Origin of the sequence: Bacillus sp. DX4.1 (genome assembly GCF_030348195.1) — a bacterium.
In the GTDB taxonomy this organism is placed as follows: Bacteria; Bacillota; Bacilli; order Bacillales; family Bacillaceae_G; genus Bacillus_A.
Window position 1 is genome coordinate 3,674,622 of record NZ_JAUCFT010000008.1, and the last position, 113,116, is coordinate 3,787,737.

Below are 113,116 nucleotides of genomic sequence, written 5' to 3' on the forward strand. Positions count from 1 at the left end.
TCATTATTCTCCCTCCGTAACATCCGCAATTGCTTGATATAAAATGCGAATCATTTCATCAATCTCTTCTATCGTAGATGCTAGCGGTGGCATAAACACAATCGTGTTACCAAGCGGACGTAAAATCATTCCCAATTCTCTAGATCGCTTACATACTGCCACTCCTACTCGCTCTGTCCAATCAAACGACTCTTTCGTTTCTTTATTTTTCACGAGTTCAATTCCAATCATCAGTCCACACTGACGAATATCCCCGACATGCTTGTATGCATAAAGTGCTTCCAATTGTTTTTCCACATATGCTGCTTTATGCGAAACACCTTCTACAAGATCCCTTTTTTCATAAAGTTCTAAGTTTGCTATGGCCACTGCGCAGCCTAGTGGATTTCCTGTATAACTATGACCATGGAAAAATGTTTTCTGTTCTTCATAATTACCTAGAAAAGCATCGTAAATTTCATCTGTCGTTACAGTAATTGCCACTGGTAAATATCCGCCTGTTAAACCTTTTCCTGCTGTTAAAATATCAGGAGTAACATCTTCATGTTCACAAGCAAACATTTTTCCGGTACGGCCAAATCCTGTCGCCACTTCATCTGTAATAAATAAAACATTATATGTTGTACAAAGATCACGAAGTCCTTTTAAATAACCTTTTGGCATTGTAATCATGCCGCCTGCACCTTGCATTAACGGCTCAACAATAATTGCCGCAACCTCGCTATGTTTTTCTTTTAATAGCTCTTCCATTTCTTCCAAATGTTTTCGAACAATTTGTTCTTTATCATTTCCATAAGGAGAACGGTATGTATATGGATATGGCATTTTTATCGCATCAAATAAGAGCGAACTGTACACTTGGTGAAACAAGTCAATTGCTCCTACCGACACAGCACCAATTGTGTCGCCATGATACGCTTCTTTTAATGTAATAAATTTTTGTTTTTCAGGTTTCCCCTTATGCTGCCAATATTGAAAAGCCATTTTTATCGCAATTTCGACAGCTGTAGAACCAGAATCCGAATAGAATACTTTTTTCAATCCCTCTGGAACAACTTCAATGACTTTTTCGGCAAGTAAAATCGATGGTACATTGGCAAGCCCCAGCATGGTAGAATGTGCAATTTTATTTAATTGTTCACGAATTGCATCATCTAATTCTGGCACATGATGTCCATGAACATTTAGCCAAATGGATGAGACACCATCCCAATAACCATTTCCATTTACGTCATATAATTTACGACCTTCTCCCCGCTCAATAATAACGGGATCTTCCGCTAAATAATCTTTCATTTGCGTAAACGGATGCCATACATACGCCTTATTTTTCTCAGCCAACTCTTCATATGTATAAGTTGTTTCTTTACTTGTATTACTACTAACAGTCACAATTGTCACCCCTAATGTTAACTTTCGTATAAATTAAGTTAACATTATAATTAAAATGCTGTCAATTCTTTTTGAACAATAATATTCTTAAAAAAGAACGACTCATCATAAGATAAGCCGTTCTACTTTCCATGTTGTATCTTTCCAATTTCCAAAATAATCTCTTCATCTTTTTTTCCTTCTGTATCAATTCCAAGTTGCTTTGCATAGTCTCTCAGTAATTCATGACGCTTCTCAAATCGAGCTGTATTTAACTCTTTCTGAAGTTCTTTCTCTGTTTTCCCTTCTATTGAAACATCAAGTTTATCAGCAGTTTCCTTCGTTCTCTTTTCCTCTCTTACTTTTTCTAATTCCTTTGTTTGTGTTTTCTGCTCTATCTTTTGTTTTGGCTGATCGGGAGATGATGCAAAAGCTGTATAAATTCCAGCACTACCAATGACTGTGAGTAACGTAGTAAAAAGAAACACTTTCTTCTTCATTGCCCCCCTCCTTTCTCTTTTCATTATAACGCACAAAATGAAAAATAAAAGAATATTCCGTTATTAATCCTATGATGGAAAATGATAAAAATATATGTTGACATGTTAGATAGATATGTGATAAAAATTTAACTAACATCATATGAATCGGCGATGATAGGATTTAGTAGTATTCCGTTTTTTGATTTCAGAGAGCTGGTGGTCGGTGCGAACCAGTACAGAGCGAAGTATGAATTACCCCCTTGAGCTTCTTTTACGAAACAATCGGAGTAGTAAAAGACGGTTATAGACCGTTATTTCTGCAAAGTGGTGAAATGAAACTGTTTCACAATTTAGGGTGGTACCGCGATTTTTTCGTCCCTGCATTTATTGCAGGGGCGTTTTTATTTTATTTGGTTACATGTGCGTTCCTCTATTTTGTGCTACTTTCATTTTACAAGCTAGGGTGGTACCGCGAGCTATTCGTCCCTGCATTTATTGCAGGGGCGTTTTTTTATGGTGTTAAACAATTACCGGTAATTTGTCAAAAAATTCTAAATTTTAGAAGGAAATACACAATATTGGCGAATTTTATATAAAAAGGAAACTTTTACACAGGGGGATTTAACAATGACTACAAAAATCGAGTCTATTCTTTTAACACTTTTGATCTTTTTCTGTATTGGCTTTAGTGTAATTGAATTACAAGCATCACCGCACATTCCTATTTTATTTGGTATTATCGTATTACTTGCTTTTGGATTCATAAAAAAAATATCTTGGTCTGATATGGAAACTGGAATGACAAACAGCATTTCAGCTGGTATTCCATCCATTTTCATTTTTTTACTCGTTGGTGTATTAATTAGTGTTTGGATTGCAGCTGGGACAATTCCAACTTTAATGGTATACGGCTTCCAGCTTGTATCTCCAAAATTTTTCGTACCTACAGTCTTTGTTGTTTGTGCAATTGTTGGAACAAGTATTGGTAGTGCCTTTACAACAGCAGCAACAGTAGGACTTGCCTTTATGGGAATGGGTAGTGCTCTTGGCTACGACCCAGCTCTTGTTGCTGGTGCAATTGTTTCCGGCGCTTTCTTCGGAGATAAAATGTCTCCTCTATCTGATACAACAAACTTAGCACCTGCTGTAACAGGAGTGGATTTATTTGAACATATTCGTAATATGCTTTGGACAACAATTCCCGCTTTCATTATCGCTTTTATCGCTTTTTTCATTCTAGGAAGCGGTGCTTCTGGGAATGTTGAATTCTCTTCCTTTACAAAAACATTAGAAGAGAATACGATTGTTTCGATTTTCACACTCATTCCTATTCTATTACTGTTCGTACTTGCTTTTAAAAGAGTACCAGCTGTTCCAACTTTACTTGCCGGAATTGTAGCTGGAATTATCATCTTATTTATTTTCAAACCGAGTACATCTCTTGCTGAGTTAATGAAAGTGATGCAAGATGGATATGTATCTCAGACAGGTATAAAAGATATTGATAGTTTATTAACACGCGGTGGTTTACAAAGTATGATGATGTCAATTGCACTTATTTTTCTAGCTCTTTGTATGGGTGGATTATTACAAGGAATGGGCATTATCGCACAGCTTATGAACATCATTGCTAATTTTGTTAAAACGAGTGCACGTTTAATTATTTCTACTGCAGCAACAGCAATTGGTGTTAACTTCTTACTTGGTGAGCAATACTTATCCATTGTATTAACAGGGCAAGCATTTGCGAACAAATACGATGAAGTCGGACTAAAACGTCGCAATTTATCACGCGTGTTAGAAGATGCTGGTACAGTAATTAATCCGCTTGTACCATGGGGTGTAAGTGGTGTCTTTTTAGCAAGTGTACTAAACGTTCCAACAATTGAGTATGTCCCATACGCAATCTTCTGCCTGGCTTGTCCAGTTGTGACAATCATTGTTGGATTTACAGGCTTTGGCCTTTCATGGAAGAAAGAAAAATCAGTATCAATGTCTTAATATATATATATAGAAAAAGGATGATTGCCTAATCTTGCTGGCAATCATCCTTTTTTTGTTCTAAACTTATGCAAGTTTTACTTTATTGATTTGATTTTTTTCTTCTAAAGAGTACGAAAATACCTGCACTGATAAATGCAAGACCTGCTCCTATTGTAGAGAAAATATTTGCTCCTGTTTTCGGAAGGTCTCGTTCTACTGTATTTGTTTCCTTTTCCTGAACAACTTGTGCTGGTTTTGTTGTATCTTTATTTTCATCTTGTTTTTGTTCATTTCCATTATCAGAAGTTGTTGGTTTTTCTTCATTGTTTCCGGTATCAGTCGGTGGTGTTGGCTTATCCCCGTCGTTTCCTTCACCAGTCGGTGGTGTTGGTTTATTTTCACCATTCGGTTCATTTTTTTTCGTTAAGTCAATTGCATATTTAGCAAACTCATTTTCTGATGGACCAACATAAGAAATGTTTCCTTCTTTTGTAATATATTTTTGTGCATTCGGTGAAGAGTCGAATGTAACATTTAATTTTTCAGCAGTAATCGGCTTAAATGCCCAATTTTGATCTGCTGTCGGATTCATAACTGGTGTTTGTTCCATATATTTCACAATGATTTGGCGCGTTTCATCCTGAGATTGATAAACAACTTCTCCCTTACTCACACCAGGGAATGATTGACTGCTACCTCGGTAATTATTTGTCGCGACAATAAATTCTTGATCGTCCGTTAACGGCTTCCCGTCATATGTTTCATTTACAATACGCTTCGCATTTTGGTTCACTACTTTTCCGTCTCTATCATACTTTGCTGGTTGCGTCACATCAATTTCGTATTTCACACCATCTAAAACATCAAAATTATATGTAGGATAGCCTAAATTCACTAACGGTTGTTCTTCTGCTTTCTTTGGATCAATTTGATTGAACTGACCTGCAGACATTTCCAGCCACTCTTTTACTTGTGCGCCATTTACTTTTACCGCATATAATGTGTTCGGATATACATATAAATCGGCAACGTTTTTAATTGCCAGTGTTCCTGCTGGAATATCTGTGTAATATGTTGCTCCGTTTCTACCACCAGCCTTAAATGGTGCGCCAGCTGATAATACTGGTATATCTTTATATTTTGCATATTGTGGATTTGCAAACACCTTTTCTACATACCACTTTTGAGCATTCGTAACGAGTTGAATCGATGGATCATCTTGTACAAGTGAAAAATAACTATTAATCGGCGCTGTTGTCTTACCAACTGGTGTATTCACATATTTAATCGTTGCTTCGTGATCATCTTTCACTGCATCAACTAATTTTTGATCAGACTGTACAAGCGCATTTCCTTTAGCATCTGCAATCGGACGGACAGTTGGAACAGATTTTTCTTTTTGGACTTCCCATTTTCCATTTACTTGTTTCAGCTGCATATCAATTACACCTAGATTGCTTCCGAATGCACCTGGCATAACAACTGGAACGCCATTAAATGTATCGGTTACAACCGTATGTGAATGCCCTGTTAATACTGCATCAATACCAGGAATTTCAGTTAAATGAAACGATGCATTTTCCATTCCAACATTATATCCGTTTGTATCAATACCTGAATGAGCCAATGCAACGATAATATCCGCACCTTCAGCTTTCATTTTCGGTATCATTTTCTTCGCACTTTGCACAATATCTTTTGCTTTTACTTTTCCTTCTAAGTTCGCTTTATCCCAACTCATAATTTGCGGTGGTACAAAGCCCATTACACCGACTTTCACTTTATGTTTCTGACCAGCTTCATCTTCTACTTCTTTTTCAAATACATGGTATGGTTTAAAATAGTTTTGATCGTTTTCTTCATTGTTATCATGATCATCTTTATATACGTTTGAGTTAATAACAGGAAATTCCGTTTTACCAATCGCTTTATTTAAGTAATCTAAGCCATAGTTAAATTCATGATTCCCAAGAGAAATGACGTCATACTTCATTATATTCATTAAACGATATAGTGGATGCACATAATTGCCATTCAGCCCTTTTTGTGCTACGTAATCCCCAAGCGGCGTTCCTTGCAATGCATCCCCATCGTCAAATAGTACCGAGTTTTTCGCTTCTTTACGCGCTTCATTTACAAGAGTCGCAGTTTGGACTAAACCGACTTTATTATCCGTTTTCGTTTGATAATAGTCATAATTCATTAAGTTCACATGAATATCAGACGTTTCTAATATACGTAGTTTTACAGTACTTGCCTCTGCTTGTCCCTCTCCTTCTGCATGGGCAATCGTCGGCAATACTTGCGGTGCCATAACACCTAACGCAAGTGTTGCTCCTGCAAACACTTTCTTTGATTTCTTCACAAAAAATCCCCCTTATAAAGTGAAACCTTTATTCCCCTCTAATGAGCAGCTCTCTCAAGCAATATTCTCTTTTTCCGTCCCATTAAATTGGTATATCTTCACTTATCTGACATTATCATACCGAACAGGGTTTCATATCGTCAATAAATTTTGACACACTTCTACAAATTTTCCGTAAATTTTTTATAGAATTTTCATAAAGATATAATATAACCTTCCATTGCTTATATGGCTGAATATGATAAAATAACCAATTACAAGGAGGATAAACTTATGAAAAAAGTCATCTTAACTATACTTTGTCTCCTCCTTCTAATCATTTCTTATTCGTATTTCGAAAAGAACGATGAGACAAATAAGCAAAAAGAAAAACCTGCAACATCAGCTCCTCGCTGGATTGATAAGCAAACAAACAATTCCTTTTATCATCTTGTATTAGGTGATTCTCTTGCAAAAGGCTATGGATCTACGCAAGGAGGATATGTACAAATTGCTTCTAATCAAATAGGAGAACAGCTTCATAAGCCAATTACAGTGGAAAACCTCGGTGTGAATGGTTTAACAACGGATCGTCTTGTTCAAATGATTCATTCAGAGGAAGTGCAGCAAAAAATTAAAAACTCGAATTTGATTACAATTAGTATTGGCGGAAATAATGTATTACGTTTAAATCGAAATGTCGGTGTCATTGACGGCATTAAAATGCTAAACACAGAAAAAGGACACTTTGAAAAAGATTTAAAAGAAATTGTAAATACAATTCGCTCTATTAATCCAAACGCTTTACTTGTTTTATCAGAGCTTTATAATCCTTTAAAACTCGATGATTCAATTGCTTCTTATGCAGATATGTTTTTAGATGGTTGGAATGATTCCGTTTATTCTATTTCCAAAGCCAATCCTCCATCTATCGTCTTACCTGTTCGGAAATTATTACCTAATGATAAAAAAGAATTACTGTACGATCAGGTACATCCAAATGACAAAGGTTATGAAATTATTGCCAATACGTTTACTAAACAAGTATTATCCTATAAATATTAATAAAATAACGAACAATTCTATTTTTACACATTCTCATTTTTTGATACAATGAGAATGGAAGGGGGCCTTTATATGGCATCACGTGAGTGGGAACGTATTGTTGATCATCTTCTTTCGTTAGTGCCTCTTTTTTATCGCAAGTTTATGCTTCCTGGAGAATTTCCTTCTCAAAGGCACATGCCACCGTCACATACACAGGTGCTACTGTTATTGCATGACCGTGGCACATTAGCAGTGTCAGAAATCGGAAAGCGATTAGCGATTTCACGGCCCAACATGACACCTCTCTTAAATAAACTTATTCAAGAGGAACTTATAGAGCGTCATTATAGCGAAAAAGATCGACGGGTCATTTTAATTTCTCTTACAACTGAAGGGAAATCATTAGTAAGTCAATATCAGCAATTCATTTTAGACAAACTGAAAGAAAATTTCCAAACATTATCTGAAAGTGACCGAGAACAATTGATTCATTCGCTTCAAACGATTCAAAATTTAATATTAAAAACAAACGTGTAAAGCTGCTTCTTTTGGAAGCAGCTTTATGATTCATAATAGTTTCCATAATATACATTTGAATACGGCCATGTTGTTAAGTAAGGCTTTCGTTCCTGAGAAGATGGAACTGGTTGAACTGGCTGAACTGGTTCAAACTGTTGTCTTGTGTACGGAACAGGGTAATAGGTCATATACGGATATACCCGAGGTACATAATAAAAAAACATTCATTTTCCCCCTTTTTTTAAGCATATTCAAGGTCGAAAATGAATGTGACATTCTTTATATTTGTACAAGCGGTTCTCTAACACGCTTTTTTCTCTTTGTTAACCGCAACTTACGATTTTTTTCATATAAATAATACACGACAAAATAGGAAATAACCCCAAATACCACACCAAAAATCGTCATTCCAATTAATACATATACTTCACTCTGCAGTAAGCTCTTTAACATCATGAATATATTACTGGAGAAAAGATCAGCTATCGTATATGGTTTATGATGAATTACCTTTACTTCAAAGGGATACAGGATTTTTCCAAGTGCATATGCAAATGGAAAAAGAAATACTGGAAGAAATGTCACTTTCCCGATAATATTTCCAATAACCGCAGCCGGAAACGACCCTTTTGCTATACGTACAATTGGGTAAAAAATAAGATAGACAAGCGACGCTGTATAAATCACAAGCATTTCCAAACCAAACCCAATAGCAAAACCCCTAGACACTGATTTAGCCCCTTCTGATGAACGCAGCAATTTATAATAGTTCAGCTTTACTGCTCGCCATATACGTTGAAAAAAAGAATATGTTTTTTTACTTGTTTGCACGATTATCATCTCTTTAATAAGAATTTTCCTACATTATAAAGGATATAAATAATAATCGCCAAATATACATCAGACATTTCGTCATAAAAACCTCCCCACATTAGGAAGGTTTTTTCACATTTTGCAATAAACTTACTAATAATGCTTTTTGTGCATGCAATCGATTACCAGCTTGCTCAAAGACAACAGACCCCGGACCATCTATAATAGTCCCTGTCACTTCTTCTTCACGATGAGCCGGTAAGCAATGTAAGAAACGATATGTTTTCTTTGCATGCTGAACGAGCTGCTCATTCACTTGAAACGGCTGAAATAACGTATATTTTTCCTCATTATTTTCTTGCCCCATACTCATCCAAACATCCGTATAGATAAAGTCAGCATCTTTCACTGCCTGCTCTGGATTATTCATGATTTCAATCGTTGCTCCTGTCTCACTCGCAATTGCTAATGCACGTTTCATAATACATTCACTCGGCTCATACCCAAGTGGAGTCGCTACTGTCATATGCATACCGACTTTTGCACTCGCTAACAATAACGAATGGCAAACATTATTTCCATCACCTACGTAAGCAAGCTTGATTCCTTTAAACGTATGAACTTCTTCATAAATTGTCATCAAATCGGCCAATGCTTGACATGGATGATGATCATCTGTTAACCCATTAATAACTGGAATACTTGCCTCTTTTGCTAGCTCTTCTACATCGGCGTGTGAGAATGTACGGATCATAATTCCGTCAATATAGTGAGACAGTACTTTTGCCGTATCTGAAACACTTTCTCCTCTTCCAAGCTGCATTTCTTTTCCACTTAAAAACATTCCATGGCCACCGAGTTGCACCATCCCCGCTTCAAAAGAAACACGCGTACGAGTTGAATGTTTATCAAAAATCATCCCTAATATTTTCCCTTCTAATAAAAGTGAATGTTTTTCCTTTTTTAAATGAATTGCAAATTCAATTAACGCTACCATTTCTTCTTGCGTCAGTTCTTCTAATGTTAAAAGATCCTTTGTTTGTAATTTCGGTACTTGTACAGTTGACATAGTATTTCCCCCTTACGATATCGGTAATTTTTGTGTACGAGCTACTCGCTTCATTATATGTACTGCTTCATCCATTTCTTCATTCGTTACAATCAGTGGCGGTAAAATTCGAAGAACATTTGCTCCTGCTTGCAAGACAAGAAGTCCCTCTTTCTCTAATTGTTCTATAATCGGTGTAACGTCACACGTACAAACAATTCCAATCATAAGCCCTTTTCCTCGAACTTCTGTGATCCACTCTATATCCTGTAATTCCATTTTTATTTTTTGTAATAAATATTTCCCCTTCTCTTTTACCTCTTGTAAAAAAGAAGGTTTTTTTATAATTTGTAATACTTCTTTTGCAGCTGCCATCGCAATAAAATTTCCGCCAAACGTAGAACCGTGCGTACCTGTTGTAAAAGCGGTCACCAGTCCTTTTCCTCCAAGCATCGCTCCAACCGGGATACCATTTCCAAGTGCTTTTGCCGTCGTAACAATATCCGGAGATGTTCCCGTCTGTTCATAAGCAAACAGCGTTCCTGTTCTCCCCATTCCTGTTTGCACCTCATCAACAATATAAAGGGCGCCATATTGCTTACATAACTGCTCAATTTCTTGCAAAAAGGCAAGCTCCGCAGGTAAAACCCCGCCCTCTCCTTGCACAATTTCAACCATAATTGCCGCCACTTCTTCATTCATTACCTCTCGCAGCGCTTCTATATCATTAAATGGTACGTGTAAAAAAGATGGGAGAAGTGGCCCAAATCCTTCTTGAATTTTCGTTTGTCCAGTCGCACTCATCGTTCCAAATGTTCTCCCATGAAACGATTGTTGGCATGTTAAAACAAGAGACTTCCCTGTATACTTACGTGCTAACTTAAGTGCCGCTTCATTTGCCTCTGCACCGCTATTACAAAAGAACACATAATCTAACTCGCGCTCTTCTGTTAATAATCTAGCCACTTCCTCTTGGACTGTATGTGGAAACAGGTTTGATATATGCCATATCTCCTGCAATTGTTTTGTAGTCGCTTCTACGACCTTAGGATGACAATGTCCTAAATTACATACAGCAATGCCAGAAGTAAAATCTAAATATTGCTTTCCACCTCCATCCATAACTTTTGTTCCATTACCTTTCACAATCTCGATGCCACGTCTACCATATGTCGGAAATATATGACTCGTCATACTATATTCACCCCTTTTATTACTGTCGTTCCTCGCCACTCTCCCATTTCCTCTATAAAATGCTTTGTTCCATTTACAATACTGACATGATGGACTCCCATCTGTAATGATGTAAGAGCTGCCTGCACTTTCGGAATCATTCCGCCTGTAATTACACCTTGTTCAATAAGGTGTAGAAGCTCTGATTCATCAGCTTGCTTTACCAGTTTTCCTTCACACAGCACACCATCTACATCTGTAATAAAAAGTAGTTCTTTTGCTCCCATCGCAGCAGCAATTCCCGCTGCAGCAGTATCTGCATTTACGTTATATAATTTACCATCACTCAGTCCAATCGGCGCGATAAGAGGAATATAATTGCGTTCTAGTAATGTTTTTAATAGTGAAGTCCCAACACATCTAACTTCCCCAACATACCCAAATTTTGGTCCAAGTGGTGTAACTTGAAGTAACTGCCCATCACACCCAGAGATGCCGACTGCATCCAAGTGATGTTTTTGAAAGTTCAGCACCAATTTTTTATTTATACTGCCGCATAATACCATTTGAACGACTTCCATTACTTCTTTCGTCGTCACACGTAAGCCATTCTTCTTTTCAATTGGAATATTGAATCGCTTCAGCGTCGCATCAATCTCAGGCCCGCCACCATGAACAACAATGACATGATACTTTTTCACCAGTTGCTCTATGCACCCGAAAAACACACTATCTAAACGATCTAACATACTACCGCCGCATTTTACTACGATACACTCTTTCATCTCTTCTCTCCTTACGTGCGATAACAAGCATTAATTTTCACATATTCATAGCTTAGATCGCAGCCCCAAGCTCTTCCCTTTTCTTCACCAAGGTGCAAATGTACATCAATGACGATTTCAGATTGCTTTAACTTTTGTTTCATCTCTTCTTCAGAAAACAATTGTGGCTCACTGCTTCGTAACACCCGGATGGATTGAATCATAATATCGACAGCATTTGGTTCAATCACCACACCACTTTGACCAATTGCACTAATAATCCGACCCCAATTTGCATCTTCACCATATATGGCTGCTTTTACAAGGCTTGAGCCAACAATTTGTTTCGCAATCATATTTCCTTCTTCTACTGTTCGTGCTCCGTAAACATTCACTTCGACTAATTTTGTAGCCCCTTCGCCATCCTTCGCAATTTGCTTTGCCAGATCCTCACAAACTTTTTGCAGTGCTGTCGTAAACTTTTCCCACTCCGGGTGATTTGTATTTATAGAATTTGTTCCCGACAATCCACTCGCCATCACAATGACCATATCGTTTGTAGACGTATCTCCATCCACTGTAATTTGGTTAAATGTATGATTTGTAATTTGCGATAATGCTTGCTGCAGTGCATCATGTTCTATATTTGCGTCTGTTGTAATAAAACTAAGCATCGTAGCCATATTAGGGTGAATCATGCCCGATCCTTTTGCCGCTCCAGCAATCGTAACTTCTTTTCCTTCAATCGTAAGCTGATAACAAGATTGTTTTGTAACAAGATCCGTTGTTAAAATTGCTTCATAAAATGTAGCTGCTTTCTCTTGTTCTTTCGTTGGTACGAGAGATGGAATACTAGTGCGAATTGTTTCCATCGGCAAAGGCACTCCAATTACACCTGTTGAAGCAATCGCTACATACTTCTCTGGGACATGGAACTGTTTTGCCGCTAACGCTCGCATTTCATATGCATCATGCAATCCTTGTACACCTGTGCAGGCATTGGCGTTGGCACTATTTACAACGATCGCCTGCAGCTTCCCTTCTATCCCAATGCTCTCTTTTGTAACTTGCAAAGGAGCCGCTTGAAATTGATTTGTTGTATAAACAGCTCCGCAGCTAGCAGGGACTTCACAAACAATGGCTCCGATATCCTTTTTCTCTTTTCTTAATCCAGCGTGAATGCCAATCGCAGAAAAGCCTTTTGGCGTTACAATTGACCCGCTCTGCACTTTTATAATGAAATCTGTCCCAATCATTCTTCTTCCTCCTTATGGATAGAGCGGCATATACTGTAATCCCGCTGTTTCTTCCAACCCCATTAATAGGTTTGCATTTTGCACAGCCTGCCCAGCAGCACCCTTCATCATATTGTCAATGACAGAAACAATTGTAATGCGCCCTGTTCGTTCATCATAAGCCACTCCAATATCACAATAATTTGATCCTCTCACCTCTTTTGGACTTGGAAATTCTCCCGCTTTACGAATACGAACAAATGGAGTATGACAATAACTCTCTTCATATAACTGATGCAACATTTGAGTATGAACACCTCGCTTTGCTTTTGCATAGAGAGTAACCATAATTCCTCTCGATATTGGAATTAAGTGTGTACTGAATGTAATCGGCATTGTATGTTCATTCCACTGCGTAAGCATTTGTTCAATTTCTGGAATATGTTGATGTTCATTTACCTTATAAATGTGAAGATTGTCATATAACTCTGGAAAATGAGTTATCGTTGCCGGTGTTTTTCCCGCACCTGATACACCTGATTTTGCATCGATAATAAGCGAATCTTCCTCTACTATTCCGTTAAGCATTAATGGCGCAGCTGCTAGTAATGTTGCTGTTGCGTAACATCCTGGATTTGCAACCAGCTCAGCCCCTTTCACTGCATCCTTTTTCCATTCGCTTAATCCATATACAGCTCGCTGAAGTATCTCTTCACCAGCAGCTGGCTTTTTATACCACTTTTCATATGTAGAAGCGTTTAACATTCGAAAATCTCCTGATAAATCAACAACCTTTAGACCAGCCTTTAGTAGACTCGGGGTAATTGCTGTAGAAACCCCTGCAGGGGCCGCCAAAAATACAAGATCTGCTTCCTTTGCTATCACATCCACATTGATTTCTTGTAATGTATGAGCGAGAAAATTTCGCAAATGCGGATATGCATTTGTCATTTGCTCTCCTACTTGTGAAAAAGAGTGAAGGGATGCAATCGAAAAATGCGGATGATGTGTTAATAATCGGATTAATTCAATACCTCCATATCCTGTTGCTCCAATAATCGCCGCTTTCATAAGTTCCTCCTTATATCGATTCTTTAAATGTAAGTATGATTATAATATTGTATATTTATAGAGTCAATTAAATATTTATAAATTTTTAAAACTTTTAAAACGTTATAAAATATATAGTTTTTCTAATAAAATAATAATCACCAATGGATTTTTATGCAAAAATGATGTATAGTAGCATTTTCTCTATACTTCAAGTACAATAAAAACAATACATATACATGTGAGCGAGGAAAAACATGAATGAAAAATTAATCGGGAAAATGATGATAAAAAGTTTTGGGCAATATCAATGTAAGCCTATTTCAGAAAAAGATTACGAAGTATTGATTCAAAGTATCAAAACAATGATTTGTACACACCCTGACATCGATGTATACGAGGCAATTGAGGATATTGTTTATGAATATATTACTGGAACATAAAGTGAAACTTTAATCAGCGGGGGGTATTACTGCCCGTTAATAGAGGATAAAAAATAAGAGCTTTCCATGTGGAAAGCTCTTATTTTTTGCTTAATGATTTACCTGCTATACGTTCAAAAAGGCCTGGGAATAGTGCAAAGAATTTTGGTCCTACCCCCATCCATTTCGGCAAGTTCACTTCTCGTTTTTTCGTTTGCATTGCTTTGACAATTTGTTCCGCTACATACATCGGCTTTAACATGTAACGGCCCATATTTTTTACATATGTACCTGATTGATCTGCAATTTCAAAAAAGTTTGTATCAATCGGGCCTGGATTGATTGCTGTTACATAAATATTTGTATTCGTAAGCTCCATACGTAAACTATTCGTAAATCCTAACACAGCATGCTTTGTTGCTGCATATGCACTTGATTTTGGCGTTGCAATTTTCCCTGCTAGCGAAGCAATATTAATAATTTGTCCGCTATTTTTTTCAACCATGTGAGGTAACACCGCTTTTGTACAAGCGACTAAGCCAAAAACATTGACATGAAACATATCTTTCACTTCAGCCATAGATGCTTCCTCAAATGTTTTGAAAATACCAAATCCTGCATTATTTACCAATATATCAATCTGTCCAACATCCTGTAACACTTGTGCAAAAACAGTTTCTACTTCTGTTTCTTGACTTACATCTATCACATAATAATAACAAGACGTATTGTATGTCGTTTTAATCTTTTGCGCTAGCGCTCGTAATTTCTCTTCGGTACGAGCCATTAATACAGGAATCGCTCCTTGCGCTGCGACTTGCATTGCAACTTGTTCTCCAATTCCACTAGAAGCCCCTGTAATAACGATTACTTTTTCTTGTAAACGTGCTGCCATTGCTGCCACCTACTTTGCATAATAAATCAACTGCGGCGATGATTCATCAATCATCACTTGTTGATTATATGCTAAATAGTCCAATTGTCCAACTGTTTCAGAAATCGTAAGCGGCAACTGCTTTTTATATAATACAGGAAATAATTTTACACATACCTCAAATGCGGTCATTGGCTTTTCTTTTAATAAATCCAACACTTTAAATGCTCGCGTTTCCTGCTTCTGTAACCTTTCATTTACAAGAATTTTCACATCCACAATGTCATCTCCATGACCTGATAAAATGCGTGAAATATTCATCATACCTAAACGCTTTAATGTTTCATTGTACTGTAGTAACGGGTGTGCACGCTCCGTTTGTCCTTCATACGGTGGCTCTAATATTGGATTAGAAGAAATATGACTGATTAATGCATCACCACCAATTAACAAACCATCACGCTCCCGATATAACGAAATATGAGTGGAAGCATGCCCAGGTGTTTCAATAACCGCGAATTCTGGTAATGAGTCGATGATGCCACCTTCTCGTACAGTATGTGTAAGTGAACGATTGCAACTATACTTAAGTGTTCCCGTCAGTGATGCTCCATCTTGTAAGAAAGCCTCTGGAACACCAAACTGCAATGCTGTATCTTTAAAAAATCGATGATAGCGTTTTAAAAATTGTGGATTTTGCGTAATCCACGGCTCATTCCACGGGTGTCCAACAATGTTTGTTTTCTCAGGAAATACATTCAACAGTCCACAATGATCAGCATGGTGATGTGTAATCACAACTGTTTCAATATCTTCAATCATGTATCCTAAAGCTTTTAATTGGGTTTTTAAAGCAATTCGTGACTCTTCTGTCTTTGTCCCTGTATCAATTAATGTTAATGAATCTCCCTCTACTAAAAACACATTGACTGTCTCAACTGCAAATGGAACAGGAATCTCCATTCGATGAATTGCCGCCATGTTCATGCCCCCTCTATCTCTCCGTATCAAAAAATGAATCTTCCTTCAGTTTACAACTTCCATAAAAATTTGTCATTATTTTCAGACAAAAAGAAGGTGTTTTCTATAAAAAAGCGAATGTATGTAAATTTATAAGTTTCTCTCATATACATAATCTCAGTAAAGTGAAACTTTGATCAGTGGGGTTTTCTTCATCCCCATTGATCATTAGTCCCCACCAATTGAGCTTTTACGGGCAGTTTATCCCCCACCTAACTTCTTTGCTTTCTGCCAAACTTTGAGGTAGCGGATTACTGCCCATTCATGCGGGATAAAAAATAAAGGAGGGTCACCATGTCCATTCAAAATATTTCCTTTCTAGGTGCTGGTTCGATTGCTGAAGCAATCATTGCTGGCTTATTGGATGCTAACGTCGTAAAAGGTGAACAAATTACAGTTAGCAACCGTTCCAATGAAACAAGATTACAAGAGTTACATACTCAGTATGGTGTAAAAGGAACACATAATAAGCAAGAGCTGCTTGCCCATGCAGATATTATCTTCCTTGCGATGAAACCAAAGGACGTTGCTGAAGCAATTGTACCTCTCCGGGAATACATAACAAGCGATCAACTCATCATTTCCTTGTTAGCGGGTATCTCTACTGCATCCATTACGAATCTGCTACAAAAAAACGTTCCGATTATACGTGCGATGCCAAATACATCTGCAGCTATTTTAAAATCAGCTACAGCAATTTCTTCATCGGTACACGCAACAGAACAGCATATTCATATTGCAAAATCTCTATTTGAGACAATTGGTCTTGTTTCGGTTGTAGAAGAAGAACATATGCATGCTGTCACTGCACTATCAGGAAGTGGCCCTGCTTATGTATACTATGTCGTTGAAGCGATGGAAGAAGCAGCAAAACAAATTGGTTTAGAAGAATCTGTGGCCAAAGCACTTATTTTACAAACAATGATTGGTGCTGCAGAAATGTTAAAAGTTAATTCGAAACATCCTTCTATTTTACGAAAAGAAATCACATCGCCAGGTGGTACAACTGAGGCTGGCATTGAAGTCTTGCAAAGTTTAGAATTCCAAAAAGCCCTTGTATCATGTATAAAGGAAGCAACCAAACGATCTTACGAACTCGGTGAAGCGCTAGAACAATTCGTAAATAGATATTAAAAAACCTTGCTCAAATGAGCAAGGTTCACTTAGTTATTTTGCTTACCAAAAATTTCTTCCTGTAGACGGCGACCTGTCGGTGTTGCAGCAAGTCCACCCTCAGCTGTCTCGCGCAATGCAACCGGCATTGTTTGCCCGATACGGTACATCGCTTCAATTACTTCATCACAAGGAATCATACTTGTTACACCAGCTAGTGATAAATCTGCCGCAATCATAGCATTCGATGCTCCTGCCGCATTCCGTTTTACGCAAGGAACTTCTACAAGACCTGCAACAGGATCACATACTAAGCCAAGCATATTTTTCAAGGCTATACTCATAGCAGTTGCTGCTTGCTCTGGCGTTCCTCCTGCCATTTCCACAGCTGCTGCAGCTGCCATACCACTTGCTGAGCCAACCTCAGCTTGACAGCCTCCAGCTGCACCGGAAATACAAGCATTATTGGCAACAACCATACCAAATGCGCCTGCAGTAAATAAAAACTCAATCATTTCTGCACGCGTTGGCTGTAATTTTCCCTTCAAAGCAAAGAGTACACCTGGCACAGTTCCGGCCGATCCAGCTGTTGGTGTTGCACAAATAATTCCCATTGCTGCATTTACTTCATTTGTCGCAACAGCCTTACTCACTGCATCCAAAATCGTGTGTCCAGATAACCCTTTTCCACTCTTCATATACGCTTGTACTTTTACCGCATCACCGCCAGTTAAGCCCGTTGGAGATTTCACACCTTGAATACCACGTTCAACCGCTTGTTCCATTACAACTAAGTTTCTCTCCATGCCTGCAAGCACTTCTTCACGAGAAAGACTTCTTGTATCCATTTCACATTGAATCATAATTTCTGCAATTTTTACATTCTTTTCGTTAGCTTGTGCCACTAGTTCCGCTGCGTTCCGAAACATGATGTGTCCCCCCTGCAATTAATCCATAATGGTAACTTGACAAATATTTGATTGCCCTTTAATTTCCTCAATAACTTCATCTGCCAATAATTCATCTGTTTCAATGATCATAAGCGCTCTTCTTCCTTTTTCCTTACGCGATACACTCATTGTACTAATATTAATTTCGTGTTTCGCAAGTATAGAAGCTACAGATGCAATTGCTCCAAAGCGATCATTATTGACGATAAGAAGTGCCGGACTTGTTCCAGATAGTTGTAAATCAAAACCATTTAATTCCACGACTTCAATCTTGCCACCACCGATTGAACAAGCGACAACCTCGATTTCCTCTTCTCCTTTATACAAACGAATTCTCGCTGTATTTGGATGAGGTGCATTTGCTTCTTCCTCGATAAAATCCACTTCAATCCCGCGTTCTTTTGCAATTTCTAGTGCACTTGGAATACGTGTATCATCTGTTTCAAATCCTAATATCCCCCCAACAAGCGCCACATCTGTACCATGACCACGATATGTTTTCGCAAATGAACCGTATAACGAGATTGTAATTCTTTCCGGTTCATGACGGAAAAGTTGGCGAGTAATCTGCCCCATTCTCGCTGCCCCTGCTGTATGTGAACTAGACGGACCAATCATAACTGGACCGATAATATCGAATACTGAACGATATTTCATCATGATTCCCCCTACATTTTCATGCTATAAAATGAAATTTCTCCTACTGAGGGCAGCTGTTTCCTCTCCCCTGTGTGCAGGATAAAATTAATTTACTACTATTCTATTAAGCTGCCGATTCTGTTGCTTTCCCACTCGCACCGCGAATTTGTGCCGCTGTTCGAATTGGATAATTTTTAAATAGAAGCGAACCGATATATCCTGAAACAATACCAGACACCATAATACATAAGAAACACAATGTCACTTTCATCGGGTCATTAAAACCATACATAACCATAAGTCCCGCGATTGGTGTCGCTGTTCCTGTTGCATTATTAATAAGATCAAACATTGAAATAATAACGCCTGCTGTTGCGCCGCCAATAAAGTTTGTAACATACACAGGAATTGGATTTGCTGAAATTAAATCTGCCTGCGTTAATGGCTCAATTGCAACGGCAATTGTCGTACGCTTATCACCAAACTTCATTCGTTTAAAGAATACATAGTTCATAAAGGATGAACTCGTCACTGACAACGCTCCAATTGCCATCGGTAAACCTGTTAAACCAAGAAGTGCTGTTAACGCCATAGAGCTTAACGGTGCTGTCGCAACAACCGTGATGATACCACCTAAAATAATCCCCATTACAATTGGGTTTGTATCAGCTGCAGAGGTAATGACACCACCAATTTGCTTCAATGTCGCTGTTACGACTGGATCCATACCTTGTGCAATCAACCTTGTTAATGGTGCTGCAATTACGATACATGCGATTAAATCTAATCCTTCTGGTACACGCTTTTCAATTTGCTTTACTAAAAACGAAATAAGATAACCAGCAATAAATCCTGGTAGCAATCCAAATTTTAACACAGAAGCCCCTACAAGCATAGCATAAACTGGTGATACACCCATTGCTAATGCTACAAGAGTTGCCCCAGCAACTCCGCCTAAGCTACCCGCGGATTCCCCGACTTCTTTTAAAAACGGTATACCGATTAAATCCCCACCAACATATAGTTGAAACGCTTCGACTAAGAAACTCGCTACGGCTGCGTTTGCTAATGCTCCCATTGCTTTCATACCATTTGGTGCTTTGAAACTAAAGAGTGAAAAAAGACTTAGTACGAATAATAGTAATAAGGTTCCTTTAATAATTTCCATGATGTCCTCTCTCCTTTTAGTCCATTTCGTTTCGTTACGATAAATGGATAAAAGGCATGCCTGTAACTCACAATGAATTGTAATATGCCCTCATTATAGCTCGTTTTTTATAAAACGCTTACTTTTATTAAATTTTTAAAATTGAAAATTTAAACCCCTTACTCTTCCCTTGTAGTAACAATACAAGTGTTATTTATATAACAGTTTTTTGAAATAAAAAATAGCCTTTATTGTTATCCTATCCAGCCCACTCTTTTCCCACGTCTGTATCAGACTCGTGTAACCATACGATGATAACAGTTTCCTCTGTTCATAAAAATAAAAATTTTTTATCCTAAATAAAACAATGGCAATTGTACATTGTACTTTGCCATTGTTTTGTAAAAAAGTTTAACGATCTACATGAAAATATTTCAAGTCCAGAGCCATTTCTGTATTCAAAAATAATGCTTGTGCTTCTTGTAAAAGCTCTTTATATGTTTCTCCCTGATAACGCGAACTAATATGTGTTAAAATTAACCTCTTCACATTTGCTTGCAATGCAATACGAGCCGCTTGCTCTGTTGTAGAGTGGAAGTAATTATGTGCTTGCTCTACATCTTCCGCTGCAAACGTGGCTTCATGAACAAGAACATCAGCATCTTGTGCAAGCTGTCTACTTGCTTCACAGTAACGTGTATCACCTAAGATGGTAATGATTCTCCCTTTTTGTGGCGGACCGATAAAATCTTTTCCATGCAATACTCTTCCATCTTCTAACTCAACTGTTTCTCCATCTTTTAAGCGTTTAAAAATTGGTCCCGGCTTCACTCCTGCTTCTAACAACTTATCAACAAGAAGGTGCCCTTGTATATCTTTCTCTACAACACGGTATCCAAAACATTCAATCCCATGTGATAATCGCTTCGTTTCCACATAAAATTGCTTGTCCTCAAATACGAGACCTTCCTCTGTAATTTCAACAATTTCAAGTGGATATTTAACATGTGTTGTACTAACTGACAACGCCACTTCAATAAATTGTTTAATTCCCTTCGGTCCGTACACTGTTAATGGTGTTGTTCCACCTTGAAAGGAACGGCTACCTAGTAAACCAGGCAATCCAAAAATATGATCGCCATGCAAGTGCGTAATAAATATTTTTTCAATGCGGCGCGGACGCACCGATGTATGTAAAATTTGATGTTGCGTTGCTTCACCGCAATCAAATAGCCACGTTTCACCTCGTTCTTCTAACAATTGCAAAGCAATAGATGAAACATTTCTTCCTTTTGAAGGAACGCCAGCACCTGTTCCTAAAAACACAAATTCCACTTTCTTTCCTCCAGCTCTTTATATTATCTATCCTTCATCTTACGGAATGTTATTTCAAATGGCAAATGAATTTTCACAAACCACTCATCTAGACGACTATATAACACGAACATTAGAACAAAAAACTTAACAATCATTCGTGTTTTGTAGTAAAATAATTTTATCATATATAAAGGGAGCTTAAAACTATGAAAGAAGTATTTCGCTTACAAACTGATTTGTCCTCTTCATTTGATCGCTGGGTAAGTTCTTTCGTTTCTGACCATCCAGCACAATTACAATGGACTATTTTAAAAGAACTAATTCAGGAGTATACATCTTTGCATACAAGCCAAACATTACCGGAATATATTTCTTCGTCCATCACATATTATGCACAGCGTATTTCTACACCAAACAATTCAGAGATTATAATTTATGAAAATCCTTCTATTTCATAATGTATTAAAATACTAAACAAAAAAAAGGTATCGACTTTCGATACCTTTTTACGTTCTCATGAATATATCAATCCGTTAACTCTTCTTTTATCCCGCTATTCTGGGGCAGTAATATCCCCACCTCAAAATTCAGCAAAAAGCAAAGAAGTTAGGTGCGGGATAAACTGCTCGTAAAAGCCCGACTGGTGAGGGCTAATAATCAGTAACCCTCCACTGATTAAAGTTTCACTTTATCATTCCTATGCATAATAAATATACAACTGGTCATTTTAAGAACGTAGTATCATAAAGGAGGGTTATCATTGAAAACGTTAAAGATTTTTACGATCGTTTCTTTGGCAATTATTTCACTATTTGGATGTGCAGGAAATCAAAAAAATAAGGCACTGGATAATCGTGGAAAAAACGAAGTGCGAAATGTTAGATATGAAGGCAACAACAATGATCTTCAAAGGGTTAGAAATGATACAGATGGTGTCAATAATAATGAAACACGTCTACACGTAGCAAATAAGGCCGCTGATCGGATTGTTGAATTACCGGAAGTCGAACGGGCAAATGTAATTGTCACAAACAAAAATGCCTATGTTGCAGTCGTTTTGCGCGATGGAGTAAAGGGCGACATCACAAAGCAATTAGAGAACAAAATTGCTGATCAAGTAAGAGCTACAGACCCAGATATTCGCAATGTATTTGTATCATCAAACCCTGATTTTGTAGATCGAATGAGAGACTATACAAGAAAAATTGAAAACGACAAACCAGTAACAGGTTTATTTGAAGAATTTTCGGAAGCCGTTCGAAGAGTATTTCCTAACGCTCGCTAAAACTTTCCCCACTTCACCGCAAAACGCTTTGGAGTGGGGATTTTGCTACATAAATTTATTTTCCAATTGCTGTTGAAAAGACTTTTCTTGTTTACGAAATAATTGACTTCCTCGCTGGACCATAGGTGTTCCATATTTATGATTAATTTGATCAATGACAGCTAACAACGGTTCTTCTTTCGCGTCTTCTTCAAATGAAAATAAATCTAGTTGCTTGATCGATTCTGTTTTCCACTCTAATTCAGCAGCAGTAACACCTAGTAACCGAATCGGATCACCATCCCAATGTTTCTTCCACAATCGCGAAGCGGCCTGAAAAATATCACACTCTTCCCAAATTGCATTTTTTAATTGTTTACTTCGCGTAACTGCGCGTCGATCATAATATTTGATCATAATTTGTATGTTATATGTTACGAGCGCACGTTTTTGTAGCCGTTTACTAACAGATTGAGCTAATCGTTCTAGCATATCAAGCAATGCTTTCTCTTCATCCATATCTTTTGAAAATGTCGTTGAATTTCCAATTGTTTTATATTGACCCATTTGATTCGGGTCCACTTCTCGATTATCAATACCTTTTGCACGCTTTTGTAAATCAACGCCATGATTTCCAATTTTAGAACGAATCACATGCTCTTTACCATTGGCTAAATGGCCAATGGTATCTATATGAATTTCTTTTAATTTTTCAGCCGTTTTCTTACCAATTCCATGCATTGCCTCAACTGGGAGTGGCCAAAGTAATTCAGAAACATCACGCTTACGAAGTACTGTAATACCAAGTGGTTTTTTCATATCTGAGGCAGTCTTTGCGAGAAAAAGATTAGGAGCAATTCCAATGCTGCACGGAAGCTGTAATTCGGTTAATAACGTTTGTTGAATCATCTGAGCAATCTCAAGAGGTGAACCTAGTCCATAACAGTCTGTTATGTCTAAATAACCCTCATCTATTGAAACAGGCTGTATCTTTTCAGTAAACCGGGAAAGAATTTGAAACATCGCAAATGATGCTTCGCGGTACAATTCAAAGTTAGGGTGCTTTACAACTAATTCAGGACATAATCGCTTCGCTTCCCAAATCGGCATCGTTGCACGTACACCCTTTTCCCTTGCCTCATAACTGCACGTCACAATAATCCCTTTCCGCTCTTTTTCATCTCCTGCAATGGCTAACGGTTTTCCTTTTAACGACTCATCATGTGCGATTTCTACTGATGCATAAAAACAATTCATATCGACATGTAAAATTACACGACCGTTTTTTGGATACATTTCCCGCATTTAACTCACCCCCTCGAGAACATTTGTTCTCAATCCTATTATACCAAAAATTTTTTACGAAAACAGTGAAGCTTTTTAACCATTAAAAAAATATGTTCTTTCCAACTATATTTTTTTATATACTTTAATCAACAATGGATAATTATGTAAAAAAAGAAAGACATGAAAAGCTATAGTAAACTCAATTATACATTCTTAGTCATTATATTAATAATTGCTATTAACTATTTGCTACTTCCAATATTCAATATTAATTCGTTTGCGCTTCTCCCTTACTTATTAAAGATTTCAACGCTGTATATACTCCCGTGGATCTTTTTATACTGGTTGATTCGTTTAGTCAAAGCTATTGAATCAAAGTGATCAATAAAAAAAGAGCGTATAAGCCTTTTATGGCCTACACGCTCTTTTTCCTATATAATGCAATTACTTCGCTACTTCTTCAATAATCGCAATAACCAATTCAGCTGTTTTTGCTAATTCTTCAACAGGAATTTTTTCATTGGTTGTATGAATTTCTTCATAACCAACTGCTAAGTTTACCGTTGGAATACCATGGCCTGCAATTACGTTCGCATCACTTCCACCACCACTTTGGTGAAGGGAAGGTGTACGACCAATTTTTTCAGCAGCACGTTTTGCCACTTCTACAACATGATCGCCATCAGCAAATTTAAATCCTGGGTACATTACTTTTACTTCGACATCTGCTTGACCGCCCATTTCTTTTGCAGTCGTTTCAAATGCATCTTTCATTTTGCGAACTTGCTCTTGCATTTTTTCATCTACTAAAGAACGCGCTTCTGCAAAGATTGTTACATGGTCACAAACGATATTTGTTTGTGTGCCACCTTCGAAGCGACCAATATTTGCAGTTGTTTCAGAATCAATACGACCAAGTGGCATTTTTGCAATTGCTTTTGCTGCAATTGTAATTGCGGATACACCTTTTTCTGGTGCTACACCAGCATGAGCTGTTTTCCCACGAATAATTGCATTCACTTTTGCTTGTGTTGGTGCTGCAACTACGATTTCGCCAACTTTTCCATTGCTATCTAAAGCATAGCCATATTTCGCTGTAATACGTTCACGGTCTAATGCTTTTGCACCAACAAGACCAGATTCTTCACCAACTGTAATAATAAATTCAATTTTTCCATGAGGAATATTTTTTTCTGTTAAAACGCGGATTGCTTCAAACATAGATGCTAATCCAGCTTTATCATCTGATCCTAAAATTGTAGTACCATCTGATACGATATAACCATCTTTAATAGAAGGCTTAATTCCTTTACCAGGAACTACTGTATCCATATGAGAAGTGAAATAGATTGTATCTACTCCTTCTTTCGTTGCTGGTAGAGTACAAATTAAGTTACCAGCACCATGTCCAGTCACACCCATTGTGTCATCTTCAAATACTTCAACACCTAAAGCAGTAAATTTCTCTGTTAACACTTTACAAATTTCCGCTTCATATTTCGTTTCGGAATCTACTTGCACCAGCTCCATAAATTCATTTACTAAACGTTCTTGATTAATCATAAGAATGCGCCTCCTGCACTGCGTTATGTATGTAACAATGTTAATTATAACAGAATTTCGCAAAAGTTTCGAAAGACAAGACAAAAAACAGATGGTTCATCCATCTAGATAACCTTCTGTTTTCTTCTACTCATTTAAAAGCACCCAGCGCATATGGTCTTCCCAAACCCCATTCACCATTAGCATTTTTCGTGATACACCTTCATATTGAAAACCAATCTTCGTTACGACTTGTATCGACGCTAAATTACGAGGCATAATCGGCGCTTCTATACGATGTAACTGAAATTCTTGAAAAGCGACATCAATTGCTTTTCTAAGCGCTTCTGTCGTATACCCTTTATTCAATTCCTCTTTGTCTAATTTATAACTAAGAACGCAAGACTGATAAATCCCACGCACAATTAAATTGAAAGAAATACAACCAATGATATTCGTATCATCGCCTTTTTTAAAAATCCATAATCGAATAATTTTCCCTTCTATAAACTCTTTTCTATCTTTTTGCAATCGTTTCTTTTGATAATCCATTGTAAAAAAATCATCTGGTCGGTATTCTTCCCACGCTTTTAAAAACTCGCGATTTTTGTCGTAATATTGAAGAACTTGTTCTGTATACGACTCATCGATCTCTCTCAATTGTAAACGTTCTGTTTCGTATATTTTCATCATCGTATCTCCATTCTTCATCTTGTAAAACTTTTATAAGAGGGCACTACTCACGATGTTACATGTAACATAAAGTGAAACTTTAATCAGTGGGGGTTCTTCATCCCCCACTGATTATTAGCCCTCACCAATCGGGCTTTTACGGGCAGTTTATCCCCCATCTAACTTCTGTGCTTTTTGCTGAACTTTGAGGTGGGGTATTACTGTCCGCGAATAGTGGGATAAAAGGAAAAGATCATATGATTTAAACCGTTTTCTCAATCAAGTTATATCCCCTTTACTTCACTCATACCTTTTTATATTCTCTCTTTATTCCGAATTTTCCTGTTGAATGTTAGAGACCCTTCTCGAATTTTGTCTCATCTATGCCCTTGTCCACATTTCCATTTCTCGATACAATAGATAAGAAAGATTCGTGAGGAGGCCCATGATGAACAAAAAAACTCAAAAAGTTATGATTTACGTTATGTTAATTTCCATGCTTGTAACAACATTACTTGCTGGCGCAAGTATGTTTTGGTAAAAGGGCGATGCCATTCGTCCTTTTTTTACTTTTCATACATATTGAAATACGAATAGGCCATTTATCCCCCTAGATAGAGAATAAATGGCCTATTAAAACACGATTATGTTCCTACATGATCAGTGGAGCTTTTCCATTGATAGATGTTTTATTTAATTAGGAGTACAAGAGCTACAATACTAAAAGAAAATCCCATTGCAAGTGCCATGACAAAACTAGTGTAATACTTTTGCTGAAAAGCTCCTATTACAAAAGTAAAATTAAGAAGTGCAATGAATGCGATGGACAAGAGAAAAGAACATATATGAAAGGTTGCCAATATGAAAGTTACAATGAATAGAAAGCCGATGAAAAATTGCATATAAGAAAGCCTTGGATTCAAATACATACAAGCAGCTCCTTTTTACATCATCTATGTATAACTTCATTAACGCATGTATATGTACACATGTCAAGACAAGTTAAAGAAGCTGTTCAAAAAGTCCGGTAACGATAGCTGCCCTATTTCTTCGTTACGTCGCCACTCCGGTACTCATGTAGTTCAATCTACACTCCGTATCCTCCTGGCTTCCGCACCTCGAACTACTCGGCTCTCTTTATCCTCCTTTTTGAACAGGTACTAAAAGAGAAAGAAAAAGCCAACTTGTATTGTTAACCCTTTCATAAGCAATTGCCCCTTTTTCTTTTGCAAGTTGTTGAAATGATTTTTTCGATTTTACAATCGATACTTTTGTTCCAATTGGAATACGATCAAATAAATATTCTACATCTTGTTTCTGCATGCGAATACAGCCTTGTGAAATGTATTTTCCAATTGAACTTGGCTGATTTGTACCGTGAATGCCATATTTACTACCGTCTGTACCACGTGCATTGAATCCCATCCACCTTGAACCAAGAGGATTTTTTGGTGAACCACCAGGAATATTTTTAGCAATATAATAGGGGTCTTTCGCTTTCAAGATGATATCGAACGTACCTTCAGGTGTTAAATCATTTGTTTTTCCTGTTGCCACAGGAAAAACTTTTTGAATTTTCCCATCATCAATATAAGCAAGCTTATTCGTTTGCTTATTCACAATAAGAAACGGATCCCCAGCACGCGGGTTATCGCCAAGGGGCCAAATCGGCGAAAGAGAAATACATAAGAGTAAGGACAGAAGATACGACATAGTCCATTCCTACCTTCTATATAAGTTCTTTTACGTTATTCTTCCCTTTAAACCGACTTTTAATGAGTAAATATTGTTCCATCTCATAAACAAGTTGAACAAGCTTCGCCCGCATTTCAAATTCTTCACGTGTCTCCGGAAGTGGCATTTCCCGAAAAATCTCTCTCATCTCTTGTAATTGTCTAAGCGAGATTAAACCTGTACTTTCGGGACGAATAGAGTTCCCGACATTTTCAATCACTTCTGCAATCATACCAGCTTGCTCATATGACCATGATAAGGACGCCGCAAGTGGCATGATTCGTTCTAAAATTTCAAATTGTTGCATACGCATATCAAAATATCGATAATAGTAGTCATCTTCACGCATAAATTGATTCTCAAGTTTTTTAAAAGATAATTCTTTTGCCTCTTTCAACATTTCCTCTGTTTCAATTAATTCTTTCCCACTCCAAGTACTATCACGATTTCGCAAATATACTGCCATCTCAAATAAAATGGTTTTAAAATTAGATTCTACTTTTTTCTGATACCCTCTTAATTTCTTTTCAGCACTTGGCATGTAGAGATTCACTAACAACGCCACACTAATTCCAATTGTTAAAATCGCAATTTCATTCCCGATAGCCGACCATGTAATATGCTTTAACGAATACAAATGCATCACAATAACTGAACTTGTAACGATACCTTCTTGAATTTTAAACATGACAGCTGTTGGGATAAATGTAAGAAGTAACAAACTAATGGCGAGCGGCGTATAACCGATTGTTTCAAAAATACAAAATGAAAAAGCCATCGATAATAAACAGGCTAAAAATCGGTGCAATGATGCTTGAAGCGATTTTCGCTTCGTATTTTGTACACACAAAATAACAAGAATCCCAGCAGAGCTATAAAATTCTAACCCTAAAAGCTGAGCGATAAAAACTGCGACACCTGTTCCAACTGCTGTTTTCACTGTGCGATATCCGATTTTAAACATGTAATTTCTCCCATATGTACAAACTTATTCTTACAATAAGTATAAAGAAAAGGATGACAGACTGTCATCCTTTTCCTCCTATTATTCACGTAACTTTTACATGCTACAATATTTTTTGTAAAAATTCTTGCGCCCGCTTGCTTTCTGGTGCTGTAAAAAACTGCTCTGGGTTTGCATCTTCAACGAGCTTTCCACCATCTAAGAAGAGTACACGATCTGCCACTTCTTTCGCAAATCCCATTTCGTGTGTGACAATTGCCATCGTCATGCCCGTTGTCACTAACGATTTCATTACCTCTAGCACTTCTTTCACCATTTCTGGGTCAAGTGCAGACGTTGGTTCATCAAATAACATCACTTCTGGTTCCATCGCAAGTGCTCTAGCAATCGCTACACGCTGTTTTTGCCCACCTGAAAGACGATTTGGATACGCATCCTTTTTATCCAGTAACCCTACTTTTTCAAGAAGTTCCTTTGCCTTTTTCTCCACGTCTTGCTTCGCTACCCCTTTTACGTTTACTGGTGCATACATGATATTTTCTAATACAGTCATATGAGGAAATAAATGAAAGTGTTGAAACACCATCCCAACATGTTGACGTACATTCATAATATTTGTTTTTGGATTTGTTACTTCTTCATCATGAATCCAAATTTGACCACTTGTCGGTGTTTCTAATACATTCATACAACGTAAAAATGTTGATTTCCCTGATCCAGATGGGCCAACAATAGCGACAACCTCACCTTTTTTGATCGTTGTTGTAATTCCTTTTAATACTTCGTTTTGTCCAAATGATTTATGAAGGTTTTCTATTTTAATCACTTTTTTTCATTCTCCCTTCAATTGCTTTCCCGACAACTGTAAGAATAATTACTAGAATATAGTAAACAAGTCCGACAAATAGTAACGGTTCAAGATACTTAAATGTTTCACCGCCTACAATATATGCACGGCGCATTAAGTCTGTCGCACCAATTACTGTCACTACAGCCGATTCTTTCGTAAGTGTTGCAAATTCATTCACAAGCGCTGGTAATATATTTTTTAATGCTTGTGGTAAAATAATATTCCGCATCATTTTTCCATATGGAATACCTAGTGCCATCGCAGCTTCTGTCTGTCCTTTATCAACCGCTTGAATACCTGCACGGATTACTTCTGACATATATGCACCTGAGTTTAAACTAAATGCGAGCACCGCTGCTAGAAAAGCTGGTATATCATACCCAACCATTTGCGGAACACCGAAATAAATAATCATTAATTGCAAAACGAGCGGTGTACCACGAAATATCGATGTGTATATATCAGCAGCAATGTTTAAAACTCGTATTCTAGCAATTTTACAAAGCGCTAATAACGTCCCTAATACAAAGCCAATCAAAGCAGATACAGCTACAATTTTTAGTGTTACCTCTAAGCCTTTTAATATATATGGTATCGACGGAGTAATTGCTGAAAAGTCTAAGTTCATCTTTTGTCATTCCTCTCACAGAAAATAGAAAGGCAGCTTACTTTCCGCTGCCAAACCATTTCTTCACTAATTTATCCATTTCACCATTCTCTTGCATTTTCTTAATTACTTTATTAAATTCTGCTGTTTTATCACTATTTTTCGGAAGGGCAATTGCTGCTCCTACTTCTTCTGGAGCTTCCTTGATTTCAATTCCTTCTAAATCTTTCATTTTATCTAAATAATTTTTAGCAACTGTATCTTCTAAAATAGCAGCGTCAAAACGTCCAGCCTGAATTTCTTGTACGATTTCTGGTATACGGTCACGCCCCTCCGCCTGGAAGTTTACTTGTTTTTTGAAGTCCTTTGCTTTTTCTTCTTGAATAGAACCTGTTTGTACTCCTACTTTTTTATCTTTTAAATCTTGTAATGATTTAATACCAGAATCCTTTTTCGAAACGATCATGTTTTTAGCAACAAAATAAATATCTGTAAAATCCGCATTTTCCTTACGTTTTGGATTTGGGGTCATTCCTGCCATAACGAAATCAACTTTTCCCGAGCTAAGAGATGCTAACAATCCTCCAAAATCCATATCTTTTATTTTTATTTCATAACCAAGTTCTTTCCCAATATACTTTGCAATATCAACATCAAAGCCGATGATTGCATCACTTTTTGAAGCTTCTACATATTCATATGGTTTATAATCTGCTGAAGTCCCCATCACAAGTACTTTTTTATTTGTATTCGCTTCCTTTGTTTCTCCCTTACTACAAGCACTAAACATACTTATAATTAAAATAAGTGCAAATGAAATTGATAATACCTTCTTCATGTTTCTTCCCCCTAATAATGTATATTTAAAAGTTTTATAGAATTTTTATTCGATGTTTGTATTGTAGCAGTCTTTTTATTTTTATGCAACATTTAAAATAAAAATAAATTAAAAAATCCTAATTAACACCATTCAATATGTATTTCTTGTATAAAAATGTGCATAAAAATATATTTTTATGCATGTTAAAATTCATAATCTATGACTAAAAAAAGCGGTACATACACTTATACGTGTACGTACCGCTTTTTTATAATTATATTACAGTTCTTCACAATTCTCTTCAAAGTAAGATTGTAATTTTGAGATCACTTGCATCGGCTCATGACCTTCAATTTCATGGCGTTCTACCATCGTTACGATCTTTCCATCTTTTAATAACGCGAAAGACGGCGAGGATGGTGGATACCCCTCAAAATATTCACGTGCACGTGCTGTTGCCTCTTTATCTTGTCCTGCAAATACAGTTACAAGATGATCTGGTCGTTTATCATAATGTACGGAATGTGCTGCAGCTGGACGTGCAATTCCACCTGCACAACCGCATACTGAGTTTACCATCACAAGTGTTGTACCTTTTTGCTGTAATGATTCATCAACCGCTTCTGGGGTTGTTAATTCTGTATAGCCAGCGGATACGATTTCTTCACGCGCTTGACGGACAACATCATTCATAAAAAAGTTAAAGTTCATCAATGTTTTCCCTCCTCAAATCTATCTATTTGTATCTTACCAGTAACCGTTTCAGAAATACAAGTAAACTTACTTGTATTATCCCTAGTGTCGGCATACAAAACGTCCTAGAACAGAAGCTTTAAGACGTTTTTATTAATGTCCGCGATGCTTTTGCTTGGCTTTTTGCACTTTCATCAAACGTTTTCTCTGTTTTTCTGCTTCACGCTGCTCTTTAGATTGCGCTCGTTTTTCTTGTTTATGCACTTCGTACGATAAACTAATTGCCTCTTGAGCTTTCGTAAAACATGTTGTTTTCATTTCTTTTGCTGCTTGGCGAATGATACGCTTTATACCTTTCGGACGTTTTTTCTCTTTGATGTCTACGCCACATCTAGCAAAGCGATTAAAGTACGGTAATAACGTATCATTTACAAACAAAAGTATTTCTTCATCAGATGGTTCAGTACCAAACATGTACTGCGTTGCATACAGTTTCCCTTTTTCTTCGTGCTCAATCATCCCTACAAAATACTGACCATCATGATATACTGTCAATTTCATCAACAGCCCCTCCTTTAAAAACGATTCAGAAATACTGGACATCCCGGAGGGGGAAGGTTACTGACATGAAGTCATGCGTCCGGACTACCAACCGGAACTGTGTTTTTGCATTTCTATCACTATTATATAATATTTTACTTGTTTTTTACGATTTCTCCATAGGCTTCAATCATTTTTTTATGTGATCCTACAATATACTTCGGTAACTCTGTAATTGGAAAGAATTTCAGCTCGACAGCCTCCTCTTTATTTACAGAAAACTTACCTTCATACTCGTCTGTATAATATGCCGTCGTGACAGATTGAAACTCATCACCATTTGCTAATTTTATAAAATAGTTAGCTCCAGAATATACATTGATGAGCTTCAAATTTCTTACATGAATCCCCGCTTCTTCATACACTTCCCGACACGCTGTTTCTTCTGGGGATTCTCCAAGTTCCATTAAGCCACCAAGCAAGCCCCATTTCCCATACGGTTCCGTTCTTTGCTGCAATAACACATGTCCATTTTCGTTCAATACAAGAACAACAGCACCGACTAAAATTAAAGGGCGATGACCAACTACTTTTCGTAACTCTTCTACATATCCCATCGAAACAAACCCTTCTTTTTGTATTTCGTTGTCCACACTATTGTATCATATGTATAAAATGGAGAAATGCGTATATATTTCATTTTTTTAACACTATATTGATTTGTTCATTCTCATCTATCGTTGCTAATTGAATAGAGTGAATCGGTACTTTCGTTGACAATTGTACTCTTACCCATTGTTCTGTTTTTCCTAATAAGGCTAGAGCATCCTTTTGAATCTTTCCATTCTTCACAAGAATAAATGTAACAGATGCTTGTGTTCCAGTTACTTTCATATCTAGCCGAGAAACTGTTTCATATTGTGGATACTGAAATGCGGAAACAACTCCACTTGCTTCCCATAATGCAAATTTTATCGTTTGAACATCAGTAATGCTTTGTAAACGCAGCTCTGAAAACAAATATTCTACCGTAATGCGGGCTTTCTTTAAATTATTAAAATCAACAGAACCATTATGTATGAGGATAATGGGGGCAGGCTCTAAAAAGCGTCTCCACCGATCCCATTTTAACATCAAAATGGAGCTTACGATATGAAGAACTACGAGAACAAATGTTGTAATCATCGAGCCAAGCAAACCTACCTTTTCATCTGACAGTGCATTTGAAATATTTCCACCTAGCAATAAAACTAATACAACATCTAAAAAACGAAGCTGGGCAATAGAGCGTTGTCCCATTGCCTTGGCAATAATAATTAAAAAGATATATGCCAATACAGCACGAATTACCCACTCTACATTAGAGAGATGATGTGTCCCTTCAAAAATATGCATATGCATGAAGCTCACTCCTCACAAACACTGTATTTCTTTAGTTTGTGATTATGAAGGCTGTCTATGTACAAAAAAACTGATTCGCATAAGAACGAATCAGTTTTTTTCTCTATCAATATGATTTAATTCACTGAAAACATATACTTTTTGTATGTCTTTCGTACCGATAATATAAGCCCCATTAACATCATATTAGAGAACAAGGAACTTCCTCCATATGATAAAAATGGAAGGGCAATTCCTTTTACTGGCATTAACCCAACAATCATACCGATATTTTGGAAGATTTGCAGGGTTAAAATACCGATTGTTCCCGCACATAATAATGTACCAAACAGGTCATCTGCTGCATACCCGATTAGAATTGTGCGATAAATAAGCAGAAGAAACATAAACACAATGAAAGCTGCAATTAAAAATCCACCTTCTTCAGCAATCGTAGCGAAAATAAAATCTGTATGTTTTTCAGGGATATAGACGTTTCCATATCCAAATCCTTTTCCTTCCATTCCTCCACTACCAACCGCTAAAATTGATTGCTGCGTTTGATAGCCTTGATCTGTATAATCAAACGGTGCTAACCATCCTAAAATTCGTGATTGTTGATGCGGTTTTAACAAAGGAATCAACTTATTAAAAATAATATTTGGATATTGCAGAAATAGAAATATTAACGTAGACAAAATGGTTAATGGAACCACTGTACATATTGCAATGAGTTTCTTTTGAATACCTGACATAAAAAGAATACATGCAATAGCCGCAGCGTATAAGAAAACCATCCCTGTATCAGGCTGCTGATATACGAAAAGTGAAGGTGGAATCGATACTAAAATAATTTTTCCAACCAACAATAAATCCGTTTTAAATGTTCGTACCACATATGCCGCATTATGCTTCACTGCTAAACTAGCAACTAAAATAAGCAATGCAATTTTAAAAAACTCAGATGGTTGAACCGCTCCAATAAATGGTAATTTATACCATCTTTTTGCACCTAAGATTTCAGGTGTAAAACTTGAAACCGGCAATAAACGTAGTATTACAATAGAAGCAAAACCAACAATATAAAATGGCCAAGCGAGTTTTTGAATTTGATCTAAGTCGATACTCGCAACGAGCAGTAACAGGACAATTCCTATTAAATAGTTCACCCCTTGCTTCATAGCAAAGTTTTGCGTTCCATACTGCCCTGTTTGTTGGCTGCTATATATGGCAACTAAACTAGTTACACATAAAACACACAGGATTAAAATTAACTTCACATCTAAACTCTTTAGAAACTCGGTACTTCTCTTCATGATATGATATCCTCCTGAATCGTTGTTAAGCACAAATAAAAAACCAGGAGTCAACAACCTTCATGTTTTGACGACTGATTATACATAACGATATGTGAATGCACACAATCTATAAAGTGAAACTTTGATGAGTGGGGGTTTTTTTCATCCCCCACTCATCATTAGCCCTCACCAATCGGGATTTTACGGACAGTTTATCCCCTCACCTAACTTCTTTGCTTCTTGCAGAGCTTTGAGATAGGAGGATTACTGCCCGCAAATAGCGGGATAAAATCCTTATATAGAATAACTTTCTTACTTATACAATACAAGCTATTATCCTACAGTTACATCAGTAAAATTTTCCAAAAAAGTATTCTTTACTTATTGTATCTTTATATACAAGATAGCAGCAATGCATTTTCGTAAATTCATCATACATTGATATTCATTGTAAGATTAGCATTGAGAAATAAAATAAAACTTTGATCAGTGAGGGTTTCTTCATCCCCCACTGATCATTAACCCGCACGAATCGGGCTTTTACAGACAGTTTATCTCTCACCTAACTTCTTTACTTCTTGCAGAACTTTGAGGTGGGGGGATTACCGCCCACAAATAGCGGAATAAACTTTGAATTTCATGGTTAAACAAAGAAGAAAAGGGATTATTTCATCTATAGAAGATTAATTGAGGAATATAAAAAGCTCGCAAACGCGAGCTTTTTATTAATATACAGACGTATTATTTTCTGATACATTTTCAAGAATTTCTTTTACACGACCTAAGAACTTACCACAAATCAAGCCGTCAAGTACGCGATGATCAAGTGATAAGCATAAGTTAACCATATCACGTGCTCCGAACATACCGTTATCCATAATTACTGGACGTTTTACGATAGATTCAACTTGTAAGATAGCTGCTTGTGGGTGATTAATAATTCCCATAGACTGAACAGAACCAAATGACCCTGTGTTATTAATTGTGAATGTACCACCTTGCATTTCATCTGCTTTTAATGATTTTGTACGTACTTTTGTTGCAAGTTCCGTAATTTCACGAGCGATGCCTTTAATTGTTTTCTCATCAGCTTGTTTAATAACCGGTACAAATAATTCCGTTTCCGTTGCAACAGCGATAGAAAGGTTGATATCTTTCTTCTGAACGATTTTATCGCCAGCCCACATCGAATTAATTTGTGGATATTCTTTTAATGCTTGTGCAACTGCTTTTACGAAGAATGCAAAGAACGTTAAGTTAAAGCCTTCACGCTTTTTAAATTCGCCTTTAATTGAATTACGGTATGTTACAAGATTCGTTACATCCACTTCAATCATCATCCAAGCGTGTGGTGCTTCATGTTTACTACGCAACATATTAGCAGCGATTGCTTTACGTACACCTGTAACTGGAATTTCAATATCTCCAGGCATTGTTGGTACAGATACTGGTTTTGCTGCTTCTGTTTTCGTAGCTACTGGTGCAGCTGTTTTTGGCGCTTCTTGTAGTGTTGACGCCGGCGTAACAACTTCCACTTTCTTAGCACCTACTTGTGGAATATTTCCAGACTCCACTAATTTTAAAATATCTTTACGTGTAATACGGCCATTTGCTCCCGTACCTTCCACTAAATCTAAATCAATATTATGTTCACCTGCAAGTTTTAATACAGCTGGTGAAAAACGAGGTTTCCCATCAGTTGGTTGCTTCACTTTTGGTGCTTTTTCGGATGAAGCTACTTCTGCTTTTGGTTCCTCTTTTGTTTTCTCTTCCACTGCTGTTGCAGCTACTTCGTCTGCGCCCTCTACTTGGATTACACAAACGATTTCACCTACAGCAAGTGTATCACCTTCAGCAGCGACTAACTCTTTCACAATTCCGGTGAAAGAAGACGGTACTTCTGCGTTAACTTTATCCGTCATTACTTCTGCAAGCGGATCGTATTTATTTACGTGATCGCCAACATTTACAAGCCATTTACTAATTGTACCTTCCGTTACACTTTCCCCAAGCTGAGGCATTGTAATATTTTCTACAGCCATGTATAGTCCCCCCGATTAAAATTCCGCAAGTTCACGCATTGCTTTTTCAACTTTATCTGGATTTACCATAAAGAATTTTTCCATTGTTGGTGCATATGGCATTGCTGGAACGTCTGGCCCTGCAAGACGCGCAACTGGTGCATCAAGGTCAAATAAGCAGTTTTCTGCAATAATTGCTGCTACTTCACTCATGATGCTGCCTTCTTTATTGTCTTCTGTTACAAGAAGAACTTTACCTGTTTTTGAAGCAGCTTCAATAATCGCTTCTTTATCTAATGGATATACAGTACGTAAATCAAGAATGTGAGCCGAAATGCCATCTTGTGCTAATTTCTCAGCCGCTTGAAGAGCAAAGTGAACACATAATCCGTACGTGATAACAGTAATATCATCACCTTCACGTTTTACGTCTGCTTTTCCGATTGGTAATACATAATCATCTTCTGGCACTTCGCCTTTGATTAAGCGGTATGCACGTTTATGTTCAAAGAACAATACCGGATCTTCGTCACGAATTGCTGCTTTTAGTAAACCCTTCGCATCATATGGTGTAGAAGGAATGACAATTTTTAAACCTGGTTGGTTTGCAAACATTGCTTCTACAGACTGCGAATGATACAAAGCACCGTGAACGCCACCACCAAATGGTGCACGAATCGTGATTGGACAAGTCCAGTCATTATTTGAACGGTAACGAATTTTTGCTGCTTCAGAAACAATTTGGTTTACTGCTGGCATAATGAAATCAGCAAACTGTATTTCAGCAATTGGGCGCATACCGTACATTGCTGCACCGATTGCTACCCCAGCAATTGCAGATTCTGCAAGCGGTGTATCAAGCGCACGCTCTTCACCAAACTGATCATATAAGCCGTGCGTTGCTTTAAATACGCCACCTTTTTTACCAACATCTTCTCCTAATACAAATACTTTCTCATCGCGTTCCATTTCCTCGCGCATTGCTAATGTAATTGCGTCAATATAAGACATTACAGCCATGAAACGTTCCCCCCTATTCTGCGTATACGTGCTTCAATGCATCTTCAGGTGCTGCATACGGAGCATTTTCTGCATATTCTGTTGCTTCGTTTACGATATGCATGATGTCATCTAACATTTGTTTTTCAAACTCCTCTGTTAACACGCCAACTTCTTTTAAGTAAGCAGCAAATGTAAAGATTGAATCTTGTTTCTTTGCTTCTTCTACTTCTTCTTTATCACGGTATACACGATCATCATCATCACTAGAGTGAGCCGTTAAACGGTATGATACCGCTTCAATTAACGTCGGGCCTTCTCCGCGACGTCCGCGATCCGCTGCTTCTTTTACAGCTTTATATACTTCAAGTGGATCATTGCCATCCACTGTGTATCCTGGCATACCGTAACCAATCGCACGGTCTGATACGTTTTTACATGCTAATTGTTTTTCAACTGGGATAGAAATTGCATACTTATTATTTTCACACATGAAGATAACAGGTAATTTATGCACACCAGCAAAGTTAGCACCTTCGTGGAAGTCACCTTGGTTAGAAGAACCTTCACCAAAGGTAACAAACGTTACTAAATCTTTCTTTTCCATCTTCCCTGCTAATGCAATCCCTACTGCATGAGGTACTTGCGTTGTAACCGGTGATGAACCAGTCACAATACGGTTTTTCTTTTGACCGAAGTGGCCAGGCATTTGACGACCACCAGAGTTTGGATCTCCTGCTTTTGCAAAGCCAGACAACATAAGCTCTTTTGCCGTCATACCAAACGCTAGTACAACACCCATATCACGGTAATATGGCAATGCATAATCTTTTTCACGATCCAGTGCAAATGCTGCGCCTACTTGCGCTGCTTCTTGCCCTTGACACGAAATTACGAATGGAATTTTCCCTGCACGATTTAATAACCACATACGTTCGTCAATTTTACGTGCAAGCAACATCGTACGATACATTTCTAATACTTGCCCATCGCTTAAGCCAAGCTCTTCATGGCGCTTTTCTTTTACTTCTGCCATTTTAACACCCTCCTAAATCCACATTTTATGCATGTATTGCTTTTCCATCTACTGCTAATGCAGCTTCACCAATTGCTTCTGATAATGATGGATGCGGATGAATTGTATGTGCAACTTCCCAAGGTGTTGCATCAAGTACTCTTGCAAGACCTGCTTCAGAAATCATGTCCGTTACATGTGGACCGATCATATGAACACCAAGAATGTCATTTGTTTCTTCATCAACAACAAGTTTGACAAATCCATCTGATTCTCCATATACAAGTGCTTTCCCGATTGCCCGGAATGAGAATTTACCTATTTTTAATTGATACCCTTTGTCTTTAGCTTCTTGTTCTGTCAAACCGACAGAAGCAACTTCTGGACTACTGTATACACATTTCGATACCATAGAATAATCAATTGGCGTTACTTCTTTACCAGCAATATGTTCTACAGCAACAATGCCTTCATGAGAAGCAACGTGCGCAAGCTGTAAGCCACCAATTACATCGCCAATAGCATAAATATGTGATTCTTTCGTTTGATAAAATTCATTTGTTTGAATGTATCCTTTTTCCACAACGATATCTGTATTTTCTAAGCCAATATTTTGTGTGTTTGCTTGTCTTCCTACAGATACAAGCATTTTTTCAGCCGAAAATTCTTTATTTTCACCATTCAATTCTGCTTGGATTCGTACACCATTATCTTTTACCAACGTTTCTGGCAATACTTTTGCACTAGTAACAACTTTAATTCCTTTTTTCTTCAGAAGACGTTGCATCTCTTTTGAAACATCTTGGTCTTCAAGTGGCAGAACATGTTTTGCATATTCTAATACGGTGACTTCTACACCGAAATCAGCAAGCATAGATGCCCATTCGATACCAATTACGCCACCACCAACAATAATGATAGAATCAGGAAGCGCTTCCATTTTTAGGGCATGATCAGATGACATTACATATTCACCATCAAGTTCTAAACCTGGTAAAGAATTTGGGCGTGATCCCGTTGCAACGAGAACATTTTTCGGAATCAACATTTCATTCTCTTCTCCGCTCGCTAATTCAACAGAAATTGTTCCCGGCATTGGAGAGAAAATAGAAGGTCCAAGGATTCGGCCAATACCTTCAAACACATCAATTTTACCTTGCTTCATTAAATGTTGAACACCTTTATGAAGCTGCGTTACAATTTTTTCTTTACGCTCTTGCACTTTCGCAAAGTTCAATTCTACATTGCTCGTTACAACGCCAAACTCTTCCCCTTTTTTTGCAGTCGCAAAAACTTCGGCACTGCGCAGTAACGCTTTACTAGGAATACACCCCTTGTGTAGACAAGTACCACCTAGATTATCTTTTTCAACAAGTGCTGTTTTCAGTCCTAGTTGTGATGCACGAATAGCAGCAACATATCCACCAGTACCGCCGCCAACGATGACTAAATCATATTCTTTTGCCATATTCTCAACCCCTAGCTACCGTTTCTTTTTCTCGTACAACATACTCTTTTGGAGCTTCTTCTTCACGTAAAACACGAAGTGCGCCCTCTGCTAATGCTTGTAGTTCGTCTTCTCCAGGATGTACAATTACATCTGCAATCCAATGAACACGGTCTTTTATTTCATCAACAAGAATCTTACTATATGCGAGTCCTCCCGTTAAAACGATCGCATCTACTTTTCCATGAAGAACGCTACTAGCCCCGCCAATTTCTTTTGCAACTTGGTATGCCATTGCCTTGTAAATCAGCGTCGCTTCCGGATCACCTTGCTCAACCATATTCTCGACTTTAATTGCATCGTTTGTACCGATTAAACTAACCAATCCACCTTGTCCAACAATCTTTTTCATCATTTCATCACGATAATACTCGCCAGAGAAACACATTTCCACTAATTGCCCAACTGGCACTGTACCCGCACGTTCTGGACTAAATGGACCTTCTCCGTTTAAACCATTATTTACATCGATTACTTTTCCATTTTTATGAGCACCCACTGTTATACCGCCGCCCATATGAGCAATTAACAGGTTCAAATCTTCATACTTACGGTCTAGCTCTTCCGCAACTTTACGCGCGACTGCTTTTTGATTTAGTGCATGAAAAATACTTTTCCGCTCCATACCAGCAATCCCGCTAATGCGAGCAATCGGGTTCATTTCATCAACAACTACCGGATCGACAATAAATGCTGGAATGTTTAATCCAGAAGCAATTTCATACGCTAAAATACCCCCAAGGTTTGAAGCATGATGCCCACTATACCCATTCTTTAAATCTTCTAACATTGCTGTATTTACAGTATACGTACCGCCTTCGATCGGACGAAGTAATCCCCCGCGACCACAAACAGCATTCAATTTCGAAATGTTAATGCCATGAGAATGCAGAACTTCTAAAATTGTTTCTTTTCGAAATTCATATTGATCAATAATACGTTTATATTTTCCAATTTTCTCTACATCATGACGAATTGTTTCTTCTAAAACGGGTCTCTCATTATCAAAAACACCTATTTTTGTGGATGTACTACCCGGATTAATAACAAGGATTCGATTTAAGGACAATGTTGATACCTCCACCTTTGAATTCAAAAGACAGTGGAAACCTCACGAGAGGTAACCACAGCTTTTGTATAAATTGTACAGATAAGATTAGCGACGGCTAATAATATCGTGACCATTGCGTAAGTATGTGCTACGTGTATTTTTTAAGCTTGCAATACGTTCTTCAGCTAGACGATCTGCTGCCACATAAGTTGGCACACCATCACGTTTAGAAATTTCAATTACTTTTGCAATTGTATCGTAAATAGATTCAACGCGTTTAAGTGCACGCTCTCTATTGTATCCATATAATTCATCCGCTACATTAATTACACCACCTGCATTAATTACATAGTCTGGTGCGTATACGATTCCCATTTCATGAACTGTATCGCCGTGATGATTTTCTTTTAATTGGTTATTTGCAGAACCTGCAATTACTTTTGCTTTTAATTGTGGAATTGTTTCGTCATTTACTGTTGCACCTAATGCACATGGTGCGTAGATGTCACATTCTACACCGTAAATTTCATTTGGTTCAACAGAAGTCGCACCGAACTCTTCTACTGCACGTTGTACCGCTTCTTTATTAATATCTGTAACAATTAATTGTGCACCTTCAGCATGTAAATGTTTGCATAGGTGGTACGCTACGTTACCTACACCTTGAACAGCAATTACTTTACCTTCTAAACTATCTGTACCAAATGCTTCTTTTGCAGCTGCTTTCATACCGCGATAAACACCATATGCAGTTACTGGAGATGGGTTACCAGAAGAACCGAATGAAGGCGAAATACCTGTTACAAAATCAGTTTCTTCATGAATAATGTCCATATCATCAACTGTTGTACCAACATCTTCTGCAGTAATGTAACGTCCATTTAAACCTTGAATGTAACGTCCTAATGCACGGAACATTGCTTCACTTTTATCTTTACGTGGATCACCGATAATAACTGTTTTTGCACCACCTAGATTTAAACCAGCTGCTGCATTTTTATATGTCATCCCTTTTGCAAGACGCAATGCATCTTCAATCGCCGCTTCTTCAGAATCATATGTCCACATTCTTGTTCCACCAAGAGCTGGTCCAAGCGTTGTGTCATGAATTGCAATGATTGCTTTTAAGCCAGACTCTTTATCTTGACAAAATACTACTTGCTCGTAATCATATTTTTCTAAGTATTCGAAGATTTCTAATGTCATTGTCATTTCCCCCTAATTGTTTTACCCTTTTTGGTTTATTTAGAAGCAGTCGCAACTGCCAATGCTAATGAGTATACTTTTGTTTCCGCTGAATCAGCACGTGATGTTAAAACAATCGGTGCCTTCGCGCCTGCAATCATCGCTCCTACTTTTGCATTTGCAAAATAGACGAGTGATTTATATAGCACGTTTCCAGCTTCAATCGTTGGGACGAGTAAAATGTCTGCCTTACCTGCTACATCACTTACTATGCCTTTATGCTCTGCTGCAATTTGTGATACAGCATTATCTAAAGCAAGTGGTCCATCAACAACACAATCTTTAATCTGGCCACGGCGATTCATTTGTGTTAACATCGCCGCATCAATTGTTGCCTGCATTGCTGGATTAATAACTTCTACCGCTGCAATCGGAGCCACTTTCGGCAATTCAATTCCGATTGCCCGGGCAACTTCCACAGTATTTTGTATAATAGCAGCTTTTTGTTGTACATCAGGTGCAATGTTCATGGCTGCATCTGTAACAAAAATAAAGCGATCGTAATTCGGAACTTCAAACGCCGCAACATGTGATAGCACACTGCCCTTACGAAGTCCCCACTCTTTATTTAATACTGCCTTTAAAATACTTGCTGTCGGGATGTTCCCCTTCATAAGTACATCTGCTTCGCCACTTCTTACAGCTTTTACAGAGAGTTCCGCAGCTTCAGCATTTGATGAAGCTGAAATCACTTCAATATGTTCTGAAGGCTGTAATCCATGGTCTTGTAACATACTTATAATTGTTTCTTGATTCCCATATAGACGAAATTGAGCTAACTGTAATTGTATTGCCTTAGCTACTGCTTCAATCACTTCATGATCTTCAGCTACTGCTACAGCAACCGTTTTTTTTGGCTGCTCAGCTGTTTGATCGATTAGGTTTCGTAACTTCATATTTTGTAATCAACCCTTTCCATCGTCCCTCGTCTATTTAATAAGCAAATACCGTGCCAACTTTTTATATTGGTCATACCAATTATGAAAACGCATACAAAACACAGTGAAATCAATACTTTGAAAATTTATACAATATTCTGTCTTTAATTGTCGTTTTATTTGAACCATGCAATAAATTGCACGGTACGCAATTTATTGCATGCTATTTTTTGCACGGTCATATTTTTCTAGCTTATAATATAAGTTTCGAACGGAAATTCCTAAAGCTTGTGCTGTTTTCGTTTTATTCCCATTGAATTTCTCTAAATATTCACAAATTATACTCCCCTCAAATTCAGCCACTAAATCATCCAGAGGTTTTTCCTCTAACATCGGAAGGAGGTTACTTCCTTTCAAATCTACTTGATCTTCTTTGTGCAATGACGGCAAATGATGTACATCAATATACATTTCGTTATAATTCATAAAAATAATAGCTCGCCCTAAAATATTCTCCAGTTCACGTACATTTCCCGGCCAATCATACGATTGTAAATATTGAATTGCTGATTCTGTTAACCCTTCTACATTACGGCCGTAGTCTTGGTTAATTTTTTGAATCAATCTTTCCGAGATAATAGGAATATCTTCTTTCCGCTGCCGAAGAGACGGGATTTGAATTGGAATTTTATTCAAACGATAATATAGATCTTCTCGAAATCCACCTTCTATAATCGCTTTTTCCAAATTCACATGCGTTGCGGCAATGACCCGAACATTAACGGGAATTGCCTTCGTTCCTCCAACTTTTACAATTTCCTTTTCTTGCAACACACGCAATAGCTTCGCCTGTGTACTTGCAGACAATTCACCAATTTCATCTAAAAATATACTACCGTTATTTGCTTCTTCAAAAAAGCCTCGTTTACCGCCTCGTCTCGCACCGGAAAATGCCCCTTCTTCATAACCAAACAATTCACTTTCTAATAAAGATTCCGAAATAGCCGCACAGTTCACGCGAACAAATTTATTATATTTCCGATTGCTCCCATTATGAATCGCATGTGCAAATAACTCTTTTCCAGTTCCTGACTCTCCGCGCAGCAGCACAGTTGCCGGTGTATTTGCCCCGAGCTTCGCTTGTTCAATTGCAGCCATCGTCTCATCGGATGTTCCAACAATATCATCAAATGCATATTTCGCTTCTAAAGTCCGAATAATTTGTCTCGCTCGATTTAATTCGTGTGTTAACTTTTGAATTTCGGATACATCGCGAATCACACCGACGCTCCCCTTCAATATCCCATCAACAATGACCGGTGCAACATTCACAATTACATCGCGCTTTTTCTGTCCGATTTTCATATGTATACCTCGCACCGCTCTTCGCGTCCGAAGCACTTTCATATGCATACTCTCGCCCTCTACAATATCAGTAGTTGCCGGTTCCCCGATAATATCTTCCTCAGAAAGACCTGTTAACTTCGTATAAGCAGGGTTTATGACGAGCCCTCTTCCTTGTTCATCCACAACTGAAATTGCTTCCTCAGACGAATGAATAATCGCTTCTAACAATGTTTGAATTTCTTTTAAATCAGTAACTTCTTCTGCTAAATCAACAATTTCTGTAATATCTTTAAAAATAGCAAATGCCCCTTGTACTTCTCCATCTTCTTTTAAAATTGGAATGCGTGTTGAAATGATTTTCTTTCCATTATCTAGCGTTAACTCGTGATTCACTTCTGTTTTTTTCGTTCGCATAATACGAAGTAATTTACTTGTTGGAATCACTTCTAAAATATATTTCCCTATCACTTCTTCATTTTTATAACCTGTCATTCGTTCTGCACTCTTATTAAACAATCGCACATGCCCTTCTTGATCAATAACAATCATCCCGTCATGTGTAGAATTTAAAATCAAATTTCCTTGCTGCGTTTGTTCTTTCAGCTTTTCAATTAACTTTTCTTTCTCATGGGCCAACTTCGTAACAATTTTCGCGACATTTCCTGGTATAAGAAGCATATGCTCTTGTTTCTTCGCTAACAGAACCTTATATAAATGATAATCTCCACTCATATCAAAAATCACATCAATATCTTCTGTAAGAAACGCTCCCCAATCGCTCCCAATTGCAATATTCTGCTGTTTGGCAAGCTGCAGTCCCCTCGCATCTGGATTTATATCAACAATTCCAACAACCTCAAATATATTTGAATTTTGCAGCAGGTCAAGAATCGTGCTGCCCCCTTCACCCGCTCCAATAATTAATACTTTTTGTTTCATACGATCCTTCCCCTCGAAGTATCTCTGCAAAATTTTTCACACCTTTATCTTACTCGTTCAGCAATCACTTGACAAATCCCCTTTACATATAACATCATTTGATATATACGAAATTATCTGAAAAGGAGCGTTTTCTATGCAGCGTTACCTCGCTCTTCTATTAGCACTCATTCCAATTTTACTAGCAGTGCTAGGTATTAAATTGATGAGGGATACTGTATTTGGCATTCTTTTATCTCCAATTCCTGTATTATGGTTACAATTTTTAATTGGCGTTTTCTCCTTCGGAATTGGTTTCTTCATCTTTGGTGGTTTTGTTTTACATCGTGATCGAAAACGCAATAAAGTACAAGCGCGTTTTCGTAGGTAATACAAAACGTCAAAATAAAAAAATGAGACCTATCAAATTAGCAGGTCTCATTTTTTTATTTGTAATAACGCTCTCGCTGTTTCTGGATAATCCGTGATAATCGCTGAAATATTCATATCAAAATATTTACGCATAACTGTTTCATCATTAATTGTATACGGCCTAACATCCACACCACTATCCATTGTCAGTTTTGCAATCCCATCAGGAAGATAACGATAATTAGGATGAATACCACTAGCCCCCATTTTTTGTGCATATGCCCATGGGCTATGTAAACCTTCCCGATATAAAATCGCTGTTTGGATATCGGGAGCCATCATATGACATTTTTTCATACTGTAATGATTAAAAGAAGAGAAAATCGTCCGCTCCTCTAATCCATACTTTCGTACAAGTGTAATGACTTCTTCTTCTAAACCACGATATGGTATTTTATTATTTTTTAATTCAATATTCAGTAACAATTGATTTGATCCGAGCCACTCTAGCACTTCCTCTAATAAAGGAATGTGGCAAAAACCTACCTTCTCAAAAAACGTATAACTTGCATCTAACTTCCGTAAATCTTCATATAAATAATTTCGAACAGCACCTTTTCCATTCGTTGTACGATTGACCGTTTCATCATGGATAACAACAACTTTCCCATCCTTCGTAAATTGTACGTCTAATTCAATACCATCTGCTCGAAACGATTCCGCTGCTTCAAATGAAATCATCGTATTCTCTGGATACGTTCCCGCAGCCCCGCGGTGTGCAAATATAAGAGTCATCCTCTCTCCCCCAATCTTATGCTATACTATACGAAAAAGGAGGTACTTCTATGAAACCATTACAAATTTCTCCAGATACGGCAGTTCGATTATCAAAAGCTCTTGGTGTTCCTCTTGAGCAACTTATGCATATGCCTCAACATATTTTAATTCAAAAATTAGTTGAGTTAGAAAAACAATCGAAAGACGAAGAATAATATAGTCCTGTTCTACAGGGCTTTTTATTATGACACACTGTATTTTTCCTCATTTTATTATATCACGCGAGAATTCTTCAATAAAATATGCAAAATTACTCAAATACAACGACTTCTTTACTCATCACGTACATTTTATATCGAGATAAAACCCATTTAATAAAGTGAAACTTTAATCAGTGGGGGTTTTCTTCATTCCCCGCCTAACTTCTTTGCTTCCTATCGAACTTTGAGGTGGAGGTATTACTGCCCGTTAATGCGGGATAAACATAGTACATAAAAAAATCAAAAAATAAACCACGAAAAACTCGTAGCTCACTTCTATGGCTCAATTATAATCGATTTTCTGTATTCCATTGCTTATCTTGGAGTTTCATAGCTTCATCACCGAAGAAATGTAAGATATATTCTTGTTCCTCGGTTTTGTTTTTCTTAGCTATCTCATCACCAGCATACTTGCCATTAGAAAGAAAACTTAGAATTAAAATACTGATTTGAATTGGATTTTCTCAACAAACAATATAGATAAATATGGTAAAATAGATTTGAGTCGATATTATTAAAATTAAAGTGGTTTCAAGTCAGAGAAAGGCACTCATTTGAGTGTCTTTTCTTTATTCTTTAAAGGACCTGCTCATTTGTCATCACTAAACATAAGCTATAATGTGAATCCGTTAAACAGTCAATCACCTATTAGTTTTATCTCCTTAACAAAAGGAGGAAGAAACATGGGATCTGGATTTGGTGGCGGATTCGCTTTACTGATCGTGCTGTTCATCCTGTTAATCATTATTGGATGTAGTTGTTGGGGCGGCGGTGGCGGATTCGGATACTAACAAAGAAAAAGCACTCATTTGGGTGCTTTTTCTTTGTCGAAATCCACTCTATTAATTTATAAAGGAGACAATATTTGCTTATGAAATATACATATAGAATTTATGAAGGTCCCTTGAATACCTTAATGATTGAACTACCAGAAAAAATTTCTTTAGTTGCAGATTTATTAGAAGATGATATTCATAGCAATCATGGTATACAGTATTTAGATAAAGTATTAAATAGAGAATTAGATTTTCTTGAGATAAGCGGAAATAGTTGTAACTTAGAAATAAAAGCAGATTACACAAAAATTATACACCGTTATTATGAAGATGAAGAAAATACTTGTGAAATTGAAACTATTGAATTAAAAAACTTGATGTTAGTATGGTTAGCAGAGTATGAAAATTACTTGCGAAACCATGACTCTAACTAGAGTAAGGTATTTATTAAAGCCAATTCCTGACAAGGAGTCGGCTTTTCTTTATTATTTCATGTAAACATACACATCACTAGCTGAAATCTAATACATATTTCTTTTGGAGTTTACTAAGTTTCCCCATTATCTTGCATTTTAAAGCCGGTTTCCCTAGAAATTTATCAGCGAAATTGAGTACGTATATCCGAAGTAATACAAATACATTCAAAACGATTTACAACTCATAAAACGTAGAGTATTATCTCGTAATTTAGACCCAAAGTTATTTTTGATACGCGAATTTTTCAGGCGCCTGGGATAGCAAAAGACCGATCAGCATATATCACTGTGTACAATCCTATGGACTTTTTCAATAGGTTTATTGTAAATCAATGGTATAATTTCTTTAAACGCCCTTTAACCCAAATACCGAATAGTTTTCATAGCTGGTTCAAGAAAATAGAAAAAGATTTTATGAATATGGAATGGTATCAAGTTTATGATTTTATCGAATTTACGACTCAAAATTTTAAATCGGATCTCATAGCTAATGCATTTAAAACAGAATGTAATAGAATCTTAGAACGCGAATTATCCACGTATAGATTTGCCGATAAAACTCTTGTTAGAATTAATTCTCAACAAGAAATTGAATCTATTGAAAATGCCATTAACTTTAAAAGTAGCAAAACCTTCGTAAACAGACACATAGAACAAGCGTTACACTTAATGGCGGATCGAAGCAATCCAGATTATATAAATTCAATTAAAGAATCTATCAGTGCTGTTGGAACGCCGGTCTTCACCTACAACGAACTTTTTACAAGCAACGCTTGTCCTACTTGCCGAAAGACTTAGGGAAGGAATCGTACTACTGACGTTATCCTTAATTACTCGTAACCTAATTACGTCTTTCTTTGTTCATCGCTACCCGTACCTTAGTACGCCAAGCAACCGTCCGGACCTTTTATGGCAGTCCTCACCTAGACTAGACACAAGCTCAACAGGGAACGCGTATAACGTGTCTACGCCTTACTTTCCGACATTGGATAGGCTCACCTGTTCAAGTTTTTAGTGTGGTGTTAGGTCGTTCCCACGTTCGGAAAAACCGTACACCAACGTCTCTTATCGCTTAAAAAAGACAGCACTTAAGAAGCCGTCCATTCCATATTTAATTCTTTCGTATAGAATTATTTCACTGTACCAAATATTTGAATTTACTGAGTAAAGTGAATGAATACGATTAGTTATATAATTGAAAATAAAATTGTTAAACAAATGTTGAGAAATATTGAAATTCAATTTCTATTACATTTTATTCTTGCTATCATTGTTTATAAGAATATTCAAAAAAGGAGAGGGGATTTCATGAACGTTCAAATGAAGGGGAATGAACAGGTTACAAAGTTGCTAAATGACTGGTATCAGGCGATGTTACAGCAACAGGAATTAAAAGCAACTAACTTAAAAACAGAAATTGAAGAGAAGATTACTAATATAAAAGAAGATAAAAATTTATTATTATATTACTCCTTACTAGATTTCAGATATAAAGTATTAACAGATGGACTTAACATCACAAAAGATAGCTTCGATAAAATTAATTCCTTCAAAATACCTAATAACAGCTTTCTTTCTTATTATTACCACTTCTTCAAAGCAGTTCACAGCACAATTCTTGCAGACTACAATGAAGCGAGAGAACATTTTGAAAAAGCAGAAAAGCTATTAATGTATGTTGTATCCAACGAATTAGAGGAAGCGGAGTTTAATTATCGTTTGGCTTCGTTCTATTATCAAGTTTACAAACCACTTTTAGCAATTGACTACGTACGAATGGCAAAAGATATATTTTCTAAACATGTGGGCTACGAAATCAATGTAGCTTTATGTGATAACATTTTTGCGTTATCTTGTATAGATTTAAGACAATTTGAACAAGCCGAAGAAAGCTTTAACACTGCTATAGATAGCCTAAACAAGAAAAATGAAAAAACATTACTACTACGTGTTAGAAATAACATCGGATTAATGTATGCGAATCAGAATCTTTCATCTTTAGCAATTCGTCACTTATCAGAAGTTACGGAAAATATGCCAAACCATTTTAAAGCTTTATATTTACAAGCTGATGAAAATATAAAATTAGGCGAAACAGAAATTGCATCTCAATTAATCAAAAAAGGTTTAACCATCTGTAACGAGTTAGAAAACAAAGAGTATCAATATCGCTTTAAGATTTTAGAAAAATTAAACAAGTCCTCTAATACTCTAGAATTAGAAACTGCTGTATTAGCAGGAGTTTCATACTTTAAAAAAGAAGAATTATGGGATTGTATTGAAGAATATGCAGAACGACTAGCAAATAAATTTTATGCTGAGGAAAACCATGTAAAAGCAAGCAAATATTTCTACATGAGTAATGAAGCGAGAAAAAAATTATTAGCTAAAGGGGCGTTAAAGTAATGAAAAAGATTGGATTAACCATAACAGGATTAGCGTTAGCTGGAATTATGGCTTTTGGAGTTAACAACAACCTAGAATTTTCGACATTAAACAAAGGTGACACTCCAGCACCTCAAAGACCAGATTTAGCGTACAACGTAGGTGATACGCCTGCACCTACTTACTCAGAAGGACACACAGGGGGTATAAGTAAACTAGAAGAACATGGTGATTATGGTGGTGCACCTGCAAACGCTGATGGTAACACTGGTTCACCTGCTTATGACCATGGAAGACCACCTGCACCTACGAATACACACAGCGAAGCAATTTAATTAACGAGAAAAAGAACGCTAACCCTCACACTAGGCGTTCTTTTTTGTTGTAAAAATAAAAGCCACGAATTAAATCACAGCTTCTTGCAATACTTCTTGGGCATCTTTCATAATATCAGAAACGTCCACGCCACTACTCACACATATCCCCACCATTGCAGGAATAATGATTTTAAATTCTTCAGGATGGATAACACTTATGTATGAAGCCCTAGGATTACTTTTTCTTGCATTAGTCCTTCGAGACTTCAGATTAATCCCTTTCTCCAACTTGTTTACAAGATGACGGCGAAGGTCTGGTATTATCCCCTCATAGTAGACAGTTGAAAGAAAGTTACTGTACTGTTTATTATGGAGGGGATTTTTTTATGGGGAAAATTAGAAGAACTTTTTCGATTGATTTTAAAATGAAAGCTATTGAAATGTACTTACATAGAGGAATGGGTAGTAAATTAATTGGAAGGGAATTAGGAGTTACATATTCAGTTATAGACAGATGGATTAAAAACTACAATAGTGAGGGTATTCTTGGCCTACAAGAAAAACGAGGGAGATCTAGACAAACAAATGCAAGTTCAATAAAAACAAGTCATGATGATAGAATAGAACGATTAGAAGTAGAAAATGCATACTTAAAAAAGCTCTTAGCTGCGAAAAAGGAGATGAGGTCAAAAGAGACAAATCAATAGAATACGAGATCATTCATACATTAAAGCATAGCTTTCCAATTGTGTTTCTTTGTGAAATTGCGGGGGTCTCAAGAAGTGGATATTACAAATGGGAAAAAAGAAGAACTAATCCCTCTGAAAAGATGAAGGAAGACCAATTTATTATGTCCAAAATAGTGGAATGCGAACTAGATCCAGATATAAATGGTAGTTTTGGTTATCCAAGAGTTTGTACATGGCTCAAAAAGTATTGTGGTTTACAGATAAATCATAAAAGAGTGTACCGTTTAATGAAGAAAATGGGGATACAAGCTAAGATTCGAAAGAAAAAGTGGAGGCATTTTGGCTTAAAAGAACAATGTGTCGTATCAAAAAATCGTTTAAACAGGGAATTTTCAGCCAGCAAGCCAAATGAAAAATGGGTTACAGATATAACCTATCTCACTTTTAACGGTAAGCGTATGTATCTTTCAGTGATAATGGATCTTTATAATAACGAAATTGTAGCCTACCAAGTAAGCGAAAGCAACAATTTAAAATTAGTTATAGACACAGTGAATAAGGCCTTAAGAAAAAGAAATGTCCACGGAACAGTATTACATAGCGATCAAGGGTATCAATACACGTCCAAAAAATACAACCTATTACTTAAAAAATACAAAATGAATGTAAGTATGTCTAGGAAGGGCAATTGTTATGATAATGCATGTGTAGAGAGTTTTTTTAGTCATTTTAAGACAGAATGTTTTTACAGAAATGAGTTTCATGAAAAAGAGCAAGTTTTCAAAGCCATTAGAAGATATATGAGGTATTACAATAACAAACGATTCCAAAAAAAATTAAACAACCTTAGTCCTGCTGAATTTGGAACTAAGGCTGCTTAATGAAAAGGCATCTAATCTTTTACTGTCTACTTGACAGGGGTAAGACCAGTCTATCCACCCTCTATTTGCACTAATAGTACCGTGAACAACTATGGAATAGTGACGAACCAGTTTAAGAAGAAGCCTTCCAGGGGCTTTATATTGTACTTCCTCTTTAGCTAACGTTTTAATAACCACCTTTTGTTCTTGTATTTTGGTTTCCACTTCAGCAGTATGGCGATTTTTAAATGCCATTAGACCTGTTGTGGCTTGTGTCAATCCATTTATATCCCCCGTCATAAGGGCTTTTCCTACGGCAATTTGTAACGCTTGTTCCTCGTTAATATCCGCGACTTTAACTTCCGTTGTCGTTTTCTCTTCAATGTTTAAAAGTTGTGTACGGACTTCCTTTGCGATGTCGCTGCCTCTTAACAGCATTCCAACGCGTAAGATCGCATGTATTGTTCGACATTTTACCAAAGCCATTATCCGTTTCAATTAAAAAGTGACCACGTTTATTAACGATGTTAGTGCGTCCGTTTTTCGGACTGCCTAAGTTACCCTTAATTTCCTTCCCTGTCTGACTGATATATTCGTCCGAAACTAATTCATCCTTATTTTCCAATATGACAGTAGGTAAAGTAGACACTGGAACTTCATAAAAATCAGCAACTTGTTGTGTCGTTGCCATTTCTAAATTTGGTAATAGTAATAATCCTTTTACTCTTTCCAATATGTCCACTCGGTTCATGTAAGATTCACGAACGTTAGCGTCAATAATAAAAGTTTCTTCGTTCTTAATTAAATTTGTCATTATAAAATACCTCCGAATAGATGTTTTTTGTTTTACATCCTCTATTCGTACGAGTGCTATCATTTTGTGACACATAATTTGTGATTAATAAAAAAATGTATGGTTAACCTACTTAATTAATCTCATACCTATCAAGAAAATCTGATAACGCCAATGAAAGAATATCACTTTCATTTAGCTTCAATTTGTTTGCAAAGGTATCTAGTCGGTGTCCTACAGACTTCTTTATCAATATGTTGGTGCAATACATACCCTCATCAGGCATGCTTGTAATTCTGTTGTATAGTTCGTCTCTACATTTGTCAGTCTTCTGGTCACTCATCTGTTTGTTAGCAAGATTTTTCAGCGTCAAAAGCTGTTCTACTGAAAATATAACTTTATCTTTTGGTGGAACGAATTCAAATATAGATGAAGCAAAATACTTAGAGATAATCCCTTTAAATACCCATTCTCCGCTTAATACATTATAAATGAACTCCAATTCTTACAACGCATCTCTTAACCGATTCTTACAAACGTTTATTTCCTTTGCTAAGTTTACCAATGTGGTCCCACTATTCAGCCGTTCTATTATTTCTTGTACCCTCAAAAGTATTACACTCCTTCATACAATGTTAGCAAAACGAGAAAGTCGTCTACCAAAAAGGTCTTCGGCATGTCTCGTTAAATTTTCTTTTGGTTCAGCTTTATAACGTAGAATACGACTTAAAAAGGAGAAAATAATGATTCATTCTCGACAAGATTCCTTTATTCGTTATACACGATGAAGCAATGACATACCCGAAGACATGGATTGGGCAATTTCGAAGATGTTGATTCCCAAAACCGAGTAATTTTTTGTTATAAAATTTTGTTTAACGTTTACTGATCGCGGGTTCTCGTTCCTGCCCGAAATTTGCTTTGTGTATTTTCAGAACCCTTTACCCCGCAAACTAAGGGCGGCGTCCCCCGCCGTGAATGTAATTTCAGAATGTTTAAATTTTTATATACATAATTTATTTAATGTCTCATTACTATGTTGATAATGTACAACAATCGAAGGATGAACGAAGAAATAATAAATATTTTTTATAATTTAAAACAAAATATATTAAAAGGTTTTGATACAAAGTTATGAGACAAACGAATCATTATTAAATCAATACTAAACTATTGTAAGTATCTAACTAGAATAGTTGTATCATAAACGATGGAGTTATGATACATCATAATACTATTAGATAACAATGATTATAATGTAGGGGGGCAGGACATACCATCGCTTAACCATACATCGTAAGCCCAACGCTTTGCGGTATTTAGGCATTAACAGGTTGTTATAGACTACGTCTGTAGTAGTTCAGTAGCCGCACTGACACACGTTACTAACCTACCGTAACAATCCCCACCGTTTATACTAGCGGGCTTAGAAATAAGGTACGGGGTGTCAAATACATAGCTCCGCCTTTGAAAAATAGCCCGTGACATTATGTCACTCACTAAGAAATAGTATGCAAAGTGAATGACCCCTCCTTAACACTCTTACGAGTTGTTTGAAGAAGGGGCTTCCTGTTTCATAGAGCGTTGCTGCTTGGAGGTTACCCAAGCAGTCTTACATACTCTCCACAGGCGTCGTTTATACTGTTTGGACACAACCTTGCCCTACAGTTTCAGTCGTTCTCACAAGTAATTGCTCTAACCCTTTTCGCAAAATATTTAGACTCGCATTATGATCCCTGTCTAATACCGTTCCACACTTTGCACAAATATGTGTCCGAATAGAAAGCGATTTTTTCACACGATTTCCACAACCAGAACAATCTTGCGATGTGTATGCTGGGTCTACTTTCACAAGTAGACTTCCAAATTTCTTACACTTATACAGAAGCATACCGCGAAAAGCACCCCACCCCGCATCAGAAATTGACTTCGCTACCTTTCGATTCCGAACCATGTTTCGGATATCGAGATTTTCCATACAAATCACCGAATATTTTTGGGCAAGATGATAACTTAATTTGTGTAAACAATCTTTTCTTTGGTTTGCTACCTTTTCGTGAAGGTGTCGAATCCGTTCTACTTGTTTGTTATAGTTCACAGAGCCTTTCTTTTTCTTCGAAAGATTACGCTGTGCTTTCCTCAGTTGCTTTTCTTTTTGACGAAGAAATCTTGGATTTTCAAATGCCGTTCCATTTGAAAGAACAGCGTATTTGTTTAGTCCAACATCTACACCAATTGTATTTGCCATATCAATAGAGGAAGGTACAACTTGTCTCTCAACACTAAAAATAGCGTACCATCTCTTGGATTGGCGTTTGATAATCAGTTGTTTAATGGTTCCTTCTATCGGACGATGAAGAAGGATATCAATTTCTCCTAGCTTTGTGCTATATAGCTTTCCATTGTCAGAAAAAGACATGGCGAGACGATGCTTTCCATTTGGTTTTAATCCAAATTGTGGGAAAGTGAGACTGTTATATTCTTTATACTTTTTCAATTTTGGATATTTGGAATCCCCACAAAAAAAGCCATCATATGCCTTTTTCAGTCGTAAAAACACTTCTTGTAATGGCTGTGATGGCACTTCTTTTAGAAAAGGATAGGTCCTCTTATCTATTGTTTGTTGCTTTTGCATGTCAGAACGTGTATAGGATTGTTTGTTTTCTTTATATTTTCTCTGTTTGTCTAAAAGAGCAGAATTATAGGTTTGACGACAATATTGGAGCCAACGGTCTAACGTTTCTTTTTGTTCTTTCGTTGGGAAAATTTCGTATTTTTGACTTAGCAACATTGTCATCACCTTCCTCTTTTTTCGTTGTAGTGTTTCAGATGCCTAAACACAAAACAGAATACACGTTCGCATCTATTTCTAGTACTATCATACATGATGTGACATAAAAAGGAAATAGAAATTTCGTGCTATGCACGACCAACATTCATCCCCTCCCTACCATCTGGGCTATGCCCTGCACGTGCTTGAGGAAGGGGACTTCTGTTGGAGTACTGTTAAATTGTCACACTAACTCGCGAAGACATAGTGGGGTCATGATGCACCGTCCTTTAAACGCCCATATTATCCTCATAACGACGCTAAATAATACTGATTAATGTGGAAGGTATAAGTTTACATAAAACAGAAATAATATCGGGGTGCGTAGTAATTATTTAATTAAACAGGAGAGATGTTGTATGACTACTAATAAATCTAATGATTCAGAAAAGAAATTACAGCCTCAAACAAATAACACAATTGATGAAAAAGATGTAATTGAAGGGATTAAAGTTGAAATACCTGCTTATAAAAATATGCAAGCGGGAGATACAATTGAAATTTATTGGGGCGATGAATGGAATATAGAAAAAAAAGAAGAAAAATAAAGAATAAAATACTTTTTAAAATAATCTTGATTCTATAAAAAGAAAAGCAAGCACGAAACTTGCTTTTTCTATAATTTCGTTATTTTTGTTCTGCATACTGTTTTGTGTAATAATCTAATTCTCCGTAATAAGCCGCACGAACATTCTCAACGGTAATGATTGGGTGAAGCCCTTTATAATAGTTTTGTGCTGGGTTGTAATCCACCAAACGACGGCTACGCATATCAATTGGTTTCATGCCTAAACGCGATTCAACGTCAATGAAGTAAAAAATTTTCGACATTCATCTGAAAGTTATTCATACAAAAAAAAAACCTCCTAGCTATTGGAATAAAAATTTCAATCCAATAAATAGGAGGTTTTAAAATTAACCGCCAATTACCTATGTACTTTATTGCTTACATATGTAATTTTTTGGCTATTAAATTTTGTTATGAAATACTCTCAAGCCCTTAATATACCTATCCTCAGCTCGCCTTATGTTCAAGTCTCAACTTATCCGCAACCATGGCGATAAATTCGGAATTCGTAGGTTTCGCTTTTGACATGGATACTGTATAACCAAATAAGGACGAAATGGAGTCAATATTCCCGCGACTCCAAGCTACTTCAATTGCATGGCGGATTGCGCGTTCAACACGGCTTGCTGTTGTATTGTACTTTTTCGCGATATCTGGATATAGGACTTTCGTAATAGATCCAAGTAGTTCGATGTCGTTATATACCATAGAAATTGCCTCTCGCAGATACATGTATCCTTTAATATGAGCTGGCACACCAATTTCGTGAATAATGCTCGTAATACTTGCATCTAAGTTCTTCGGTTTTCCATCTATTGTTGTTGCAGATCGGAAAGATGGCAGTGGGCGTTTAATTGTAGTACTCGTTTTACCGCTTACTTGACGAATATGACTCGTTAAATTCTCCATATCAAATGGCTTTAAGATGAAATAAGAAGCACCTAAATCAACTGCTTTTTTCGTTACATCTTCTTGACCAAACGCCGTTAGCATAATGACATTGGGTTGCTTCAGTCGTTCAATGTTTCGCATTTTTTCTAGTACCGCCAGGCCATCTAAATGTGGCATAATAATATCTAAAACAAGCACATCTGGTTGTTTTTCTTTTAGTAAGTTTAAACACTCTTGACCATTATAAGCAATTCCGACTACTTCCATATCATCTTGAGCAGCAACATAACTTTCTAACATTGATACAAGTTCTTTATTATCATCCACAAGACATACTTTGATTTTTTCCACTGCTTTTCCTCCCTTACCGAATTGATTCTCCCGACATGTGTAAGCTTCTAGGCTACATGAATTGTTCGACAATTGTGTGAAAATTCCCTTTAAAGTTTCTTAACTTCCAATAAAATCACAAAAAAATATGTTTATCGCTCATTTATTTTCTTTCTTTACACATTCCTTCACAGGATTACAATAAAATGTTTATTCTTTCCTTTCATTTTACAACAAAAAACAGCTCTTGCGGAGCTTTTACAACATTTCAACGAATTTCTCAAGAAAAAAGCAAGCTGATGTTTTGTCAGCTTGCTTTTTTCTCTTGTTCATAAATATTAATTCCCGCTTCATGTAGCATCCATTCGATATGAACACCATACCCTGAAGTTGGATCATTTACAAATACATGTGTTACCGCACCAATTACTTTCCCACCTTGAACAATAGGACTACCACTCATCCCTTGGACAATGCCACCTGTTTTTTCTAATAAGCGTTTATCTGTAATTTTAACAACCATTCCTTTTGTAGCCGGAAATTTTTGTGGCACAGTACTTATAATTTCAATATCAAATGCCTCTACCTTATCTTGATCAATGACTGTTAACATTTTTGCCGGCCCTTCTTTTACTTGGTTAGACAAAGCAATCGGCATCGCATTATCCATGACACCATTTTTCACTCCAGTATTTAATTTCCCAAAAATACCGAACGGGCTATTCGTTGTAATGTTACCAATTATTTCACGATCTGGTGAAAATCTTGCTAATTTTTCTCCTGGATTCCCATTGCTACCACGCTCAATAGCAGTAACTGTCGAACGAACAATTTGTCCATCTTCTACTTGAATTGGTTTCTTCGTATCATTATCCGAAATCACATGGCCAAGTGCGCCATATTTCATGGAATCTGGATGAACAAAAGTCATTGTCCCGATACCAGCTGCTGAATCACGAATATATAAACCAATTCGATAAGATGCTTCACCATTATCTTTTTCTGGCGTCAATTTCGTTCGAATATATTTACCATCTCGTAATAAGACAAGGTTAAGTGGTTCACCTGTTTTCCCGCTATCATGAATGAAAGGTGCTACATCACTCATGCGCTCAATTGTCTTCCCATTAATTTCTGTAATCATATCCCCTACTTGTACACCTGCTAACTCTCCAGGAGATACTTTCCCTCTTTCTGTTTGAATTAAATGATGCCCAACCACAAGTACACCTTTTGTATTTAACTTTACTCCAATCGATTGTCCACCTGGAATAACTCTAAAGTCTTTTAACACTTTTACATTTACTTTTTTTACAGGAAAGCCAGCAAGCTGAAAGACCATATCCGCCTCGCCGTTTTGATGCGAATTTAGTGTGAGCCCTTCATGCTGCTTCGTATTAGAACTTACTGTAAAAATGCTTTGATTTGTCGATGAAGCTTGAAAGACAGGCAATGATGTTACTTCCGATTGTTGTCCTTCAAAGATAACCAGTTGTTTTGGAAATGTGATAAACGTACGTAACGGTTTAAAACATCCGATAAAAATTAGCGAAACAAGGAGACAAAGACCTATTATTTTTCGAAATTGCTCTGATTTCAATCCATTCACTCTCCTCGCTCCTACCTCACATTCAGCCTAATGGCTTCATTTTTTAATTTCTCCTTGCAACGCTTTGTTTATAACCGGAAGAATTAAGAAATCATATTTTGAGCAAAAAAGCTATCCATTATTGGATAGCCTCTGCTGTCTGTTTAAAACGATGCGCTTGCGTGAGCAACTCTCTTGCATGTTCCGTCGTTAAATCCGTGATCTCTACACCGGAAATCATACGAGCAATTTCTGTTACTTTTTCATCCGTACTTAACACAGTAACTGATGTAATCGTACGATCGTTCGCAACTTGTTTACGAATAAATAAATGTGAATCTGCCATCGACGCTACTTGAGGTAAGTGCGTAATACAAAGCACTTGTGAGTTTACGGATACGCGATAAATCTTTTCAGCAATCGCTTGTGCAACTCGTCCACTCACACCCGTATCTACCTCATCAAAAATGACAGATGCAACGCCTTGGTGCTTAGAAAAAATACTTTTCAACGCCAAAATAATACGGGACAACTCACCGCCAGAAGCGACTTTTGAAAGTTGTTTTAACGGTTCACCTGGATTCGTTGAAATATAGAATTCTACATGATCATATCCATCTGATGTGAGTTTCACTGGAATACCCTCTACAAGAGGATCATCGACAACGCCTTCTCTTTTTGTGATTCTCACTTCAAATTTTGTTTTTTCCATATATAGTTCTTTTAATTCTTGATGGATAGCAATGGTTAGGCGCTCTGCAAGATCATGACGCATATCACTTAACACTGTTGCTTCCTTTAAAATAATTTTTTCTAATTCTTTTAATTTCTTTTTCGTCGTTTCAATATGCACATCTTTATTTTCAATTGTAAAAATTTCTTGCTCAATTTTATCTCCATACACTAATATCTCTTCTACAGTATTTCCATACTTTCTCTTTAACATACGAATTTCGTTTAAACGTGTTTCAATTTCATCCAAACGATTTGGATCATATTCCATCATATCCAGCTTTTCTCGAAGCTGATATGCAGCTTCTTCCAATACATAATAGCTATTTGCAATCGTATCATAATTCTCTTGATATGCCTCATCTAAATGCGTAATGCTTTCCATTTGCCCCATTGCATTTCGCACATGATCAAGACCACATCCATCCTCATTTAGTGAACGGTATGCATCACCAAGTGCTTTGTAGATTCTTTCGAAATTAGAAATTTTAAGACGTTCTTCAACTAATTCATTTTCTTCATCCACTGTCAAATCTGCATTTCGAATTTCTTCTAATTGGAATTGAATTAAATCTAGACGATGTGCCATTTGCTGTTCATTTTCCGTCAAAGATCGCAATTGCTTCTTTAATTGCTCATATTCACCATATACATCTTGATATTTTCCTAACTGATTGACAATACGATTTCCATCAAAATGATCGAGCATAAACAAATGACGTTCCTCATTCATTAAATCTTGTGTTTCGTGTTGTCCATGGATATCTACAAGCGTTTTACCAATTTCCTTTAATATACTTAATGTAACAAGCTTTCCATTGACACGGCATACACTTTTTCCGTTAACGGAAATGTCACGCTTTAAAATGATCATTCCATCTTCAATCTCAATATCCAGCTCTTCAGCTTTCGTAATACATGGATGCTTTTCATCTTCCACGTAAAATAGCCCTTCAATTTCAGCTTTATCTGTACCGTACCGTACAAATTCAGCTGAACCACGACCTCCAACAAGCAAGCTAATCGCATCGATAATAATCGACTTTCCTGCGCCTGTTTCACCGCTTAAAACTGTTAAACCTTTTTGAAAAGAAATATTTAATGACTCAATAATAGCAAAGTTTCTAATCGATAATTCCGATAACAATGCTCCATTCACCTCGTTATAAACTAATCCCCTAAAAAGGGCTTTCGCTGAGCAAATATCACTCAATGTTTATCTTATATATGTTGTATATAAAACCGGCTCTTCTAGCCCGCTCCATTGTACCAAACATTCGTTTTACCGGTCAATGTACTCATTTCTGTAAAGCAGCCTGGAAAAACCATACATCCTACTTAGCTTTCATCCATTTTCTCCATAACAAAAATATCTTGCCTACTTTCCGCTGTCTTTAGCAAAAAAGTAGACAAGATTCTTTTTGTTACAGCATATTTAAGAAGCGATCAGATACAACACCTGTGTCTCCAGGCATACGGCAAATAATCAGGCAAGTATCATCACCACAAATAGTTCCAACAATCTCATCCCATTCTAGATGATCAATAAGTGCCCCGAGCGCGTGCGCATTACCAGGTAATGTTTTTAGCACAAGCATATGTCCTGCCGTGTCTAATTTCACAAACGAATCAACAAGATTGCGTTTTAATTTTTGTAACGGATTAAATCGTTGATCTGCTGGTAAACTATACTTATAGCGACCATCGTGTAATGGCACCTTTACTAAGTGCAATTCTTTAATGTCACGTGATACTGTTGCTTGCGTTACGTTAAAGCCTTCATTACGTAAAATATCAACTAATTCATCTTGTGTTTCAATTTCTTTATTCGCAATAATTTCTCTGATTTTAATATGGCGCTGACCTTTATTCATACATTTGCACCTCACACTATCTCTTACCTTAGTTTAAGTATTCGTATACTTCACTTATTTATGTTAACGTATAATCGTTTACTTGTACATAATTGTTTTTACAATCATTATACAATTCCAACAAAAAGAGGAATAACAACTGTTATTCCTCCTTTCCTTTTTGTTTTAAAGCTGCGTGAGCTTCTGTTACAATTTGCTCTACAGACATCGGAGAGTGATTCTCACCGTTCTCGCGTTCTCCGTGCCATTTTAAATGAATTAAAAACTCAATATTGCCATCTCCACCTGTAATCGGAGAGAATGTTAAGTTTTCAACATCATATCCTTCTTGCACTGCAAATCGGGCAATCATTTCTACGACCGCTTCGTGTACTTTACGATCGCGGACAATTCCCTTCTTCCCAACCTGTTCTCGTCCTGCTTCAAACTGCGGCTTAATTAACGCTGCAACATCACCATTTGGAGTAAGGATTGTTTTTAAAACGGGAAGAATTAATTTTAATGATATAAACGAAACATCAATGCTAGCAAACTGCGGCAATCCTCGCTCTAAATCAGCCGGTGTTACATACCGGAAATTCGTTCGTTCCATAACAACGACACGCTCATCTTGCCGAAGCTTCCATGCAAGTTGATTGTATCCTACATCTAAAGCATAGGACAGCTTTGCCCCATTTTGCAAAGCACAATCGGTAAAGCCACCAGTTGATGAACCAATATCCAACATGATTTTATCTTGGAGATCAAGATGGAATGTCTCTAATGCCTTTTCTAGTTTATAACCGCCTCGGCTCACATACGGCATCACTTGTCCTTTTACCGTAATTGGCGTATCTTGCGGAATTTTTTCCCCTGGCTTATCGAGTCTCATTTCATTTGCATATACAAGCCCTGCCATAACAGCACGCTTTGCCTTTTCACGCGTTTCTATAAGCCCTCGTTCTACTAATAGTACATCTACTCTTTCTTTTTTTACACTCATTTGTTACGCCCTTTTTTGTTTTGATGGAATCATTGTATGAATACGGTTCACAACAGCCTCTGTCGTTAAACCAATTTCTTCTAATAGTTTGGAGACACTACCATGTTCAATAAAATGATCCGGAATACCCATTCGTTCAATTAAAGCTTGATGATAACCATGCTCTGAAGCAAATTCTACTACACCTGTACCAAATCCACCGATTAAGCAGGCTTCTTCAATTGTTAAAATTGGCATGTTTTTTCCAAGTAGCTCATGTAAATACGTTTCATCCATCGGTTTAATAAAACGTGCATTCACTACTTTCACAGAAACTCCAGCTTTTTCAAGACGCTCTGCCGCTTCCATTGCCATCGGAATTGTTGTACCAAATGTTAAAATTGCCGCTTGTGTACCTTCTTTGAGCGTCTCCCATGTCCCAATTGGAATAACCTTTAGCTCTTCATCCATCGGGACTCCAAGACCATTCCCGCGCGGATAGCGTAGTGCAATTGGACCATCCTCATATTGCAACGCTGTATACACTAGGTGTTGACCTTCATTTTCGTCTTTCGGCATCATAAGTACCATATTTGGCAAATGACGTAAAAACGCAATATCAAATACGCCTTGATGCGTTTCACCATCAGCTCCAACTAATCCAGCACGATCAATTCCAATAAAGACATTTAAATTTTGTCGACATATATCATGTACAACTTGATCGTATGCTCTTTGTAAAAACGTTGAATAAATTGCTAAGAAAGGCTTCATTCCTTGTGTTGCCATTCCAGCAGCCATTGTTGTTGCATGCTGCTCAGCAATTCCCACATCAATCATACGATTTGGAAATTCTTGATGGAATTTTTCAAGCTTAGAGCCTACTGGCATTGCCGGTGTAATCGCAACAATGCGTTCATCAGTTCTTGCAAGCTTACGGACAGTTTCACTTACAACAGAACTCCAGGCCGGTGCAACTTCTTTCGGTTTTACAAAATCACCAGATTCTATTTTGTATGCTCCTGTTCCATGCCAAGTTCCGATAACATCACTTTCGGCCGGTTTATACCCTTTTCCTTTTTTCGTAATAACATGGACAAGTACTGGGCCTTTTGTTTTCTTTGCATATTGAAGTGTTTCAAATAAATTTTCGTAATTATGACCATCAACAGGACCTAAATACGTAAATCCTAACTCTTCAAAAAAGACACCTGATACAAGTAAATACTTCAAACTATCTTTTACTCTCTCAGCAGTTGCTGCAACTTTTCCACCCACTGCCGGGATTTTCTTTAGTAAATACTCAAGTTCATCTTTTACCCACTGGTATTTTCCAGCAGTACGTAAACGTCCAAGCACATTATGAAGGGCACCAACATTCGGAGCAATCGACATTTCATTGTCATTTAAGATAACCGTCATATCTGTTTTTTCATGCCCAATATGGTTGAGTGCTTCTAAGGCCATTCCACCTGTTAATGCACCATCTCCAATAACTGGTACAACATACTCTTTCGATTTCTTCAAATCACGTGCTAGTGCCATTCCCATTGCAGCAGATAATGAAGTCGAACTATGACCGGTTTCCCATACGTCATGTTCACTCTCGCAACGTTTTGGAAAACCACACAGACCTTTATATTGTCTTAATGTGCCAAACTCCTTTGCACGCCCTGTTAAAATTTTATGCACATAGGATTGATGTCCTACATCCCATAAAAATTTGTCTTTCGGACTATCAAATACTTTATGCAAAGCAATTGTGAGTTCTACTACACCTAAGTTAGGAGCAATATGTCCACCTGTTTGAGAGAGCTCTTCAATTAAAAACTTACGAATATCCTCACTCAATGCCTCTAGTTCATTGATAGACATATCTTTCAAAAAACTAGGGTCTTGAATTTGCGTTAGATCCACATGGATCACTCACTTTCGTTTCATAATCTGTCAACATGTCAAATATTATAAAAAATATTTACACAACACAAGAAATACTTCGCTATCTTTCAAATTCTGCTTTATTTTATCCTGCTCTAGCAGACAGTAAGCAATTCTTCTCCATGTTCAGAGAAAGTGGAAAATCACTTTCCATAAGAAGCTGATTGGTTCAACTTATCATCGATAGAAATGGAAGGTTCCATTGATAGTAATTTTTCTATACGATGAAAAAAGAGCCGCTAACACAAAGTGATAACGGCAACGTGATCTAGGTTTATTTTTGCCAATAACAAGAAAAGAAAAACCTTTTTCTACATTTATACCATAAAATGATGAATGACTCAACAAATGAAAACGCTCTTATACTAGTTATTGCGCTTTGCAATTAAATCACAAATAGATAGTAAATATTCGTCTTGTAATTGTAAAGATGCAATTGCATCTTTTGCTTTGACAATCGTTTCTTCTAAAATACGTTTTGCCTCATCTACAGTAAATAACGTTGTATATGTACTTTTTTCATTTGAGACATCACTACCAATTGGCTTTCCAATCTCTTCTTCTGTTCCTTCTACATCTAAAATATCATCTCGAATTTGAAAGGCAAGTCCAATGTATTTTGCAAATGTAATCAAATTTTTTTCTTGTTCTACTGTAGCTCCTGCAAGCAACGCTCCTGCCAATACAGCAAATTCTAATAACCGTCCCGTTTTATGCTTATGAACATATTCTAATTCTTCAAGCATAAGCTGTTTTCTTTCTGCTTCCATATCCGCCACTTGCCCTGCAACCATTCCTTCCGGTCCTGCTGCTTTTGCAAGTTCCAGTGCAAGCCTTAGCTTTGTTTGGGCAGAGATTTCTGGGTGGTCATACTCTGTCACAATTTGAAAGGCATATGTTAGCAACCCATCACCAGCTAAAACAGCCATTGCTTCACCAAATACTTTATGATTTGTCGGCTTCCCTCGTCTTAAATCATCATCATCCATGCATGGCAGATCGTCATGAATTAACGAATATGTATGAATCATTTCAAGAGCACAAGCTGCTCCAATTCCAAGTTCTCTTTCTTTTCCAAACGCTTGCAACGTTGCAAATAAAAGTAACGGACGGAGACGCTTCCCGCCCGCTTCCAATGAATATGCCATCGCTTCGCGAAGCACATTTGGACATTGTAATTGATTTGCATAGCGTACAAGCTGTTCTTCTACGAAAGTCTTACTCTCTTTCACAAAAGCATCAAAAGCTCCATATACCACTATGCTTCATCTCCTAAAGCAGTAAATGGTCGGAGTTCTCCATCCTCCCCGAGTATAACTGCCATTTGTTCTTGTACATCTTTCAATTTCTCATCACATAGCTTAGACAATTCCATACCTTCTTTAAAGTAGGAAATCGCTTCTTCTAAAGGAACATCGCCTTGTTCAAGCTTAGAAACGAGATGTTCAAGCTGCGAGATCGCTTCTTCAAAGCTTAATTTATTTTCCATTGTTCAAATCACGCTCCTCTATACCCCGTACGTTACAATCTAGTATCCCATCTTGTAATTGTACTGAAATAGCATCACCAACACCGACATCGTTCACACTTTTTAAAACTTGCTTTTTCTCACTATATACAAGCCCATACCCTCTCATCATCACTTTAAGTGGACTTAACGCTTCTAATTTTTGCGCTGCTCTCACAAACGTAAACTCTTTCGTTTGCAGCACTGTTTGCATTTCACGTTGCAATTGCTTTTGCAGTGCTTCAATCGCCGTCTTTGTTTGCGCAATCTTTTGAGAAGGATGATGTTTTTCTAAATAAAATGAGAATTGTTGCAATTGATTTACCTTTTTCTCTACATAACGTTCTTTTGCTAGTATAAGCTGCTCAAGCGTTCGATCTAGCTGCTGTTCCTTTTGCTCATACAGCTGCCTTGGATAGCGAAACGCATACGATTTTTGCAGTACTTGTAGTCGTTCTTGTTTTTTATGTAACATCTCTCTCGTTGCTCTTTGTAAACGAAGTGTACGTTGCAGCACTTTCTCCTCTAATTCAAGTATATTCGGGACTGCAAGTTCTGCTGCTGCTGTTGGGGTTGGCGCACGTAAATCCGCAACAAAATCAGCAATTGTAAAATCAGTTTCATGTCCAACCGCTGAAATAATTGGGATTTTGCTTGCAAAAATCGCCCGTGCAACCATTTCTTCATTAAAAGCCCACAGCTCTTCAATAGAACCACCGCCACGTCCAACAATGAGTACATCTATATCATTCATCACATTTGCTTTTCGAATCGCTTGTACAATCGAGGGAGCCGCAGACTCCCCTTGTACAAGTACCGGAAATACAATAACATTTCCAATTGGATAACGGCGTGTAATCGTCGTTATAATATCTCGAATTGCTGCTCCTGTTGGTGATGTAATGACACCAATTGTTTTTGCATACGCTGGCATCGGCTGTTTATAAACGCGAGAAAACAAACCTTCTTCCTCCAGGCGAACCTTTAATTGCTCATAAGCTAGGTGCAGATTACCAACACCATCAGGCTGCATGTCCTGAACATAAATTTGGTATGAACCACTTGCTTCATAGACAGAAATTTTCCCTTTTACAAGTACCTTCATTCCATCTTCTGGTCTAAACTTGATATTGCGGTTATGACCCGCAAACATAACCGCCGCAATTCTTGCATTTTCATCCTTTAATGTGAAATACATATGACCACGGCTATGAAATTTAAAATTTGAAATTTCTCCTTTTAACCAAACAGACTGCAGATGCGGGTCGTACTCTATTTTTGTTTTCATATAGCGTGTTAATGCTGTAACGGTTAAATATTGCTTTTCCATCTTTCTCTCCTCATAGCCGATTCAAATTATTTACAAACAACACCTGCGCGTTTTGCAGATTCTACTGTATTATGAAGCAACATTGTAATCGTCATTGGACCGACTCCTTTTGGAACAGGGGTAATATAACCTGCTACATCCAGGACATTCTCAAAGTCAACATCGCCACATAATTTCCCTGTATCCAAACGGTTGACACCAACATCAATTACTACTGCGCCTTCTTTTATATAATCAGCTGTTACCATCTTCGCTCTTCCAACTGCCACAATTAAAATGTCAGCTAGCTTTGATAACTCTTTTATATTTTTTGTTTTAGAATGGCAATATGTTACAGTCGCATTTTCATTTAAAAATAGCTGACCAACTGGTTTTCCTACAATATTACTTCTTCCAATTACAACAACGTGTTTTCCTGAAATATCAAGATTTGTCTCTTTTACTAACTCCACAATACCATGTGGTGTACATGGTAGAAACGTATCTTGCCCTGTCATCATACGACCAACACTAATTGGATGGAAACCATCTACATCCTTCTCAGGCGAAATTCTTTCAATGATAGCTTTTTCTTCAACATGTTTCGGTAAAGGTAATTGCACTAATATACCGTTAATACGGTCATCTTCATTTAAGCGATCAATCTCAGCTAGCAAACGCTCCTCTGTAATTGTATCTGGAAACTCAATTAACTCTGAATAAATCCCAACTTGTTCACAGCCCTTTTCTTTCCCTTTCACATAGGAATGAGAAGCTGGATCTTCTCCAACTAAAATAACCGCTAGTCCTGGTACAATCCCTTGTTCTTTCAACTTTACAACTTCTTCTTTTAGTTGTACTCGCTTTTTCTCCGCAACTTCATTTCCTTTGATGATTACTGCTACCATTTTAAGATTCCCCCTTAAAGAAATTACAGTGTATCTTTTATATTAGATAAAACGCCGTTAATAAAACGACGAGATTCATCATCCCCGTATGTTTTTGCCACTTCAATCGCTTCGTTAATTGTTACATTGTGTGGAATCTCTTCCATGTACTTCATTTCATACACAGCTAGACGTAAAATACTGCGATCCACAATACTAATACGTTCTAATTTCCACTTTTTTAAATTTTGACGAATAGATTCATCAATTGTCTCTTTTTGTTCTACACAACCAAAGACAAGTGATTCTAAAAACTCATTTGTTTCTTCGCCTTCTTCTAGCGTATTTTCCACCGCTACTTTCGGATCTAATTCTCCGGTAATATCCATTTGATATAATGCTTGCATGGCTCTTTCTCTAGCCGTCCTACGTTTCATTGTAACTCTCCTTTATACTTCAAGTCTTTCATTATGTTTTGTTATATTATTATAATTTATAAGCCGTCAATTTACTTACTCTTACAGTTTTCATTGATTTTTCAACCTTATAATACAATGATAATACCACAATTTATCGTTTGATACACGAGTTACAAGGCTGAAAAATAATAAAAAGGTTAACTTCAGGTTCCATATCATATCACAATGTACGTTTTTTGAAAAATGAGTATCTTTCTGTGTATATTCTTATTTTTTGAAATAATATAATAATTAGAAGGTTTAGTTGTGAAGAAAATGAAACGATAAAAAAGGTGCCTATTTGACGAGGCACCTTTTCAGTGTTACATTGGCTCGATTTCTGTTTTTTGCGTTTCGAATGTTACGCCAACAATGTGAACGTTCACTTCTTTTGGCTCAAGACCTGTCATTGTAAAGAGCGCTTGGCGAATGTTATCTTGAATTTTTTGTGCAACAACTGGAATGGCTACACCGAAATACATGAGAACATAAACATCAACGATAATGTCGTCGTTTACTAATTCAACCTTCACGCCTTTACCATGATTTTTCTTTCCTAACTTCTCAACAACATCTGTAGCAAAGTTGCCACGCATTGCCGCTACACCATCTACTTCAACAGCAGCGATGCCTGCAATTACTTCAATTACTTCCGGTGCAATTTCTACTTTTCCAAGAGTTGTATCTTGACCCATATCTAACATATGTTCAGCCATGAAAAAAAACCTCCTTTAAATGTATCACTGCGTCACAAGTTCATGCTCTTCCAAAAATTTCGTATTAAATTCCCCTTTTATAAAATCAGGATGATCTAGCAATTGCAAATGGAACGGGATTGTCGTATGTACGCCTTCTATGACAAATTCACTAAGTGCTCGCTTCATTTTTGCAATTGCTTCTTCACGTGTTTTCCCGTGAACAATTAATTTCGCAATCATCGAATCATAATAAGGTGGAATGGAATAACCAGGATAAACAGCTGAATCGACGCGAATACCAAATCCTCCTGGTGGTAAATACATTTCTACCTTACCTGGAGATGGCATAAAGTTTTTGGCAGGGTTTTCCGCATTAATTCGACATTCAATTGCCCAACCGTTAAATTGTACTTCTTCTTGCTGTAACGATAGCTCTTCTCCGGAAGCGACACGAATTTGTTCTTTAATTAAATCTACTCCAGTTACTAGCTCTGTAACGGGATGTTCTACTTGAATTCGTGTGTTCATTTCCATAAAGTAAAAGCTTTTCGTTTTATATTCATAAATAAACTCAACCGTACCAGCACCTGTATAATCAACCGCTGCCGCTGCTTTCACTGCCGCTTCACCCATTCGCTGACGAATACCAGCATCAAGAGCTGGAGAAGGGCTTTCTTCTAATAGTTTTTGCAAACGGCGCTGAATTGTACAATCACGCTCTCCTAAATGAATGACATTGCCATGTGAATCTGCCATTACTTGAATCTCAACATGGCGGAAATCTTCTACGTACTTTTCTAAGTATACACCAGGGTTTCCAAAAGCGGTACTAGCTTCTTGCTGTGTAATTTGAATCCCTTTTACAAGCTCTTCTTCATTGCGTGCAACACGAATTCCTTTTCCACCGCCACCTGCAGTCGCTTTAATAATAACGGGATATGCAATCTTATTTGCAAGTTCTATCGCTTCTTCTGTGTTTTTTATAATCCCTTGTGATCCCGGAACAATTGGAACCCCTGCTTCTTTCATTGTATCACGAGCAACGTCTTTTGTGCCCATTTTTGAAATTGCTTCTGGACTTGGTCCGATAAAAATCAAATTACACTCACGACATAGTTCTGCAAAATCAGCATTTTCTGCTAAAAATCCATAACCAGGATGAATCGCATCACAGCCTGTTAGTTTTGCAACGCTAATAATATTCGTTAAATTTAAATAACTTTCTTTCGACATCGTTGGTCCAACGCAATATGCTTCATCTGCGATCTGCACATGAAGCGATTCCTTATCTGCTTCTGAATAAATCGCAACTGTTTCGATATTCATCTCTTTACAAGCTCGAATAATTCGTACAGCAATTTCCCCACGGTTCGCTATCAATACTTTTTTTATCATCACAAAGACTCCCTTATTACGCCTTTACAAGAAATAGCGGTTGTCCATACTCAACAAGTTGTCCATTGTTAACAAGAATTTCAACGATTTCTCCTTCAATATCCGCATCAATCTCATTAAACAACTTCATTGCTTCGATAATACACACAATAGATTCTTTCGATACACGATCACCAACACTTACATATGCAGATGTATCAGGCGAAGAAGAAGCATAGAATGTTCCAACCATTGGGGACGTAATTTTATGTAAATTTCCAGCTTGAACTGCTTGTTTTTCCTCCTGTTTCGGTGTTTCCACCTGTGCCGGAGCTACTGCTGTCTCCAATTCTACCGTTTGTGTTTGTATAGGCTGCTTCGTTACTGAAGCTGTCTGCACTGAAACAACTTCATGACCGCGTTTTTTCATTTTAATTGTAGTGCCATCTTTTTTGTATTCAAATTCATCAATATTAGAACTATCAATTAACTTAATTAATTCACGAACTTCTTGAATTTTAAACATATAAAATCCACTCCCATGCACTTGTTTATCATACTTTTACAGAACCTTATTAACATAACTATACGCATTATCTGTAAAAAGTACGATCGATTCTATTAGAGAAATCATTCCTATAAAACTCACTAATAGAAATTTTGTTACTCTCATCTTACGATAAATATTTTTAACATTCCAACTTTATATTTCTTTTCGATAAATCGAAACTCCTGTAAAAATAATATTCCAACAAAAAATTATCACCTAGTAATAATACCAAGTTTCACTCAAAATTGGCAAGACCACTTCAAAAAAAACATGTTTTTTCTTTATGATAAATTATGCTCCAAACTGTTCACACTTGTTGTTCTCCCTCACCTCTATCCATCAATGGCTACATATTTTTTACCAATTATTATTTTTTTATTTACACGCCGTTCATATTTCCTTCATATAAGAATAGTATGTTCAAAGTACAGTAATATATAGTGAGGTGCGGAAATATGTTATGGCTTATCCTCTTCATACCAGCTGTTATGGTTTGGATTATTGTTCTTTTCGTTCAGTTAAAATCTGGAAAAAGTAATCATCATTGTCACGAGCCTTTGATCTTTTACTCTCAACGAATTTCTCCTTTTCCTACTGAAAAAACAGAAAAACAACAAGCATATGACATTAAAAAAAGCTATCGAAAACGATAGCCTTTTTATTTCACCACTGATTGATATATACATTTACTTTGCTACGTCAAATTTAACGCCTACATCTTTTAACCCTTCTTCACTCCGAACAAGTTGAATAATTTTATTTGCTTCTTTCTGTGAATGTTTTGCTGCTTTTACCGTTACTTTAATATCACTTCCATCCGCTCTTACAAGCGCATCTTTATAACCGCCTTGTGATTTAATTACTGTTTCGAGTAATGTTTCTTTTGCCGCTACATCATTTAAAGCATTAAACTCTTCTTTCGCCTTACTAATTTGCTCGGCAGAAGATTTTGTTGAGTTCATAACCTCTTGCAGCTTTTCTTTCGCTTCACTACGTTGATCATCCATTTTCAAACGCATTGCTGTAAAGTTATCATCGCTTGACTGCACTGTTACATTGCTTTCTTTCTTGCTTGTTTCTTTTTTGCTTGTTTCTTTTTTACCATTTTCCTTTTTATCCGTTTCTTTATTCGTAGTTTCCGTTGTTGTTTCTTTTGTCACTTCTTTTTCAACACCTTGCTTTTCTTGCCCAAACTTATCACTCGCTGTTGGTGTAACTTGATTCAATTTCTCAGGTGTTGTTACATAATAGACAGACAGTACAACTACTAAACTCAGCATCGTTAATAACCAAACCGTTTGTTTTTTTAACACTTTATTTCCTCCCTAACTCTTTTTTGGTAATACTGCTACGCGATGACTCGGAACATCGAGCATACGCGTTACCGCTTCTTTCACCATTCCTTTTACTTGTAGATTATCCACTCCTTTCGCTACGACAAGGACACCTCGTACTTTCGGTTTCTCTGTTCGCAGTATAATCGGAGTTTCTTTATCCCCTTCACGAATAATTACTGTCTTTTCATCAAGCGATTCATCTTCCACTTGCCGCTTGCCTCCTGCTTTATCGGTTTCACCAGTAGTTTGTGATCGCTTCACAATATTTTTTTCAAGTATCTTTTCTTCAGATGAATCCAAATTAATTTCAATGGACACATCTTTTACCCCCGTAACATTTTCTAGCGCTGTTTTCAGTTCTTGTTCATATGCTTTTTCATATTTTTCTACGATAGACATGTTATCACTACTCTTTTGTCCAAAGGTTGGTACATCTTTCGGTGACTCTTGTCCTGTTTTCTCTTTGAACACAGGGACTTCTTCTTTTTTCGCTTGAAAGAGATTGCTAGAAAACATAAGCAGCATTCCTAGTATGAGTAGGACAAGCAAAAATTTCGGCGTCACCTTTTTCCCTTTCTCTTTTTCATCCTTGTTATCTTTTTCGTTTCCTTTAAAAAAGTTGCGAAGAAATGAGAACTTATCATTATTATTGTTGTTGTTCATTTACTCTACCTGTCCCCCCTTCCATTTGAACTTGAATTTGTTTATCTTCTAGCTGCCATTGATTTGAAAAGAACTGCTTCATTTCTGCGTTAGTCTCTTCCGTCCTTTTCTTCGGTTCCTTCGTATTAATTTCAATTTGTTTTACCGTTTCAATTGCCCCTTGTCTACTAGATTCAGCTGGTTGTAGCGTCACAATAACAGACTGGATATCTTTCGGTGATTTTACTTCTGTCTTATTTTCTGACACAATTACTTTTACATCTGATACTGCCATGCCATACTTTTTCTCTAGTTCTTTTCCGATTTGTTTTTTCATTTGGACAGCCATCAGTTCTAAATTATATGCACGTTGTGAGGCTTGTATTTCTTTTTTCTTTGCATCAACTGAATTTTCTGTTGTTCCACCTGCTGCATATTTCTCTTGGTTAAAGTTCGCAATGACTTCGTTCACATCTGTTTGTAATAACTTAAAGAGGGGCGTTAAAATCAATACGACTAACAATAAACTTACAACAAACTTGACATACTTCTGTAAATTCGAATTAGGAAGAATGAGATGCAGTATTGTAGCTAGCAGTAAAAACACGATAATATTTCGAATCCACTCTGTAATAAATTGCATGTCCTCCGCCTCCTATCGCATCATGAGCGTAATATTCCCTGCCGCAATAATGATGGTAATACTTAGAAAGAACATAAAGGATACGATGGCTAAACAAGCAAATACGTAAATAATACTTCGCCCAATAATATCTAAACATTGAATAATAGGGCCCCCGCCAACTGGTTGTAGTACCGCTGCAGCAAATTTATAAATAAACGCAATACAAAAGATTTGAATTGCAGGAAAAGCAACAATTAAACATAAAATAATGAGCCCGATAATTCCAACCGTATTCTTCAACAACCCGGAAGCACTAATAACCGTATCTGCCGCTTCCGTAAACATCCTTCCAACCACAGGAATAAAGTTACCGGTTACAAATTTTGCTGTTTTCACGGCAATTCCATCTGCAACAGCCGTTGCAGTTCCTTGTACGGATAAAACACCGAGAAAAACCGTTAAAAAGATGCCGATAATTCCAACGCTTATATTTTGCAAAAGCTTGGACAGTTTTGTTACTTTATATTGATCGCTCATTGTACTTACAATACTTAATATTGTCGCAAGCAATAAAAGTGGGAGTACAATATAATTCATGAGTAACCCACTTGTGTTCATTAAAAAAATAATAATCGGATGAAAAAAAGATACAGATACCACACCGCCTCCAGTTGCTGTAAGAGCCAACAAGATTGGTAGCAAGGCTAAAATAAAATCCACCATCGTCTGAATCGTTTCACGTGCATACGTCATCACAACATAAAAGCTATTTAAAGCAAAAATAATGAGCACCATATATACAACTGCATCCGCAATTTTACTAACGCTGCTCTTTGCAAAAGCAGATTGCAAAGATTGTAAAAGCGCACTAAAAATTGTGAGCATAATGAGCGTCCCAAGCAGCTTTCCATTTGCAACGAGCTCATGAAATAAATATTTTAATAAACCAAGCATCCATTCTTTTATAGAAAACTCCTTTTCTCCTTTTACAAACTCCATAAAACTTCCCTTTTGACTCTCCGGTAAATAGCCGCCATACTTTGTGACAATCTCATCCCAATACTGTTTCACATCTTCGATTCCAAGCTTATCCAACTGCTGATTTACAACATTTTTTTCTACAGGAGAAGCTTGTACGACAATTGGTAAAGAAAAGAAAAGGAAGCAAGCAAACAGCAGCTTTGTTCCAAGCTTTCGCAACATTCACTCCCCCTTATCCCGTAGGTAAAAAACCGAGAATTGTTTCTATAACAACCGTTAAAATTGGAATTGCCATGACAAGAATTAAAATTTTTCCAGCTAGTTCAATTTTTGAAGCAATCGCACCTTGTCCGGCATCTTTTGTAATTTGCGCTCCGAATTCAGCAATATAGGCAATTCCAATGATTTTTAGTAACGTTTCGACATATACATTGCTTACTTTTGCTTCACTTGCAACTCTCTCAATCATCTTTAAGATGGAATGAATTTGATCGATTAGTAGAAGAAACATAACACTACCAACGAATACAATAAATAATGAGGTCATACTAGATTTATGTTGATTTAACACAGCCGCTAAAAATGTCGCGACGAGGCCTAATCCGACAATTTGTAAAATTTCGATTCGAATCGCCTCCTTTACTGAAAGAGAAAGACGCTTTTAATCTTGTCAAACAAAGTATTAATCAAAAATGCAACATGGAATAAAATAACAACGAAACCGACAAGAATGACCCAATTTGCAATATCTTCTCGCTTTAATTCTTTGAGTACCGTATGAATGAATGCTAAAACAATGCCAATTCCGGCGATTTGAAATATCAATCCAACATCGATAGACATCGTCTTTCTCCCCCCTATAGCAGTAAAATTACGATGAGCAGTCCTATTAATACACCTAAACTTTTAATCATCTTTTCATATTGAAGCTGCATCGCTTTTGCTTCGCCCTCTTCTCTTTCTAAATGGGTAATGCATAAACGAATATGCTTTTGCTGTGATTCGCGATCATGCTGCCCTAACGTTTCACCAAATTGCTGTAAAATCTCATACTCTGTTTGTTTAAATGCGGTTAGTTTCCAATTTTCTTGTAGGCTTTCAATCCAAGCTTCTCTAACGGTTTGCTCACCGCGCTCTAGACGTTTAGAAAAGCTACGAAATATCCAATTTAAAGGTTTCGGCATTTGTCTCACAAGGCGTTCAGCTGCTTCTGATAAAGGTGTATGCCCATACATAATTTCAGCTTCTAATGATTGTAGCGCTGCTTTTAATAACCGAAGTTGGCGTGGTCGTTCACTATATCGCTTTGCATAAGAAAAACCAAACAAGGTGGTAACTGCTACAATTAAGACAGCACCAAAAATTTTCATCATACGCTCGGCACCTTTCCTTGCTTTAGAACAGGTTTCCCATGTATATCTTTCACTTGCACAACTGTTCCGGGTCCTCGCGCTTTTGATAATTCCACAAAGCGATCGAACACACCTAACTCCATAATCGCTCTTAAAGACGGCCGCTTTATGACATCTTCATATGAAAAGCCGTGTGCACTTATAAAAAGCTGGACACCCGCATGCACCGCTTCCATAATCGCTTCGCTATCTTCCCTGCGTCCAATCTCATCAACAATTAGTACATCTGGGCTCATGGAACGAATCATCATCATCATTCCCTCCGCTTTCGGACATGCATCAAGCACATCAACACGCGGTCCAAACTCGTATTGTGGAATCCCCTTCACACATCCAGCAATTTCAGATCGCTCATCAATAATCCCTACTTTGCAAGAAGGGATTTTATGAGAAGCAACTCCTTGACTCATACAACGGGCGACATCACGTAAGAGTGTTGTTTTTCCTGTTTGCGGCGGTCCAATTACCATCGTATTAAACCAACGTGAGTGGTATAAGTACGGCAAGAGCGGTTCAGCAATTCCGATTTTTTGTCGTGCGATTCGAATATTAAATGACGAAACATCACGAATCATTTTCACCGTACTTTTTTCCGTAATCACTTTTCCGGCTAAACCAATCCGGTGTCCACCGCGCAGCGTAACATACCCTCTCTTTAGCTCCTCTTCCATTGTATAAATCGAATACTGACTGAGCTTATTTAGTAAGTAAATTGCATCTTCTGCTGTAACGATATAGTCATAAAAATACACTTCTCCATGCGCTATACACTCAAGCGGTCTCCCAATACGAACACGAATTTCTTCTAATGTGCTATATTGCTTACAGTTTTCAATAAACTGTTTCATATGCTTTGGCAAAACCTCTAACACTTCTTTCATAGGATTCTCCCCACCATACTTGACTTGCTATTTCAACACGGCAATAAAAATACAACCGATTCCAAGAGTCAGAAAAAAGAGCTTTAAAAAGGAAATTTCACTGGCAACGCTCGCAATGCCGATTGACATCGTTATGATTAATACAGTCGGTCCAACAAACGCCAACATGCCGTTTATAAATAATGCTTTTTTTGCATCATTAACATAAAGCATAAGCAAAGCGGCCAACACCTCCACGCTACCTGAAAACAGCCTGAGAAGCCCCATCACAAGTACAGATGTTTCGATTGCCGCTAGCCACTGTTTCATCCTCTCACCTTCTCTCCTAACAATTACTTCGAAACAACTTCTCATCTTACTGAAAAACCGCATTCCCAAAAAGAATATATTTGTACAACCATATGCATAGGTTGTCTATTTCAGAAGTAAAAACATAATTTTTTACGATAACTATCTTTTTAATCAGAATATTATAATTAATATATGCTATATTTAATAAAGAGACAGGAGGATTATGATGAAACATGTAACATTAGTGCCCCTCAATTTATGCTATGCGGACACAATTTTCAGGCTATCAAGTGATGCCCATGTAAAAGAAGCATTAGGACTAAAAGTAGAGACGATAGAAGACACAAAGCGTTTCATTCACTTTGCAATTGAAGAAGAAAAACAGAAGAAATCCCTTTCAAGAGTAATTTTAAACGTAAGTCAAGACGTAGTTGGTATCACCTCTCTCAAACATATTAATCATGAACTAAAACGATCTCATATCGGCAGTTGGCTAGGTTATCCATATTGGGGACAAGGATACAACGAGGCTGCTAAAAAAGAAATTTTTAAGATTGCGTTTGAAAATCTTCATCTTACATATGTATTTGCTGGTGCAAAAACAACAAATGTTCGTTCTCAAAAAGCGCAAGAGAAGTTGCCTTATATTTCATTGCATGTTGAAAAACAATTTCCAGAGGAGTATGCCGCATTAAAGGCCGAAACAAACTCTCCTTGCGTGTTACACGTTGTATCTCGTGAGAACTTTTTAAGCTGGATCCAACATAGAACAAGAGAAAAGAAGGAGGGCTAGATGTGAAAGCAGTTAAATTTTTTATTACAATCGGTTTAGAATTGACTGGCATATACTTTTTTTCAAAAATAGTGGGCTGGTCATTTATGGAGACTTTTTTTCTCGGGAGTTTAGCAATTTTCGCTGTCATTTGGTTAACCAAATTGAATATTAACCGTAACGCCAACATGGATCATGCTTTAAACAAAGGACTAACCGGGGTAAATACAGGAGAGATAAGAGCTTTCCAAGTTACATTAAATCCATACATATCTGGAACTATTATCCTTTTATTAATCAGTCTTATTACAAGCATTATTTATTATCTTCCCTATTTCATGTAAAAAAGCACTCGTGATAATCACGAGTGCTTTTTTCAACTATGCACGAGAAACGTATTTACCTTCACCAGTGTTGATGATAAGCATTTCACCTTCGTTAATGAAGATTGGCACTTGTACAACAAGACCAGTTTCTAATGTAGCTGGTTTTGTTACGTTAGAAGCTGTATCACCTTTAATACCAGGCTCTGTCTCTACAACTTTTAACTCAACAGAGTTAGGAAGTTCAACGCCAAGCACTTCGCTTTGGTATGTCATGATTAATACTTCCATGTTTTCTTTTAAGAATTTTAATTCGCGTTCGATTTGAGCTTCCCCAAGTTCGATTTGCTCATAAGTTCCGTTATCCATGAATACGTGAGAGTCTCCACTCGCGTATAAGTATTGCATACGACGGTTTTCGATATGTGCTTTTTCTACTTTTTCACCAGCACGGAATGTTTTTTCTTGAACAGAACCTGTACGAAGGTTACGTAATTTAGAGCGAACGAACGCTGCACCTTTACCTGGTTTTACGTGTTGGAATTCCATAACCTGCCAAAGGCCGTTGTCAACCGCAATTGTTAAACCTGTACGAAAATCATTTACTGAAATCATGCGAAAAATCCTCCTGTGTATTACAAAATAATAAGTTCTTTTGGAGATTTCGTTATTACTTCATTACCTTCGCTTGTTACAATGATATCATCTTCAATACGTACACCGCCGACACCTGGAATATAAATGCCCGGTTCTACTGTCACAGCCATTCCTGACTCAAGTACCGTTTCAGAGCGGAATGCTAAGCCCGGTGCCTCATGAATCTCAAGACCTACGCCATGACCAGTAGAATGTCCGAAATATTCACCGTATCCTTTTTCCGTTATGTAGTCACGTGTTAATGCATCAGCTTCACGACCAGTTAAACCAGCTTTAATGCCATTTACTCCGCGCAGCTGCGCTTCTAAAACGACATTGTAAATTTCTTTTAATTTATCAGATGGTTCGCCGACTGCAATCGTACGAGTAATGTCAGAGCAATATCCTTTATAATAAGCACCGAAGTCTAATGTAACAAAATCTCCCTTTTCTATCAATTTTTCAGATGCCACACCGTGCGGCAACGCTGAACGAAGTCCCGAAGCAACGATAATATCAAACGAAGAAGATGTTGCTCCTTGTTTTCTCATGAAAAATTCAAGTTCATTTGACACTTCAATTTCAGATACTCCTGGGCGAATGAATGATAGAATATGTTCAAAGGCAGCATCTGCAATCTGTGCAGCTTCCTTTAATATCTTAATCTCTGAATCCGTCTTAATCAAGCGTAACTTTTCTACAAGACCAGAAGTTGGAATAAATTCCGCTTCAACTTCGTCTTTATGTGCTGTATAAGAGCTATATGTAAGAGTATCTTGCTCAAAACCAAGCTTTTGAATTCCTAACTCCTTCACGCGTTTTGCAACTTCCTCAAGGATTGGGCCTGTATGTTGTACAATTTCATAGCCAACCACTTGTTTTTGTGCTTGTTCTACATAACGAAAATCTGTAATAAATAGCGCGCGTTCACTTGAAATTAATACAACGCCGGCTGTTCCTGTAAAATTCGTCATGTATCTGCGGCTATACTCGTTCGTTAATAAAATACCGTCAATACTAGCTTCCCCAAATGCACTTCTTAATTTTGTAATTTTCTCCATTGGTTATGCCTCCCTGAGTTTTTCCATTAATGCAAATAACGCTAACTTATAGCCATAGAAACCAAATCCAACAATTTGCCCCACGGCAACCGGTGCTGTCACCGATTCGTGACGAAACGATTCGCGCTGATGAATGTTAGAAATGTGCACTTCAATGACCGGAATCGAAACGCTCGCAATCGCATCTCGAATCGCGTAACTATAATGCGTAAATGCTCCTGGGTTTAGAATGATTCCTTCATATATATCATCGGCCTCGTGAATGATGTCTATAAGAGCACCTTCATGATTCGATTGAAAACATTCTAACTCCACTCCCAATTTTTCTGCTTCTTGCTTCATCTCTGTTTCTAGCGATGCTAACGTTCCTTTTCCATATACATTCACTTCTCGAACACCGAGACGATTTAAGTTAGGACCGTTAACGAGGAGCAACTTTTTCATATACCTTAACCCCTTAATATAAAGAATGTCTATACAACATTCTAACATACCTATTACTTATTTGAATAGTTTGTCTTCTCAGTCCCTTCCCCTTGATTCATATTGTTCGCCTCAAATGCAACGGAGTAAGAGATAAATACGCCATATAAAATAAAGATACATATTGTGGTCACAATTGTTCCTTTCGGTAATTGAAGTGCACTTTTAATGACAGGGGCGATGGAACCAATCCCTAAAAATAAAATGGCCCACCAAAAGAAACCGTATAGTATCCCTGGCAGTACGCCTTCAAATTTTTTAAAAGTAGCTTTATAGAGAAATGCCACAATAATGGAGAGAATCCCCATAAAAACAATAGCAAGTACATTTCCCCAAACTCCCTCTTTCCAAGTTCCAAAAGCAAAAGGTAAGAGTAAATAGTTCGGCCCAGCTTCGGTAAATGAAAAAATATGAAGGAAATACCACACGCCTCCCCAAAATAATCCACCAAATAATCCAATTTGCACAATCTTCTTTGTTATTGACTGTTCTTGCGTCACATCGACACCTCCGCTTACTAGTATGTCCGAAACTATTTTGAAGCATGTTTAAATACTGCGAAATTTGTCTATAAAAAGAATAAGAAATGTCTGCCTTCCGTAACAATTTTCCTTGTCAGCAGCTTGTATTTGTCGATAAAATAAAGGAAACTCGGTGATTGTCAAATCTCACAATGACAGAACCAAGTGTGACAATTGCCTCTTTTCTACATAAGAGAGAAACAAATACAGGTTGGTGTTAACATGGCAGAGGAGACAAAACAAATATACGGCGGGCAAGCGGTCATAGAAGGAGTTATGTTTGGCGGTAGAGAATATACTGTTACGGCGATTCGCCGTAAAGATAAATCAATTGAATTTTATCGATTACCACGCGCTCGTAATAAAATATCATCTATGTTAAGAAAGGTTCCCTTTCTACGCGGCATCGCTGCCATTATTGATGCAAGTGCCAATGGAGCAAAGCATTTAAACTTTGCTTCTGAACGATTTGATGTCCATCCTGAAGAAGATGAACAGCTTGCACAGAAAAAAGAAGAACAGTCAAAATTAACGATGATACTAGGAGTAGCGGCAGTCGGAGTCCTATCATTCCTCTTCGGCAAAATCATTTTTACGGCTGCACCCGCCCTTTTGGCAGAATTAACAAGACCCATTTTTCCATCGCACACTGGGCAAATTATTGTCGAAAGTATCATTAAGCTTCTCTTATTGCTTAGTTATATTTACATTGTGTCACTAACTCCGCTTATTAAGCGTGTATTTCAATATCACGGTGCGGAACATAAAGTCATCAATGCTTACGAAAATAATCTTCCGCTAACAGTAGAAAATGTGCAAAAACAAACCCGCCTGCATTATCGATGCGGTAGCAGCTTTATTGTATTTACAGTCATTATTGGAATGTTTGTCTACTTTCTCGTTCCAACTGATCCACTTTGGGTCCGTGTTGTAAACCGTATTTTACTCATTCCAGTTGTTCTTGGGATTTCGTTTGAAGTATTGCAGTTTACGAACCGTTTACGAGATATTCCAGTCCTGCGCGTATTAGGATACCCAGGATTATGGCTACAATTATTAACAACGAAAGAACCAGCAGATGATCAAGTTGAAGTTGCAATTGCATCATTTGAAGAATTATTGCGTTTAGAAAACAAACAACAATAATTTTTTCTAAATGTTATTCAACTCCTTGCCTTGCCGCTAATAAACTAATTTTAATATATGTTTTTTAGGAGGTGTTCCTTATGAACAGTCGTTCGTTTATGTTCGCTTTATTTTTAGTTATTATTGGGTTAGCAATATTTGGTCTTGTCATGTCGGCAATTACAGATCCATATGGAGTGGTAAGAAACATTGTCACAATGCTAGTTGTTGTTGGTGTCTTTTACTTATTATATAAAATGTTTACAAACTCCAGCGGTTCAGCCAATTCACAAAATTCCTATAAGCGTGCTGCGAAACAGTCCAAGCAAAAATATGGAAAGCAAAATGTAGCACCTCTAAGCAATTCTTTATTAAAACGAAACGCTCCTGATGACAAAGGTAAAAAAGGAAATCAACCCTTGCTAAAGCGGAAGCGAAAACAATCTCATTTAACAGTAATTGAAGGTAAGAAAAATAAAAAGAAAGACCGCGCTTCCTTTTAGGAAATGCGGTCTTTTTTTAGCTTATAACGCCATAATATGTTGAAGTACTTCTTTTAAACTTTTTTCTTTCATACTTTCTAAACGAAGATGATGATTTTCAAACACCAATGCTTTCGTCACATCATTTGGAACAATGACACATTTTAAGCCTGCTGCAATCGCCGCCTTTGCTCCATTTACAGAATCCTCAAACACGACAGCTTCCGAAGACTCTATGCCTAATTCTAGGATAGCCGCTTTATATAACGCCGGATCCGGTTTTACCTTCTCAACATCTTCTTTTGTCTTAATCACTTCAAAATACTCTCGGATGCCTAAGTCTTGCAAAAACCCGACAACCCATTCTCTCGAAGAACTAGAAGCTAAACCAATTTTCAAATTTAAACTTTTCGCTTCTTCCAAATATTCTTTCACACCATCGCGTGCTACTGGCATTTTCATTTTTTCTCGATGCATAATAGAAACTTTTTCTTCTAGCACTTCTTTATGAAAATTCTCTTTCAATTGTTGTTCGATATATGTATAAAGCACCTCATCTGTTGTTCCAATACATTTTGCAAACTCTTCAAGTGGCAGATCCCCACCATATTCGCGGACAACCTCTTGAAAAGCTTGGAACCAAATGGTTTCTGTATCTACGATTAATCCATCAAAATCAAAGATAATTGCCTTCATTATTATTCCGCCTTTTACGAGTATATTTCACACTACTATACATTCAACGCCAAAAAGCAATTTCCTTTTACAAACAAAAAAGGAAACATCTCTTGTTCCCTTCACTTTCCCTGTTCTTCATTTGCCTTTTGAACACCACGAAGCTTTTCGATTCGAAGCTCATCTTGCTCGAAATATTGTACTAGATCACCAATGCGATCGATCGCTTCCCAACTTAAATGATGCTCAATTCCTTCTACATCATTATAAATTTTACTCTCATCCACGCCAATAATACGCATAAATTGTTCTAGTAATTCATGACGATATACAAGACGCTTCCCAATCTTTTTCCCTTTTGCTGTTAATGCAAGTCCTCTATATTTTTCATAGATGAGATACTCATCTTTATCTAATTTTTGTACCATTTTCGTTACAGAGGATGGATGTACACTAAGCGCTTCAGCAATATCAGAGACGCGGGCATATCCCTTTTCATCAATTAACAAATAAATTTGTTCAATATAATCTTCCATACTAGGGGTAGGCATCGGTTTCCTCCATCCAATTCATTTTATATTTTCCGCACTAAGCAATCAATAAAATGATACACCAGAAAAGATATCATGACAAGAGTGGAAACAAGTCCCAAAACATGAAATATAAAAAGAAGCTGCGTAGTACATGCAGAATGATTAACAACGCTATTCAAACTTTTCCACAGGCTTTTTTTCTTCTGTCTAATTTTACAAATTAAAAAAATTCATAAAGAAACAAGAAAAATATAAAATAATTAAAGTAAATTGTTGACTTGATGCTTTTATTCTCGGTATCATATTTCTTCGTGAGCAATTATTTTTCGTTATACGATTTTTATTATTATTATTGAATTTTTGAGAGGGGAAATTAGATGTCACTTAAGAAGAAAACGCAAGTACGCACCGGCAAAATGGTACGTGAACTGATGTTAGCAGATGAAGATGTAAATGCTTCGCTAATTATGGTATATAGTGAAAACGGTGTAAACGCAGAAATTAAAATCGAGGGCTTAACGCCAAAATGTAACGAAGAATTATTTTTGAGCGGAAACGTAGATTGGAATAAAAGCGTTATTTATAAAATTGTTGATTTCACCGGCAACGCTGAAGTTGGTAAAGTTACTCTAACAGCAATGAATAAAAATAATGTTTCACTACAAATTGAACGCGTAATGTGGAGTAAAGAAAATAAAGAAGCTGCCGAACAAGAACAGAATGTAGCACCTGAAGCAGTAGAAACTGCTCCTAAAAAAGAAGCAATTGTGGAGGCTCCTAAAGTGGTCACACCGGTTTCTAAACCTGTTACACGTGTAGAAAAACCTGTTGTAACATCTAGCCCGGTTACTCCGGTTCCTACACCAAAGCCAGTCCGTGCAGAACCCGTTGTAAAAACGCCTACTCCAGCGCCTATCAAAAAAGAATCACCTGCGCCAGTCGTAAAAAAAGAAACAATTGCACCAACTAAAGCACAACCAACAGCTTCAACTGAAGCAAATCCAAAATTACAAGAAAACTATGTAAAACTTGTAAAAAAGACGATAGAAGTATGCCAAGATTATGAACTTGGTATCGATATAGATGATTCCATCGAAAGCTTAAAAGAAGAATTACAAAACCAAGGTATTAGCGTTACTTTCGATAAAGAAATTATGGACGTTGTGAGTCGCCTACGTTCTTTACAGGAAAAAGGAATCAAAGTAGAAAAAGTAATGAATTTACTATAAAATAAAACTTCTCCCAGTGGGGTTTTTCTTCCCCCGTACTGAGGGTTAATTTTCACCAATCAAACTTCCCGTTAAAGCGGAATAAAAAAAGAGATGGCTATATGCCATCTCCTTATTTTTTATAATTCCATTCATCACTTTCATACTTTTCTTTTGCTAATGTTTGTACTTCTTGCAGTTGCTCTTCTGTTAGCTCATATGGCACAAGCTCTACATCTAGCCCTTTTTCAAATCCAACTTGGAAAGCTTCAATCAACTGCTCAATCGTAAATGTACGATCTGTTAATTCATTGATTGCAACAGCCTTCGAAGAAAACATACTCTTCATACGCTCTTTTACCCGTTCATTTGGGAATAAAAATAAATCATATAGCTCGTCCAAATCAATTTCGAGCGGGATTGAACCGTGCTGCAAAATAACACCTTTTTGACGTGTTTGCGCACTTCCAGCAATTTTCCGTCCTTCTACAACAATCTCATACCAAGATGGCGCATCAAAACACACACCTGAACGTGGATTTTTCAACTTTTCACGATCAGCTTCTGTTTTTGGAACAGCATAGTATGCCTCAAGTCCTAACGCTTTAAAGCCTTCCAGTAAACCTTGTGAAATAACACGGTACGCTTCCGTAACCGTTTTTGGCATGTCTGGATGATCTTCTGATACGATAACACTGTACGTTAATTCTTTATCATGCAACACACCTCTACCGCCTGTTTGACGACGTACAAATCCATATTCTTTTTTATTTACTTCATCCATATTTATATCTTTTTCAACACGTTGGAAATAGCCAACTGTTAATGTTGGCACTTCCCATTCATAAAAACGAATTGTCGGTGGCATTTTCTTTTCACTTTGCCAATTTAACAAACATTCATCTAACGCCATATTAAATGCCGGTGAACATTGACCAGAGTTAATATAACACCATTTTTCTTTTCCCATCGTACACCTCATATAACCAATTATTTTTCACAATTTATAGTCTATCAAATTCGACAAACTTTGTGAAAGAATACGAAATTTCTTCTTATCACCGCATGAACTTGTTGCATAAATACATATGGGCATTATAATATTGAAAGTAGGATAAGAAAAAAGGGAGCGATAGAATCGTGTCAACAAATATTATTATTATACTAGCCGTAATCTTAGCATTCATCGGCTACTCTGCATGGATGTTTTTCTATCAGAAAAAATTAATTAAAACACTTTCAGAAGAAGAATTCCGCTCTGGCTACCGTAAAGCACAGCTTATCGATATTCGTGAAGCAGATGAATTCAACGCTGGTCATATTTTAGGAGCTCGTAACATTCCATTATCACAAATACGCCTTCGTTACAAAGAACTTCGTCAAGATCAACCTGTTTATTTATATTGTCAAAGCGGTTTCCGTACAGGTCGTGCAGCACAATTTCTAAAAAAACAAGGTTACAAAGATTTCTACCAGCTGCAAGGTGGCTTTAAATCTTGGACAGGCAAAATTAAAAAGAAAAATTAATAAAAAAGGAACTAGCTTGATTCGTCAGCTAGTTCTTTTCTTCCATGTTATTTGCAATATACACTAAATTTTGTTTTACTATTTCTCCATCTTGTGGCTCTATGTTACGGTACAAAAGTTGATATTCTAATCCTTTATCCTTCCATATAAGCGTTGCGAACTCTTCTCCATTCTCTATTTCATCCCGGTTTTTAAAATAGGCTGCTGAACCATTTTCTAATTTCATTTGCTCATGAAATCGATTTTGTTCCACAATATAAGGAAAACTATACGAAAAGTTTGCAACTGTTAATTCTACATAATCTTTTCTACCTTTTTCCTGTTGCTTATATTTAATTGTTAAAACAGCGTTCTTCTTCCCTATCGTTCTCACTGTTGCATTCACATCATGTGTGATTTCATATGGTAAAAAATTAGGGACTTTAAATGGGGTTGGAAAATATTTATTCGCATCTTTTAACAAAACAGGATCAGATACACGATCTGCAGCTGCATCCTTATTTTCCACAAACTTTTTCTCTTCTGTCATCGTCTGTTGAAAAGAACATGAGCTAAGCATAATACTAGAAAACACGAAACAAATGAGTCTTTTTTTCAATTTGTTTCCGCCCTTTCTTATCGCTCCTCTAACGAACAAAGCGTTTGTATGTTATGTTCATATTCGCTTTCTCTGTCCGTTCTCCCTTTGAAAATTTCCCTCGTTTATCTCGTACATTTTGACATAAAGAATAACTATATAAATACAAATTAAAAAGCCGACATAAAACCCTTCTTTTTAGGTGGAAGAGAGCATCCGGCCATGCATAGAAGCGGTCAGATCCTTTTCCTGCCCCAGACATAGTGAAAGCAAAGAGAGAAAACGAGTGCAGGTCACCTTTTGTTATCCATAGCCGCGGCTTATATGTCGAAAAATCAAAATGGATTTATGTAGACAAAAAATACTTCCCACTATTCTCACGCCCCATAAACAAGGTTACGCAAATAACGGAAAGCTTTGTTTACAACATAAATTATGAAAAGCTTTTCAGGTCAAGAAATTTTTCCCCACCCTTTTTGCGGATTTCCTTTTATAATACAATAAGAGGTGAATTATATGGCAAACATGAAGCACATTGCAAAAACAGCAGGGGTTTCTATAACGACTGTTTCACGCGTCTTAAATGATCATCCTTATGTTAGCGATGAAAAACGAAAGCGTGTATTAGATGCTGTTGAAGAATTACATTATGCGAAAAATATCAATGCGATTCATCTAATTAAAGGTAAGACATTTACAATTGGTGTCATGCTTCCATTCGTAAACTTACCCTACTTCAGCACAATCATTGAAGGTATTGGTAATGAAGCATTAGCTGCTGGCTACCACATTAACCTTTGTCAAACGAATTACGATAGCATTGAAGAAATTCGTGTTCTTGAAATGATGAAGATGAAACAATTTGATGGCATGATTATTTGTTCGCGTACAAGTTCTTGGGATGCTATTGAACCGTACGCAAAATTTGCTCCTATTATTTCATGTGAAAAGATGCAACATCCTCTCATCTCATCCGTTTATGTTGATCACTATGAAGGATTCCACATTGGTACAGAATACTTACTCCAAAAAGGCCATGAGCGTATTGGCATTTGCTTAGCACGTGAAAACAGCGTCAATACAAAGCAGCGAGAACAAGCCTTTTTTGATACACTTCATGAGGCAGGAAAAAGAGCACAACCGAACTGGATGTTTTACCAATGCTACAATATACATGACGGAGCACAAGTGATTCAACGCATTTTAAAAATGAAAGAGCGTCCAACGGCAATTTTTGCAGCAAATGATCAAGTTGCTGCAGGTTTATTGACAGAAGCAAAAAAACAAGGACTACGTGTACCAGAGGATTTAGCTATTCTCGGTTTTGATAATCATGAAATTTCGGAAGCATTAGAAATTTCGACTATCGAACATCCTGGTTTAACAATGGGAGCTCGTGCTTTTTCCTTGTTTCACAAACAAATACAAAGAGAACAAATTACAGGAGATTCAGAAGAACTTCCTTTCCAGTTAATTGAACGACATACCGTATGAGGAGTATCTTATTCATGGATACTCCTTGTACAAAGAATGATTCGTGTTGACTTTATTTTTTCTATCTTTTATACTGAAACTAACGAACGGTAGGTAGGGGATGAAAATGACAGCAAACCGCATTAAGGCTGTAGCACTTTCGCATTTCGCACGCTACGGCTATGAAGGTACTTCGTTGGCAAACATTGCACAGGATGTTGGGATTAAAAAACCATCGATTTACGCACACTTTAAAGGGAAAGAAGCGTTGTATTTTATCTGCTTAGAAGTAGCCCTGCAAAAGGATTTACAATGCTTCAAGCAAGATATACAACAATTTTCAGAAGCGTCCACGGAGGCGTTACTCGTGAACCTTTTAAAAGGTTATGCACGCCGCTTTAATGAAAGTGAAGAAGCAATGTTTTGGCTGCGCACTTCTTACTTTCCACCTGATGCGTTTCGCGAGCAAATCGTGATAAAAGCAAATGCTCATATTGCAAATGTCGGGAAACTTTTACTTCCTGTATTCAAACGAGCAAACGAGCGAAACGAACTGTATAACACGAATGTAGAAGAGGCGCTAGAAGCGTATTTGTGCTTACTTGACGGTCTTATGGTAGAACTATTATACGCAGGTTTAAATCGCTTTGAGACCCGTTTAAACGCTTCTTGGAAGGTATTTTGGCGGGGCCTTGCAAAATGACGGATTGCTACTAGGCAGTGCGTCATTTTTCAGCCCTTTACCTAACGACTGGTAGGAAGGAGAATGAATGATGGAATGGATTTATGTTATTTTAGCTGGAATCATTGAAATTTTTTGGGTCATTGGACTTAAGCATGCGACAACACCACTAGAATGGTTTGGTGTTGCCCTCGCAATCGCCATTAGCTTTGTCCTTTTATTTAAAGCTTATAAAAAACTCCCTGTTGGAACCGTATATGCGGTTTTCACAGGGCTCGGAGCTGGTGGCATCGTTCTAACAGAAATTTTTGTTTTTGGAGAACCATTTTCAATTGTAAAAGTCTTATTTATCGCTTTAATTTTCGTTGGTGTTATTGGTTTAAAACGCGTAACGGGTGAACAAGAAGAGAAGGAGGTCGCATAAAAATGGCATGGGTATTTTTAATTATTGCTGGTATTTGTGAGGTTATTGGTGTTCTCTTTATGAAGGTAGCTAATGAAAAAAAGGGATGGACACCAAAGCTTATTTTAATTGCAAACTTCGGCGTGAGCTTCTTCTTCTTATCACTCGCAATGGATACATTGCCAATGGGAACAGCTTACGCGATTTGGACAGGAATTGGAACTGCCGGAAGCGCACTGCTTGGTATCCTTATTTTCCGCGAATCCGCTGATTGGCGTCGTCTTGCTTTCTTAAGCTGCATTTTATGCGGTGCGGTTGGCTTAAAGCTACTAGCCTAACAGAATGAATATCATGTGGAAAGAAAAAAGAAAACAGATTGTAACAGGAATTATGATTGCACTAGTCCTTCTATTACAAATTAGCTTTCATATAATTGAGTGGCTTTTTCACAAAGTAATTTCTGTTCTTTCGCTTCTTCCAAACATAACGCTGGCATTCGCGTCCGTTGCTGGGTCAATCTTCGCTTCCATTGCAATTATTATCATTTGGAGTATCGCCAAGCTATGGAACAAAGCTTTCTCAAAAGACAGTTCTTCTGAAAAGAAGTAGCTGTCTTTTTTCATATCATCTTCTTTTTTAGACATACTACATAAAAAGGAGCTGATTATATGCAAAATTCCATACATAAACATATGCTATTGTTATTTTTCTTACTTATCATCTTCGTTGTGTTTTTCAGCTTGGCCTTACATACATCTAAAGATATTCCAAGTACAGTTTCTGTGTATAAGGTGCTCACGCAAAATACATTACAATGAAAAAGCGCCTCGTAATGAGACACCTTTTATAACGTACGATTTTCTTTTTTTCTAATTACACTGCCTGTCTTTACGAAAACAGTTCCGAATAGGAAGATTGATGCATTTGATAACGTTGCTCTTTACTAACACAGGAGTCGCCCCTATATTGGTTGTGATGGTCGCAATGTTATCGACCCCTAAATCAATACTCATATATCGATTAGTGTCTACTTGTTCAGATGCTTGCTTGGATTGTTCTGTAACAAAATTTCCACTTTAAACTTCCCATAAGCAGGAGAAACACGTACTTCTTTTAGATTGCCGATATGTTGAAACATTTTACACAAACCATACATGTCGGACTAGATAGAAATTCATCTCCCTTGAAACTTTTGGCTATGCTCTAAACGTTTTGAAGATGGAGTTTTCTTGTTTATTTTTTGATAAATAGGATCAGGTAAAGAGTTTGAAATCATAATATTTATGTTTCCCTCCACTGTATATACACAGCATCCTATTTTTGACAAGAAAAAAAGACCAACAATTTCCTGTTGGTCTTCTGTATATGTATCACTTCTCAAAGCGATTTAACATTTCATCTCTCATCCCAAAACTTACAACAGCAATTCCTACATACATGAAAATAAGAAATGCTGGATGCACTGTATTGTACCAGCTGCTATCAACGATTAAATATATCGTTAATGCCACAACGAGTACAAAAGCTAAAACGAACATATAAAAATGTCTTGTACTACCCATAATAAACTCCTCTCTTTTCACTTCACCATTCAACTGTATATTCTATCGAATAATTCGATATGACTCAAGACTAACTTTCTTTTATGTAATCCAGTTCCACCGTTATAATGTCATCACAAGCTATCGGAATAATGGTTCCTTTTTGATCAATCGCCGTTACTTGCCTATTATCCATCACACGATGTGCCACACGTTCTAACATTTTTCCATGATCCCGATAATAAAATTCTTTTATATCTTTAATGGTTTTTCCATTTTCTAAATGATACACCATCCTGTAACGTTTATAGCTCATTCTCCCACCCCGCCTTGTTTGTTTTTTCACATATACGTAAAAATGAGTTATTTCCCCTCATTACACCCTCTTAATTTCAATAAAATTCTAACAAAAATACACAATTTTATCAAACTGACTTTTTCAACAAAAATGTTGCGAAAGTCCCTTTCTTCTTCAAAATTACATAAAATATAAGAATTTTTAACATTATTTTCATAATTTCTGCTACATTTCTCCACAAAAAAAGAACCCGCACACGGCGAGTTCCTTTCGTTATCCTTTTACCCCGCTATTTGAGGGCAGTAACCTCCACCTCAAAATTCTGTAGGAAGAAAAGAAATTAGGTGAGGGCTAATGATCAGTAGAGATGAAGCCCCCTACTGATCAAAGTTTCACTTTATATTTGCTCAAACTTGTACAGGAGCTGGCTTTTGGTAGCGTAAAATTGGTTTACGAGCAGCCATTGTTTCATCAAGACGCTTAATCACTGTTGTATGGGGTGCTTCTTGTACAATTTCTGGATTTTCTTCTACTTCTTTCGCAATTTGAATCATCTTATCGATAAAGCCATCTAACGTTTCTTTTGATTCTGTTTCTGTCGGCTCAATCATAATACATTCTTCCACATTTAATGGGAAGTAAATTGTTGGTGGATGGTAGCCGAAATCAAGCAGACGTTTCGCAATATCAAGCGTACGTACGCCGAGTTTCTTTTGACGGCGGCCTGATAAGACAAACTCATGCTTACAATGTCTATCAAATGGAAGATCATAGAATGGCGCTAATCTTCTCATCATATAGTTTGCGTTTAATACTGCATATTCTGTTACCGCACGAAGGCCGTCTGGGCCCATAGAGCGAATATACGTATATGCACGAACATTAATGCCAAAGTTACCATAGAACGGTTTTACACGTCCAATTGCTTGTGGACGATCGTAGTTAAAGTGGTAACCACTTTCTGTTTTCTCTAAAATTGGTTTTGGTAAAAATGGAATTAAATCAGCTTTTACACCTACTGGACCCGAACCTGGGCCACCGCCACCATGTGGACCCGTAAATGTTTTATGAAGATTTAAATGCACAACGTCAAATCCCATATCTCCTGGGCGTGCTTGACTTAGTACTGCATTTAAGTTTGCACCATCATAATACAATTTACCGCCTGCATTATGGACAATTTCTGCCATCTCTAAAATGTTTTCTTCGAATAAACCAAGTGTGTTTGGATTTGTTAACATAAGTGCTGCTGTTTCTTCATTCACAACACGTTTTAAATCTTCTAAGTCAACAAGGCCATGTTCATTTGATTTTACTGTAATCGTTTCAAAACCAGCTACTGTTGCAGATGCTGGGTTCGTTCCATGTGCAGAGTCAGGAACGATAACTTTTGTACGGTTATGATCACCGTTTGCTTCATGATATGCACGAATTAACATTAAGCCTGTCCATTCACCATGTGCACCAGCTGCTGGTTGAAGTGTTACCGTGTCCATTCCTGTAATTTCGATTAAATGTTCTTGCAAGTCATACATTAATTCCAGGGCACCTTGCACAGTCTTTTCATCTTGAAGTGGATGAATATGCGCAAAACCAGGGAATCGAGCTACATTTTCATTGATTTTTGGATTGTATTTCATCGTACAAGATCCTAATGGATAAAATCCAGAGTCAACGCCGTGGTTACGGTTTGAAAGTGCTGTGTAATGACGCATAATATCCAGTTCAGATACTTCTGGAAGCTCTGCATCTTCTGTACGAATATAATCGCTGCCAAACACATCTTCTAATTTTACTTCTTCTACATCTAATTTGGGTAAGCTATATCCTACTCGGCCTTCTCTACTCATTTCAAAAATAAGTGATTGATCTTGGTTCTTCATTGGATAGCCCCCATTTCGTTTACAAGTGTGTCAATTTCTTCTTTTGTGCGAAGTTCTGTTACAGCTAGAAGCATATGATTTGCTAGTTCTGCATAATCACGACCAAGGTCGTAACCACCGATAATATTCTTTTGTACTAATGCATCATTTATTTCTCGTACTGGACGTTTACACTCTACAACAAATTCATTGAAGAATGGGCCAGCAAATGTCACTGTGAAACCTTTTGCTTCAAATTGACGTTTTGCGTATTGTGCTTTAGAAATGTTTTGACGTGCCATTTCCTTCACACCTTGTCTACCAAGAGCCGTCATTGCAACAGAAGCTGCTAATGCATTTAATGCTTGGTTTGAACAAATATTAGATGTCGCTTTATCACGACGAATATGTTGCTCACGAGCTTGTAGTGTTAATACGAAGCCACGTTTTCCATCTGAATCCACAGTTTGTCCTACAAGACGCCCTGGAATTTTACGCATAAATGCTTTTGTTGTTGCGAAATAACCGCAGTGTGGTCCACCAAATTGTGTTGGGATACCAAATGGTTGTGCATCACCGATAACAATATCAGCGCCAAATTTTCCTGGTGATGTTAATGCACCTAGTGATAATGGGTTAGAAGAAACGATAAATAATGATTTCTGCTGATGAACAATTTTCTCAATATCAGCTAATTTCTCCACTTGTCCAAAGAAGTTCGGATATTGAACGATTACGCAAGCTACCGTATCATCTACTTCGCTTTGTAATACATTTAAGTCTGTTACACCATCTTTATAGTCAATTTCAACAACTTCAAGATGCTGACCTTTTGCATATGTTTCAAGAACTGCTCTTGATTCTGGATGAACTGCTTTAGAAACAAGAATTTTCTTTTTACGTGTATGTCCTGCCGCTAGCATCGCCGCTTCTGCTAACGCTGTACCTCCGTCATACATAGAGGAGTTTGCTACATCCATTCCCGTTAATTCACAAATCATAGTTTGGAATTCAAAGATTGCTTGTAATTCCCCTTGTGAAATTTCCGGTTGGTATGGTGTATAAGCTGTATAAAATTCTGAACGGGAAAGAACATGATCAACAATTACTGGTGCATAATGATCGTATACACCTGCTCCTAAGAAGGAAGCATAGTCTTTTAAATTCGCATTTTTGCGAGCAAGCTCAGACAGTTCCTTTAAAAGCTCTGGTTCTGATTTTGCTTGTTTAATTTTTAATTCCCCTTTAAAACGAACACTTTCTGGAATATCAGAAAATAGTTCATCAATCGATTGAACACCAACCGTTTGTAACATTTCTCTTTTGTCTTCTTCTGTCATTGGAAGATAACGATGCAACATGAAATCTACCCCTCTCCATGGTTACTTGGAACGTTTATAAAATGGTGTTGGAACGACTACTGCTTTCACGCGTTTGTTACGAATTTCAATTTCTACTTCTGTATCAACTGCTGCGTATTTTACATCAATTAGTGCTAAACCAATATTTTTCTTTAACGTTGGAGATTGTGTACCACTTGTTACTTCCCCGATTTTTTTATCGCCTACATATACCGGATAATGAGTGCGGGGGATACCGCGTTCAATTACTTCGATACCGACTGATTTACGAGGTGCACCATTTTCTTTTTGTTCTTTTAATGTTGCTTTTCCAAAGAAGTCCGCTTCTTTGTTCGGTTTTACTGCAAAACCAATTCCAGCTTCGATTGGTGTAATATCTTTTGATAGTTCTTGACCATACAGCGGAAGTGTTGCTTCAAAGCGAAGTGTATCACGTGCCCCTAAACCACATGGTTTTAAGCCGTCTTCTGCTCCTACTTCAAGAAGTTTCTCCCAAAGTTTCGCAGCTTCTTCACTCTTACAATAAATTTCAAAACCATCTTCACCTGTATAACCAGTACGAGATACAAGCGCTTCAATGCCGTCTACAAGAACAGGATTCTTGAATTTAAAGAACTTAATTTCTTTCAAATTTTCTGACACAACTTTTTGTAAAATACTTTCAGCTTTTGGTCCTTGAATTGCAAGCTGTGCAATTTCACTAGAAACATTGACTACTTTCGTATCACCAATTACATGGGATGCTAACCACTCATAATCTTTTTCAATGTTTGATGCATTGATTACTAATAAGTAGTCTTCTTCACCGCGTTTGTAGATTAATAAATCATCTACTGTACCACCATTTTCATAACACATTGCTGTATATTGTGCTCCTCCTACCTTTAAGGTAGAAACGTCATTTGTAACAACACGTTGTAAAAATGCTAAACTATCTGCACCAGTTACTTCTACTTCTCCCATATGAGATACATCGAAAAGGCCTGCTGCACTACGAACAGCCTCGTGTTCTTCTTTAATGCTTGAAAACTGAACTGGTAGCTCCCAACCACCGAAGTCAATTGTTTTCCCGCCATACTTCGCATATACATCAAATAGCGGTGTACGTTGTAATGTAATCATGTTCTTTCCCCCTTATGCTGTCTATGACAAATCAATAAAAGTTGTTTTCCCATATCTAAACATTTTTAATTCTGAAAAGATAGGATATACGGAATCTCACGCTATTTTTTAATGAAAGCGTAAATAAAAACATACTTTCTTGGATAAAATACGAAAGATTCCACACATTTCACATCATTATCCTAACATTTTTCGATCTATTTCATCAATATTCTAGCATAAAAAATAATTTGGAATTTTTTCATCTCTAATAATCAGGAAAACTTGTACCCTAAAAGAATTAGTTTGGGGTGAAATTTAGCGATTCGTTTTGGATGGCATATCAATAACAGTTTCAATATACAGAAGGTGGGAGAGTATTCGTGAATGTCGAGATATCAGTAGATCGTACGTGGCAAGAAAATTTTTTAAAGCGCATCGATGAGGACGGTCCTTGGACAAATTGGGAGTTATTTCATTTAGCTTACGAAACAGAAAAATCATTACTTGTGCCCACATTTGATGGATTACAAGCGCCCAAACATTTATCACACTTTACACCGCTTCCACATCAGATAGAAGTCGCTGGGACCGTCATTGAAAAAATGAATGGAAAAGCGATACTAGCGGATGAAGTTGGACTTGGAAAAACAATTGAAGCAGGTCTTATTTTAAAAGAATATATGGTGCGTGGTCTTGTAAAAAAAGTGCTTATTCTCGTTCCCGCTTCTCTCGTTTCACAGTGGGCATATGAACTCAATACAAAGTTTTTTATTCCCGCTGTCGCTCAGAAAAAAAGCTATTCATGGGAACAAGCCGATGTCATTGTTTCATCAATTGATACAGCTAAGCGATCTCCGCACCGCGACATCGTTTTAAACTTAGAATATGACCTAATTATTATTGATGAAGCACATAAACTAAAAAATAATAAAACAAAAAACTATGAATTTGCACAGCGATTAAAAAAGAAGTTTTGTTTATTACTAACAGCAACACCTGTCCAAAATCGAATCGATGAAATCTTTAATCTTGTCTCCTTATTAAAACCAGGTCATTTAGGAAATCAAGCCAATTTCGAAGAATACTATGCTTCAAAAAATCGTTCGGCACAATCTGATGAAGACTTAAAAGCACTCATCAACAAAGTCATGGTCCGGAATCGCCGGCATGATACCGGAATTGACTGGCCAAAAAGGCATGTTCGTACAATCTTTGTTGATTTTAACGAGGAAGAACAAGCATTATACAAGGCGATTGAAAATTGGAAAGGACAAGATGCTTTCAGCTCTGCTTTCTCATTATTAACACTAAAACGAGAAGTATGTAGTAGCCGGGAAGCTGTTTATTTTTCACTCAAAAAGCATGTTGAAAAAAGACAAAAAGAAAATAAAGACTATATACCAGATCCATATATCGATGTATTGATGGATAAAATTAATCACATTCCTTTTAATTCGAAAGCAAATCAAGCGCTAGAATTGATTAAAGAAATTGATGATAAAGTCGTCATCTTTACGGAATACAGAGCTTCTCAAATGTATTTACAATGGTTTTTAAAGCAGCACGGCATTTCATCTGTTCCATTTCGCGGTGGATTTAAACGAGGAAAAAAAGATTGGATGAAAGAACTATTTCAAAATCATGCACAAGTATTAATCGCAACAGAAGCTGGCGGTGAAGGAATTAACTTGCAATTTTGCAATCATATGATTAACTACGATTTACCATGGAATCCGATGCGGCTTGAACAGCGAATTGGCCGTATTCACCGCCTTGGGCAAAAACACGATGTGCACATTTACAACTTAGCGACAAAACATACGGTAGAAGAACATATTTTGAAACTGTTGTATGAAAAAATCAACTTATTTGAGCAAGTGATTGGCGAACTAGATGAAATTTTAACAAGAATTAATATGAAAAATATCGATGCTCATATTCAAGAAATTTTCGCACAGTCAAAGAGCGAAGGAGAGATTCGAATCAAAATGGAAAACTTAACATCTATCATCGACTTTGCAAAACGAAATGAAGCTGAGGTGCAAGGCTATGCAGCAACATGAAATTCATGATTATTTATGGAATTTTTTCGAAGCAAACGACTGTGAAATTTTACAGCGTTCACCACAACTATTAGATGTGCAGTTAACAATCAAAATGGACAAATTGCTCATGAACCGCCCTTTTTACTGGCATTATCTTGAGAAAACGGGTGGTACGCCAAATCCGATGCGCCTTACGCTCATTACAGATCCAAAGTGTGAAGAAAAAGAGGGTGAGCTTATTCACTATGGCTCGCCTCGCTTGCATCAAATCTTTCAAACAACGAAAGAACTCGGTTCTTACATACGTTTATTTGAAGAAGTAAGTCCAAATGGGAATACCCATACCCCTCTTCACCCATGGCTCGGTGTAAATATAAAAGTATGCTATCAATGTGATCGAAAAAAAGATATGCTTCATTCAATTGGCATACATCTTATCTCTGGAACAATGATTACAAACTTTCACGAAACATTAGCAAAGATCCGTCTCACCCCTAAAATACCAGATTTCTGCTTTACGCTTACTCCCATTATTAAACCGCAAAGCGGATTAAGTCGGGTAGAAGACGCACTGAAAGGACTTATTGAAACAGATGATCATACATGGGCTGAGGAAGCAAACGTACGCTGGAATCACGACTTACAACTTCTCAACCGCTTTTACGAAGAAAGTGAAGAACTTCCAGAAAGCTATGAGATCGAAAAACAAGCACTACAGGAACAATATGAGCCGCGCATTACGATGCAAATTATGAATGGTGGACTTTTTTATGTAACAGCCAATCATTTTCTTTCATAGAAAAACTCCTTCTCTTTGAGAAGGAGTTTTTCCTATATTTTCCCGTTATACTTCCGTCCATCATTATGTTCTTGCTGTTGTTTATTCGTCATACGCTTTTGATATTCTCGATCTTTCGCGCTCACATGATTTGCATCTGTTGGAAGATTTTTTTTCGAACGACCTACTCCATTACTCATCTCTTTCCCCCCTTACTCTTCTATAGCGAAACTTCCCTAATTAGGGTTATTTGAATCGATCGGATTTTTACGGGCAGTTACCCTTCTTCACTTCCCTTGAATTTTAAGGTGAAAAATCTTATTACCCGTTAATGCACGATAGATTCCCTTTTATTTTCAGCTAGATACGCGTTCCTTATACAAACAAATAAGAGGAGCCTTTTGCTCCTCTTATTCCTTCACATATTTTTGAAACATATCATGTAAGCCTTGATTTACGAGATCAGAAATCTGTTCGTCAGATTTATGCGGATAACGATCACGCAATCTGATAGATGCCTTCACCATTAGATTTTCTAATACAGAACGGCCACCTTCTCCATAAATAATTTCAGCGTATTCTACAAGCCTTCCGTCTTCTAATGTTGCGGGATTATGATTAAAGAAAAATTTACTCATTGCCTCCACCTCTCTTTTTTTGATAACGTTTACATTTATATAGATTATTTTATGTTATTTTTTTCACAATATTGTATGCATGTATAGATGATTAGTTTCATTATAAAACAACATGACGATAGGAATAATGTAAGTTTTCGTCAATTTTGTGAACAAACACTAAGAAATGAAAGCGTTTTAATTATTATATAATAAAAAAGATTACCACGCTAGGGGCAATCTTTTTTATTTTGTTTCCATTCTATTAAACTACGACTTACGCTTCGTTTAATACACGCTCTAGGCGTTTACGAAGCATTGGCATACCACTTCCACCTGCTTGGAAATGACGAAGTTGACCTTCTTTATCAAATACATAGTAGGCAGGAACATATTTGTTTTCAAATGTATCTGTAATCGTATGTTTGCTATCAACTAAAATCGGTTGAATAATATCATGGCTTTCTGCCATTTTTTCGATTACCGCTAAATCTAAATCTTCTTCTGAGCGAGGCATATGAATCGCGACAACATTTAGACGATCATCGTACTCATCACGTAGTTCATTTACTTCTGGCATTGCTTCTTTACATAAGTAGCAACTTACAGACCAAAAGTGAATAAGTGTTGGCTTTTCCCCGATTAACTCTTCGCGCTTTACTGTGCCATTCAAAACTTCTGTTGCACCTTCTAATGCTGGCATTTGTTCACGTAATTTCATTCAACTCATTCCTCCTATTACTTATAGTGTTTCTTGTCCTGGTTTCCAGTTTGCTGGGCAAAGTCCGCCTGTTTGCAATGCTTGTAGCACACGTAGAACTTCGTCTACTTCACGTCCGATATTGTTATGGTGAACAACTTGGTACATTAATTCACCTTCTGGGCTAATGATAAATAATCCACGTAGTGCAATTCCTTCATCTTCTAATAACACACCGTAATTGCTTGATACAACATGATTTGTATCAGCAGCTAATGGATAGCGTAAGTCGCCTAAACCGTTTTTTGTACGGTCTGTGTTAATCCATGCTAAATGTGTGTGAACTGTATCTGTAGAAACGCCGATTACTTCTGCGTCTAAATCTTCGAATTCATCGTAACGATCAGATAGTGCAATAATTTCTGTTGGACAAACGAAAGTGAAGTCCATTGGATAGAAATATAATACTGTCCATTTATCATTTTTCATATTTTCTTCTAAACTAACATTTTTAAATTCTTTATTTGGCATCACTGCATTCATTTCGAAACGCGGTGCTTGTTTTCCAACTAAACGTTTTGTCATATCTATATTCATCCTCCAAAATTTAATTGAGATTCATTTCTAATTTATAATTATTATAATTATTATAATTCGTATTATAAACAAGTTATTAAATTAAAGTCAACACTAAATTAAAATTATTTTAATTTAGTGTTGACTATCAACTAATTTTGTACAATATTCAGACATCGTATTGTACAATATAACCTATACTAAGGAGGCCTATTATAAAATGAAACAAAACAAGAAAGTCTTATTTGATATAATCTTTTATCTCGTCTTCCCTTTTGTCATTTGGAAATTTGCTAAAACATATATTGATCCCTATTACGCGATGCTGATTTCTTCTGTACCTGGCATTCTTTATACACTCTATTGTTTTAAAAAAGAAAAGCAGTTTCACGTTACTGGGTTCTTTATTCTTATTACCCTTATCGCCAACACTACCGTTGACCTACTGTCTGGTTCTGCTGAAAAGATGCTTTGGAACGACGTATACTATCATATCGTGCTCGGATTAGTTGTTATCTGTACGATCTTTATTAAGAAACCACTCATGTTATATTTCGCAGCTGATATCGCAGTACTTCAAGGCCATGACCGAGATGAAAGCCGTGCACTTTACCGTGACAAACGCATATATCCAGCCTTGCAATATTTAACATTGTTTTTCGGTCTCCAATTCATTGCAAAAAGCTGTTTAAAAATCTATTTTATTTCTGTTTTTGGAGTAGAAGGATACGGCGAAATGAGAGCTATTATGACTGCAGTTGGTTGGGGTATTTCCATTTGCATTGGAGTAGGGTTTGTGTGGGTGAGTAACAAAATAAACCTAGTAACCGAGCAGAAAGAATCCACACAGTAAAGGCTTTAACAAGAAGTAATAAAAATCCCCCTGTACAATACATGCACAGGGGGATTTTTATAGGTTTATCTGTCGAATCGATGACGAGTATACACTCATCACAAAAATTTTACTATACCACTTAGTTTAATTACTAGAGGTAAATCATTCCAATTTATATTAACTTGATTTCTTTCTCTTTGTCTTTACTTTTTGATAAAACAAAGCTGCACTGAGCGGCATAACGCCAAACCATCTGTTTAAAAACGGTTCTTTTTCAGCACGACGCTGCTCTTTCTTTTGCTTTCGATCCTCTTTTGGAGCATCCATATACGATACAAATTGTTGTGTCATAAAACGCACATAATCATTAGTAGACATATCATCACCTCTACTTGATTAGTATGTCCACTTTTTTATTCGTTAATCTTGCGTTGTATTTCTTCAATAATCTCTTCCACTTTTTTATTCGTTGTATCAATATGCACAGTTGCTTCTTCATAATGGGATCGACGCTTCTCAAACTTCTGGGCAAACGCTTCTATATTCTCTTTTTGAAATAAAGGACGTGTCGTATCTTCACTCAGACGCTCTGCAATCACATATGGATCACAATATAAATACACAACGATTCCATTCTCACTCATCCACTGTCTATTATTCGTACTTTCAACGATGCCTCCACCAGTTGTAATGATGATATCGCTTGTTGGTAAAGCTTGAAGCATTGCGCTTTCATATTGGCGAAAACTGATTTCTCCTTCTTCAGCAAAAATATCACGAATCAATTTCCCATGTTTCTCTTCAATTCTTTGATCCGTATCCACCACAGGAATCCCAAGTTTATCACTTAACGCTTTTCCAATTGTTGTTTTTCCGGCTCCCATAAAACCTGTTATATAAATGGCCTGCATTTCATTCCCTCTCTTCTACCCAATTCATAACGCTTTTGTTCTTTGTATTATAACGAAAACTCGCTTTATATGCTCGCTTTTGCTTTGTCACACATTGAAACGTAACAAAGACAACTTCGTCTTCAAATACATAATTCCCATTCGCTTCACCTTTTTCATACAGGAATGAAAACACACCATTTTGTTCTTTTTGCTGCAAATCTTGTTTTATATCTGAAGCCGCTTGATCTACGAGTTCTTCCAAGGCAAACTTCTGTTCTGCTTCTGCATAAAACTTTTGATCTGACAGCAACATATTCGTCTCATAGATAAAAAAAGAAAATAGTACAAAAAGAAGAATTAATGTTCCTGGCATTGCGAACCCATCTTGCTTCTTCATGTCAGCACCTTAATTGCAGCATAACGTGTCACCACACCATGGTGCACCTTACCGCTTATATCCTGCACATGTATGGATAACACATATGGCGTCAGTTCATAAGAAATCGTGCTTACTTTTTGCAATAACACTTCTCTACCTGCCCCATTTACTTTTCTTACAACATCATTTCCAGATATTTCATACGTTACGGTACCATCATTACTTATTTTAAAAAACATTTTCTCTAGTTCATTAGGCATTATTCCCTTTTTTGCAGCTTGTACTTCTCGAAACTCTAGTTGTACTTGTTCTAAAAACACATCCCATTCCCAACTGTTCATTTGTTTCGAGTATGGTTTTTCAATAAATAAACTGTGAAGACGCGGTACAAGAAGAACGAAAACGGATAAAAACAACAAACATAACACCATTTCCAACAATGTAAATCCTGCCTCTATCGTTCTACTTTTTCGCATAGCGGCATTGTTCCATCCTTCTTTGTTTGACATCATTCCAAAACGTACAGACCTCTTCCCCTCGCCAATACGTTCTATATACGGTACCATCTATAGTCGTTTCTTTTTGCTGCGTCTGATGATTTTGATACGTATAGATAGCAGCTTCCTCTTTCAACAATAGTTGTGCTTTATACCGAATCTGGATATTTTTTCTTTCTTGCATGATAAGAAGTGTCTGCGGAAGCAATAGCGATACTGCCATCATTAATAAGCTTAAGGATACGAGCATTTCGAGCATAACTGATCCTCTTTGGCACTTCACGATACGTAAATCTCCCTCTTCCAAGCTGAAATACAATTTCATATGCGCGCGCGCGATAAGTAAGCAAGATTGTACCACCTTGGTTTATATTTCCACTTGCATTATAGGTCATAGGATTTGGAAAGGTATGTAAATCAACCTTTATATCCGCTTCGTAATCTCGAACAATAATGGGACGTTGCTCTACCGCCTCCATAATGCTATACATGTGTTGTTCAGGAAACCATCGTAATGTATGACGACTACGATGGCTCATTGCTAACTGCTGCATAAAAAGAATATCTTGAGAAAATTGTTTCAGAAACTGCTCCACTTTTTGTTTTTCATATAAAGGAGAAACATTAAAATATGTGACAACGCTTAATATGGAAATAATAAATAAGACGAGAAGCATTTCTAAAAACGTAAATCCATTTTGCTTCATGACTTAACAACGGATACTGTACCGTCTTCACTCGAAATGCTAATTTCCTCCCCTTTTGGACAAGTTTTTGAAGTAATATATTTTTCTTTTACTAAATCATCTACTGTTGGCACTTTATTATTTTGCAACTGATAGGATTGTACTTGTGCTTCTACAGATTTCACGTAAGCATCACAACCTTTGCCTTGTACAGAAGAACGCTGCGTCACCACGTTCGGAATAATCAGCAATAATAATACAGAAATAACAACCATGACTAATAACATCTCTAATAGGGTAAACCCTTTTTCATTATTCATTCAAATCGCCTCCTAAATAGAATTCATCATTTGAAACATCGGCATAATCATGGCTAAGTACATCAGGACAACAATTACGCCAATACATGTAAATAAAAGCGGTTGAATAATGACTAAAATACGATTGACCTTCCCTTCCATTTTTTCAATTGTTAATTCACTATAATCACCCAATTCTGTCGCTAAGTTTCCGTTTGCTTGTCCATGAGCAATGACATAAGACAGTTCACGCTCATAATAACGACTCTTCATAATGATAGAATCCAACTGTTCTCCCGCTATTAATGACTCTTCAATACGAGCAGCTTCACATTGAAAAAACGGATGATGCTTTTGTTCAATCATTAAAGTAAGAGCCTCAAGTACTGATAAACCACCTTGTAATAATCCGCTTAATTGAACGGAAAAATAATGAGAATTTATTAAAATAAGAAATGGCTTTATGAGGGGAAGGCGAATAAAAACATTCATTCTTTGAACCGGAGGAAGTTTTTTTATATAAAACACATATATGCATGTTCCAAGGACAATTAAGAGAAAAAAAACAGCTATCATATATGGGAGCACTTGAATAAACAACATAATGTAATCAGTAAAAGAAGAGGAAGAAGCTTGCAAAGAGCTGTACAAGGTTGAAAATTGCGGAAGTAACACAAGATTGAACACGAGGAGAATTCCCACTAAGAAAAGGGATAAAAAAATGGGATAACGGAGTACTTTCATCATATCTTTTTGATGTTTATCTTTCCTATGCAGTAGTACACTTCCTTGTTGCAATGCAAAAGAAACGTCACCATGTCGCTGTGCATAAAATAAATAGCTTAGTATGTCTGGATGAAACATAAGTTGGTGAAAAGCATCATGCAAACTCTTCCCCTTTTTTAGTTCTTCGGCAATATACTGCAATTGTATTTGCTTTTGAGAAGATAACTGAAACTGAAGAAACTCTAATGCATGTAGAAGTGAATAGCCCTTTTCTAACAATTCTCCAAGTCTTTTTAATAACAATACTTGTTCATATAACCTCCATGCTTTTCGTTCAAACATACATATCCTCTTCTAAAAAGCCTAAGGCATACCCTTTTCTCACACACTCCTGCAGTGTTTCATAATGATACGTTACATGTTCTCCATTTGCTTCGCGAATGACTTGTTTCAGTTCATGGCCATACAATAGCTCATAAATACTCGCCTGCCGTACTTGACGCATCTCTTTACATAACGGCGAACATTTTCCTTTGCAAAATGGACATTTTAATTCGACGAGACGCTGTGCTGCTACTGCGAGTAATGATTGTTCAATTTCTTGTAGCGTAATCCCATAGTCCATGAAACGTAGCACCGCTCCTTTCGCATCATTTGTATGCAACGTTGTCATAACTAAATGACCTGTTAAGCTAGCACGCACTGCTACCTTTGCTGTCTCTTCATCACGAATTTCGCCAACTAAAATAATATCGGGATCATGACGCAAAATTGCTTTTAGACCTGTTGTATACGTGATACCAGCCTTTTCGTTGATTTGAATTTGTAATAACCCCTCCTTTCGTTTCTCAATTGGATCCTCAAGCGTAACGATACGACGTGTTTGTTGTTTTTTCGCTACTTCTAAAAGAGCATACATCGTTGTGGTCTTTCCTGATCCTGTTGGTCCAGTAAAAACTAACAGTCCGTGAGAATGATGTAAAAAAGAGAGAAGTGTTTTTGCTGAGCTTGGAAATAAAGAGAGGTGGGAAAGTGGCTGAACTGACGCTTGTAAGTGCAAGCGAATGACAAGACTTTCTTGATAAACCGTCGGCAATGTAGAGAGGCGTAAATGTACTTCTTGTCCATCAATTTGTAAATACAGTGACCCATTTTGTGGCTTACGCCTTTCACCTATATCCATGGACGCTAAAAATTTAAAATGCGAAACAAGTCTTTCTCCAAATTCTTTTGCAATACAATGCTTCTTTACTAAATCTTTTCCAATACGCAATTGTATAACTGCATCTTCCTGCCGCGGTACAATGTGTAAATCTGATGCTTGTAATACACACGCTTCTTTCATGATTGTATTGGCAAAACGTTCAACGGCATTCATCATCATCTCCTCCTCACTATGTATATATCATGAGAATCCTAAAAAGAAAAATAATGAATTTTGTTTTTTCAAAGCTTACTTTTCCTCTTTTGCTATAACAAAAAGGGAAATACATTTGTGAAATTATGAACAATTTCCGAATTATCATCTAAAATGACCTATACGTAACGTTATCTATATTATAATGTTATTATCTTGGATAAAGTGATAAAAGGTGGAGATTCTTATGGAACAAGCTCTAAAAATTACAGGCGTATTATCTGATCCAACTCGTTATTATATTTATAAATATATATCTCAAAAACATAATTACGTAACAGTACAAGAAATCGCAGATGAGTTTACTATACATCCAAACGTATCCCGTTTACATTTATCTAAATTAGAAGATGTAAATATGTTGAAATCGGAAACAAAGAAAACAGGAAAAGGTGGTAGACCCAGCAGATTATATGCATTATCTGACGACTTGATTCAGCTACAATTTCCATTCCGTGATTATCAATTACTTGCAAAAATTGCTTTTAATACATTAATTAGCCTTGGTGCAGCTGGTGAAAAAGCTTTATATGAAACTGGTAAACAATTTGGTACAGAGTTAATGGAACAGCATATGCAGCGTTTAAATATTAGTGAGGCTTCTTTAACGCTAGAGCAAAAAATACAAATTGCCAAAGAGGCATTAGCAACTGCTGGCTTATCACCTTCTTTTGAATTAAGCACAGAGGGCACAAAAATTTTCTATGATGTTCATAACTGTCCATTTAAAGAAGTTGCCATTCACCACCCAGAAGAAGTTTGTAACATGCATGGTGATATGATGAAAGGAATTTTTGAAATCCTATTCCCAAACATGGAATTAACACGAAATGAGAGCTTATTAGACGGGTGTAAATCATGTAATTATAATATCCATCTATGAAGTGAAACTTTAATCAGTGGGGGTATTACCGCCCGCAAATAGTGGGATAAAACTCATTCTCCGTTAAAGTGAGTAGAAAAGAAGTCAACTTCTTTTCTTTTTTTGCAAATGTTTACAATAGTAAGAAAAATAAACTATAATGAGGAGAGGTTTACTTTTATAGAAAAGGAGGGGAATTGCATGGAGCGCATGTTTCGCGTTCTCGGCTTTTGGACTGGAATTTTCTCGGTTATGTTTTACTTAGGGGATATGTACGCAACTGCACTATTGTTTCTAGGACAAACAGGATTCTTTGTACTTTTAAGTTATTTAAAATTGACAGAACGTATGTATATATACGTATTTGGGGCATATTTAACCGTCTTCTTCATTGGATTTACATACTATACGACATTTCTTCTTACCCCTGGTGCAGCACATTAAAAAGATGGCAATTTGCCATCTTTTTAATTTTTTTAATTCCCTAGTTGACTTATAGGTTTTCTTGAAATATAGTTTATATAACAGATCGGAAAGAGGGGAAATAACATGAATACACTGTTAGTTGGAATTAATATTGCGGTCATGCTCGTATTAGTTGGCTTATTGTATTATATGCAACGCAAGCATGTATCTTTTAATAAACGAGTATTTACTGCATTAGGGATCGGAATTACATTTGGACTTATATTACAATTTATCTATGATCCTACTTCTAAAGTCATTATTGAATCTAATAACTGGTTTAGCCTAATCGGTAGTGGTTACGTGAAATTGCTACAAATGATTGTTATGCCCCTTATTTTAGTCTCTATCATTTCAGCTTTTACGAAATTAAAGTTAACAAAAAAACTTGGTAAAATTAGTGGTTTTATTATTGGTATTTTAATACTTACAACTGGTATTGCTGCTGCGGTTGGTATCGCAGCAAGTGCAGGATTTGACGTACAAGCAACTGGATTACAACAAGGTGATGCAGAATCCGCTCGCTTAAAATTAGTGGAAGAGAAATTTACTTCCATCGAACAAACACCAATTCCACAAAAATTATTAGAACTATTACCTACAAATCCATTTCTTGATTTAACAGGTGCACGTCCAACATCAACCATTTCGGTTGTAATCTTTGCAGCTTTTATTGGGATCGCTTTTATCGGAGTAAAAAGAAAATATCCAGAACAAGCAGAACTATTTGCAAAGATGCTAGATGCTGTGTATGCAATTGTGATGCGTATGGTAACATTAATTTTACGCCTTACTCCATACGGCGTGCTTGCTCTTATGACAAAAACAGTCGCTGGTAGTGATGTGGGTGCGATTTTAAAACTCGGCAACTTCGTTCTTGCATCTTATGTAGCACTCATTGTTATGTTTATCATTCACTTATTGTTAATTGCCTTATCTGGTTTAAATCCAATTCAATATTTAAAAAAGGTATTCCCAGTTTTAACATTTGCATTCACTTCTCGTTCTAGTGCCGGTGCAATGCCGTTAAATATTGAAGCACAAAAAGAGAAACTTGGTGTTTCAGAAGGAATCGCAAACTTTGCAGCTTCCTTTGGGGTATCCATTGGTCAAAACGGATGTGCAGGTATTTATCCAGCCATGCTTGCTATGATGGTCGCTCCAACTGTTGGAATCGATCCATTACAGCCACAATTTATTTTAACGTTAATTGCCGTTGTTGCTATTAGTTCATTCGGTGTTGCCGGCGTTGGTGGTGGCGCAACCTTTGCGGCCCTAATCGTACTTTCCACGATGAATTTACCAATCGGCATTGTCGCTCTTGTAATCTCTGTTGAACCGTTAATTGATATGGGACGTACAGCTTTAAACGTAAGTGGATCAATGACAGCTGGTCTTATTTCTAGCAAATGGCTTGGTGAATTAGACCATGATATGTATAATCAAACGGATGTAAAAACAGAAGAAGTTGCATCCTAACAAAAAACACGCAAAAACGCTTGGATAAACAGATCCAAGTGTTTTTTTATTGAACGATTTACTTTATCTTCATCAATTAGTTTGTCTCAGCCGCCTCTTTTACAACTAAAGTAAGGAACATACCCTCCTATTTCATATGTTTTTACATAAGTCCAATTAAATTCTTTGTTTACAACCTAGATATCTATATAAATACAAATTAAAAAACCGACATAACCCCCTTCTTTTTAGGTGGGAGAGAGCATCCGGCCATGCATAGAAGCGGTCAGATCCTTTTCCTGCCCCATGCCAAGTGAAAACAAAGAGAGAAAACGAGTGCAGGTCACCTTTTGTTATCCATAGCCGCGGCTTATATGTCGAAAAATCAAAATGGATTTATATATTTCGCTTAATTGAAGCAATGATAGAGTGAAACTTTGATTAGCCCTCACAATCGGGCTTTTACGGGCAGTTTATCACCCACCTAACTTCTTTGCTTCCTGCCGAACTTTGAGGTAGGGGTATTACCGCCCGTAAATAGCGGGATAAATAGAGTGCAAAAAGCATATACGATTTCACACTCTATTTGTTTTGTTATTTTCTAGGATTCTCCTTTCATATACTTGCACTCGCGAAAGGAACAGCCACACTACAGGAAAACCTCCTTTATTTTTTAAAAGTATGCGCCCCATTTAAGCCCGTCCGTTTTACAAATATCCATTTTGATCGCACCATTCATGAAATTGCCGCACATCTACACCTAGTAAAACGATATCTTTTAATTCAACATCGATTGCCTTATCATCAATAACAATTATAAAATCCGGGTTTTCCTGCACACCTTTTCGTTTCACAATCCCAACTTGATTCCGATATGGTCCGTCCTTTACGTATGCTTTTTGTCCTGTAATATCAAAATTCAAAATTCTCACCTCTTTTACCACACTCAAATGGGCAGTAAGACCCCACCTCAAATTTCTGTAAGAAGCAAAAAAGTTAGGTAGGGGAAAACTGCCCATTTGAGCACTATTAGTTTCACTTTATTTGCACCATTTCTGTATATATATGATGAAAAAAGAAAAAAGTCCCTACTTTTTTACTTTCCCTCGTACTAACTGTCAGTAAGCCCCTACCCTCAATTCAAAAAAGTCACGCATTGAAGAAAAAATGCCCGCAAGAGCCCAATTCGTTCAATTAATTATCCGCCGGGATGAATCCCTTCCACAGATGGAAGCCTCACTTTATTACAATTATTTTTTATTTATTTCATTTTGTTAAGTATATATAAAAATTGTAGATAAACAATGATGATAGCGCTTTCTTATTTGTGATTTATGTTATAATACAAAAGGATAATTTCGTAAAGAGGGAGAAAAATGGATACAACAATTATTACAAAAATCATTGAAGCACTAAAATCATATGGATTTCAAGAAGTTACATACTGCGAGGAGACAAAACAATTTTTGTTTCATAATCCTACCGATATTATGAGTGGCTATGCTGAAATCACATACAGCAGCCAATTTGAAAAGTTTAATGTGCAAATTCATCCCATTGAAACGCATCATCAAGCAGAGTTACAAGAGGTCGAAAAGCACATTCAGTCTTGCATACGAAAAGTGGAGTATTTAAATGCAGTTCTTGCTGGAAAACGGAGACTAACAGACAAACTTATTATAATGTAAAAAAAGAACGTGATGAGCACGTTCTTTTTCATTTATCCCGCTATTCGCGGGCAGTAAGACCCCTACTGAGAAAAGTTTCACTTTATCTCCCACTACTGAAAGGCTCACTATATATTTATCTTTTCTTTCAACTGTACACCCGTGATATTTTCTAATAGGTCCATCGCTTCGTCTACTGTCATATCGAAAATCGTTTTATTCTCTTCTACATATGGAAACTGACGTAAACGTTTCTCTAGCATTTTCACTGCATCCGATGTAAATAAAGCACTATCAATGCCAAATTCTGTTTCAAGAAGAACAATCCAATCTAAAACGTGAAACCCTAATCCATTTAGAAATGAAATTAGTTTTTCTTCAGACTGTGCAGATAAGAATACGTGACGTTCCATTTCACTAAAGAGCTCATCTCCTAAAATTTCCGCTACTTCCTCATCATGTTCACGATTTATGATTTCTTCATATCCATAATCATCAACAAGCTCTTCTATTTCTTCTCCGTCCATAAATAATAGCTGACTACGAAGTGCATCTTTTTTAAATTCGCTTTGTTGTACGACTGTTAAGAAACTTGTTTGCCATCCTTGTTCTAATTTCATGTTTGTAACTCCTTTTTTCTGCTTAATCTCCACTACAGTTTTCTTTTGTTTTCTATTTGTATTCCCTCACATACCGCGATATAAGGGCTAGGTTCTTCTAACAGCGTCCATTGTTCCCACTTTTGAAACGGTTTATAATCATATCCATACTTTTGTAAAGTACGAGGCATATGAATGTTTTGAGTCACTGTTATTATACCCTTTCCTTTTCCACTACATATGAAATAAACTGCTCTATTTCCCCTTGAAACATATTCACTTCTGGTAAATGATAAAACGTTGTTTGCAGTGGATTATTTTCATGATACATATATATTTTCTTTTCCCAAGCAAGTGCCATACCAAACTCCGTATGACTACCCTTTCCTCCATCCAATAAAAGCAGAAAAACATCAGCGTCTTTTATCGCTTGTCTTTCTGCTTGACCAATTTCCTGTAACTGCACTGCATGTGTTGCTTTTTCATTTTTTGTCCAATCATATGTATGCTGCCATCCTGCCTCTTTCAATTTGCTCGCCACAAACTGAACAAGATATTTATTTTGAAAGCCTGATGCAATATAGAAATTCATACGAATTAGCTCCTTAATTATATAAAACAGAAGGGAAACTCCTTGTTAGCGCTCACGACAACAAAA

Annotated in this window: 135 protein-coding genes, 1 pseudogene and 1 other annotated feature (1 of these 137 running past the window's edge); of the genes and pseudogenes, 39 read left to right on the forward strand and 97 right to left on the reverse strand. The window is 36.9% G+C overall.

Features of this window, described 5'->3' with window-relative positions; genetic code table 11:
• From bioD to QUF99_RS21665, 3 genes are all read right to left on the reverse strand, one after another.
• Nucleotides 1-4 carry the 5' portion of a dethiobiotin synthase gene (gene bioD, locus QUF99_RS21655; RefSeq protein ID WP_289372795.1) on the reverse strand. It extends 725 nt beyond the left edge of the window, so only the first 4 of its 729 coding nucleotides appear in the window; it begins with the start codon at nucleotides 2-4; its stop codon lies off the left edge, out of view.
• Entirely contained in the window at nucleotides 4-1,401 is a 1,398-nt protein-coding gene (bioA, locus tag QUF99_RS21660; RefSeq protein WP_483298613.1) for an adenosylmethionine--8-amino-7-oxononanoate transaminase, read from the reverse strand. The genes bioD and bioA overlap by 1 nt, the downstream gene beginning before the upstream one ends.
• 113 nt (nucleotides 1,402-1,514) lie before the next feature.
• Nucleotides 1,515-1,871, reverse strand: coding sequence for a hypothetical protein (locus QUF99_RS21665; RefSeq protein ID WP_289372797.1), 357 nt, complete (start codon nucleotides 1,869-1,871; stop codon nucleotides 1,515-1,517).
• A 144-nt stretch (nucleotides 1,872-2,015) separates the two neighbouring features.
• Nucleotides 2,016-2,236, forward strand: a binding site (T-box leader).
• Nucleotides 2,237-2,480: 244 nt separating this feature from the next.
• Between QUF99_RS21665 and nhaC the strand changes: the two genes are divergently transcribed.
• Nucleotides 2,481-3,854, forward strand: coding sequence for a Na+/H+ antiporter NhaC (nhaC, locus tag QUF99_RS21670; protein WP_289372799.1), 1,374 nt, complete (start codon nucleotides 2,481-2,483; stop codon nucleotides 3,852-3,854).
• A gap of 82 nt (nucleotides 3,855-3,936) precedes the next feature.
• Here nhaC and cpdB read toward each other — a convergent pair whose 3' ends face one another.
• On the reverse strand, nucleotides 3,937-6,201 hold the full coding sequence (gene cpdB, locus QUF99_RS21675; protein WP_289372800.1) for a bifunctional 2',3'-cyclic-nucleotide 2'-phosphodiesterase/3'-nucleotidase: 2,265 nt from the start codon (nucleotides 6,199-6,201) through the stop codon (nucleotides 3,937-3,939).
• 273 nt (nucleotides 6,202-6,474) lie between these two features.
• Between cpdB and QUF99_RS21680 the strand changes: the two genes are divergently transcribed.
• Nucleotides 6,475-7,245 carry a GDSL-type esterase/lipase family protein gene (locus QUF99_RS21680; RefSeq protein WP_289372802.1) on the forward strand — a complete coding sequence of 257 codons (771 nt, stop codon included), beginning with the start codon at nucleotides 6,475-6,477 and terminating at the stop codon, nucleotides 7,243-7,245.
• Nucleotides 7,246-7,317: 72 nt separating this feature from the next.
• Nucleotides 7,318-7,764: a MarR family winged helix-turn-helix transcriptional regulator gene (locus QUF99_RS21685; protein ID WP_289372803.1), complete on the forward strand. Its 447-nt coding sequence runs from the start codon at nucleotides 7,318-7,320 to the stop codon at nucleotides 7,762-7,764.
• Nucleotides 7,765-7,787: 23 nt separating this feature from the next.
• On the opposite strand, the gene QUF99_RS21690 is transcribed toward QUF99_RS21685, so the two are convergent.
• From QUF99_RS21690 to argC, 7 genes are all read right to left on the reverse strand, one after another.
• On the reverse strand, nucleotides 7,788-7,970 hold the full coding sequence (locus tag QUF99_RS21690; RefSeq protein ID WP_289372806.1) for a hypothetical protein: 183 nt from the start codon (nucleotides 7,968-7,970) through the stop codon (nucleotides 7,788-7,790).
• 55 nt (nucleotides 7,971-8,025) lie between these two features.
• Nucleotides 8,026-8,577: a DUF2062 domain-containing protein gene (locus QUF99_RS21695; protein ID WP_289372807.1), complete on the reverse strand. Its 552-nt coding sequence runs from the start codon at nucleotides 8,575-8,577 to the stop codon at nucleotides 8,026-8,028.
• 100 nt (nucleotides 8,578-8,677) lie between these two features.
• Complete coding sequence (gene argF, locus QUF99_RS21700; RefSeq protein WP_289372808.1) at nucleotides 8,678-9,628, reverse strand: ornithine carbamoyltransferase; 951 nt, start codon at nucleotides 9,626-9,628, stop codon at nucleotides 8,678-8,680.
• A 12-nt stretch (nucleotides 9,629-9,640) separates the two neighbouring features.
• Nucleotides 9,641-10,801, reverse strand: coding sequence for an acetylornithine transaminase (locus QUF99_RS21705; protein WP_289372810.1), 1,161 nt, complete (start codon nucleotides 10,799-10,801; stop codon nucleotides 9,641-9,643).
• Nucleotides 10,798-11,565, reverse strand: coding sequence for an acetylglutamate kinase (argB, locus tag QUF99_RS21710; RefSeq protein WP_289372811.1), 768 nt, complete (start codon nucleotides 11,563-11,565; stop codon nucleotides 10,798-10,800). Before argB ends, QUF99_RS21705 begins: the two co-directional genes overlap by 4 nt.
• Nucleotides 11,566-11,576: 11 nt before the next feature.
• The gene (gene argJ, locus QUF99_RS21715; RefSeq protein WP_289372813.1) at nucleotides 11,577-12,800 is read right to left on the reverse strand and encodes a bifunctional glutamate N-acetyltransferase/amino-acid acetyltransferase ArgJ; all 1,224 of its coding nucleotides are present in this window, start codon (nucleotides 12,798-12,800) and stop codon (nucleotides 11,577-11,579) included.
• 12 nt (nucleotides 12,801-12,812) lie between these two features.
• The gene (gene argC / locus QUF99_RS21720; RefSeq protein WP_289372815.1) at nucleotides 12,813-13,850 is read right to left on the reverse strand and encodes an N-acetyl-gamma-glutamyl-phosphate reductase; all 1,038 of its coding nucleotides are present in this window, start codon (nucleotides 13,848-13,850) and stop codon (nucleotides 12,813-12,815) included.
• A 236-nt stretch (nucleotides 13,851-14,086) separates the two neighbouring features.
• On the opposite strand from argC, the gene QUF99_RS21725 reads away from it, so the two are divergent.
• On the forward strand, nucleotides 14,087-14,272 hold the full coding sequence (locus QUF99_RS21725) for a YqzH family protein (protein WP_289372818.1): 186 nt from the start codon (nucleotides 14,087-14,089) through the stop codon (nucleotides 14,270-14,272).
• A gap of 79 nt (nucleotides 14,273-14,351) precedes the next feature.
• Here QUF99_RS21725 and QUF99_RS21730 read toward each other — a convergent pair whose 3' ends face one another.
• On the reverse strand, nucleotides 14,352-15,146 hold the full coding sequence (locus tag QUF99_RS21730; RefSeq protein WP_289372819.1) for an SDR family oxidoreductase: 795 nt from the start codon (nucleotides 15,144-15,146) through the stop codon (nucleotides 14,352-14,354).
• A gap of 9 nt (nucleotides 15,147-15,155) precedes the next feature.
• Complete coding sequence (locus tag QUF99_RS21735) at nucleotides 15,156-16,106, reverse strand: MBL fold metallo-hydrolase (RefSeq protein ID WP_289372820.1); 951 nt, start codon at nucleotides 16,104-16,106, stop codon at nucleotides 15,156-15,158.
• 333 nt (nucleotides 16,107-16,439) lie between these two features.
• On the opposite strand from QUF99_RS21735, the gene proI reads away from it, so the two are divergent.
• Nucleotides 16,440-17,279, forward strand: a complete 840-nt coding sequence (gene proI / locus QUF99_RS21740; RefSeq protein ID WP_289372821.1) for a pyrroline-5-carboxylate reductase ProI — start codon at nucleotides 16,440-16,442, stop codon at nucleotides 17,277-17,279.
• A gap of 29 nt (nucleotides 17,280-17,308) precedes the next feature.
• Here proI and sdaAA read toward each other — a convergent pair whose 3' ends face one another.
• From sdaAA to rnz, 4 genes are all read right to left on the reverse strand, one after another.
• Nucleotides 17,309-18,187: an L-serine ammonia-lyase, iron-sulfur-dependent, subunit alpha gene (gene sdaAA, locus QUF99_RS21745; RefSeq protein WP_286121823.1), complete on the reverse strand. Its 879-nt coding sequence runs from the start codon at nucleotides 18,185-18,187 to the stop codon at nucleotides 17,309-17,311.
• Between the two features lie 18 nt (nucleotides 18,188-18,205).
• A complete protein-coding gene (sdaAB, locus tag QUF99_RS21750; RefSeq protein ID WP_289372822.1) occupies nucleotides 18,206-18,865 on the reverse strand; it encodes an L-serine ammonia-lyase, iron-sulfur-dependent subunit beta in 660 nt (219 codons plus the stop codon).
• Nucleotides 18,866-18,971: 106 nt separating this feature from the next.
• Nucleotides 18,972-20,015: a PTS sugar transporter subunit IIC gene (locus tag QUF99_RS21755; RefSeq protein WP_289372824.1), complete on the reverse strand. Its 1,044-nt coding sequence runs from the start codon at nucleotides 20,013-20,015 to the stop codon at nucleotides 18,972-18,974.
• Nucleotides 20,016-20,405: 390 nt separating this feature from the next.
• Complete coding sequence (gene rnz, locus QUF99_RS21760; RefSeq protein ID WP_289372825.1) at nucleotides 20,406-21,329, reverse strand: ribonuclease Z; 924 nt, start codon at nucleotides 21,327-21,329, stop codon at nucleotides 20,406-20,408.
• A 188-nt stretch (nucleotides 21,330-21,517) separates the two neighbouring features.
• On the opposite strand from rnz, the gene QUF99_RS21765 reads away from it, so the two are divergent.
• The gene (locus QUF99_RS21765; protein WP_289372826.1) at nucleotides 21,518-21,769 is read left to right on the forward strand and encodes a DUF3932 family protein; all 252 of its coding nucleotides are present in this window, start codon (nucleotides 21,518-21,520) and stop codon (nucleotides 21,767-21,769) included.
• A gap of 302 nt (nucleotides 21,770-22,071) precedes the next feature.
• A complete protein-coding gene (locus tag QUF99_RS21770) occupies nucleotides 22,072-22,596 on the forward strand; it encodes a YhcN/YlaJ family sporulation lipoprotein (protein ID WP_289372828.1) in 525 nt (174 codons plus the stop codon).
• 45 nt (nucleotides 22,597-22,641) lie between these two features.
• On the opposite strand, the gene QUF99_RS21775 is transcribed toward QUF99_RS21770, so the two are convergent.
• Nucleotides 22,642-23,880, reverse strand: coding sequence for a DNA polymerase IV (locus tag QUF99_RS21775; RefSeq protein WP_289372829.1), 1,239 nt, complete (start codon nucleotides 23,878-23,880; stop codon nucleotides 22,642-22,644).
• Between the two features lie 162 nt (nucleotides 23,881-24,042).
• Here QUF99_RS21775 and QUF99_RS21780 point away from each other — a divergent pair, with 162 nt between their 5' ends.
• Entirely contained in the window at nucleotides 24,043-24,243 is a 201-nt protein-coding gene (locus tag QUF99_RS21780; protein WP_289372830.1) for a hypothetical protein, read from the forward strand.
• Between the two features lie 63 nt (nucleotides 24,244-24,306).
• Here the strand turns inward: QUF99_RS21780 and QUF99_RS21785 are convergent, their stop codons facing one another.
• Nucleotides 24,307-25,425, reverse strand: coding sequence for a tripeptidase T (locus QUF99_RS21785; protein ID WP_289372831.1), 1,119 nt, complete (start codon nucleotides 25,423-25,425; stop codon nucleotides 24,307-24,309).
• Between the two features lie 126 nt (nucleotides 25,426-25,551).
• Nucleotides 25,552-26,097, reverse strand: coding sequence for a GNAT family N-acetyltransferase (locus tag QUF99_RS21790; protein ID WP_289374733.1), 546 nt, complete (start codon nucleotides 26,095-26,097; stop codon nucleotides 25,552-25,554).
• A 427-nt stretch (nucleotides 26,098-26,524) separates the two neighbouring features.
• Here QUF99_RS21790 and prli42 point away from each other — a divergent pair, with 427 nt between their 5' ends.
• Nucleotides 26,525-26,617 carry a stressosome-associated protein Prli42 gene (gene prli42, locus QUF99_RS21795; RefSeq protein ID WP_289372832.1) on the forward strand — a complete coding sequence of 31 codons (93 nt, stop codon included), beginning with the start codon at nucleotides 26,525-26,527 and terminating at the stop codon, nucleotides 26,615-26,617.
• 148 nt (nucleotides 26,618-26,765) lie between these two features.
• Here the strand turns inward: prli42 and QUF99_RS21800 are convergent, their stop codons facing one another.
• The 19 genes from QUF99_RS21800 to QUF99_RS21890 all read right to left on the reverse strand — a co-directional run bounded on the left by QUF99_RS21800 (nucleotide 26,766) and on the right by QUF99_RS21890 (nucleotide 45,964).
• Nucleotides 26,766-27,005: a DUF3894 domain-containing protein gene (locus QUF99_RS21800; protein ID WP_289372833.1), complete on the reverse strand. Its 240-nt coding sequence runs from the start codon at nucleotides 27,003-27,005 to the stop codon at nucleotides 26,766-26,768.
• Between the two features lie 208 nt (nucleotides 27,006-27,213).
• Nucleotides 27,214-27,789: a L,D-transpeptidase gene (locus QUF99_RS21805; protein ID WP_289372835.1), complete on the reverse strand. Its 576-nt coding sequence runs from the start codon at nucleotides 27,787-27,789 to the stop codon at nucleotides 27,214-27,216.
• Between the two features lie 16 nt (nucleotides 27,790-27,805).
• Nucleotides 27,806-28,774, reverse strand: a complete 969-nt coding sequence (locus QUF99_RS21810; protein WP_289372837.1) for an aromatic acid exporter family protein — start codon at nucleotides 28,772-28,774, stop codon at nucleotides 27,806-27,808.
• A 103-nt stretch (nucleotides 28,775-28,877) separates the two neighbouring features.
• Nucleotides 28,878-29,600 carry an amino acid ABC transporter ATP-binding protein gene (locus QUF99_RS21815; protein ID WP_289372839.1) on the reverse strand — a complete coding sequence of 241 codons (723 nt, stop codon included), beginning with the start codon at nucleotides 29,598-29,600 and terminating at the stop codon, nucleotides 28,878-28,880.
• Nucleotides 29,593-30,252: an amino acid ABC transporter permease gene (locus QUF99_RS21820; RefSeq protein WP_289372841.1), complete on the reverse strand. Its 660-nt coding sequence runs from the start codon at nucleotides 30,250-30,252 to the stop codon at nucleotides 29,593-29,595. The genes QUF99_RS21815 and QUF99_RS21820 overlap by 8 nt, the downstream gene beginning before the upstream one ends.
• Before the next feature lie 37 nt (nucleotides 30,253-30,289).
• Nucleotides 30,290-31,069: a transporter substrate-binding domain-containing protein gene (locus QUF99_RS21825; protein ID WP_289372843.1), complete on the reverse strand. Its 780-nt coding sequence runs from the start codon at nucleotides 31,067-31,069 to the stop codon at nucleotides 30,290-30,292.
• Nucleotides 31,070-31,330: 261 nt separating this feature from the next.
• The gene (locus tag QUF99_RS21830) at nucleotides 31,331-31,762 is read right to left on the reverse strand and encodes a BrxA/BrxB family bacilliredoxin (protein WP_286125328.1); all 432 of its coding nucleotides are present in this window, start codon (nucleotides 31,760-31,762) and stop codon (nucleotides 31,331-31,333) included.
• Nucleotides 31,763-31,897: 135 nt separating this feature from the next.
• Nucleotides 31,898-32,305, reverse strand: a complete 408-nt coding sequence (locus QUF99_RS21835) for a YjdF family protein (protein ID WP_289372844.1) — start codon at nucleotides 32,303-32,305, stop codon at nucleotides 31,898-31,900.
• Nucleotides 32,306-32,439: 134 nt separating this feature from the next.
• Nucleotides 32,440-32,901 carry an NUDIX hydrolase gene (locus QUF99_RS21840; protein ID WP_289374734.1) on the reverse strand — a complete coding sequence of 154 codons (462 nt, stop codon included), beginning with the start codon at nucleotides 32,899-32,901 and terminating at the stop codon, nucleotides 32,440-32,442.
• Between the two features lie 79 nt (nucleotides 32,902-32,980).
• On the reverse strand, nucleotides 32,981-33,685 hold the full coding sequence (locus QUF99_RS21845) for a DUF421 domain-containing protein (RefSeq protein ID WP_289372845.1): 705 nt from the start codon (nucleotides 33,683-33,685) through the stop codon (nucleotides 32,981-32,983).
• A 116-nt stretch (nucleotides 33,686-33,801) separates the two neighbouring features.
• Nucleotides 33,802-34,980: an FtsW/RodA/SpoVE family cell cycle protein gene (locus QUF99_RS21850; RefSeq protein WP_289372847.1), complete on the reverse strand. Its 1,179-nt coding sequence runs from the start codon at nucleotides 34,978-34,980 to the stop codon at nucleotides 33,802-33,804.
• Nucleotides 34,981-35,687: 707 nt separating this feature from the next.
• Nucleotides 35,688-37,004 (reverse strand): dihydrolipoamide acetyltransferase family protein, encoded by a 1,317-nt coding sequence (locus QUF99_RS21855; protein WP_289372849.1) that lies wholly within the window; start codon nucleotides 37,002-37,004, stop codon nucleotides 35,688-35,690.
• Between the two features lie 15 nt (nucleotides 37,005-37,019).
• Nucleotides 37,020-38,003: a 3-methyl-2-oxobutanoate dehydrogenase subunit beta gene (gene bfmBAB / locus QUF99_RS21860; RefSeq protein ID WP_289372850.1), complete on the reverse strand. Its 984-nt coding sequence runs from the start codon at nucleotides 38,001-38,003 to the stop codon at nucleotides 37,020-37,022.
• Nucleotides 38,004-38,016: 13 nt separating this feature from the next.
• The gene (gene bfmBAA, locus QUF99_RS21865) at nucleotides 38,017-39,018 is read right to left on the reverse strand and encodes a 3-methyl-2-oxobutanoate dehydrogenase subunit alpha (RefSeq protein WP_289372851.1); all 1,002 of its coding nucleotides are present in this window, start codon (nucleotides 39,016-39,018) and stop codon (nucleotides 38,017-38,019) included.
• Between the two features lie 25 nt (nucleotides 39,019-39,043).
• Nucleotides 39,044-40,465 (reverse strand): dihydrolipoyl dehydrogenase, encoded by a 1,422-nt coding sequence (lpdA, locus tag QUF99_RS21870; protein WP_289372852.1) that lies wholly within the window; start codon nucleotides 40,463-40,465, stop codon nucleotides 39,044-39,046.
• A 4-nt stretch (nucleotides 40,466-40,469) separates the two neighbouring features.
• On the reverse strand, nucleotides 40,470-41,573 hold the full coding sequence (buk, locus tag QUF99_RS21875; RefSeq protein WP_289372854.1) for a butyrate kinase: 1,104 nt from the start codon (nucleotides 41,571-41,573) through the stop codon (nucleotides 40,470-40,472).
• An 87-nt stretch (nucleotides 41,574-41,660) separates the two neighbouring features.
• Nucleotides 41,661-42,761: a leucine dehydrogenase gene (locus QUF99_RS21880; protein ID WP_289372856.1), complete on the reverse strand. Its 1,101-nt coding sequence runs from the start codon at nucleotides 42,759-42,761 to the stop codon at nucleotides 41,661-41,663.
• Nucleotides 42,762-42,796: 35 nt separating this feature from the next.
• A complete protein-coding gene (gene yqiS / locus QUF99_RS21885; protein WP_289372858.1) occupies nucleotides 42,797-43,696 on the reverse strand; it encodes a phosphate butyryltransferase in 900 nt (299 codons plus the stop codon).
• A gap of 195 nt (nucleotides 43,697-43,891) precedes the next feature.
• On the reverse strand, nucleotides 43,892-45,964 hold the full coding sequence (locus QUF99_RS21890) for a sigma 54-interacting transcriptional regulator (protein ID WP_289372861.1): 2,073 nt from the start codon (nucleotides 45,962-45,964) through the stop codon (nucleotides 43,892-43,894).
• Nucleotides 45,965-46,100: 136 nt separating this feature from the next.
• On the opposite strand from QUF99_RS21890, the gene QUF99_RS21895 reads away from it, so the two are divergent.
• Entirely contained in the window at nucleotides 46,101-46,334 is a 234-nt protein-coding gene (locus QUF99_RS21895) for a DUF2627 family protein (RefSeq protein ID WP_289372863.1), read from the forward strand.
• Nucleotides 46,335-46,381: 47 nt separating this feature from the next.
• On the opposite strand, the gene QUF99_RS21900 is transcribed toward QUF99_RS21895, so the two are convergent.
• A complete protein-coding gene (locus QUF99_RS21900) occupies nucleotides 46,382-47,110 on the reverse strand; it encodes a glycerophosphodiester phosphodiesterase (RefSeq protein WP_289372864.1) in 729 nt (242 codons plus the stop codon).
• A 50-nt stretch (nucleotides 47,111-47,160) separates the two neighbouring features.
• Between QUF99_RS21900 and QUF99_RS21905 the strand changes: the two genes are divergently transcribed.
• The 8 genes from QUF99_RS21905 (at nucleotide 47,161) to QUF99_RS21940 (ending at nucleotide 52,876) form a co-directional block, all read left to right on the forward strand.
• The gene (locus QUF99_RS21905) at nucleotides 47,161-47,307 is read left to right on the forward strand and encodes a YycC family protein (protein ID WP_286121854.1); all 147 of its coding nucleotides are present in this window, start codon (nucleotides 47,161-47,163) and stop codon (nucleotides 47,305-47,307) included.
• A 728-nt stretch (nucleotides 47,308-48,035) separates the two neighbouring features.
• Entirely contained in the window at nucleotides 48,036-48,143 is a 108-nt protein-coding gene (locus QUF99_RS21910; RefSeq protein WP_289374736.1) for a YjcZ family sporulation protein, read from the forward strand.
• An 80-nt stretch (nucleotides 48,144-48,223) separates the two neighbouring features.
• Nucleotides 48,224-48,562: a hypothetical protein gene (locus tag QUF99_RS21915; protein ID WP_289372868.1), complete on the forward strand. Its 339-nt coding sequence runs from the start codon at nucleotides 48,224-48,226 to the stop codon at nucleotides 48,560-48,562.
• Between the two features lie 342 nt (nucleotides 48,563-48,904).
• A complete protein-coding gene (locus QUF99_RS21920; protein WP_289374737.1) occupies nucleotides 48,905-49,402 on the forward strand; it encodes an AbiJ-NTD4 domain-containing protein in 498 nt (165 codons plus the stop codon).
• A 510-nt stretch (nucleotides 49,403-49,912) separates the two neighbouring features.
• Nucleotides 49,913-51,010: a response regulator aspartate phosphatase gene (locus tag QUF99_RS21925; protein WP_289372870.1), complete on the forward strand. Its 1,098-nt coding sequence runs from the start codon at nucleotides 49,913-49,915 to the stop codon at nucleotides 51,008-51,010.
• On the forward strand, nucleotides 51,010-51,324 hold the full coding sequence (locus QUF99_RS21930) for a Phr family secreted Rap phosphatase inhibitor (protein WP_289372872.1): 315 nt from the start codon (nucleotides 51,010-51,012) through the stop codon (nucleotides 51,322-51,324). Before QUF99_RS21925 ends, QUF99_RS21930 begins: the two co-directional genes overlap by 1 nt.
• A 368-nt stretch (nucleotides 51,325-51,692) precedes the next feature.
• Nucleotides 51,693-52,013, forward strand: a complete 321-nt coding sequence (locus tag QUF99_RS21935) for a helix-turn-helix domain-containing protein (RefSeq protein ID WP_289368028.1) — start codon at nucleotides 51,693-51,695, stop codon at nucleotides 52,011-52,013.
• Nucleotides 51,953-52,876: an IS3 family transposase gene (locus QUF99_RS21940; protein WP_289368369.1), complete on the forward strand. Its 924-nt coding sequence runs from the start codon at nucleotides 51,953-51,955 to the stop codon at nucleotides 52,874-52,876. Before QUF99_RS21935 ends, QUF99_RS21940 begins: the two co-directional genes overlap by 61 nt.
• Here the strand turns inward: QUF99_RS21940 and QUF99_RS21945 are convergent.
• From QUF99_RS21945 to QUF99_RS21955, 3 genes are all read right to left on the reverse strand, one after another.
• The gene (locus QUF99_RS21945) at nucleotides 52,832-53,155 is read right to left on the reverse strand and encodes a hypothetical protein (protein WP_289372874.1); all 324 of its coding nucleotides are present in this window, start codon (nucleotides 53,153-53,155) and stop codon (nucleotides 52,832-52,834) included. The two genes, QUF99_RS21940 and QUF99_RS21945, sit on opposite strands and share 45 nt — an antisense overlap.
• 79 nt (nucleotides 53,156-53,234) lie before the next feature.
• Nucleotides 53,235-53,669: a hypothetical protein gene (locus tag QUF99_RS21950; protein WP_289372876.1), complete on the reverse strand. Its 435-nt coding sequence runs from the start codon at nucleotides 53,667-53,669 to the stop codon at nucleotides 53,235-53,237.
• Between the two features lie 1,615 nt (nucleotides 53,670-55,284).
• On the reverse strand, nucleotides 55,285-56,445 hold the full coding sequence (locus QUF99_RS21955; RefSeq protein WP_289372878.1) for an RNA-guided endonuclease InsQ/TnpB family protein: 1,161 nt from the start codon (nucleotides 56,443-56,445) through the stop codon (nucleotides 55,285-55,287).
• A 392-nt stretch (nucleotides 56,446-56,837) separates the two neighbouring features.
• Here QUF99_RS21955 and QUF99_RS21960 point away from each other — a divergent pair, with 392 nt between their 5' ends.
• Nucleotides 56,838-57,026: a hypothetical protein gene (locus tag QUF99_RS21960; RefSeq protein ID WP_289372879.1), complete on the forward strand. Its 189-nt coding sequence runs from the start codon at nucleotides 56,838-56,840 to the stop codon at nucleotides 57,024-57,026.
• A 79-nt stretch (nucleotides 57,027-57,105) separates the two neighbouring features.
• Here QUF99_RS21960 and QUF99_RS21965 read toward each other — a convergent pair whose 3' ends face one another.
• From QUF99_RS21965 to accB, 15 genes are all read right to left on the reverse strand, one after another.
• A complete protein-coding gene (locus QUF99_RS21965; protein WP_289372881.1) occupies nucleotides 57,106-57,309 on the reverse strand; it encodes a hypothetical protein in 204 nt (67 codons plus the stop codon).
• 184 nt (nucleotides 57,310-57,493) lie between these two features.
• The gene (spo0A, locus tag QUF99_RS21970) at nucleotides 57,494-58,288 is read right to left on the reverse strand and encodes a sporulation transcription factor Spo0A (protein ID WP_286121862.1); all 795 of its coding nucleotides are present in this window, start codon (nucleotides 58,286-58,288) and stop codon (nucleotides 57,494-57,496) included.
• Between the two features lie 286 nt (nucleotides 58,289-58,574).
• The gene (gene spoIVB / locus QUF99_RS21975; protein WP_289372883.1) at nucleotides 58,575-59,876 is read right to left on the reverse strand and encodes a SpoIVB peptidase; all 1,302 of its coding nucleotides are present in this window, start codon (nucleotides 59,874-59,876) and stop codon (nucleotides 58,575-58,577) included.
• A 118-nt stretch (nucleotides 59,877-59,994) separates the two neighbouring features.
• Entirely contained in the window at nucleotides 59,995-61,734 is a 1,740-nt protein-coding gene (gene recN / locus QUF99_RS21980) for a DNA repair protein RecN (RefSeq protein ID WP_289372884.1), read from the reverse strand.
• Nucleotides 61,735-62,011: 277 nt separating this feature from the next.
• Nucleotides 62,012-62,461: an arginine repressor ArgR gene (gene argR, locus QUF99_RS21985; protein WP_289372885.1), complete on the reverse strand. Its 450-nt coding sequence runs from the start codon at nucleotides 62,459-62,461 to the stop codon at nucleotides 62,012-62,014.
• Between the two features lie 142 nt (nucleotides 62,462-62,603).
• Nucleotides 62,604-63,443, reverse strand: coding sequence for a TlyA family RNA methyltransferase (locus QUF99_RS21990; RefSeq protein WP_289372886.1), 840 nt, complete (start codon nucleotides 63,441-63,443; stop codon nucleotides 62,604-62,606).
• A 3-nt stretch (nucleotides 63,444-63,446) separates the two neighbouring features.
• On the reverse strand, nucleotides 63,447-65,339 hold the full coding sequence (gene dxs, locus QUF99_RS21995) for a 1-deoxy-D-xylulose-5-phosphate synthase (RefSeq protein ID WP_289372888.1): 1,893 nt from the start codon (nucleotides 65,337-65,339) through the stop codon (nucleotides 63,447-63,449).
• A 386-nt stretch (nucleotides 65,340-65,725) separates the two neighbouring features.
• Nucleotides 65,726-66,619, reverse strand: a complete 894-nt coding sequence (locus QUF99_RS22000; protein ID WP_289372891.1) for a polyprenyl synthetase family protein — start codon at nucleotides 66,617-66,619, stop codon at nucleotides 65,726-65,728.
• The gene (xseB, locus tag QUF99_RS22005; RefSeq protein WP_033672459.1) at nucleotides 66,619-66,849 is read right to left on the reverse strand and encodes an exodeoxyribonuclease VII small subunit; all 231 of its coding nucleotides are present in this window, start codon (nucleotides 66,847-66,849) and stop codon (nucleotides 66,619-66,621) included. Before xseB ends, QUF99_RS22000 begins: the two co-directional genes overlap by 1 nt.
• Nucleotides 66,839-68,197 carry an exodeoxyribonuclease VII large subunit gene (xseA, locus tag QUF99_RS22010; protein WP_289372895.1) on the reverse strand — a complete coding sequence of 453 codons (1,359 nt, stop codon included), beginning with the start codon at nucleotides 68,195-68,197 and terminating at the stop codon, nucleotides 66,839-66,841. The genes xseB and xseA overlap by 11 nt, the downstream gene beginning before the upstream one ends.
• A gap of 26 nt (nucleotides 68,198-68,223) precedes the next feature.
• The gene (gene folD, locus QUF99_RS22015) at nucleotides 68,224-69,084 is read right to left on the reverse strand and encodes a bifunctional methylenetetrahydrofolate dehydrogenase/methenyltetrahydrofolate cyclohydrolase FolD (RefSeq protein WP_289372896.1); all 861 of its coding nucleotides are present in this window, start codon (nucleotides 69,082-69,084) and stop codon (nucleotides 68,224-68,226) included.
• 23 nt (nucleotides 69,085-69,107) lie between these two features.
• Nucleotides 69,108-69,500, reverse strand: a complete 393-nt coding sequence (nusB, locus tag QUF99_RS22020; protein ID WP_289372898.1) for a transcription antitermination factor NusB — start codon at nucleotides 69,498-69,500, stop codon at nucleotides 69,108-69,110.
• Between the two features lie 344 nt (nucleotides 69,501-69,844).
• Nucleotides 69,845-70,237: an Asp23/Gls24 family envelope stress response protein gene (locus QUF99_RS22025; RefSeq protein WP_289372899.1), complete on the reverse strand. Its 393-nt coding sequence runs from the start codon at nucleotides 70,235-70,237 to the stop codon at nucleotides 69,845-69,847.
• 24 nt (nucleotides 70,238-70,261) lie between these two features.
• Complete coding sequence (gene accC / locus QUF99_RS22030; RefSeq protein WP_289372902.1) at nucleotides 70,262-71,614, reverse strand: acetyl-CoA carboxylase biotin carboxylase subunit; 1,353 nt, start codon at nucleotides 71,612-71,614, stop codon at nucleotides 70,262-70,264.
• A 16-nt stretch (nucleotides 71,615-71,630) separates the two neighbouring features.
• Nucleotides 71,631-72,119, reverse strand: a complete 489-nt coding sequence (gene accB / locus QUF99_RS22035) for an acetyl-CoA carboxylase biotin carboxyl carrier protein (protein ID WP_289372904.1) — start codon at nucleotides 72,117-72,119, stop codon at nucleotides 71,631-71,633.
• 479 nt (nucleotides 72,120-72,598) lie between these two features.
• On the opposite strand from accB, the gene QUF99_RS22040 reads away from it, so the two are divergent.
• Nucleotides 72,599-72,796, forward strand: coding sequence for a DNA recombination protein RecO (locus QUF99_RS22040; RefSeq protein WP_289372906.1), 198 nt, complete (start codon nucleotides 72,599-72,601; stop codon nucleotides 72,794-72,796).
• 33 nt (nucleotides 72,797-72,829) lie between these two features.
• On the opposite strand, the gene QUF99_RS22045 is transcribed toward QUF99_RS22040, so the two are convergent.
• The 9 genes from QUF99_RS22045 to QUF99_RS22085 are packed head-to-tail and all read right to left on the reverse strand — an operon-like array spanning nucleotide 72,830 to nucleotide 78,330.
• Nucleotides 72,830-73,456 carry a SpoIIIAH-like family protein gene (locus QUF99_RS22045; protein ID WP_289372907.1) on the reverse strand — a complete coding sequence of 209 codons (627 nt, stop codon included), beginning with the start codon at nucleotides 73,454-73,456 and terminating at the stop codon, nucleotides 72,830-72,832.
• A 12-nt stretch (nucleotides 73,457-73,468) separates the two neighbouring features.
• On the reverse strand, nucleotides 73,469-74,143 hold the full coding sequence (gene spoIIIAG / locus QUF99_RS22050) for a stage III sporulation protein AG (RefSeq protein ID WP_289372909.1): 675 nt from the start codon (nucleotides 74,141-74,143) through the stop codon (nucleotides 73,469-73,471).
• Complete coding sequence (gene spoIIIAF / locus QUF99_RS22055; protein WP_289372912.1) at nucleotides 74,127-74,765, reverse strand: stage III sporulation protein AF; 639 nt, start codon at nucleotides 74,763-74,765, stop codon at nucleotides 74,127-74,129. Before spoIIIAF ends, spoIIIAG begins: the two co-directional genes overlap by 17 nt.
• A 12-nt stretch (nucleotides 74,766-74,777) precedes the next feature.
• Nucleotides 74,778-75,950, reverse strand: coding sequence for a stage III sporulation protein AE (gene spoIIIAE, locus QUF99_RS22060; RefSeq protein ID WP_289372914.1), 1,173 nt, complete (start codon nucleotides 75,948-75,950; stop codon nucleotides 74,778-74,780).
• A 10-nt stretch (nucleotides 75,951-75,960) separates the two neighbouring features.
• Entirely contained in the window at nucleotides 75,961-76,359 is a 399-nt protein-coding gene (spoIIIAD, locus tag QUF99_RS22065; protein ID WP_289374739.1) for a stage III sporulation protein AD, read from the reverse strand.
• 8 nt (nucleotides 76,360-76,367) lie between these two features.
• Entirely contained in the window at nucleotides 76,368-76,571 is a 204-nt protein-coding gene (gene spoIIIAC / locus QUF99_RS22070; RefSeq protein WP_000020914.1) for a stage III sporulation protein AC, read from the reverse strand.
• Nucleotides 76,572-76,585: 14 nt separating this feature from the next.
• Entirely contained in the window at nucleotides 76,586-77,101 is a 516-nt protein-coding gene (gene spoIIIAB, locus QUF99_RS22075; RefSeq protein ID WP_286121880.1) for a stage III sporulation protein SpoIIIAB, read from the reverse strand.
• Nucleotides 77,098-78,021, reverse strand: coding sequence for a stage III sporulation protein AA (gene spoIIIAA, locus QUF99_RS22080; RefSeq protein WP_289372915.1), 924 nt, complete (start codon nucleotides 78,019-78,021; stop codon nucleotides 77,098-77,100). Before spoIIIAA ends, spoIIIAB begins: the two co-directional genes overlap by 4 nt.
• 27 nt (nucleotides 78,022-78,048) lie before the next feature.
• A complete protein-coding gene (locus QUF99_RS22085) occupies nucleotides 78,049-78,330 on the reverse strand; it encodes a YqhV family protein (RefSeq protein WP_289372917.1) in 282 nt (93 codons plus the stop codon).
• 208 nt (nucleotides 78,331-78,538) lie between these two features.
• Between QUF99_RS22085 and QUF99_RS22090 the strand changes: the two genes are divergently transcribed.
• Entirely contained in the window at nucleotides 78,539-79,105 is a 567-nt protein-coding gene (locus QUF99_RS22090; protein WP_289372919.1) for a GNAT family N-acetyltransferase, read from the forward strand.
• A gap of 2 nt (nucleotides 79,106-79,107) precedes the next feature.
• Entirely contained in the window at nucleotides 79,108-79,428 is a 321-nt protein-coding gene (locus QUF99_RS22095; protein ID WP_289372920.1) for a hypothetical protein, read from the forward strand.
• A gap of 36 nt (nucleotides 79,429-79,464) precedes the next feature.
• Here the strand turns inward: QUF99_RS22095 and efp are convergent, their stop codons facing one another.
• From efp to QUF99_RS22115, 4 genes are read right to left on the reverse strand one after another with little or no spacing between them, the layout of a single operon-like run.
• A complete protein-coding gene (efp, locus tag QUF99_RS22100; protein ID WP_289372921.1) occupies nucleotides 79,465-80,022 on the reverse strand; it encodes an elongation factor P in 558 nt (185 codons plus the stop codon).
• A gap of 20 nt (nucleotides 80,023-80,042) precedes the next feature.
• Nucleotides 80,043-81,104, reverse strand: coding sequence for a Xaa-Pro dipeptidase (gene pepQ / locus QUF99_RS22105; RefSeq protein WP_289372923.1), 1,062 nt, complete (start codon nucleotides 81,102-81,104; stop codon nucleotides 80,043-80,045).
• Nucleotides 81,105-81,107: 3 nt separating this feature from the next.
• Entirely contained in the window at nucleotides 81,108-81,548 is a 441-nt protein-coding gene (gene aroQ, locus QUF99_RS22110) for a type II 3-dehydroquinate dehydratase (protein ID WP_289372925.1), read from the reverse strand.
• A 53-nt stretch (nucleotides 81,549-81,601) separates the two neighbouring features.
• Complete coding sequence (locus QUF99_RS22115; protein WP_289372927.1) at nucleotides 81,602-82,087, reverse strand: YqhR family membrane protein; 486 nt, start codon at nucleotides 82,085-82,087, stop codon at nucleotides 81,602-81,604.
• A gap of 243 nt (nucleotides 82,088-82,330) precedes the next feature.
• On the opposite strand from QUF99_RS22115, the gene QUF99_RS22120 reads away from it, so the two are divergent.
• Together QUF99_RS22120 and QUF99_RS22125 are read left to right on the forward strand one after the other, a co-directional pair.
• Nucleotides 82,331-83,254, forward strand: coding sequence for a DUF1385 domain-containing protein (locus QUF99_RS22120; protein WP_289372929.1), 924 nt, complete (start codon nucleotides 82,331-82,333; stop codon nucleotides 83,252-83,254).
• 80 nt (nucleotides 83,255-83,334) lie between these two features.
• Nucleotides 83,335-83,736 (forward strand): SA1362 family protein, encoded by a 402-nt coding sequence (locus QUF99_RS22125; protein WP_289372931.1) that lies wholly within the window; start codon nucleotides 83,335-83,337, stop codon nucleotides 83,734-83,736.
• Nucleotides 83,737-83,757: 21 nt separating this feature from the next.
• Here the strand turns inward: QUF99_RS22125 and QUF99_RS22130 are convergent, their stop codons facing one another.
• Nucleotides 83,758-84,411 carry an HAD family hydrolase gene (locus QUF99_RS22130; RefSeq protein WP_286121891.1) on the reverse strand — a complete coding sequence of 218 codons (654 nt, stop codon included), beginning with the start codon at nucleotides 84,409-84,411 and terminating at the stop codon, nucleotides 83,758-83,760.
• Nucleotides 84,412-84,512: 101 nt separating this feature from the next.
• Nucleotides 84,513-84,941: a transcriptional regulator MntR gene (gene mntR, locus QUF99_RS22135; RefSeq protein WP_289372932.1), complete on the reverse strand. Its 429-nt coding sequence runs from the start codon at nucleotides 84,939-84,941 to the stop codon at nucleotides 84,513-84,515.
• Between the two features lie 359 nt (nucleotides 84,942-85,300).
• Here mntR and QUF99_RS22140 point away from each other — a divergent pair, with 359 nt between their 5' ends.
• Entirely contained in the window at nucleotides 85,301-86,152 is an 852-nt protein-coding gene (locus QUF99_RS22140; RefSeq protein ID WP_289372934.1) for a hypothetical protein, read from the forward strand.
• Between the two features lie 112 nt (nucleotides 86,153-86,264).
• Here the strand turns inward: QUF99_RS22140 and QUF99_RS22145 are convergent, their stop codons facing one another.
• Complete coding sequence (locus QUF99_RS22145) at nucleotides 86,265-87,101, reverse strand: lipoate--protein ligase family protein (protein WP_286121897.1); 837 nt, start codon at nucleotides 87,099-87,101, stop codon at nucleotides 86,265-86,267.
• Nucleotides 87,102-87,271: 170 nt separating this feature from the next.
• Here QUF99_RS22145 and QUF99_RS22150 point away from each other — a divergent pair, with 170 nt between their 5' ends.
• Nucleotides 87,272-87,658 (forward strand): rhodanese-like domain-containing protein, encoded by a 387-nt coding sequence (locus tag QUF99_RS22150; protein ID WP_289372936.1) that lies wholly within the window; start codon nucleotides 87,272-87,274, stop codon nucleotides 87,656-87,658.
• Between the two features lie 28 nt (nucleotides 87,659-87,686).
• On the opposite strand, the gene QUF99_RS22155 is transcribed toward QUF99_RS22150, so the two are convergent.
• Nucleotides 87,687-88,232, reverse strand: a complete 546-nt coding sequence (locus QUF99_RS22155; RefSeq protein ID WP_289374741.1) for a DNA polymerase III subunit delta — start codon at nucleotides 88,230-88,232, stop codon at nucleotides 87,687-87,689.
• Nucleotides 88,233-88,751: 519 nt separating this feature from the next.
• Here QUF99_RS22155 and QUF99_RS22160 point away from each other — a divergent pair.
• The 5 genes from QUF99_RS22160 (at nucleotide 88,752) to QUF99_RS22180 (ending at nucleotide 91,402) form a co-directional block, all read left to right on the forward strand.
• Complete coding sequence (locus QUF99_RS22160; RefSeq protein ID WP_289372938.1) at nucleotides 88,752-89,729, forward strand: LacI family DNA-binding transcriptional regulator; 978 nt, start codon at nucleotides 88,752-88,754, stop codon at nucleotides 89,727-89,729.
• Between the two features lie 100 nt (nucleotides 89,730-89,829).
• Nucleotides 89,830-90,411, forward strand: a complete 582-nt coding sequence (locus QUF99_RS22165) for a TetR/AcrR family transcriptional regulator (RefSeq protein ID WP_289372939.1) — start codon at nucleotides 89,830-89,832, stop codon at nucleotides 90,409-90,411.
• Nucleotides 90,412-90,481: 70 nt separating this feature from the next.
• Entirely contained in the window at nucleotides 90,482-90,814 is a 333-nt protein-coding gene (locus QUF99_RS22170) for a DMT family transporter (RefSeq protein WP_289372942.1), read from the forward strand.
• 2 nt (nucleotides 90,815-90,816) lie between these two features.
• Complete coding sequence (locus QUF99_RS22175; protein WP_289372944.1) at nucleotides 90,817-91,131, forward strand: DMT family transporter; 315 nt, start codon at nucleotides 90,817-90,819, stop codon at nucleotides 91,129-91,131.
• A gap of 13 nt (nucleotides 91,132-91,144) precedes the next feature.
• On the forward strand, nucleotides 91,145-91,402 hold the full coding sequence (locus QUF99_RS22180; protein WP_289372946.1) for a DUF3975 family protein: 258 nt from the start codon (nucleotides 91,145-91,147) through the stop codon (nucleotides 91,400-91,402).
• Between the two features lie 761 nt (nucleotides 91,403-92,163).
• Here the strand turns inward: QUF99_RS22180 and QUF99_RS22185 are convergent.
• From QUF99_RS22185 to gcvT, 5 genes are all read right to left on the reverse strand, one after another.
• Nucleotides 92,164-92,355: a hypothetical protein gene (locus QUF99_RS22185; RefSeq protein WP_289372947.1), complete on the reverse strand. Its 192-nt coding sequence runs from the start codon at nucleotides 92,353-92,355 to the stop codon at nucleotides 92,164-92,166.
• Nucleotides 92,356-92,425: 70 nt separating this feature from the next.
• Entirely contained in the window at nucleotides 92,426-92,650 is a 225-nt protein-coding gene (locus QUF99_RS22190; RefSeq protein WP_289372948.1) for a DUF3929 family protein, read from the reverse strand.
• Nucleotides 92,651-93,039: 389 nt separating this feature from the next.
• Entirely contained in the window at nucleotides 93,040-94,515 is a 1,476-nt protein-coding gene (gene gcvPB / locus QUF99_RS22195) for an aminomethyl-transferring glycine dehydrogenase subunit 2 (protein ID WP_286121911.1), read from the reverse strand.
• Complete coding sequence (gcvPA, locus tag QUF99_RS22200) at nucleotides 94,512-95,855, reverse strand: aminomethyl-transferring glycine dehydrogenase subunit 1 (protein ID WP_289372950.1); 1,344 nt, start codon at nucleotides 95,853-95,855, stop codon at nucleotides 94,512-94,514. Before gcvPA ends, gcvPB begins: the two co-directional genes overlap by 4 nt.
• A gap of 21 nt (nucleotides 95,856-95,876) precedes the next feature.
• Nucleotides 95,877-96,977: a glycine cleavage system aminomethyltransferase GcvT gene (gene gcvT / locus QUF99_RS22205; protein ID WP_289372952.1), complete on the reverse strand. Its 1,101-nt coding sequence runs from the start codon at nucleotides 96,975-96,977 to the stop codon at nucleotides 95,877-95,879.
• A 362-nt stretch (nucleotides 96,978-97,339) separates the two neighbouring features.
• Here gcvT and QUF99_RS22210 point away from each other — a divergent pair, with 362 nt between their 5' ends.
• Both QUF99_RS22210 and QUF99_RS22215 read left to right on the forward strand, forming a co-directional pair.
• Entirely contained in the window at nucleotides 97,340-99,022 is a 1,683-nt protein-coding gene (locus QUF99_RS22210) for a DEAD/DEAH box helicase (protein WP_289372953.1), read from the forward strand.
• Entirely contained in the window at nucleotides 99,009-99,803 is a 795-nt protein-coding gene (locus QUF99_RS22215; RefSeq protein ID WP_289372955.1) for a YqhG family protein, read from the forward strand. Before QUF99_RS22210 ends, QUF99_RS22215 begins: the two co-directional genes overlap by 14 nt.
• A gap of 32 nt (nucleotides 99,804-99,835) precedes the next feature.
• Here QUF99_RS22215 and QUF99_RS22220 read toward each other — a convergent pair whose 3' ends face one another.
• Nucleotides 99,836-99,982 carry a hypothetical protein gene (locus QUF99_RS22220; protein WP_286121916.1) on the reverse strand — a complete coding sequence of 49 codons (147 nt, stop codon included), beginning with the start codon at nucleotides 99,980-99,982 and terminating at the stop codon, nucleotides 99,836-99,838.
• Between the two features lie 210 nt (nucleotides 99,983-100,192).
• Nucleotides 100,193-100,420 carry a hypothetical protein gene (locus QUF99_RS22225; protein ID WP_286121917.1) on the reverse strand — a complete coding sequence of 76 codons (228 nt, stop codon included), beginning with the start codon at nucleotides 100,418-100,420 and terminating at the stop codon, nucleotides 100,193-100,195.
• Nucleotides 100,421-100,507: 87 nt separating this feature from the next.
• Between QUF99_RS22225 and QUF99_RS28590 the strand changes: the two genes are divergently transcribed.
• Entirely contained in the window at nucleotides 100,508-100,612 is a 105-nt protein-coding gene (locus QUF99_RS28590) for a GTP pyrophosphokinase (protein ID WP_353958409.1), read from the forward strand.
• A gap of 64 nt (nucleotides 100,613-100,676) precedes the next feature.
• Here the strand turns inward: QUF99_RS28590 and QUF99_RS22230 are convergent, their stop codons facing one another.
• Nucleotides 100,677-101,120, reverse strand: a complete 444-nt coding sequence (locus QUF99_RS22230) for a TlpA family protein disulfide reductase (RefSeq protein WP_289372957.1) — start codon at nucleotides 101,118-101,120, stop codon at nucleotides 100,677-100,679.
• Nucleotides 101,121-101,141: 21 nt separating this feature from the next.
• Entirely contained in the window at nucleotides 101,142-101,684 is a 543-nt protein-coding gene (locus QUF99_RS22235) for a peroxiredoxin (protein WP_289372959.1), read from the reverse strand.
• Between the two features lie 211 nt (nucleotides 101,685-101,895).
• On the opposite strand from QUF99_RS22235, the gene QUF99_RS22240 reads away from it, so the two are divergent.
• Nucleotides 101,896-102,528: a VC0807 family protein gene (locus tag QUF99_RS22240; protein WP_289372960.1), complete on the forward strand. Its 633-nt coding sequence runs from the start codon at nucleotides 101,896-101,898 to the stop codon at nucleotides 102,526-102,528.
• A 159-nt stretch (nucleotides 102,529-102,687) separates the two neighbouring features.
• Here the strand turns inward: QUF99_RS22240 and QUF99_RS22245 are convergent, their stop codons facing one another.
• The 9 genes and pseudogenes from QUF99_RS22245 to comGA form a co-directional block, all read right to left on the reverse strand.
• A complete protein-coding gene (locus QUF99_RS22245; RefSeq protein ID WP_289372961.1) occupies nucleotides 102,688-102,888 on the reverse strand; it encodes a YqzE family protein in 201 nt (66 codons plus the stop codon).
• A 35-nt stretch (nucleotides 102,889-102,923) separates the two neighbouring features.
• Nucleotides 102,924-103,421, reverse strand: a complete 498-nt coding sequence (locus tag QUF99_RS22250; protein WP_289372963.1) for a shikimate kinase — start codon at nucleotides 103,419-103,421, stop codon at nucleotides 102,924-102,926.
• 1 nt (nucleotide 103,422) lies between these two features.
• Nucleotides 103,423-103,800 (reverse strand): competence type IV pilus minor pilin ComGG, encoded by a 378-nt coding sequence (gene comGG / locus QUF99_RS22255; protein ID WP_289372964.1) that lies wholly within the window; start codon nucleotides 103,798-103,800, stop codon nucleotides 103,423-103,425.
• A complete protein-coding gene (gene comGF / locus QUF99_RS22260) occupies nucleotides 103,797-104,348 on the reverse strand; it encodes a competence type IV pilus minor pilin ComGF (protein WP_483298614.1) in 552 nt (183 codons plus the stop codon). The genes comGG and comGF overlap by 4 nt, the downstream gene beginning before the upstream one ends.
• Entirely contained in the window at nucleotides 104,245-104,562 is a 318-nt protein-coding gene (gene comGE, locus QUF99_RS22265) for a competence type IV pilus minor pilin ComGE (RefSeq protein WP_289372966.1), read from the reverse strand. Before comGE ends, comGF begins: the two co-directional genes overlap by 104 nt.
• A pseudogene (gene comGD / locus QUF99_RS22270) lies at nucleotides 104,540-104,986 on the reverse strand (competence type IV pilus minor pilin ComGD); the annotation flags it as partial. The pseudogene comGD and the gene comGE, both read right to left, overlap by 23 nt.
• Complete coding sequence (comGC, locus tag QUF99_RS22275; protein ID WP_289372968.1) at nucleotides 104,983-105,285, reverse strand: competence type IV pilus major pilin ComGC; 303 nt, start codon at nucleotides 105,283-105,285, stop codon at nucleotides 104,983-104,985. The gene comGC and the pseudogene comGD, both read right to left, overlap by 4 nt.
• Before the next feature lie 12 nt (nucleotides 105,286-105,297).
• Nucleotides 105,298-106,332 carry a competence type IV pilus assembly protein ComGB gene (gene comGB, locus QUF99_RS22280; RefSeq protein WP_289372969.1) on the reverse strand — a complete coding sequence of 345 codons (1,035 nt, stop codon included), beginning with the start codon at nucleotides 106,330-106,332 and terminating at the stop codon, nucleotides 105,298-105,300.
• Entirely contained in the window at nucleotides 106,325-107,368 is a 1,044-nt protein-coding gene (gene comGA, locus QUF99_RS22285) for a competence type IV pilus ATPase ComGA (RefSeq protein ID WP_289372971.1), read from the reverse strand. The genes comGB and comGA overlap by 8 nt, the downstream gene beginning before the upstream one ends.
• 226 nt (nucleotides 107,369-107,594) lie before the next feature.
• Between comGA and QUF99_RS22290 the strand changes: the two genes are divergently transcribed.
• The 3 genes from QUF99_RS22290 (at nucleotide 107,595) to QUF99_RS22300 (ending at nucleotide 110,213) form a co-directional block, all read left to right on the forward strand.
• The gene (locus QUF99_RS22290) at nucleotides 107,595-108,290 is read left to right on the forward strand and encodes a helix-turn-helix transcriptional regulator (RefSeq protein ID WP_289372973.1); all 696 of its coding nucleotides are present in this window, start codon (nucleotides 107,595-107,597) and stop codon (nucleotides 108,288-108,290) included.
• Between the two features lie 180 nt (nucleotides 108,291-108,470).
• Nucleotides 108,471-108,713 carry a DUF2626 domain-containing protein gene (locus tag QUF99_RS22295; protein WP_286121928.1) on the forward strand — a complete coding sequence of 81 codons (243 nt, stop codon included), beginning with the start codon at nucleotides 108,471-108,473 and terminating at the stop codon, nucleotides 108,711-108,713.
• 105 nt (nucleotides 108,714-108,818) lie between these two features.
• Entirely contained in the window at nucleotides 108,819-110,213 is a 1,395-nt protein-coding gene (locus QUF99_RS22300; protein WP_289372976.1) for an L-cystine transporter, read from the forward strand.
• A gap of 686 nt (nucleotides 110,214-110,899) precedes the next feature.
• Here the strand turns inward: QUF99_RS22300 and QUF99_RS22305 are convergent.
• A complete protein-coding gene (locus tag QUF99_RS22305) occupies nucleotides 110,900-111,115 on the reverse strand; it encodes a DUF3912 family protein (RefSeq protein ID WP_289372978.1) in 216 nt (71 codons plus the stop codon).
• A 453-nt stretch (nucleotides 111,116-111,568) separates the two neighbouring features.
• Here QUF99_RS22305 and QUF99_RS22310 point away from each other — a divergent pair, with 453 nt between their 5' ends.
• The gene (locus QUF99_RS22310) at nucleotides 111,569-111,880 is read left to right on the forward strand and encodes a hypothetical protein (RefSeq protein ID WP_289372980.1); all 312 of its coding nucleotides are present in this window, start codon (nucleotides 111,569-111,571) and stop codon (nucleotides 111,878-111,880) included.
• A 107-nt stretch (nucleotides 111,881-111,987) separates the two neighbouring features.
• Here QUF99_RS22310 and QUF99_RS22315 read toward each other — a convergent pair whose 3' ends face one another.
• From QUF99_RS22315 to QUF99_RS22325, 3 genes are read right to left on the reverse strand one after another with little or no spacing between them, the layout of a single operon-like run.
• Nucleotides 111,988-112,479, reverse strand: coding sequence for a hypothetical protein (locus QUF99_RS22315; protein ID WP_289372982.1), 492 nt, complete (start codon nucleotides 112,477-112,479; stop codon nucleotides 111,988-111,990).
• A gap of 32 nt (nucleotides 112,480-112,511) precedes the next feature.
• On the reverse strand, nucleotides 112,512-112,667 hold the full coding sequence (locus QUF99_RS22320) for a hypothetical protein (protein WP_289372983.1): 156 nt from the start codon (nucleotides 112,665-112,667) through the stop codon (nucleotides 112,512-112,514).
• A 5-nt stretch (nucleotides 112,668-112,672) separates the two neighbouring features.
• Nucleotides 112,673-113,050 (reverse strand): nucleoside 2-deoxyribosyltransferase, encoded by a 378-nt coding sequence (locus tag QUF99_RS22325; RefSeq protein WP_289372985.1) that lies wholly within the window; start codon nucleotides 113,048-113,050, stop codon nucleotides 112,673-112,675.
• Nucleotides 113,051-113,116 lie beyond the last annotated feature (66 nt).

Bases quoted from the DNA above. Each gene is read 5' to 3' on its own strand.
- QUF99_RS21665 (WP_289372797.1), bottom strand. From the start codon at position 1,871: ATGAAGAAGAAAGTGTTTCTTTTTACTACGTTACTCACAGTCATTGGT.
- nhaC (WP_289372799.1), top strand. From the start codon at position 2,481: ATGACTACAAAAATCGAGTCTATTCTTTTAACACTTTTGATCTTTTTC.
- QUF99_RS21680 (WP_289372802.1), top strand. From the start codon at position 6,475: ATGAAAAAAGTCATCTTAACTATACTTTGTCTCCTCCTTCTAATCATT.
- QUF99_RS21685 (WP_289372803.1), top strand. From the start codon at position 7,318: ATGGCATCACGTGAGTGGGAACGTATTGTTGATCATCTTCTTTCGTTA.
- QUF99_RS21690 (WP_289372806.1), bottom strand. From the start codon at position 7,970: ATGTTTTTTTATTATGTACCTCGGGTATATCCGTATATGACCTATTAC.
- argF (WP_289372808.1), bottom strand. From the start codon at position 9,628: ATGTCAACTGTACAAGTACCGAAATTACAAACAAAGGATCTTTTAACA.
- QUF99_RS21705 (WP_289372810.1), bottom strand. From the start codon at position 10,801: ATGACGAGTCATATATTTCCGACATATGGTAGACGTGGCATCGAGATT.
- argB (WP_289372811.1), bottom strand. From the start codon at position 11,565: ATGAAAGAGTGTATCGTAGTAAAATGCGGCGGTAGTATGTTAGATCGT.
- argJ (WP_289372813.1), bottom strand. From the start codon at position 12,800: ATGATTGGGACAGATTTCATTATAAAAGTGCAGAGCGGGTCAATTGTA.
- argC (WP_289372815.1), bottom strand. From the start codon at position 13,850: ATGAAAGCGGCGATTATTGGAGCAACAGGATATGGAGGTATTGAATTA.
- QUF99_RS21725 (WP_289372818.1), top strand. From the start codon at position 14,087: ATGAATGAAAAATTAATCGGGAAAATGATGATAAAAAGTTTTGGGCAA.
- QUF99_RS21730 (WP_289372819.1), bottom strand. From the start codon at position 15,146: ATGGCAGCACGTTTACAAGAAAAAGTAATCGTTATTACAGGGGCTTCT.
- QUF99_RS21735 (WP_289372820.1), bottom strand. From the start codon at position 16,106: ATGGCGGCAATTCATCGAATGGAGATTCCTGTTCCATTTGCAGTTGAG.
- proI (WP_289372821.1), top strand. From the start codon at position 16,440: ATGTCCATTCAAAATATTTCCTTTCTAGGTGCTGGTTCGATTGCTGAA.
- sdaAA (WP_286121823.1), bottom strand. From the start codon at position 18,187: ATGTTTCGGAACGCAGCGGAACTAGTGGCACAAGCTAACGAAAAGAAT.
- sdaAB (WP_289372822.1), bottom strand. From the start codon at position 18,865: ATGAAATATCGTTCAGTATTCGATATTATCGGTCCAGTTATGATTGGT.
- QUF99_RS21755 (WP_289372824.1), bottom strand. From the start codon at position 20,015: ATGGAAATTATTAAAGGAACCTTATTACTATTATTCGTACTAAGTCTT.
- QUF99_RS21765 (WP_289372826.1), top strand. From the start codon at position 21,518: ATGAAAGAAGTATTTCGCTTACAAACTGATTTGTCCTCTTCATTTGAT.
- QUF99_RS21775 (WP_289372829.1), bottom strand. From the start codon at position 23,880: ATGCGGGAAATGTATCCAAAAAACGGTCGTGTAATTTTACATGTCGAT.
- QUF99_RS21780 (WP_289372830.1), top strand. From the start codon at position 24,043: ATGAAAAGCTATAGTAAACTCAATTATACATTCTTAGTCATTATATTA.
- QUF99_RS21785 (WP_289372831.1), bottom strand. From the start codon at position 25,425: ATGATTAATCAAGAACGTTTAGTAAATGAATTTATGGAGCTGGTGCAA.
- QUF99_RS21790 (WP_289374733.1), bottom strand. From the start codon at position 26,097: ATGATGAAAATATACGAAACAGAACGTTTACAATTGAGAGAGATCGAT.
- prli42 (WP_289372832.1), top strand. From the start codon at position 26,525: ATGAACAAAAAAACTCAAAAAGTTATGATTTACGTTATGTTAATTTCC.
- QUF99_RS21800 (WP_289372833.1), bottom strand. From the start codon at position 27,005: ATGTATTTGAATCCAAGGCTTTCTTATATGCAATTTTTCATCGGCTTT.
- QUF99_RS21805 (WP_289372835.1), bottom strand. From the start codon at position 27,789: ATGTCGTATCTTCTGTCCTTACTCTTATGTATTTCTCTTTCGCCGATT.
- QUF99_RS21810 (WP_289372837.1), bottom strand. From the start codon at position 28,774: ATGTTTAAAATCGGATATCGCACAGTGAAAACAGCAGTTGGAACAGGT.
- QUF99_RS21820 (WP_289372841.1), bottom strand. From the start codon at position 30,252: ATGAACTTAGACTTTTCAGCAATTACTCCGTCGATACCATATATATTA.
- QUF99_RS21825 (WP_289372843.1), bottom strand. From the start codon at position 31,069: ATGAAGAAGGTATTATCAATTTCATTTGCACTTATTTTAATTATAAGT.
- QUF99_RS21830 (WP_286125328.1), bottom strand. From the start codon at position 31,762: ATGAACTTTAACTTTTTTATGAATGATGTTGTCCGTCAAGCGCGTGAA.
- QUF99_RS21835 (WP_289372844.1), bottom strand. From the start codon at position 32,305: ATGAAATTGACAGTATATCATGATGGTCAGTATTTTGTAGGGATGATT.
- QUF99_RS21840 (WP_289374734.1), bottom strand. From the start codon at position 32,901: ATGGGATATGTAGAAGAGTTACGAAAAGTAGTTGGTCATCGCCCTTTA.
- QUF99_RS21845 (WP_289372845.1), bottom strand. From the start codon at position 33,685: ATGCATATGCATATTTTTGAAGGGACACATCATCTCTCTAATGTAGAG.
- QUF99_RS21850 (WP_289372847.1), bottom strand. From the start codon at position 34,980: ATGAAGAGAAGTACCGAGTTTCTAAAGAGTTTAGATGTGAAGTTAATT.
- QUF99_RS21855 (WP_289372849.1), bottom strand. From the start codon at position 37,004: ATGGCTGTAGAAAATATTACAATGCCTCAGCTTGGGGAAAGTGTAACG.
- bfmBAB (WP_289372850.1), bottom strand. From the start codon at position 38,003: ATGGCTGTAATGTCTTATATTGACGCAATTACATTAGCAATGCGCGAG.
- bfmBAA (WP_289372851.1), bottom strand. From the start codon at position 39,018: ATGGCAGAAGTAAAAGAAAAGCGCCATGAAGAGCTTGGCTTAAGCGAT.
- lpdA (WP_289372852.1), bottom strand. From the start codon at position 40,465: ATGGCAAAAGAATATGATTTAGTCATCGTTGGCGGCGGTACTGGTGGA.
- QUF99_RS21880 (WP_289372856.1), bottom strand. From the start codon at position 42,761: ATGACATTAGAAATCTTCGAATACTTAGAAAAATATGATTACGAGCAA.
- yqiS (WP_289372858.1), bottom strand. From the start codon at position 43,696: ATGAAGTTACGAAACCTAATCGATCAAACAGCTGAGCAGCCAAAAAAA.
- QUF99_RS21890 (WP_289372861.1), bottom strand. From the start codon at position 45,964: ATGAAACAAAAAGTATTAATTATTGGAGCGGGTGAAGGGGGCAGCACG.
- QUF99_RS21895 (WP_289372863.1), top strand. From the start codon at position 46,101: ATGCAGCGTTACCTCGCTCTTCTATTAGCACTCATTCCAATTTTACTA.
- QUF99_RS21900 (WP_289372864.1), bottom strand. From the start codon at position 47,110: ATGACTCTTATATTTGCACACCGCGGGGCTGCGGGAACGTATCCAGAG.
- QUF99_RS21905 (WP_286121854.1), top strand. From the start codon at position 47,161: ATGAAACCATTACAAATTTCTCCAGATACGGCAGTTCGATTATCAAAA.
- QUF99_RS21910 (WP_289374736.1), top strand. From the start codon at position 48,036: ATGGGATCTGGATTTGGTGGCGGATTCGCTTTACTGATCGTGCTGTTC.
- QUF99_RS21915 (WP_289372868.1), top strand. From the start codon at position 48,224: ATGAAATATACATATAGAATTTATGAAGGTCCCTTGAATACCTTAATG.
- QUF99_RS21920 (WP_289374737.1), top strand. From the start codon at position 48,905: ATGGACTTTTTCAATAGGTTTATTGTAAATCAATGGTATAATTTCTTT.
- QUF99_RS21925 (WP_289372870.1), top strand. From the start codon at position 49,913: ATGAACGTTCAAATGAAGGGGAATGAACAGGTTACAAAGTTGCTAAAT.
- QUF99_RS21930 (WP_289372872.1), top strand. From the start codon at position 51,010: ATGAAAAAGATTGGATTAACCATAACAGGATTAGCGTTAGCTGGAATT.
- QUF99_RS21935 (WP_289368028.1), top strand. From the start codon at position 51,693: ATGGGGAAAATTAGAAGAACTTTTTCGATTGATTTTAAAATGAAAGCT.
- QUF99_RS21945 (WP_289372874.1), bottom strand. From the start codon at position 53,155: ATGACGGGGGATATAAATGGATTGACACAAGCCACAACAGGTCTAATG.
- QUF99_RS21950 (WP_289372876.1), bottom strand. From the start codon at position 53,669: ATGACAAATTTAATTAAGAACGAAGAAACTTTTATTATTGACGCTAAC.
- QUF99_RS21955 (WP_289372878.1), bottom strand. From the start codon at position 56,445: ATGACAATGTTGCTAAGTCAAAAATACGAAATTTTCCCAACGAAAGAA.
- QUF99_RS21960 (WP_289372879.1), top strand. From the start codon at position 56,838: ATGACTACTAATAAATCTAATGATTCAGAAAAGAAATTACAGCCTCAA.
- QUF99_RS21965 (WP_289372881.1), bottom strand. From the start codon at position 57,309: ATGTCGAAAATTTTTTACTTCATTGACGTTGAATCGCGTTTAGGCATG.
- argR (WP_289372885.1), bottom strand. From the start codon at position 62,461: ATGAATAAAGGTCAGCGCCATATTAAAATCAGAGAAATTATTGCGAAT.
- QUF99_RS21990 (WP_289372886.1), bottom strand. From the start codon at position 63,443: ATGAGTGTAAAAAAAGAAAGAGTAGATGTACTATTAGTAGAACGAGGG.
- xseB (WP_033672459.1), bottom strand. From the start codon at position 66,849: ATGGAAAATAAATTAAGCTTTGAAGAAGCGATCTCGCAGCTTGAACAT.
- xseA (WP_289372895.1), bottom strand. From the start codon at position 68,197: ATGGAAAAGCAATATTTAACCGTTACAGCATTAACACGCTATATGAAA.
- folD (WP_289372896.1), bottom strand. From the start codon at position 69,084: ATGGTAGCAGTAATCATCAAAGGAAATGAAGTTGCGGAGAAAAAGCGA.
- nusB (WP_289372898.1), bottom strand. From the start codon at position 69,500: ATGAAACGTAGGACGGCTAGAGAAAGAGCCATGCAAGCATTATATCAA.
- QUF99_RS22025 (WP_289372899.1), bottom strand. From the start codon at position 70,237: ATGGCTGAACATATGTTAGATATGGGTCAAGATACAACTCTTGGAAAA.
- accC (WP_289372902.1), bottom strand. From the start codon at position 71,614: ATGATAAAAAAAGTATTGATAGCGAACCGTGGGGAAATTGCTGTACGA.
- accB (WP_289372904.1), bottom strand. From the start codon at position 72,119: ATGTTTAAAATTCAAGAAGTTCGTGAATTAATTAAGTTAATTGATAGT.
- QUF99_RS22040 (WP_289372906.1), top strand. From the start codon at position 72,599: ATGTTATGGCTTATCCTCTTCATACCAGCTGTTATGGTTTGGATTATT.
- spoIIIAG (WP_289372909.1), bottom strand. From the start codon at position 74,143: ATGAACAACAACAATAATAATGATAAGTTCTCATTTCTTCGCAACTTT.
- spoIIIAF (WP_289372912.1), bottom strand. From the start codon at position 74,765: ATGCAATTTATTACAGAGTGGATTCGAAATATTATCGTGTTTTTACTG.
- spoIIIAE (WP_289372914.1), bottom strand. From the start codon at position 75,950: ATGTTGCGAAAGCTTGGAACAAAGCTGCTGTTTGCTTGCTTCCTTTTC.
- spoIIIAC (WP_000020914.1), bottom strand. From the start codon at position 76,571: ATGTCTATCGATGTTGGATTGATATTTCAAATCGCCGGAATTGGCATT.
- spoIIIAB (WP_286121880.1), bottom strand. From the start codon at position 77,101: ATGATGAAAATTTTTGGTGCTGTCTTAATTGTAGCAGTTACCACCTTG.
- spoIIIAA (WP_289372915.1), bottom strand. From the start codon at position 78,021: ATGAAAGAAGTGTTAGAGGTTTTGCCAAAGCATATGAAACAGTTTATT.
- QUF99_RS22085 (WP_289372917.1), bottom strand. From the start codon at position 78,330: ATGAAACAGTGGCTAGCGGCAATCGAAACATCTGTACTTGTGATGGGG.
- QUF99_RS22090 (WP_289372919.1), top strand. From the start codon at position 78,539: ATGAAACATGTAACATTAGTGCCCCTCAATTTATGCTATGCGGACACA.
- efp (WP_289372921.1), bottom strand. From the start codon at position 80,022: ATGATTTCAGTAAATGATTTTCGTACAGGTTTAACAATTGCGGTTGAC.
- pepQ (WP_289372923.1), bottom strand. From the start codon at position 81,104: ATGGAGAAAATTACAAAATTAAGAAGTGCATTTGGGGAAGCTAGTATT.
- aroQ (WP_289372925.1), bottom strand. From the start codon at position 81,548: ATGAAAAAGTTGCTCCTCGTTAACGGTCCTAACTTAAATCGTCTCGGT.
- QUF99_RS22120 (WP_289372929.1), top strand. From the start codon at position 82,331: ATGGCAGAGGAGACAAAACAAATATACGGCGGGCAAGCGGTCATAGAA.
- QUF99_RS22125 (WP_289372931.1), top strand. From the start codon at position 83,335: ATGAACAGTCGTTCGTTTATGTTCGCTTTATTTTTAGTTATTATTGGG.
- QUF99_RS22130 (WP_286121891.1), bottom strand. From the start codon at position 84,411: ATGAAGGCAATTATCTTTGATTTTGATGGATTAATCGTAGATACAGAA.
- mntR (WP_289372932.1), bottom strand. From the start codon at position 84,941: ATGCCTACCCCTAGTATGGAAGATTATATTGAACAAATTTATTTGTTA.
- QUF99_RS22140 (WP_289372934.1), top strand. From the start codon at position 85,301: ATGTCACTTAAGAAGAAAACGCAAGTACGCACCGGCAAAATGGTACGT.
- QUF99_RS22145 (WP_286121897.1), bottom strand. From the start codon at position 87,101: ATGGGAAAAGAAAAATGGTGTTATATTAACTCTGGTCAATGTTCACCG.
- QUF99_RS22160 (WP_289372938.1), top strand. From the start codon at position 88,752: ATGGCAAACATGAAGCACATTGCAAAAACAGCAGGGGTTTCTATAACG.
- QUF99_RS22165 (WP_289372939.1), top strand. From the start codon at position 89,830: ATGAAAATGACAGCAAACCGCATTAAGGCTGTAGCACTTTCGCATTTC.
- QUF99_RS22170 (WP_289372942.1), top strand. From the start codon at position 90,482: ATGGAATGGATTTATGTTATTTTAGCTGGAATCATTGAAATTTTTTGG.
- QUF99_RS22175 (WP_289372944.1), top strand. From the start codon at position 90,817: ATGGCATGGGTATTTTTAATTATTGCTGGTATTTGTGAGGTTATTGGT.
- QUF99_RS22180 (WP_289372946.1), top strand. From the start codon at position 91,145: ATGTGGAAAGAAAAAAGAAAACAGATTGTAACAGGAATTATGATTGCA.
- QUF99_RS22185 (WP_289372947.1), bottom strand. From the start codon at position 92,355: ATGGGTAGTACAAGACATTTTTATATGTTCGTTTTAGCTTTTGTACTC.
- QUF99_RS22190 (WP_289372948.1), bottom strand. From the start codon at position 92,650: ATGAGCTATAAACGTTACAGGATGGTGTATCATTTAGAAAATGGAAAA.
- gcvPB (WP_286121911.1), bottom strand. From the start codon at position 94,515: ATGAAGAACCAAGATCAATCACTTATTTTTGAAATGAGTAGAGAAGGC.
- gcvPA (WP_289372950.1), bottom strand. From the start codon at position 95,855: ATGTTGCATCGTTATCTTCCAATGACAGAAGAAGACAAAAGAGAAATG.
- gcvT (WP_289372952.1), bottom strand. From the start codon at position 96,977: ATGATTACATTACAACGTACACCGCTATTTGATGTATATGCGAAGTAT.
- QUF99_RS22215 (WP_289372955.1), top strand. From the start codon at position 99,009: ATGCAGCAACATGAAATTCATGATTATTTATGGAATTTTTTCGAAGCA.
- QUF99_RS22220 (WP_286121916.1), bottom strand. From the start codon at position 99,982: ATGAGTAATGGAGTAGGTCGTTCGAAAAAAAATCTTCCAACAGATGCA.
- QUF99_RS22225 (WP_286121917.1), bottom strand. From the start codon at position 100,420: ATGAGTAAATTTTTCTTTAATCATAATCCCGCAACATTAGAAGACGGA.
- QUF99_RS28590 (WP_353958409.1), top strand. From the start codon at position 100,508: ATGATTAGTTTCATTATAAAACAACATGACGATAGGAATAATGTAAGT.
- QUF99_RS22230 (WP_289372957.1), bottom strand. From the start codon at position 101,120: ATGAAATTACGTGAACAAATGCCAGCATTAGAAGGTGCAACAGAAGTT.
- QUF99_RS22235 (WP_289372959.1), bottom strand. From the start codon at position 101,684: ATGACAAAACGTTTAGTTGGAAAACAAGCACCGCGTTTCGAAATGAAT.
- QUF99_RS22240 (WP_289372960.1), top strand. From the start codon at position 101,896: ATGAAACAAAACAAGAAAGTCTTATTTGATATAATCTTTTATCTCGTC.
- QUF99_RS22245 (WP_289372961.1), bottom strand. From the start codon at position 102,888: ATGTCTACTAATGATTATGTGCGTTTTATGACACAACAATTTGTATCG.
- QUF99_RS22250 (WP_289372963.1), bottom strand. From the start codon at position 103,421: ATGCAGGCCATTTATATAACAGGTTTTATGGGAGCCGGAAAAACAACA.
- comGG (WP_289372964.1), bottom strand. From the start codon at position 103,800: ATGAAGAAGCAAGATGGGTTCGCAATGCCAGGAACATTAATTCTTCTT.
- comGF (WP_483298614.1), bottom strand. From the start codon at position 104,348: ATGGTACCGTATATAGAACGTATTGGCGAGGGGAAGAGGTCTGTACGT.
- comGC (WP_289372968.1), bottom strand. From the start codon at position 105,285: ATGAATAATGAAAAAGGGTTTACCCTATTAGAGATGTTATTAGTCATG.
- comGB (WP_289372969.1), bottom strand. From the start codon at position 106,332: ATGTTTGAACGAAAAGCATGGAGGTTATATGAACAAGTATTGTTATTA.
- comGA (WP_289372971.1), bottom strand. From the start codon at position 107,368: ATGAATGCCGTTGAACGTTTTGCCAATACAATCATGAAAGAAGCGTGT.
- QUF99_RS22290 (WP_289372973.1), top strand. From the start codon at position 107,595: ATGGAACAAGCTCTAAAAATTACAGGCGTATTATCTGATCCAACTCGT.
- QUF99_RS22295 (WP_286121928.1), top strand. From the start codon at position 108,471: ATGGAGCGCATGTTTCGCGTTCTCGGCTTTTGGACTGGAATTTTCTCG.
- QUF99_RS22300 (WP_289372976.1), top strand. From the start codon at position 108,819: ATGAATACACTGTTAGTTGGAATTAATATTGCGGTCATGCTCGTATTA.
- QUF99_RS22310 (WP_289372980.1), top strand. From the start codon at position 111,569: ATGGATACAACAATTATTACAAAAATCATTGAAGCACTAAAATCATAT.
- QUF99_RS22315 (WP_289372982.1), bottom strand. From the start codon at position 112,479: ATGAAATTAGAACAAGGATGGCAAACAAGTTTCTTAACAGTCGTACAA.
- QUF99_RS22325 (WP_289372985.1), bottom strand. From the start codon at position 113,050: ATGAATTTCTATATTGCATCAGGCTTTCAAAATAAATATCTTGTTCAG.